Source organism: Aeromonas sp. SrichE-2G, assembly GCF_017939565.1.
In the GTDB taxonomy this organism is placed as follows: domain Bacteria; phylum Pseudomonadota; class Gammaproteobacteria; order Enterobacterales; family Aeromonadaceae; genus Aeromonas; species Aeromonas taiwanensis.
In genome coordinates this window covers 56,586-168,221 of sequence record NZ_JAGKRG010000006.1, presented here as the reverse complement: position 1 = coordinate 168,221, position 111,636 = coordinate 56,586, and the positions used below count along the sequence as shown (strand labels likewise).

Annotated in this window: 108 protein-coding genes and 1 riboswitch (2 of these 109 running past the window's edge); of the genes, 45 read left to right on the top strand and 63 right to left on the bottom strand. The window is 65.0% G+C overall.

Going from position 1 to position 111,636, the window contains the following annotated elements; translation table 11 throughout:
- A protein-coding gene (locus tag J9885_RS10645) for a 1,4-dihydroxy-2-naphthoate polyprenyltransferase (protein ID WP_210549414.1) crosses the window boundary here: on the bottom strand, window positions 1-516 show its 5' portion. The gene continues 390 nt to the left of window position 1, outside the view; the window shows 516 of its 906 coding nt (coding positions 1-516); its start codon is at window positions 514-516; its stop codon lies off the left edge, out of view.
- Between the two features lie 209 nt (window positions 517-725).
- Between J9885_RS10645 and J9885_RS10640 the strand changes: the two genes are divergently transcribed.
- The 7 genes from J9885_RS10640 (at window position 726) to J9885_RS10610 (ending at window position 8,873) form a co-directional block, all read left to right on the top strand.
- Window positions 726-2,057 (top strand): isochorismate synthase, encoded by a 1,332-nt coding sequence (locus J9885_RS10640; protein ID WP_210549413.1) that lies wholly within the window; start codon window positions 726-728, stop codon window positions 2,055-2,057.
- Window positions 2,058-2,090: 33 nt separating this feature from the next.
- Window positions 2,091-3,836, top strand: a complete 1,746-nt coding sequence (menD, locus tag J9885_RS10635; protein WP_210549411.1) for a 2-succinyl-5-enolpyruvyl-6-hydroxy-3-cyclohexene-1-carboxylic-acid synthase — start codon at window positions 2,091-2,093, stop codon at window positions 3,834-3,836.
- Window positions 3,826-4,590 carry a 2-succinyl-6-hydroxy-2,4-cyclohexadiene-1-carboxylate synthase gene (gene menH / locus J9885_RS10630; RefSeq protein WP_210549409.1) on the top strand — a complete coding sequence of 255 codons (765 nt, stop codon included), beginning with the start codon at window positions 3,826-3,828 and terminating at the stop codon, window positions 4,588-4,590. The genes menD and menH overlap by 11 nt, the downstream gene beginning before the upstream one ends.
- Window positions 4,591-4,594: 4 nt before the next feature.
- Entirely contained in the window at window positions 4,595-5,443 is an 849-nt protein-coding gene (gene menB, locus J9885_RS10625) for a 1,4-dihydroxy-2-naphthoyl-CoA synthase (RefSeq protein WP_282598294.1), read from the top strand.
- On the top strand, window positions 5,443-6,372 hold the full coding sequence (gene menC, locus J9885_RS10620) for an o-succinylbenzoate synthase (protein WP_210549405.1): 930 nt from the start codon (window positions 5,443-5,445) through the stop codon (window positions 6,370-6,372). The genes menB and menC overlap by 1 nt, the downstream gene beginning before the upstream one ends.
- Window positions 6,365-7,798 (top strand): AMP-binding protein, encoded by a 1,434-nt coding sequence (locus J9885_RS10615; protein WP_349237386.1) that lies wholly within the window; start codon window positions 6,365-6,367, stop codon window positions 7,796-7,798. Before menC ends, J9885_RS10615 begins: the two co-directional genes overlap by 8 nt.
- Window positions 7,799-7,964: 166 nt before the next feature.
- Entirely contained in the window at window positions 7,965-8,873 is a 909-nt protein-coding gene (locus J9885_RS10610; protein WP_210549403.1) for an ElyC/SanA/YdcF family protein, read from the top strand.
- A gap of 77 nt (window positions 8,874-8,950) precedes the next feature.
- On the opposite strand, the gene J9885_RS10605 is transcribed toward J9885_RS10610, so the two are convergent.
- Together J9885_RS10605 and J9885_RS10600 are read right to left on the bottom strand one after the other, a co-directional pair.
- Window positions 8,951-9,565: a superoxide dismutase gene (locus J9885_RS10605; protein WP_210549401.1), complete on the bottom strand. Its 615-nt coding sequence runs from the start codon at window positions 9,563-9,565 to the stop codon at window positions 8,951-8,953.
- A 23-nt stretch (window positions 9,566-9,588) separates the two neighbouring features.
- Window positions 9,589-10,014 (bottom strand): hypothetical protein, encoded by a 426-nt coding sequence (locus tag J9885_RS10600; RefSeq protein ID WP_210549536.1) that lies wholly within the window; start codon window positions 10,012-10,014, stop codon window positions 9,589-9,591.
- A gap of 279 nt (window positions 10,015-10,293) precedes the next feature.
- Here J9885_RS10600 and J9885_RS10595 point away from each other — a divergent pair, with 279 nt between their 5' ends.
- A complete protein-coding gene (locus J9885_RS10595) occupies window positions 10,294-11,205 on the top strand; it encodes a triacylglycerol lipase (protein ID WP_210549399.1) in 912 nt (303 codons plus the stop codon).
- Window positions 11,202-11,957, top strand: coding sequence for a lipase secretion chaperone (locus J9885_RS10590; protein ID WP_210549398.1), 756 nt, complete (start codon window positions 11,202-11,204; stop codon window positions 11,955-11,957). Before J9885_RS10595 ends, J9885_RS10590 begins: the two co-directional genes overlap by 4 nt.
- Window positions 11,958-12,103: 146 nt before the next feature.
- On the opposite strand, the gene J9885_RS10585 is transcribed toward J9885_RS10590, so the two are convergent.
- The 3 genes from J9885_RS10585 to sgrR are packed head-to-tail and all read right to left on the bottom strand — an operon-like array spanning window position 12,104 to window position 15,021.
- Window positions 12,104-12,805 carry a hypothetical protein gene (locus tag J9885_RS10585; protein ID WP_210549396.1) on the bottom strand — a complete coding sequence of 234 codons (702 nt, stop codon included), beginning with the start codon at window positions 12,803-12,805 and terminating at the stop codon, window positions 12,104-12,106.
- A gap of 30 nt (window positions 12,806-12,835) precedes the next feature.
- Window positions 12,836-13,231, bottom strand: a complete 396-nt coding sequence (locus J9885_RS10580) for a thioesterase family protein (protein ID WP_210549394.1) — start codon at window positions 13,229-13,231, stop codon at window positions 12,836-12,838.
- A gap of 50 nt (window positions 13,232-13,281) precedes the next feature.
- The gene (sgrR, locus tag J9885_RS10575; RefSeq protein ID WP_210549393.1) at window positions 13,282-15,021 is read right to left on the bottom strand and encodes an HTH-type transcriptional regulator SgrR; all 1,740 of its coding nucleotides are present in this window, start codon (window positions 15,019-15,021) and stop codon (window positions 13,282-13,284) included.
- Window positions 15,022-15,121: 100 nt separating this feature from the next.
- On the opposite strand from sgrR, the gene J9885_RS10570 reads away from it, so the two are divergent.
- The 3 genes from J9885_RS10570 to J9885_RS10560 all read left to right on the top strand — a co-directional run bounded on the left by J9885_RS10570 (window position 15,122) and on the right by J9885_RS10560 (window position 17,431).
- The gene (locus tag J9885_RS10570; RefSeq protein ID WP_210549391.1) at window positions 15,122-15,298 is read left to right on the top strand and encodes a hypothetical protein; all 177 of its coding nucleotides are present in this window, start codon (window positions 15,122-15,124) and stop codon (window positions 15,296-15,298) included.
- A 129-nt stretch (window positions 15,299-15,427) separates the two neighbouring features.
- The gene (locus J9885_RS10565; protein WP_210549390.1) at window positions 15,428-16,696 is read left to right on the top strand and encodes an aminotransferase class I/II-fold pyridoxal phosphate-dependent enzyme; all 1,269 of its coding nucleotides are present in this window, start codon (window positions 15,428-15,430) and stop codon (window positions 16,694-16,696) included.
- 108 nt (window positions 16,697-16,804) lie between these two features.
- Window positions 16,805-17,431: a glutathione S-transferase family protein gene (locus J9885_RS10560; protein WP_210549388.1), complete on the top strand. Its 627-nt coding sequence runs from the start codon at window positions 16,805-16,807 to the stop codon at window positions 17,429-17,431.
- A gap of 124 nt (window positions 17,432-17,555) precedes the next feature.
- On the opposite strand, the gene J9885_RS10555 is transcribed toward J9885_RS10560, so the two are convergent.
- The gene (locus J9885_RS10555) at window positions 17,556-18,731 is read right to left on the bottom strand and encodes an iron-containing alcohol dehydrogenase (RefSeq protein ID WP_210549385.1); all 1,176 of its coding nucleotides are present in this window, start codon (window positions 18,729-18,731) and stop codon (window positions 17,556-17,558) included.
- A gap of 178 nt (window positions 18,732-18,909) precedes the next feature.
- Here J9885_RS10555 and J9885_RS10550 point away from each other — a divergent pair, with 178 nt between their 5' ends.
- Window positions 18,910-19,494, top strand: a complete 585-nt coding sequence (locus tag J9885_RS10550; RefSeq protein WP_210549383.1) for a hypothetical protein — start codon at window positions 18,910-18,912, stop codon at window positions 19,492-19,494.
- 99 nt (window positions 19,495-19,593) lie between these two features.
- Here J9885_RS10550 and J9885_RS10545 read toward each other — a convergent pair whose 3' ends face one another.
- The 4 genes from J9885_RS10545 to J9885_RS10530 form a co-directional block, all read right to left on the bottom strand.
- On the bottom strand, window positions 19,594-20,022 hold the full coding sequence (locus J9885_RS10545; RefSeq protein ID WP_210549381.1) for a hypothetical protein: 429 nt from the start codon (window positions 20,020-20,022) through the stop codon (window positions 19,594-19,596).
- Between the two features lie 197 nt (window positions 20,023-20,219).
- On the bottom strand, window positions 20,220-20,966 hold the full coding sequence (locus tag J9885_RS10540) for an SDR family oxidoreductase (protein WP_210549379.1): 747 nt from the start codon (window positions 20,964-20,966) through the stop codon (window positions 20,220-20,222).
- Between the two features lie 42 nt (window positions 20,967-21,008).
- On the bottom strand, window positions 21,009-21,245 hold the full coding sequence (locus J9885_RS10535) for a DUF3624 domain-containing protein (protein WP_043757090.1): 237 nt from the start codon (window positions 21,243-21,245) through the stop codon (window positions 21,009-21,011).
- Window positions 21,242-21,715: an N-acetyltransferase gene (locus J9885_RS10530; RefSeq protein WP_210549377.1), complete on the bottom strand. Its 474-nt coding sequence runs from the start codon at window positions 21,713-21,715 to the stop codon at window positions 21,242-21,244. Before J9885_RS10530 ends, J9885_RS10535 begins: the two co-directional genes overlap by 4 nt.
- Before the next feature lie 186 nt (window positions 21,716-21,901).
- Between J9885_RS10530 and J9885_RS10525 the strand changes: the two genes are divergently transcribed.
- Window positions 21,902-23,344, top strand: a complete 1,443-nt coding sequence (locus J9885_RS10525) for a RimK family protein (RefSeq protein WP_210549375.1) — start codon at window positions 21,902-21,904, stop codon at window positions 23,342-23,344.
- Between the two features lie 60 nt (window positions 23,345-23,404).
- Here the strand turns inward: J9885_RS10525 and J9885_RS10520 are convergent, their stop codons facing one another.
- Entirely contained in the window at window positions 23,405-25,021 is a 1,617-nt protein-coding gene (locus tag J9885_RS10520) for an alpha-amylase family protein (protein WP_210549373.1), read from the bottom strand.
- Between the two features lie 124 nt (window positions 25,022-25,145).
- Complete coding sequence (locus J9885_RS10515; protein WP_210549371.1) at window positions 25,146-25,418, bottom strand: DUF2442 domain-containing protein; 273 nt, start codon at window positions 25,416-25,418, stop codon at window positions 25,146-25,148.
- A gap of 256 nt (window positions 25,419-25,674) precedes the next feature.
- Between J9885_RS10515 and J9885_RS10510 the strand changes: the two genes are divergently transcribed.
- The gene (locus J9885_RS10510) at window positions 25,675-27,639 is read left to right on the top strand and encodes an LTA synthase family protein (RefSeq protein WP_210549369.1); all 1,965 of its coding nucleotides are present in this window, start codon (window positions 25,675-25,677) and stop codon (window positions 27,637-27,639) included.
- 53 nt (window positions 27,640-27,692) lie between these two features.
- On the opposite strand, the gene J9885_RS10505 is transcribed toward J9885_RS10510, so the two are convergent.
- Window positions 27,693-28,163, bottom strand: a complete 471-nt coding sequence (locus J9885_RS10505; RefSeq protein ID WP_043757071.1) for an Lrp/AsnC family transcriptional regulator — start codon at window positions 28,161-28,163, stop codon at window positions 27,693-27,695.
- Window positions 28,164-28,323: 160 nt separating this feature from the next.
- On the opposite strand from J9885_RS10505, the gene J9885_RS10500 reads away from it, so the two are divergent.
- The gene (locus tag J9885_RS10500) at window positions 28,324-28,821 is read left to right on the top strand and encodes a tyrosine-protein phosphatase (protein WP_210549367.1); all 498 of its coding nucleotides are present in this window, start codon (window positions 28,324-28,326) and stop codon (window positions 28,819-28,821) included.
- Between the two features lie 28 nt (window positions 28,822-28,849).
- On the opposite strand, the gene metA is transcribed toward J9885_RS10500, so the two are convergent.
- Window positions 28,850-29,797: a homoserine O-succinyltransferase gene (metA, locus tag J9885_RS10495; protein ID WP_043757066.1), complete on the bottom strand. Its 948-nt coding sequence runs from the start codon at window positions 29,795-29,797 to the stop codon at window positions 28,850-28,852.
- Window positions 29,798-29,939: 142 nt separating this feature from the next.
- Here metA and J9885_RS10490 point away from each other — a divergent pair, with 142 nt between their 5' ends.
- Window positions 29,940-31,178: a DUF3391 domain-containing protein gene (locus tag J9885_RS10490; protein WP_210549364.1), complete on the top strand. Its 1,239-nt coding sequence runs from the start codon at window positions 29,940-29,942 to the stop codon at window positions 31,176-31,178.
- Between the two features lie 29 nt (window positions 31,179-31,207).
- Entirely contained in the window at window positions 31,208-32,359 is a 1,152-nt protein-coding gene (locus J9885_RS10485; protein ID WP_210549362.1) for a CinA family nicotinamide mononucleotide deamidase-related protein, read from the top strand.
- Window positions 32,360-32,365: 6 nt separating this feature from the next.
- Here the strand turns inward: J9885_RS10485 and J9885_RS10480 are convergent, their stop codons facing one another.
- On the bottom strand, window positions 32,366-32,875 hold the full coding sequence (locus J9885_RS10480) for a metal-dependent hydrolase (RefSeq protein ID WP_210549360.1): 510 nt from the start codon (window positions 32,873-32,875) through the stop codon (window positions 32,366-32,368).
- Between the two features lie 372 nt (window positions 32,876-33,247).
- On the opposite strand from J9885_RS10480, the gene J9885_RS10475 reads away from it, so the two are divergent.
- From J9885_RS10475 to J9885_RS10465, 3 genes are all read left to right on the top strand, one after another.
- On the top strand, window positions 33,248-34,912 hold the full coding sequence (locus J9885_RS10475; protein WP_349237385.1) for a FapA family protein: 1,665 nt from the start codon (window positions 33,248-33,250) through the stop codon (window positions 34,910-34,912).
- A gap of 114 nt (window positions 34,913-35,026) precedes the next feature.
- Window positions 35,027-35,836, top strand: coding sequence for a sugar-phosphatase (yidA, locus tag J9885_RS10470; RefSeq protein ID WP_210549358.1), 810 nt, complete (start codon window positions 35,027-35,029; stop codon window positions 35,834-35,836).
- Between the two features lie 366 nt (window positions 35,837-36,202).
- The gene (locus J9885_RS10465) at window positions 36,203-36,973 is read left to right on the top strand and encodes a gamma-glutamyl-gamma-aminobutyrate hydrolase family protein (protein ID WP_210549356.1); all 771 of its coding nucleotides are present in this window, start codon (window positions 36,203-36,205) and stop codon (window positions 36,971-36,973) included.
- Here J9885_RS10465 and J9885_RS10460 read toward each other — a convergent pair.
- The 7 genes from J9885_RS10460 to J9885_RS10430 all read right to left on the bottom strand — a co-directional run bounded on the left by J9885_RS10460 (window position 36,970) and on the right by J9885_RS10430 (window position 42,330).
- On the bottom strand, window positions 36,970-37,374 hold the full coding sequence (locus tag J9885_RS10460) for a hypothetical protein (protein ID WP_043757051.1): 405 nt from the start codon (window positions 37,372-37,374) through the stop codon (window positions 36,970-36,972). The genes J9885_RS10465 and J9885_RS10460 overlap by 4 nt on opposite strands.
- Window positions 37,375-37,508: 134 nt before the next feature.
- The gene (locus J9885_RS10455; RefSeq protein ID WP_210549354.1) at window positions 37,509-38,219 is read right to left on the bottom strand and encodes an HAD-IA family hydrolase; all 711 of its coding nucleotides are present in this window, start codon (window positions 38,217-38,219) and stop codon (window positions 37,509-37,511) included.
- A 12-nt stretch (window positions 38,220-38,231) separates the two neighbouring features.
- Complete coding sequence (gene xerC / locus J9885_RS10450; RefSeq protein WP_349237384.1) at window positions 38,232-39,209, bottom strand: tyrosine recombinase XerC; 978 nt, start codon at window positions 39,207-39,209, stop codon at window positions 38,232-38,234.
- Window positions 39,202-39,882 carry a DUF484 family protein gene (locus J9885_RS10445; RefSeq protein WP_210549352.1) on the bottom strand — a complete coding sequence of 227 codons (681 nt, stop codon included), beginning with the start codon at window positions 39,880-39,882 and terminating at the stop codon, window positions 39,202-39,204. Before J9885_RS10445 ends, xerC begins: the two co-directional genes overlap by 8 nt.
- A gap of 81 nt (window positions 39,883-39,963) precedes the next feature.
- A complete protein-coding gene (gene dapF, locus J9885_RS10440) occupies window positions 39,964-40,794 on the bottom strand; it encodes a diaminopimelate epimerase (protein WP_134695323.1) in 831 nt (276 codons plus the stop codon).
- A gap of 64 nt (window positions 40,795-40,858) precedes the next feature.
- The gene (lysA, locus tag J9885_RS10435) at window positions 40,859-42,109 is read right to left on the bottom strand and encodes a diaminopimelate decarboxylase (protein ID WP_134695324.1); all 1,251 of its coding nucleotides are present in this window, start codon (window positions 42,107-42,109) and stop codon (window positions 40,859-40,861) included.
- A gap of 20 nt (window positions 42,110-42,129) precedes the next feature.
- The gene (locus J9885_RS10430) at window positions 42,130-42,330 is read right to left on the bottom strand and encodes a lipoprotein (RefSeq protein ID WP_210549350.1); all 201 of its coding nucleotides are present in this window, start codon (window positions 42,328-42,330) and stop codon (window positions 42,130-42,132) included.
- Between the two features lie 73 nt (window positions 42,331-42,403).
- On the opposite strand from J9885_RS10430, the gene cyaY reads away from it, so the two are divergent.
- Together cyaY and J9885_RS10420 are read left to right on the top strand one after the other, a co-directional pair.
- Window positions 42,404-42,718, top strand: coding sequence for an iron donor protein CyaY (cyaY, locus tag J9885_RS10425; protein ID WP_042077902.1), 315 nt, complete (start codon window positions 42,404-42,406; stop codon window positions 42,716-42,718).
- Window positions 42,715-43,368: an alpha/beta fold hydrolase gene (locus tag J9885_RS10420; protein ID WP_210549348.1), complete on the top strand. Its 654-nt coding sequence runs from the start codon at window positions 42,715-42,717 to the stop codon at window positions 43,366-43,368. Before cyaY ends, J9885_RS10420 begins: the two co-directional genes overlap by 4 nt.
- Before the next feature lie 89 nt (window positions 43,369-43,457).
- Here J9885_RS10420 and J9885_RS10415 read toward each other — a convergent pair whose 3' ends face one another.
- On the bottom strand, window positions 43,458-45,977 hold the full coding sequence (locus J9885_RS10415) for a class I adenylate cyclase (RefSeq protein WP_210549346.1): 2,520 nt from the start codon (window positions 45,975-45,977) through the stop codon (window positions 43,458-43,460).
- 323 nt (window positions 45,978-46,300) lie between these two features.
- Here J9885_RS10415 and hemC point away from each other — a divergent pair, with 323 nt between their 5' ends.
- The 4 genes from hemC to J9885_RS10395 are packed head-to-tail and all read left to right on the top strand — an operon-like array spanning window position 46,301 to window position 50,258.
- A complete protein-coding gene (gene hemC / locus J9885_RS10410; RefSeq protein WP_210549344.1) occupies window positions 46,301-47,230 on the top strand; it encodes a hydroxymethylbilane synthase in 930 nt (309 codons plus the stop codon).
- Window positions 47,231-47,276: 46 nt separating this feature from the next.
- Window positions 47,277-48,011, top strand: a complete 735-nt coding sequence (locus J9885_RS10405) for a uroporphyrinogen-III synthase (RefSeq protein WP_210549533.1) — start codon at window positions 47,277-47,279, stop codon at window positions 48,009-48,011.
- Window positions 48,008-49,084, top strand: coding sequence for a uroporphyrinogen-III C-methyltransferase (locus J9885_RS10400; protein WP_210549342.1), 1,077 nt, complete (start codon window positions 48,008-48,010; stop codon window positions 49,082-49,084). Before J9885_RS10405 ends, J9885_RS10400 begins: the two co-directional genes overlap by 4 nt.
- Window positions 49,085-49,094: 10 nt before the next feature.
- Window positions 49,095-50,258: a heme biosynthesis HemY N-terminal domain-containing protein gene (locus J9885_RS10395; protein ID WP_210549339.1), complete on the top strand. Its 1,164-nt coding sequence runs from the start codon at window positions 49,095-49,097 to the stop codon at window positions 50,256-50,258.
- 92 nt (window positions 50,259-50,350) lie between these two features.
- Here the strand turns inward: J9885_RS10395 and J9885_RS10390 are convergent, their stop codons facing one another.
- Both J9885_RS10390 and glpX read right to left on the bottom strand, forming a co-directional pair.
- Window positions 50,351-50,602, bottom strand: a complete 252-nt coding sequence (locus J9885_RS10390) for a YkgJ family cysteine cluster protein (RefSeq protein WP_210549338.1) — start codon at window positions 50,600-50,602, stop codon at window positions 50,351-50,353.
- A gap of 142 nt (window positions 50,603-50,744) precedes the next feature.
- Window positions 50,745-51,755: a class II fructose-bisphosphatase gene (gene glpX, locus J9885_RS10385; RefSeq protein ID WP_043757022.1), complete on the bottom strand. Its 1,011-nt coding sequence runs from the start codon at window positions 51,753-51,755 to the stop codon at window positions 50,745-50,747.
- A 219-nt stretch (window positions 51,756-51,974) separates the two neighbouring features.
- Here glpX and J9885_RS10380 point away from each other — a divergent pair, with 219 nt between their 5' ends.
- The gene (locus J9885_RS10380; RefSeq protein ID WP_210549336.1) at window positions 51,975-53,033 is read left to right on the top strand and encodes a porin; all 1,059 of its coding nucleotides are present in this window, start codon (window positions 51,975-51,977) and stop codon (window positions 53,031-53,033) included.
- A 54-nt stretch (window positions 53,034-53,087) separates the two neighbouring features.
- On the opposite strand, the gene J9885_RS10375 is transcribed toward J9885_RS10380, so the two are convergent.
- Complete coding sequence (locus J9885_RS10375) at window positions 53,088-53,825, bottom strand: class I SAM-dependent methyltransferase (RefSeq protein ID WP_210549334.1); 738 nt, start codon at window positions 53,823-53,825, stop codon at window positions 53,088-53,090.
- A gap of 470 nt (window positions 53,826-54,295) precedes the next feature.
- Window positions 54,296-54,778, bottom strand: coding sequence for a GNAT family N-acetyltransferase (locus J9885_RS10370; RefSeq protein WP_210549332.1), 483 nt, complete (start codon window positions 54,776-54,778; stop codon window positions 54,296-54,298).
- Window positions 54,779-55,045: 267 nt separating this feature from the next.
- On the opposite strand from J9885_RS10370, the gene J9885_RS10365 reads away from it, so the two are divergent.
- The 3 genes from J9885_RS10365 (at window position 55,046) to J9885_RS10355 (ending at window position 58,966) form a co-directional block, all read left to right on the top strand.
- Window positions 55,046-57,088 (top strand): TonB-dependent siderophore receptor, encoded by a 2,043-nt coding sequence (locus tag J9885_RS10365; protein WP_210549330.1) that lies wholly within the window; start codon window positions 55,046-55,048, stop codon window positions 57,086-57,088.
- Between the two features lie 65 nt (window positions 57,089-57,153).
- On the top strand, window positions 57,154-57,774 hold the full coding sequence (locus J9885_RS10360; protein WP_210549328.1) for a PepSY-associated TM helix domain-containing protein: 621 nt from the start codon (window positions 57,154-57,156) through the stop codon (window positions 57,772-57,774).
- A gap of 154 nt (window positions 57,775-57,928) precedes the next feature.
- A complete protein-coding gene (locus J9885_RS10355) occupies window positions 57,929-58,966 on the top strand; it encodes an acyltransferase family protein (RefSeq protein WP_210549325.1) in 1,038 nt (345 codons plus the stop codon).
- Here the strand turns inward: J9885_RS10355 and J9885_RS10350 are convergent.
- Complete coding sequence (locus tag J9885_RS10350; RefSeq protein WP_210549324.1) at window positions 58,938-59,297, bottom strand: helix-turn-helix domain-containing protein; 360 nt, start codon at window positions 59,295-59,297, stop codon at window positions 58,938-58,940. The two genes, J9885_RS10355 and J9885_RS10350, sit on opposite strands and share 29 nt — an antisense overlap.
- A 118-nt stretch (window positions 59,298-59,415) precedes the next feature.
- On the opposite strand from J9885_RS10350, the gene J9885_RS10345 reads away from it, so the two are divergent.
- Complete coding sequence (locus tag J9885_RS10345; RefSeq protein WP_210549322.1) at window positions 59,416-59,721, top strand: monooxygenase; 306 nt, start codon at window positions 59,416-59,418, stop codon at window positions 59,719-59,721.
- On the opposite strand, the gene J9885_RS10340 is transcribed toward J9885_RS10345, so the two are convergent.
- Window positions 59,702-60,235, bottom strand: a complete 534-nt coding sequence (locus J9885_RS10340; protein WP_246876907.1) for a GNAT family N-acetyltransferase — start codon at window positions 60,233-60,235, stop codon at window positions 59,702-59,704. The two genes, J9885_RS10345 and J9885_RS10340, sit on opposite strands and share 20 nt — an antisense overlap.
- A 201-nt stretch (window positions 60,236-60,436) precedes the next feature.
- On the opposite strand from J9885_RS10340, the gene J9885_RS10335 reads away from it, so the two are divergent.
- Window positions 60,437-61,075 (top strand): exopolysaccharide biosynthesis protein, encoded by a 639-nt coding sequence (locus J9885_RS10335; RefSeq protein WP_210549320.1) that lies wholly within the window; start codon window positions 60,437-60,439, stop codon window positions 61,073-61,075.
- An 80-nt stretch (window positions 61,076-61,155) separates the two neighbouring features.
- On the opposite strand, the gene J9885_RS10330 is transcribed toward J9885_RS10335, so the two are convergent.
- Together J9885_RS10330 and J9885_RS10325 are read right to left on the bottom strand one after the other, a co-directional pair.
- Window positions 61,156-62,046, bottom strand: a complete 891-nt coding sequence (locus J9885_RS10330; protein ID WP_043757001.1) for a sensor domain-containing diguanylate cyclase — start codon at window positions 62,044-62,046, stop codon at window positions 61,156-61,158.
- A gap of 198 nt (window positions 62,047-62,244) precedes the next feature.
- Window positions 62,245-62,829 (bottom strand): penicillin-binding protein activator LpoB, encoded by a 585-nt coding sequence (locus tag J9885_RS10325; protein WP_210549318.1) that lies wholly within the window; start codon window positions 62,827-62,829, stop codon window positions 62,245-62,247.
- 229 nt (window positions 62,830-63,058) lie between these two features.
- Between J9885_RS10325 and J9885_RS10320 the strand changes: the two genes are divergently transcribed.
- Together J9885_RS10320 and J9885_RS10315 are read left to right on the top strand one after the other, a co-directional pair.
- A complete protein-coding gene (locus tag J9885_RS10320; RefSeq protein WP_210549316.1) occupies window positions 63,059-63,694 on the top strand; it encodes a Vat family streptogramin A O-acetyltransferase in 636 nt (211 codons plus the stop codon).
- Window positions 63,695-63,902: 208 nt separating this feature from the next.
- Complete coding sequence (locus J9885_RS10315; RefSeq protein WP_210549313.1) at window positions 63,903-64,445, top strand: superinfection exclusion B family protein; 543 nt, start codon at window positions 63,903-63,905, stop codon at window positions 64,443-64,445.
- A 1,051-nt stretch (window positions 64,446-65,496) separates the two neighbouring features.
- On the opposite strand, the gene thiH is transcribed toward J9885_RS10315, so the two are convergent.
- Genes thiH through thiC form a run of 6 tightly spaced genes read right to left on the bottom strand, consistent with a single transcriptional unit; the run spans window position 65,497 to window position 71,975 of the window.
- A complete protein-coding gene (thiH, locus tag J9885_RS10310; RefSeq protein WP_210549311.1) occupies window positions 65,497-66,645 on the bottom strand; it encodes a 2-iminoacetate synthase ThiH in 1,149 nt (382 codons plus the stop codon).
- Window positions 66,642-67,409 (bottom strand): thiazole synthase, encoded by a 768-nt coding sequence (locus J9885_RS10305; RefSeq protein ID WP_210549309.1) that lies wholly within the window; start codon window positions 67,407-67,409, stop codon window positions 66,642-66,644. The genes thiH and J9885_RS10305 overlap by 4 nt, the downstream gene beginning before the upstream one ends.
- Window position 67,410: 1 nt before the next feature.
- A complete protein-coding gene (thiS, locus tag J9885_RS10300; RefSeq protein ID WP_210549307.1) occupies window positions 67,411-67,617 on the bottom strand; it encodes a sulfur carrier protein ThiS in 207 nt (68 codons plus the stop codon).
- Window positions 67,614-68,390 (bottom strand): HesA/MoeB/ThiF family protein, encoded by a 777-nt coding sequence (locus tag J9885_RS10295; protein WP_210549305.1) that lies wholly within the window; start codon window positions 68,388-68,390, stop codon window positions 67,614-67,616. Before J9885_RS10295 ends, thiS begins: the two co-directional genes overlap by 4 nt.
- Window positions 68,380-69,987, bottom strand: a complete 1,608-nt coding sequence (gene thiE, locus J9885_RS10290; RefSeq protein WP_210549303.1) for a thiamine phosphate synthase — start codon at window positions 69,985-69,987, stop codon at window positions 68,380-68,382. The genes J9885_RS10295 and thiE overlap by 11 nt, the downstream gene beginning before the upstream one ends.
- Window positions 69,984-71,975, bottom strand: a complete 1,992-nt coding sequence (thiC, locus tag J9885_RS10285; RefSeq protein ID WP_282598293.1) for a phosphomethylpyrimidine synthase ThiC — start codon at window positions 71,973-71,975, stop codon at window positions 69,984-69,986. The genes thiE and thiC overlap by 4 nt, the downstream gene beginning before the upstream one ends.
- Window positions 71,976-72,240: 265 nt before the next feature.
- A riboswitch (TPP riboswitch) is annotated at window positions 72,241-72,354 on the bottom strand.
- Window positions 72,355-72,441: 87 nt separating this feature from the next.
- Between thiC and J9885_RS10280 the strand changes: the two genes are divergently transcribed.
- On the top strand, window positions 72,442-73,974 hold the full coding sequence (locus J9885_RS10280) for an aryl-sulfate sulfotransferase (protein ID WP_210549301.1): 1,533 nt from the start codon (window positions 72,442-72,444) through the stop codon (window positions 73,972-73,974).
- Between the two features lie 32 nt (window positions 73,975-74,006).
- Here the strand turns inward: J9885_RS10280 and J9885_RS10275 are convergent, their stop codons facing one another.
- The gene (locus J9885_RS10275) at window positions 74,007-74,480 is read right to left on the bottom strand and encodes a hypothetical protein (RefSeq protein ID WP_210549298.1); all 474 of its coding nucleotides are present in this window, start codon (window positions 74,478-74,480) and stop codon (window positions 74,007-74,009) included.
- A gap of 77 nt (window positions 74,481-74,557) precedes the next feature.
- The gene (locus tag J9885_RS10270; RefSeq protein WP_210549296.1) at window positions 74,558-74,986 is read right to left on the bottom strand and encodes a hypothetical protein; all 429 of its coding nucleotides are present in this window, start codon (window positions 74,984-74,986) and stop codon (window positions 74,558-74,560) included.
- A gap of 90 nt (window positions 74,987-75,076) precedes the next feature.
- Between J9885_RS10270 and J9885_RS10265 the strand changes: the two genes are divergently transcribed.
- The gene (locus J9885_RS10265; RefSeq protein WP_210549294.1) at window positions 75,077-75,745 is read left to right on the top strand and encodes a response regulator transcription factor; all 669 of its coding nucleotides are present in this window, start codon (window positions 75,077-75,079) and stop codon (window positions 75,743-75,745) included.
- Window positions 75,742-76,995: a HAMP domain-containing sensor histidine kinase gene (locus J9885_RS10260; protein WP_246876906.1), complete on the top strand. Its 1,254-nt coding sequence runs from the start codon at window positions 75,742-75,744 to the stop codon at window positions 76,993-76,995. The genes J9885_RS10265 and J9885_RS10260 overlap by 4 nt, the downstream gene beginning before the upstream one ends.
- Window positions 76,996-77,148: 153 nt before the next feature.
- On the opposite strand, the gene rimK is transcribed toward J9885_RS10260, so the two are convergent.
- From rimK to metH, 3 genes are all read right to left on the bottom strand, one after another.
- Window positions 77,149-78,045: a 30S ribosomal protein S6--L-glutamate ligase gene (gene rimK, locus J9885_RS10255; protein WP_043808240.1), complete on the bottom strand. Its 897-nt coding sequence runs from the start codon at window positions 78,043-78,045 to the stop codon at window positions 77,149-77,151.
- Between the two features lie 146 nt (window positions 78,046-78,191).
- Window positions 78,192-79,259, bottom strand: coding sequence for an oxidoreductase (locus J9885_RS10250; protein WP_210549293.1), 1,068 nt, complete (start codon window positions 79,257-79,259; stop codon window positions 78,192-78,194).
- A 66-nt stretch (window positions 79,260-79,325) separates the two neighbouring features.
- Entirely contained in the window at window positions 79,326-83,063 is a 3,738-nt protein-coding gene (gene metH, locus J9885_RS10245; protein ID WP_210549291.1) for a methionine synthase, read from the bottom strand.
- A 164-nt stretch (window positions 83,064-83,227) separates the two neighbouring features.
- Between metH and J9885_RS10240 the strand changes: the two genes are divergently transcribed.
- Both J9885_RS10240 and J9885_RS10235 read left to right on the top strand, forming a co-directional pair.
- Entirely contained in the window at window positions 83,228-84,505 is a 1,278-nt protein-coding gene (locus J9885_RS10240; RefSeq protein ID WP_210549289.1) for a sodium:proton antiporter, read from the top strand.
- A 475-nt stretch (window positions 84,506-84,980) separates the two neighbouring features.
- The gene (locus J9885_RS10235) at window positions 84,981-85,154 is read left to right on the top strand and encodes a hypothetical protein (RefSeq protein ID WP_167332213.1); all 174 of its coding nucleotides are present in this window, start codon (window positions 84,981-84,983) and stop codon (window positions 85,152-85,154) included.
- A 77-nt stretch (window positions 85,155-85,231) separates the two neighbouring features.
- Here the strand turns inward: J9885_RS10235 and J9885_RS10230 are convergent, their stop codons facing one another.
- Window positions 85,232-85,753 (bottom strand): GNAT family N-acetyltransferase, encoded by a 522-nt coding sequence (locus tag J9885_RS10230; protein WP_210549286.1) that lies wholly within the window; start codon window positions 85,751-85,753, stop codon window positions 85,232-85,234.
- A gap of 162 nt (window positions 85,754-85,915) precedes the next feature.
- Between J9885_RS10230 and J9885_RS10225 the strand changes: the two genes are divergently transcribed.
- A complete protein-coding gene (locus J9885_RS10225) occupies window positions 85,916-86,179 on the top strand; it encodes a hypothetical protein (RefSeq protein WP_043756922.1) in 264 nt (87 codons plus the stop codon).
- A 73-nt stretch (window positions 86,180-86,252) separates the two neighbouring features.
- Window positions 86,253-87,107: a neutral zinc metallopeptidase gene (locus J9885_RS10220; RefSeq protein ID WP_210549284.1), complete on the top strand. Its 855-nt coding sequence runs from the start codon at window positions 86,253-86,255 to the stop codon at window positions 87,105-87,107.
- A 72-nt stretch (window positions 87,108-87,179) separates the two neighbouring features.
- Here the strand turns inward: J9885_RS10220 and J9885_RS10215 are convergent, their stop codons facing one another.
- A complete protein-coding gene (locus tag J9885_RS10215; RefSeq protein WP_210549283.1) occupies window positions 87,180-87,857 on the bottom strand; it encodes an adenine nucleotide alpha hydrolase in 678 nt (225 codons plus the stop codon).
- Between the two features lie 158 nt (window positions 87,858-88,015).
- On the opposite strand from J9885_RS10215, the gene J9885_RS10210 reads away from it, so the two are divergent.
- From J9885_RS10210 to J9885_RS10200, 3 genes are all read left to right on the top strand, one after another.
- Entirely contained in the window at window positions 88,016-89,332 is a 1,317-nt protein-coding gene (locus tag J9885_RS10210) for an MFS transporter (RefSeq protein ID WP_210549282.1), read from the top strand.
- A 166-nt stretch (window positions 89,333-89,498) separates the two neighbouring features.
- Window positions 89,499-90,215 carry a MarC family NAAT transporter gene (locus J9885_RS10205; protein ID WP_210549279.1) on the top strand — a complete coding sequence of 239 codons (717 nt, stop codon included), beginning with the start codon at window positions 89,499-89,501 and terminating at the stop codon, window positions 90,213-90,215.
- Window positions 90,216-90,320: 105 nt separating this feature from the next.
- Window positions 90,321-90,524: a hypothetical protein gene (locus J9885_RS10200; RefSeq protein WP_210549277.1), complete on the top strand. Its 204-nt coding sequence runs from the start codon at window positions 90,321-90,323 to the stop codon at window positions 90,522-90,524.
- 130 nt (window positions 90,525-90,654) lie between these two features.
- On the opposite strand, the gene tldD is transcribed toward J9885_RS10200, so the two are convergent.
- The 18 genes from tldD to mshE form a co-directional block, all read right to left on the bottom strand.
- The gene (gene tldD / locus J9885_RS10195; protein WP_043756913.1) at window positions 90,655-92,103 is read right to left on the bottom strand and encodes a metalloprotease TldD; all 1,449 of its coding nucleotides are present in this window, start codon (window positions 92,101-92,103) and stop codon (window positions 90,655-90,657) included.
- A 213-nt stretch (window positions 92,104-92,316) separates the two neighbouring features.
- Window positions 92,317-93,123 (bottom strand): carbon-nitrogen hydrolase family protein, encoded by an 807-nt coding sequence (locus J9885_RS10190; protein ID WP_134696227.1) that lies wholly within the window; start codon window positions 93,121-93,123, stop codon window positions 92,317-92,319.
- A gap of 99 nt (window positions 93,124-93,222) precedes the next feature.
- Entirely contained in the window at window positions 93,223-97,122 is a 3,900-nt protein-coding gene (locus J9885_RS10185; RefSeq protein WP_210549274.1) for a YhdP family protein, read from the bottom strand.
- The gene (gene rng / locus J9885_RS10180) at window positions 97,123-98,592 is read right to left on the bottom strand and encodes a ribonuclease G (protein ID WP_043756908.1); all 1,470 of its coding nucleotides are present in this window, start codon (window positions 98,590-98,592) and stop codon (window positions 97,123-97,125) included. It abuts the gene before it with no gap.
- Window positions 98,593-98,685: 93 nt separating this feature from the next.
- The gene (locus J9885_RS10175; RefSeq protein ID WP_043756905.1) at window positions 98,686-99,273 is read right to left on the bottom strand and encodes a Maf family protein; all 588 of its coding nucleotides are present in this window, start codon (window positions 99,271-99,273) and stop codon (window positions 98,686-98,688) included.
- Window positions 99,274-99,324: 51 nt separating this feature from the next.
- Window positions 99,325-99,810, bottom strand: coding sequence for a rod shape-determining protein MreD (gene mreD / locus J9885_RS10170; protein WP_010672635.1), 486 nt, complete (start codon window positions 99,808-99,810; stop codon window positions 99,325-99,327).
- A complete protein-coding gene (gene mreC, locus J9885_RS10165; protein ID WP_134696229.1) occupies window positions 99,810-100,715 on the bottom strand; it encodes a rod shape-determining protein MreC in 906 nt (301 codons plus the stop codon). Before mreC ends, mreD begins: the two co-directional genes overlap by 1 nt.
- Window positions 100,716-100,756: 41 nt before the next feature.
- A complete protein-coding gene (locus J9885_RS10160; RefSeq protein WP_005308111.1) occupies window positions 100,757-101,797 on the bottom strand; it encodes a rod shape-determining protein in 1,041 nt (346 codons plus the stop codon).
- A 216-nt stretch (window positions 101,798-102,013) separates the two neighbouring features.
- Window positions 102,014-106,048, bottom strand: a complete 4,035-nt coding sequence (locus J9885_RS10155; RefSeq protein WP_210549272.1) for a DUF6701 domain-containing protein — start codon at window positions 106,046-106,048, stop codon at window positions 102,014-102,016.
- Window positions 106,049-106,073: 25 nt separating this feature from the next.
- Window positions 106,074-106,538 carry an MSHA biogenesis protein MshP gene (locus J9885_RS10150; RefSeq protein ID WP_246876905.1) on the bottom strand — a complete coding sequence of 155 codons (465 nt, stop codon included), beginning with the start codon at window positions 106,536-106,538 and terminating at the stop codon, window positions 106,074-106,076.
- Window positions 106,528-107,298, bottom strand: a complete 771-nt coding sequence (locus J9885_RS10145; RefSeq protein ID WP_210549270.1) for a type II secretion system protein — start codon at window positions 107,296-107,298, stop codon at window positions 106,528-106,530. The genes J9885_RS10150 and J9885_RS10145 overlap by 11 nt, the downstream gene beginning before the upstream one ends.
- A complete protein-coding gene (locus tag J9885_RS10140; protein ID WP_210549268.1) occupies window positions 107,298-107,870 on the bottom strand; it encodes a type II secretion system protein in 573 nt (190 codons plus the stop codon). The genes J9885_RS10145 and J9885_RS10140 overlap by 1 nt, the downstream gene beginning before the upstream one ends.
- Window positions 107,857-108,336, bottom strand: coding sequence for a type II secretion system protein (locus J9885_RS10135; protein ID WP_210549266.1), 480 nt, complete (start codon window positions 108,334-108,336; stop codon window positions 107,857-107,859). Before J9885_RS10135 ends, J9885_RS10140 begins: the two co-directional genes overlap by 14 nt.
- Window positions 108,337-108,393: 57 nt before the next feature.
- The gene (locus J9885_RS10130; protein WP_134696233.1) at window positions 108,394-108,840 is read right to left on the bottom strand and encodes a prepilin-type N-terminal cleavage/methylation domain-containing protein; all 447 of its coding nucleotides are present in this window, start codon (window positions 108,838-108,840) and stop codon (window positions 108,394-108,396) included.
- A gap of 19 nt (window positions 108,841-108,859) precedes the next feature.
- The gene (locus J9885_RS10125) at window positions 108,860-109,519 is read right to left on the bottom strand and encodes a prepilin-type N-terminal cleavage/methylation domain-containing protein (protein ID WP_043756885.1); all 660 of its coding nucleotides are present in this window, start codon (window positions 109,517-109,519) and stop codon (window positions 108,860-108,862) included.
- Between the two features lie 77 nt (window positions 109,520-109,596).
- On the bottom strand, window positions 109,597-110,055 hold the full coding sequence (locus tag J9885_RS10120) for a hypothetical protein (protein ID WP_210549264.1): 459 nt from the start codon (window positions 110,053-110,055) through the stop codon (window positions 109,597-109,599).
- Between the two features lie 4 nt (window positions 110,056-110,059).
- A complete protein-coding gene (locus tag J9885_RS10115; RefSeq protein WP_134696235.1) occupies window positions 110,060-111,280 on the bottom strand; it encodes a type II secretion system F family protein in 1,221 nt (406 codons plus the stop codon).
- Window positions 111,281-111,339: 59 nt separating this feature from the next.
- On the bottom strand, window positions 111,340-111,636 hold the 3' portion of the coding sequence (gene mshE, locus J9885_RS10110) for an MSHA fimbrial ATPase MshE (protein WP_210549262.1). It continues 1,416 nt past the right edge of the window; only the last 297 of its 1,713 coding nucleotides appear in the window; its start codon lies off the right edge, out of view — the gene reads right to left on this strand; the stop codon is at window positions 111,340-111,342.

The window sequence follows — 111,636 nt, the reverse complement described above, 5'->3', positions numbered from 1 at the left end:
AGTGAAGAGGTAGTAGGAGCCGAGCACCCCCAGCAGGCCGAAGAAGAGGAACACCGAGATATCCCCGAAGCCGCGATAGCCGTAGGGGGTCTTGCCCACCGTGTAGGTGATGGCCGCGACGATGGCCGCGCCCCCCAGCAGGATGAAGGCCAGGATCTGCCGCCACTCCTCGCCAAACGCGCAGGCCAGCAGGGCCAGTCCGCTCACCACGGCCGCCAGGGCAGTCAACCCCATGGCCAGACACATCTGATGCTTGGTAATGAGACCGGAGACCACGGCACGCTGGGGGCCGATCCGCTCCCCGTTGTCGGCGCCGGAGACCGCATCCCCGTAGTCGTTGGCCAGGTTGGAGAGGATCTGCAGCAGGATGGCGGTCAGCAGAGAGAGACCCATGATGGTGCCATCGAAGGCACCCCGACTGGCTGCGAGCCCCGAGCCCAGCAGAATGGAGGAGCACGCCAGGGGCAAAGTTCGCAAACGCGCCGCCAGCAACCAAACAGAGAGGGTATTAGTCATATTGTGATGGCCAAACGATCGGATATTGATCGTGTTAAGGGTTATCGAACCGGATTTAGGTATACTTGGCTCCGTGGGGGCTGGGCTCCCTCGGGCAATTTACATGGAAGAATGGGCAGATAATATATAGGAAATCATCGCCCTTTGGCATCAACCTGCGCCATCCTCCCCCAGAGCGAGCGCGACTATCCGGCTCAGACAAGACATCCATGTTGGCTCAGACCCATCTCAAGCAACAACTGGACGCCCTGCGTCACAGCAATGTCAGCGGTTTCGTGCGCCTGCGCGTGGCGGCCAGCGTCGACGCCTTCCCGGGCTGGCTGGCGGCCCAGACGCTCTACCCCCGTATCTACTGGCAGGCCAGAGGGCAGCAGAGCCCGGAGTATGTCGCGCTCGGCGCCATCCATGAGCTGACCCGGCCGGAGGAGATCCAGCGGGTCTGCGATCTCGCCGCCGCCGGCAGCGAAGACAGCCCCCGCTATTACGGCGGCCTGGCGTTCGACCCGGATCAGCCGGGCTGGCAGGGTTTTGGCCCCTGCCGCTTCGTGCTGCCCCGCGTCGAGCTGGTACGCCGGGGGGAGTGCACCAGCCTGTGCCTCAACCTCTGGCTGCCCGACCCGGCCCACGGCGCCGAGTTCGAGGCCGAGCTGCAGGCGGCCGAGTCCGCCCTGGATGCGCTGCAACCTGAGGCCCCCCTGCCTGTGCTGCAGAAGCGGCCATGGCAGCGCCGGGATGTGCCGGGCCAGGCCCAGTGGCAGACCCTGGTAGCGCGGGTGACGGATCCCGGCTTCCAGGCCCGCACCCCCAAGGTGGTGCTGTCGCGGGAGAGCCTGCTCGAAAGCGAGCAGAAGGAGGCCCCCCTCTGCCCCTGGTCCCTGCTGACCCAATGGGCGAGCCTGGCCCAGGAGTGCTTCCACTTCGGCTTCCAGTTCTCCCCCGAGCAGAGCTTCATCTCCTGCTCCCCCGAACGCCTTTACCGCCGGGAGCGCGGCCACCTCTTCACCGAGGCGCTGGCGGGCACCATTCGCCGTTCCGGCGACGAAGCGACCGACGCGGCCCTGGCCGCCGAGCTGCTGGCCGACAACAAGAACCGGCTGGAGAACCGGCTGGTCCACGCCGACATTCTCAACCGTCTGGCCCCCCTCACCACAGATGCCACCCTGACCGAGCCGCGCATCCTGAAACTGCGGCTGCTGCAGCACCTCAAGTGCGACATCGAGGCCGAGCTCAAGCCCGGCGTGTGCGACTGGCAGCTGCTGGCCGCGCTGCACCCCACCCCCGCCGTGGGTGGCGCCCCGCGGGAGGCGGCGCTCGCCTTCATCCGCGAGTTCGAACCCTATGATCGCGGCTGGTACGCCGGTGCCTGCGGCATGCTGAGCCGGGAGACCTCGGAGTTTTCGGTCGCCATTCGCAGCGCCCGGATCAGGGGGCAGCGCATCAGCCTGTTTGCCGGTGCAGGCATAGTGGCGGGCTCGGAGCCTGCCGCCGAGTGGGCCGAACTCGACAACAAGATCGCCAACGTGCTCTCCCTGCTGGGATAGCGTTTCTCACCGTTTCCTCACTGCGAGAGCCCCATGTCCGCCAGCCAAGTGTCCGCGCATCCCGCCTTTGCCAGCCACCATGCCACCTTCAACCACGTCTGGTCCTCCCTCTTGCTGGAAGAGCTCTATCGCCTCGGCGTGCGCGACATCGCCCTGGCCTCCGGCTCGCGCTCGGCGCCGCTCACCATGGCCGCCGCCGCCCACCCGGGGTTTCGCCGTCACCTGCATTTTGACGAGCGCGGTCTGGGCTTCATGGCGCTGGGGCTGGCCAAGGGGAGCGGTCGCCCGGTGGCGGTGATCATGACCTCGGGCACGGCGGTGGCCAACCTCTGGCCCGCAGTGGCCGAGGCCCAGCTGACCGGCGTGCCGCTCATCATTCTCTCCGCCGACCGGCCACCAGAGCTCATCGACAACGGGGCCAACCAGGCCATCGACCAGCAGGGGATCTTCGGCCGCTACCCCGTCCACCAGCAGAACCTGCCGAGCCCCACCCCCAGCATCCCGGCCGCCTTCGTGCTGAGCTCGGTGGATCAGGCGCTGGCCCGGCAGGCGCACACGCCGGGGCCGGTACACTTCAACTGCATGTACCCCGAGCCCCTCTATCCCGGCGATGCCTACCTGGACTTCTCCGCCTATCTGGCCCCCCTCGGGGACTGGCTCCACTCGGGCGAGCCCTGGAGTCCCTGGCAGCAGAGCGAACAGCACTGCCCCCGTCAACCCGACTGGGACAGCCTCGCCGGCAGGCGCGGTGTCATCGTCGCCGGGCGCATCCAGGATCCGGCGCAAGGCAAGGCGGTCGCCGCGCTGGCCGAACGGCTCGGTTGGCCGCTGCTGGCGGACTTGCAGAGCCAGATCCGCTTCGACGGCCGCAATCTGGTGCACACGGACCTCGCCCTGCAGAACAGCTGCTTCGTGACCGAGCTGGCCCGCGCCGAGGTGCTGCTGCAATTCGGCGCCCGCCTCATCTCCAAGCGCCTCGGCCAGTTCATCAAACAGCACCCCTGGCAGGATTACTGGCTGGTGGACCCGCAGCCGGCCCGGCTCGACCCGGACTACCGGCTGCGCCGGCGCCTGGTGTGCGAGCCCGACGCCTTTGCCGCGGCCCATCCGGTGGCGCAGCCGCAGCACCCCTGGCACAGGCTGGCGGAACGCCAGCAAGCCATCAGCCAGCAGATCCGCGCCGCCTGCGATCGCTTCTCCGAGCTCGGGGTGTGCCACCGCCTGAATCGACTCATCCGGGGCCATCTGTTTGTCGGCAACAGCATGCCGGCCCGGTTGATGGACATGCTGGGCGAGGCGGGTCACGGCCCCAGCCGGGTGATGACCAACCGCGGCGCCTCCGGCATCGACGGCCTGATTGCCACTGCCTATGGCTTCGCGCAGTCGGCCCGGCCGGACAGCGACGAGCCCACCACCCTGCTGCTCGGGGATCTCAGCGCCCTGCACGACCTCAACAGCCTGGCCCTGCTCGGCAAGGGGAGTCGCCCCCTGGTGGTGATCCTGCTCAACAACGACGGCGGCAGCATCTTCCGCATGCTGCCGGTGCCGACCCAGGATGCGCTGCTGGAGACCTACTACTGCCTGCCCCACGGCCTGGATTTCGAGCACGCCGCCGCCATGTTCGGCCTGCAGTACCGGGCGCCGACCACCCTGGGTGAATTTGAACGGGACTACGCCGCGGCGCTGCAAAGCGGGGTGACCCTGATTGAAATCAAGGTGCCGAGCAGCGAAGTCGCCGAGGATCTCAAGGCGCTGGGAGCCGTCATCCGTGGCCTCTGATCCCGCTGTCCCCCTGGTGCTGCTGCACGGTCTGCTCGGCGATGCCGACGACTGGCAGCCCGTCATCCGGGCCCTGCCCGGCGTCCCGTGCCACCCCCTGGATCTGCCGGGCCACGGCCGCAACCAGGCGCTGCGGGTGAGCGGCTTTGACGAGGCCCATCGCTGGCTCTGCGACGAGCTGGCCGCCCGCGGCATCCGTCGCTACCGCCTGGTGGGCTATTCCTTGGGCGGGCGCCTCGCCCTCTATCACGCCAGCCAGTCCCCGGCGGGGCTGCAGGCCCTGCTGCTGGAGAACTGCCACCCCGGCCTGCCCGCCGGGGAGCGCGCCGCGCGCCTGGCCCACGACGAGGCCTGGGCCCGACGATTCGAGAGCGAGCCCTTGGCCGAGGTGCTGGCCGACTGGTATCGGCAGGGGGTGTTCGCCGATCTGGACGACGCTGCCCGGGCCCGTCAGGCCGCCCGGCGCCTTGGCAACGACGGCCGGGCCGTGGCGGCCATGCTGCGGGCCACCTCCCTGGGCAGGCAGCCGGATCTCGCCCCCTGGCTCGGGGAAACCGGGTTGCCGGTGTGCTGGGTCTCCGGCAACCGGGATCACAAATTCCATGGCCTGGCTTGCCAGCTGGTAAAGCAAGGCTGCAATATCAAACACTTGGCTCTGGCCGGCGGGCACAACCTGCACGCCGGCCAGCCCGATACCTTTGCCCGGCTCCTGCGGGAGTGGGTCAACCAACCAGAAGAGAAGATCCATGATTGAAGCGATGACGGAAGCCGAGCTCTACGCCCCTGTCGAGTGGCAAGACTGCTCCGCCGGTTACGAGGACATCCTCTATCACAAGTCCCGGGATGGCATTGCCAAGATCACCATCAACCGTCCCCAGGTGCGCAACGCCTTCCGCCCCCGCACCGTGAAGGAGATGCTGCAGGCCCTGGCCGATGCGCGCTACGACGATCAGGTGGGCACCATCATCCTCACCGGCTTCGGCGAGCAGGCATTCTGCGCCGGCGGTGACCAGAAGATCCGTGGCGACTACGGTGGCTACCGCGACGACGAGGGCACCCATCACCTCAACGTGCTCGACTTCCAGCGTGACATCCGCACCTGCCCGAAACCCGTGGTGGCCATGGTGGCCGGCTACGCGGTCGGTGGCGGCCACGTGCTGCACATGATGTGCGACCTGACCATCGCCGCCGACAATGCCCAGTTCGGCCAGACCGGCCCGAAAGTGGGTTCCTTCGATGGCGGCTGGGGTGCCTCCTACATGGCGCGCATCGTCGGCCAGAAGAAGGCCCGGGAGATCTGGTTCCTGTGCCGTCTGTATGACGCCAAGCAGGCCCTCGACATGGGGCTGGTCAACACCGTCGTGCCGGTCGCCGAGCTGGAGCGTGAAACCGTGCGCTGGTGCCGAGAGATGCTGCAACACAGCCCGATGGCGCTGCGCTGCCTGAAGGCCGCCCTGAACGCCGACTGCGACGGCCAGGCCGGGTTGCAGGAGCTGGCGGGCAATGCCACCATGCTGTTCTACATGACCGAAGAGGGTCAGGAAGGGCGCAACGCGTTCAACGAGAAACGCCGTCCCGACTTCTCCAAATACAAGCGGAATCCCTGATGACACTCGCCCTCTATCGCTACCAGCTGCCCTTTACCCAGCCCCTGACCTTTCACGGCAAGGTGGAGGTGGCGCGAGAGGGCCTGCTGGTGCGCATCGGCAACGGCTGGGGGGAGATAGCCCCCCTGCCCGGCTTCTCCAGAGAGACCCTGGCCGAGGCCGAGGCGGAAGCCCTCGACTACCTCGCCAGGCTGGCACGGGGGCAGACCACGGCCCCCCGGCTGCCCTCGGTGCAGTTCGGCCTGGACTGCGCGCACCGTCACTGGCCCGAGCAGGGCGCCCCCCTGCCCGAGCCCTACCCGCTCATTCAGGGCTCCCCCCAGGAGCTGCTGAAACACTGGAAAGAGTGGCTGCACCACACCCCCAACAAGGCCAAGCTCAAGGTGGCCCGCTATCCCATGCGGGACGAGCTGGCCCTGATCCGCCTGCTGTGCGACCGCCTCCCCAGCCTCAAGCTGGTGCTGGATGCCAACCAGGGCTGGACCCGCGAAGAGGCCTGGGCCTTCTGCGGCCACCTGGATCCGAACCGGATCGAATACCTGGAAGATCTCTGCGCCGACTTCGAGGACATCGCCTTCGTCGCGAGCCGCACCGGCATGCCGATGGCGCTGGACGAGCTGCTGGCCCAGGGCAAGGCCTGGGAGCCCATCCCGCAGCTGCGCGCCCTGGTGCTCAAACCGACCCTGCTCGGGTCCCTGGCCCGCTGCGAGGCCCTGGTGGCCCGCGCCCGGGAGCTGCGCCTCAAGGTCATCGTCTCCTCCTGCTTCGAGTCCGGAGTGGGTCTGGGCCAGCTCGCCCGTCTCGCGGGGGAGTGGGCACCGGATCAGGCCCCCGGCCTCGACACCCGGCGCTGGCTGGCCGGGGATCTGCTGGACCCGCAGGGTCAACCCGATCCCGGCAAGATGGAGCCCCTGTTTCACCGTGACTGACCCCGTTCTGCCGCCACCGGACGCCGCTCAAACCGAGCCCTGCCCGGTGCGCCACTGGGCACGGGTTGCCCCCGACCGCATCGCCCTCCACGGCGCCCCTCACCCGGACGCGGCCCTCGGCTACCGGCAGCTGGATGCACGGCTCAACGCCCTGTGCCAGCAGTTGGAACTGGCGGGCTTGCAGGCCGGAGACCGGCTCGCCGCCGTGGTGCGCGGGGCCCTGGAAGACGTCCTGCTGGCCTGGGCCTGCGTGCGCACCGGCCTCGTCTTCTGCCCCCTCAACCCCGCCTTCCCCATTGCCAGGCAGGCCGAGCTGGCGCGTCAGCTTGACGTGGCCGCCTGCTGGTCGGCGGGCGAGATCCCGGCTGGCCCCTGGCAGGCGCTGCGGCTGGACTTCACGGCCGAGCGGGAGATGGACGAGGAGCCCGTCTGGCTGGTGCCGGCGCGGCTCAACAACATGATCCTCACCTCGGGCTCCAGCGGCACGCCCAAGGCGGTGGTGCACCGCCTGGCGAACCACCTGGCATCGGCGCGGGGCTCGGCCACCCTGATCCCGCTCGATGAGCGCTGCGGCTGGCTGCTCTCCCTGCCGCTGTTCCACGTCGGCGGCTACGCCATCCTCTTCCGGGTCTTCCTCGCGGGGGCCGCCCTGGTGCTGGACGATCGCAGCCGCCCCCTCGGGGAGCGGCTCGAACGCCAGCCCATCACCCACCTCTCCCTGGTGCCGACCCAGCTCTGGCGTCTGCTGGCACAGGGCTTCGATCCCGGCCGCACCCGGCTGCGCGAGCTGCTGCTCGGGGGCGCCGCCATCCCGGCCCCCCTGGTGGCGCGGCTGGCCGCCATGGGGCTGGTGCCCAAGGTGAGCTACGGCCTCTCCGAGATGGGCAGCCAGGTCTGTACCGGCCAGCCTACCGGGGCAGGCGTGGTGGGCCTGCCCCTGCCGGGGCGGGAGGTCTGCATTCGGCAGGGGGAGATCTGCGTGCGCGGCGAGACCCTGTTTGCGGGCTATTTCAAGGACGGCGCGCTGGCGCTGCCCCTCGATCAGGGCGGCTGGTTCCACACCCGGGACAAGGGCTACCTCACCACAGGCGGCGAGCTGGTGGTGGAGGGACGCCTCGACAACCTCTTCATCTCGGGGGGCGAGAACATCCAGCCCGAGACCATAGAGCAGCGGCTGGTGGATCACCCCGCCGTGGCCCAGGCCCTGGTGGTGCCGGTGCCGAGCGAGGAGTGGGGCCAGCGCCCCGCCGCCTTTATCGACTGGCACGGCGAACCTGTCCCCCCTGCCGAGCTGGCCGCCTGGATCAGGCTGTCGTTACCCGGCTTTATGGTGCCGGACCAGTGGCTACCCTGGCCGGATCTCGGCGGCAACCTGAAACCCTCCCGCACCCTGCTGGCCGCGCAGGCCAACGACTCTTCCCACTGAGACGCTGGCATCGATACCCAAGGGCGGCCATGGCCGCCCTTTTGATTGGAGGATGTTAAGCGGGACAGGATCAAGCAGTTAGCCACTCCCGTCATGCGACAACCTCTGCCCGAGTGACTCCCTTCACCGCCATCAGACCTGACGCGCCGCGGCAACTTGTAATAGAATGGCCCCCTGTCATCTCTTACTTCAGACCCGAACCGCACCGCGCATGAAGAAGTTTGCCAAGATCCTGCTCGCCTGCCTCTGCCTGTTGCTGGCCTTCGCCGCCGCCCTGCTCGGCTACAGCGAGTGGACCGTCTCCGACGCCCGTCACTACACCTATGACGACGTCAACGCGGTGCCCTACAACCGGGTCGCCCTGGTGCTCGGCACCTCCAAATACCTGATCGGCGGCAGCCCGAACCACTACTTCAAGTACAGGATCAAGGCCGCCGCCGAGCTCTACAACAACGGCAAGGTGGACTACATCCTGGTCTCAGGCGACAACGCCACCGTGCAGTACAACGAGCCGCGCCAGATGCGGCGAGCCCTGATCCAGGCCGGTATCCCGGCCAGCGCCATCTACAGCGACTACGCCGGTTTTCGCACCCTGGACTCCATCGTCCGGGCCAAGGAGGTATTCGGCCAGAGCCACTTCACCGTGGTCTCCCAGGCCTTCCACAACGAGCGCGCCATCTTCATCGCCCGCCACTTCGGCATCGAGGCGGTCGGCTTCAACGCCGTGGATCCCAGCGCCTACCAGGGCATCAAGACCCGGGTACGCGAGGTGTTCGCCCGCCTGATGGGACTGCTCGACCTCTACGTGCTGGACAAGGGGCCCAAGTTCCTCGGCGAGCCCATCGTCATCGGCGCCCCCGCCCCCTGCCAGTCCCTGAGCACCATAGGGGCGAGCCAGCCCTGCCTGCCCCCGCCATTCCGGGTGCCGGCAACCGACCCCGTCGCCAGCGTATCCACCAGCGGCGCCGTGGCCACCAGTGCGGCCACCCAGGCCGTTGCCCCCGCCAGCGGCGCGACCCCGACCAGTGCCGCCCCCCCCACCAGCGCGGCGGCACCGACCAGCGCGACCGACTGATCCCCGAACCCAGCAAATGAAGAGACCCGCCGATTGGCGGGTCTCTTCATTGGGTACGTCAGGCGCATCCGCCAGCCTTATGCCAGCGCCCCACGGTAGCGCCGCGCCACCTCGGGCCAGTCGATGACGTTGTAAAATGCGGCAATGTAGTCGGGACGCTTGTTCTGGTACTTGAGGTAGTAGGCGTGCTCCCACACGTCCAGCCCCAGGATGGGCACCAGCCCGTCCATCAGCGGGCTGTCCTGGTTGGCGCTGCTCACCACCTGCAGCTTGCCCGCCTCGTCCACCACCAGCCAGGCCCAGCCGCTGCCAAAGCGACTCAGGGCCGCCTGGGTGAAGGCCTGCCTGAAGGCCTCCTGCCCGCCCAGATCCCGCTGGATCGCCGCGGCCAGCTCACCCGTCGGCTCACCGCCCCCTTGCGGACTCATCACCTGCCAGAACAGGCTGTGGTTGGCATGGCCGCCGCCGTGATTGCGCACCGCCCCCTGCACCGCGGCTGGCAGGCTGTCGACGCTGGCCAGCAGGGCCTCCAACGGCAGGGCAGCCAGCTCCGGCAGATCGGCCAGGGCGGCATTGAGGTTGGTGACATAGGCCTGGTGATGGCGGCGGTGATGGATCTCCATGGTCAGCGCGTCGATATGGGGCTCCAGGGCGTCATAGGCATAGGCAAGGGCGGGCAGGGTATGGCTCATGTTCGTTCTCTCTCGTGTTGGATTCAATGCAGTTGATGGGCGGGCCCGGTCTGGCAGTGGCATTGACCCAGGCAGTGCTGGATACCGTCGTGGTGACCGTGCCTGCGCACGAAGGCAAGCAGTTCGGTGCGGGTGCTGCGGCTGTGACGCTGGGCCGCCGCCCGCAACACCTCCGAGCTGGCGGGAGACTGGCTGGTGGCGATCAGGCAGTCGTGGATGTGGCACAGCAGATCGGCCGCCCGCTCTGGCAGCGTCATGGCCACCAGCAGATCCGCCAGGTTGTGGTGGGCCACCACCAGGGCCGCCACCGCCTCGTCGGCATCCGGCCAGCTGGCAAACTGCTGGCGAGCCAGCCACAGGGCCTGCTGGTAGCAGTCGAGCGCCCTGGCGTGCTCCCCCGCCTCGAAATGGCGGTTGCCACTCAGGGTCTGGCCCTTCCAGTGCGCCATGCTGCTGTCCGCCTCCGTGGTGCCGATCCACCCCTTCACCCAGGTTCCCGTCATGATTTGACCACTTAAATGATAATAATTATTATTTAACTTAATCTGGTCATGAACACAAGATCTGGTTGGCGCCACCGCCTCGCCCATATGGGGAGGCGGTTCCCACAATGCCCGGTTTAGTGATCCCATCCACAGATGCATTTGAGTTCGCATACCATGCTGGTGACACTGGCATGATGCCGGTCGCTGCCGGATGGGCAGCCGATTTTCACAAGGACGGTGAAGATGAAGAGATGGCTATTGGTGCTCTTGTGCGCCCTGCCCATGCTGGGCCAGAGCGCGGGTTATACCCAGACCCGCTACCCCATAGTGCTGGTGCACGGCCTGTTCGGCTTCGACCGGTTGCTGGGGGTCGATTACTTCTACGGCATTCCCCAGGCCCTCACCCGGGACGGTGCCCGGGTCTTCGTGGCCCAGGTCTCCGCGACCCAGAGCTCGGAGCTGCGCGGCGAGCAGTTGCTCAGGCAGGTGCAGCAGGTGATCGCCATCACCGGGGCAGAGAAGGTGAACCTCATCGGCCACTCCCACGGCGGCCCCACCATTCGCTACGTCGCCTCGGTCGCTCCCGAGCTGGTTGCTTCCGCCACCAGCGTGGGGGGGGTCAACCAGGGCTCTGAAATCGCCGACCTGGTGCGCGCCAAGGTGGCGCCGGGTTCGGCGGCCGAGCAACTGGCGGTGGCCGCCGCCTCGGCACTCTCCGGGGTCATCTCCCTGCTCTCCGGGGGCGCCGATCTGCCCCAGGATCCCCTCGCCTCCCTCGACGCCCTGACCAGCGAAGGTGCCCGGCACTTCAACCAGCGCTACCCGGAAGGGCTCCCCGACCAGCATTGCGGCGAGGGGCCCATGCTGGCCACCAACGGGGTCTACTACTTCTCCTGGAGCGGGCGCGGCAACATGACCAACATCCTGGATCCGGTGGATCCGGCCCTGGCGCTGACCGGCACCTTCTTCGGCGAACCCAATGACGGCCTGGTGGGGGTCTGCAGCAGCCATCTTGGCAAGGTGATCGGCACCGGCTACCGGATGAACCACCTGGACGAGGTGAACCAGTCCTTCGGCATCCACCACCTGTTCGACACCGATCCGGTCAGCCTCTATCGCCAGCATGCCAACCGGCTGCAGGGGCTGGGGCTATGAGAGGCCTGCTGCCGGGCGCCCTCGCCCTGGGTGCCCTCCTCCTGGGAGGCGTCCTGCTCTGGCCTGCCCCCGCCCCCGACCTGACGGCGGCCCCGGAGCGCGGTGCCCTGCGCCACCAGCTGTCCCAGCGCCTCGCACAGGGGGAGACGGGGGATGAGGATCCGCTGCTTGCCCGCTATCGGCAGTTTCTGCGGGCTGAGGGGGGGCTGACCGTGCCGACGGATCCCGGCCTGGCCAGCCTGCAGCAGCTGTTTGACGAGCGGGAGCGGCTACGCCGGCAACACTTCAGCCCGGCCGAGCAGACCAGGCTGTTTGCCGAGGATCGGCTGATGGAGCAGTGGACCCTGAAGCGCAAGGCGCTGGCGGAGGCGGACGATGCCGACAAGGGGCCCCTGAGCCAGGAGCTCGCGCTCTGGCTGGCAGATCAACCCCAGTGGTTTCAGGAGGCGGAGGCCAATGGCCGTCTGCTCGGGGATCTGCAGCGCCTGGAGCAGGCGCCCCCCGCCGAGCGCGATGCCGTGTTGCTGGAGCGGCTCGGCCCCGAGGCGGTGGACAGGCTGCACCAGCTCGCCCAGAGCCAGCAGCTGTTCGAGCAGCGTCTCACGGGCTATCTGGCGGAGCTGGCCCCCCTGCCTGCCGAGGCGCGGGCCAGCCAGCAGCAGGAGATACTGGCGCGCTGGTTCGAACCCGGTCAGTGGCGACGGGTGGAGGCCCTCACCCGGCTCAAGCTGGGCGAGTCATCGGCGCAATGAAAAGGGGGCCCACACCCGGGCCCCCTCGCTTTGATAACTTCACGCTTATTGCGGCTAGTTGACCCTCGGCAGCGGCTGCCTGAAGGGGAATAGACCACAACGACAAGGGGGCCCGATGGCCCCCTTGCTTCATGCTGCAACCGTACTCACTGCGGCTTGTTGGCCCCCGGCAGCGGCTGCCAGGTGAGGCGGGTCACCCGGTTGCCCTGCACCTCGCAGGTGAGGCAGAGATCCTGCCATCCCTTCTCCCGGCGCAGGGAGACCTCCCCCTCGATACCCTCGGCAGTCGTCTTGAGCTTGCCCTGCTCGAAGGTCACCTTGTCCCCGCCAGCGAGGGTCATCAGCTTGCCGTTGCAGAGCCAATGGGCAAGCTCGGCGCCCTTGAGCTTGACGCTCCCCTTGTCTGCCTTCTCCTCGGCAGGGCTGGGCGCAAACAGCGCCCCCAGTTCGGCGGACCGTTTGGTGAGCCAGGCCTCCCGCTGCTGCATGCTCATCTTGCTGACGAACTCGGCCGGCTGGCCCTTGTCGTCCAGCCACCGGGTCAGCTTGCCGTTGTCGTCGAAGGCGAACTGGGCGGCGGGTTCCTTCACCCCGAACAGCTTACCGCCCTTGAAGTAGTAGCGGCTCTCCCCCTCCTGCTTGCCCTGCTCGTTCATGATGGGCACGGCGATGATGACGGGGGCGCCGTCGATCCAGGCCTTGATGTCGACGCCATCATGGCTGAACAGCCGGGTGTCGAGGGCGCTGTCGGCCCCCTTCTCCATCAGGGTGAACTGTTCCGCCAGCGTGGCGGCCAGAGACGGCAGGGAACAGAGTCCCAGCGTCAGAGCGATCAGGGTGTTGCGCATAGTTGTCCTGTGATGGGCCCGCAGGCCGAATTAACTCTCTACCAACCAGGCCCTCAACCCCTCCCGGTGAGCATCGCTCAGGGGGATGGACTGGCGGGTCCGGTAGTCAAAATGGATCAGGGTCGTCTCGGCCGTCACGGCCAGCTCGCCGTCCTGCCAGGCCTCCTGCCAGACCGTGAAGGAGCTGCTGCCGATGCGGCGCACTCCCGTCCTGATCGACACCTGCTGGCCATAGAAGAGCTCCCGTTTGAACTGCACCGTGTAGCCCGCGATGATCAGATGCCAGTCGTGCACATCCAGCTCGGGGGAAAAGAGGCGAAACAGGGGATCACGGGCCGATTCAAACCAGACCGCCGGCACCGTATTGTTGATATGGCCGAGGGCGTCCGTCTCCTGAAAACGGGGTTGGATCTGCATTTCCAGCATGGGTATCGACTCCTTGTCGTAGGACCGCGCACAGGCTAGCGCGCCAACCCTCACGACTCAAGCGTTCCGGCCCGGGGGTGAGAGCCTCCTCCGGTTTCCGCCGCCGCCATCTCCTGCTCGGGTCTTAGCCAGGCGCTGCGAAAATCGAACCAGCCGAGGGCCGTCATCCGCACCCCGTGCACGCCGACCCGGCTCTCCAGCTCCAGCCAGTGGTGAAACAGGGGAACGAACCAGCCCTGACGCTGCACCTCGGCCAGCAGGGCGCGCGGGCCGGGCTCGACGCCGCTGGCGCGCCACTGCGTCAATCCCTGCCACAGGGCCTGTCGCTTGCCCCACACCCTGCGCAGCAGCGGTGTCCCCTGCAGCCAGGCATAGGAGGCGAAGGCGTGTTCGTGCTCCAGGTTGAGGGTACCGAGCCAGAGATCCACGTCCTCGTCCGCCCCGCTCACCCAGTGGCCATAGTCCAGGGTACGCACCTCGAGCGTTATGCCCTGCTCTGCCAGCAGGCTGCTCATGGAACCGGCGCACTCCTCAAACTCCAGGTGCTGGTTGAAGCAGGCCAGCACCAGGCGAGTCGGCAAACGGGCCGGGGCGGGCTCGGGGGCAGGCAGGGCCTCGCGCCAGTGAGGCAGCAGGCCCAGGGCGCTGGTCCAGCCCCGCTGCAGCTCGGGGGCAACCCGCGCCATCAGGGCGATGGGGTTGAGCAGCCGGCTCAGCCACTGGCGCAGGGCGGGATCCTGCAGTTGCGCGGATCTGTCGTCCTGCAGCAGGAAGTAGCAGCCGGATTCGAGCTCGGACTCGCCGCGCATGGTGCCGAGCTCCGGGCTGTCGCTGCCGAGCCGCAGGTGGCTCTCCAGCCGATCCGCCAGCTCCGGCAGCATCCAGATGTCGATCTCGTCGAGCAGAGCCCGCAGGCCGAAGTAGTCGTCGAATGCCTCCAGACACAGGTGCAGGGGATCGTTGGTGGTCACCCGATAGGGGCCCGTCCCCACCGGCTGCAGGGCAAAGTCCGGCTCCCCCTTGAGCTCGCGGGGCAGGATGGCCGCCACCGGCTCCGCCAGCAGATGGGGCAGCAGGGGATCCGGGCTGTCGAGGTGCAGATCCAGGGTGCGGGGCCAGGGGCTCTCCAGCCGGACGAGATGGGCGAACAGGGGGCGATCCCGCAGATCCTGCAGGCTCTCCATCACGTCCTCCACCGCCAGCATGCGACCGTGGTGGAAGCGCACCGCCGGCCTCAGGTAGAAGCGCCAGTGGCAGGGGCCCAGACACTCCCAGTGGTGGGCGAGATCCCCCTCGATTTCCCCATTTTCCTCATTTCGCCGGGTCAGGCCGTTGAAGATCTGGCGGCTCAGGTGCACCTCGGAGCGGCGCAGGGGATCGGTGGGCAGCAGGCGCGGCAGCGGCCGGTAGTAAGGCACCCGCAGGATCTGGCGCCCCTCCCGGGTGGCCTGGCCGAGCTGCTCGATGAGCAGCGGGGTGAGCAGATCCAGCCTATCCTCCGCCAGTCGCACCGCCTGGGCGAGCTGGCCCTGGCTCAGCAGATCCCGTAGCCGCCGGCGGGTCAGGCTCTCCTGGTTGTCCAGCAGGGTGAGCCGGGATCGCCGCCCCCGCCCGGCCTCGGCAGACCAGCCGAGCCAGCCCTGCTCCTGCATCCGGCGCAGCAGCAGGCGGGCGTTGCGCGGGGTGCAGCAGAGCAGATCCGCCACCTCGGCGAGGCTTGTCTCCCGCTCGTCGCAGCCAAGCTGCTGGGCGAGCCGTTGGAATTGCTGGTAGAGGCGGCTGCTGGGCATAAAAGAGGAAATCCTTGTTAGAAAAGTCATCAGTTTTTACTTCCTCATTTTAGCTCAATACTGCTGGCGAACGTGAACACCACAGCACAGGAGCACCCATATGAGCCAAGCCACCCCCCTCAAGCCGAACCGGATCCAGCAAACCCTGCGTCGCTACTTCCTGCGGATCCTGCCCCGTCCCCTCACACTGGTCGAGGATCCCATGAGCCAGCTCAACCGCCTGATGCAGTGGGACATGCACCAGATAGACGATCGGGAATATCGCCGCCGCCTCTGAACGGGCTCCGGACGGGCCATGGCGTTCTCCGGCATAGCTTTGCCGGATTGGGTGGTTTACATCGGCGCCGGGCCTGCTAGATTGGACGTCTATCCATCCATGATGGCGACATCCAACAAGGAGTGTGTGATGAAAGATGCGACCCTGGCCCTGCACCACGGCTTTGCCAACGACCCCACCACCAAGGCGGTGGCCGTGCCCATCTACCAGACGGTGGCCTACGAGTTCGAGAGCGCCCAGCACGGGGCGGATCTGTTCAACCTGGCGGTGCCGGGCAACATCTACACCCGCATCATGAACCCGACCAACGACGTGCTTGAACAGCGGATGGCCGCCCTGGAAGGGGGGATCGCCGGCCTGGTGGTCTCGGCGGGTTCCGCCGCCATCACCTACGCCATCCAGGCGCTGACCGCCGCCGGGGACAACATCGTCTCGACGCCCCAGCTCTATGGCGGCACCTACACATTGTTCGCCCACATGCTGCCAAGCTTCGGGGTCGAGGTACGCTTCGCCAGGGATGACAGCGCCGAGGCCATCGCCGCCCTCATCGACGACAGGACCAAGGCGGTCTATTGCGAGAGCATCGGCAACCCGGCGGGCAACATCGTCGACATCGCGGCCCTGGCCAAGGCGGCCCACGCCCGTGGCGTGCCCCTCATCGTCGACAACACGGTCGCTACCCCGGTCTTGTGCAAGCCCATCGAGCACGGCGCCGACATCGTGGTGCACAGCCTGACCAAATATGTCGGCGGCCACGGCAACTCCCTGGGCGGCGTCATCGTCGACGCGGGCAAGTTCCCCTGGGCGGATCACGCCGAGCGCTTCCCCCAGCTCACCCGGCCCGAGCCCTCCTACCACGGGGTGGTCTACACCGAGGCCTTCGGCCCTGCCGCCTTCATCGGCCGGGTGCGCACCGTGCCCCTGCGCAACACCGGCGCGGCGCTCGCCCCCATGAACGCCTTCCTGCTGCTGCAGGGGCTGGAGACCCTGAGCCTGCGCATGGAGCGCCACGTGGACAACGCCCTGCGGGTGGCCCACCACCTCAAGCACCACCCCAAGGTGGCCTGGGTCAGCTACGCCGGCCTGCCGGGCCATCCCCACTATCCCCTCGCGGAGAAGTACATGGCGGGTCGCCCGTCCTCCATCCTCTCCTTCGGCCTGAAGGAGGGCTACGAGGCGGGGGTGCGCTTCTACGATGCGCTCAAGATCTTCAAGCGGCTGGTCAACATCGGGGATGCCAAGTCCCTGGCCTGCCACCCCGCCTCCACCACCCACCGTCAGCTGAGCGAAGAGGAGCAGGCCAAGGCCGGGGTCAAGCCGGAGATGATCCGGCTGTCGGTGGGGATCGAGGCCATCGAGGACATACTGGCGGACCTGGATCAGGCGCTGGAGGCCTGAGTCAGTCAACGCAGGAGCGGGCATCCAGCCCGCTCTTTTTTGGCCAGCGGTGAACCTGCCACCGCGCCGCTGCGTATTACCGCCTTCCGTCACTGCGTCGAGGTTCCCATGATAGTCCTGCACCACCTGAACAAATCCCGCTCCCAGCGCATCATCTGGCTGCTCGAAGAGCTGGGCCTGCCCTATGAGATCAAGGCCTACCAGCGCGATGCCGCCACCTTCCTGGCGCCCCCCGAGCTCAAGGCCGTCCACCCCCTCGGCAAGTCGCCGGTCATCGAGCTCGACGGCCGGGTGCTGGCGGAATCCGGCGCCATCACAGAGTACCTGATCGCCCGCCACGCCCCGGATCGGCTGGCACCGGCCGCCGACAGCCCGGAGTACGCCGAGTACCTGCAGTGGCTCCACTTCGCCGAGAGTTCCGGTATTCTGCCGCTGCTGCTCGACATCTTCGTACGCAAGGACGGCAGCCCGATGCGCTTCCTGCCGGACTACGCCAAAGCCGAGTGTGCCAAGGTGCTGGGCTACCTCAACGAGGTGCTGGCGAGCCGCCGCTACCTGGTGGCCGATCGCCTCACCGGCGCCGACATCCTGAACTCCTTCCTGGTGGATCTGCTGGCACAGAGCGGCCAGCTGGCCCACTTCCCGCACCTGCAAGCCTACTGGCAGCGCCTCAACACTCACCCGGCCCGCCAGAAGGCGGCGGCCCTCGAGCACGAACTGGACAAGAGCGCCTGATCCCCATCCCGTGCGCCTCACCATGCAAAACGCCCCGATGATCGGGGCGTTTTCTTTTCCGTTGGCCAGCCGGTGATCAGAGGGTGTGAGAGAAGATCCACACCACTATGGTTGCCAGGATGACTTAAAGCGCGTGGGACAGGATCCTGGCCACCTTGTCCGGATCTATGTCCTGCTGCTCCCCGAGGGCCGTCAGGCCAAACAGCTTGAGGTTGGAGCAGATCCCCGGGATGCAGCGCGCATCCAGGCCATAGTCGGCGAGACGGGTACCCACCCCCATCTGCTGGAAGAACTGCTCGGTGCGGATAATCGCCTCCTCGATGCGCAGTGCCCTGTCCTCGCGGCTGGAGTGCCACACCCGCTCGGCGAACTGGGCCAGCTTCTCCTGCTTCTGGGCCGATTGCTCCCGCAGCAGGGAGGGCAGCACCACCGCCAGACTCTGGGCATGATCCAGCCCGTGCAGGGCGGTGAGCTGGTGACCGATGGCGTGGGTGGACCAGTCCTGGGGCACGCCGCGGCCGATGAGGCCGTTGAGGGCCAGGCTCGCCGCCCACATCAGGTTGGCACGCACCTGGTAGTGGGTGGGCTCCGCCAGCGCCCGCGGGCCGTTGTCCACCAGCACCTGTAGCAGCCCTTCCGCCAGCCGGTCCTGCACCTCGCCCCCCACCGGGAAGGTGAGGTACTGCTCGAGGATGTGGACGAAGGCATCCACCACCCCGTTGCCCACCTGGCGCGGCGGCAGGCTGTAGGTGGTGGTGGGATCCAGCACCGCAAAGCTCGGCAGCACCAGCGGGTTCATGAAGGAGAGCTTGGCCTCCCCCCGGCTCACCACGGCGGCCGGGTTGCTCTCCGAGCCGGTGGCCGGCAGGGTCAGCACGCAGCCGAGCGGCAGTGCGGCCTTGACGGGGGCTTTGTGCAGCAGGATGTCCCAGGGGTCGTCCCCCTCGAATCGGGCCGCGGCGGCCACGAACTTGGTGCCGTCCACCACGGAGCCGCCGCCCACCGCCAGCAGGAAGTCGATGCGCTCGCGCTTGACCAGGTCCACCGCCTCCATCAGCTGATCGTACTGGGGATTGGCGCCGATACCGGGGAACTCCAGCCACTCCCGGCCCGCCAGCGCCTGGGTCAGCTGGTCATAGACCCCGTTCTGCTTGATGCTGCCGCCGCCGTAGAGCACCAGCAAACGGCTGTCGGCCGGGATCAGCTCGGCCAGGGTGGCGATCTGGCCCTCACCGAAACAGACGCGAGTGGGATTGGCATATTGGAAGTTGTACACGGCTGAGCCCTCGGTTGAATGCATGCAGGGGGATTGTGCGCCTGCCGTGCCGCCAGGTCAAAAGCGAGAGCGCACCGTCAAAACTGCGATGCCGAACGGGTACCCTGACCCGGTTTTGCTATGGTGAAAGCGGGAGGCGACCTCGCCCTCCCGTCGTCACGACCCCTCCCGGGGTCCCTTTCCCAGCCACAGGGTCTCAATCATGAAACTGAAGCACGCATGGATCGCCGGCGCACTCGCCCTCTGCACTCATCCCTTGTTACAGGCCGCCGAGGTGGCCACCCATGTCGCGGTCACGCCGGGTCAGGCCAGCCTGGCGGAGGAGCTGAAGGCCGAGGCCACCGTCACCGCCATCGATCTGGCCACCCGCAAGGTCAGCCTGAAGAATGCCGAAGGCCGGACCTTCGATCTCGTCGCCGACGAGAAGGTGAGCAACCTGCAACGCCTCAAGGTCGGGGACGTGGTGGCCTTGCGATACCTGCAACTGCTGGATCTGACGCTGCTCAAGGGCACCGCCGGGGTGAGAAAACGGGTGGTGGAAACGGAGGAGAGCAAGGCCGCCCCGGGGGAGCAACCCGCGATCGGCGCCGGCATGCAGACGACTATCTATGCGGACGTCATCGACGTCGACAAGGAGGAGCAGACCATCAGGGTCAAGGGAGTGGACAAGACCCTCACCCTCAAGGTGAAGGATCCCGCCCAGCTCGCCCTGATCGCCAAGGGGGATCAGATCAAGGCCGTGCAGACCACGGCCATCGCCATCGGCATAGCCCCGAAACAGCCCTGATCCCCGCTCTGGGCAGGGAGGATCAAGACCCTCCCTGCTTTCATCCGGCCCGGTCCCCCCGGGAGCTCGACGCCCCGTCAGGACGCTCTTTCATTCCCGTCACGCCTGCACGAGCGACGACTTGCCAGTGAGGCGATCCATGGCCGCCTCGAGCATGGCGTCGCGCTGCTCGGTGAGTCCCCGGGTCTGGCTCTCCCGCTCCTCATCCGGGAGTGTCTTGTCGTCGGCCAGGCGCTTGATCTGGCTCTCGAGATCGTCAAATTTTTTGCGATCGAAGCCCAGGGCCTTGTCCACCATCTGTTGCACCCGCGCATCCTTGACGCCACCGGTCAGGGCCGTACTCTTGCCATTTCTGGCCAGGTGCTCGTAGGTGAGTGCCTGCTGCGCCTTGCCGGTCAGCGCCTGGCTGGAGAGGCTGACCTGCTGGGACCAGCCGCTCTGCTTGTCGTCGCTGTCGCCGAGGGTGGCCAGGGCACGGCTCTGGGACGCGCTCTGGGCGAGCTGCTGACCATAGGGTTTGATATCCATGAAGACTCCATGCTGACTGCCGGTCGCACCGGCCTTTGGGGCCCTTCGCCCCGCCATGGCCTGGGGGCAGCAAATTGCGGGCCAACATGAGTACCTTGCGCCAGACAACCCGGAGCCACGCCCCCCCGGCCTCGCCGCCATAAAAAGAGAGGCGCCGAAGGGCGCCTCTCTTGGGTGGGTGAGTCACCAGGCCGACCTCAGCGGCGACTGATGTGCAGCGGGCCGAAGGTCTGGGCCACCGGCATGATCTCGATGCTGTTGATGTTGACGTGAGCGGGCTGCTCGCTTATCCAGCGCACGGTATTGGCGATGTCCTCCGGCTGGATGGCCTGCACCCCCTGGTAGACGGTGGCCGCCTTGGCATCATCCCCGTGGAAGCGCACGTTGGAGAACTCGGTACCGCCGCACAGGCCGGGCTCCACGTTGGTGACGCGCACTGCGGTGCCCGCCAGATCGGCCCGCAGATTCAGGCTGAACTGCTTCACGAAGGCCTTGGTGGCACCGTAGACGTTGCCACCCGGATAGGGGTAGGTGCCGGCGATGGAGCCGATGTTGATGACGTGACCGCGATTGCGTTCGACCATGCCCGGCAGCAGCAGCCGGGTGATCAGGGTGAGGCCGCTGACGTTGGTGGCGATCATCTGCTCCCAGTCCTCGAGATCTGCTTTATGGGCGGGCTCCAGTCCCAGGGCGAGACCTGCGTTGTTGACCAGCAGATCCACCTCGCGCCAGGCGGCCGGCAGCCCCTCGATGGCAGCGCGGGTGGCGGCCTTGTCCTGCACGTCGAACACCAGAGGCAGGAAGCTCTCCCCCAGCTCGTCGGCCAGGACGACCAGACGCTCAGCGCGGCGACCCGTGCCGATCACCCGATGGCCGGCGCTCACCAGCAGACGGCTGATGGCCTCACCAAAGCCGGACGAGGCGCCCGTTACCATTGCAATCATGTGAACCTCCATTGTTATTTGTCTTCTTTTAAAATCAGCACGTTATCTGTCGCGTTTCACCAGCTTTCGCCATGCAAAGGCCACCAGGTGCAGCAGGAAGAGGCCCGAGCCACCCAGCGCAAACAGCAGACCGGTCAGGGCGTTGACCGAGGTGTCGGCACCGCACCACCACCACACCAGCCAGCCGACGGCACCGATGAGAAAGGTCTGGCCGGCGCAGACCGGGCAGCGCCCAAGCTTGGCCCTGATGGCCGTGGCCAGGCAATCCTCGCAACTCATGATGGCTCCTGCCGCTCATCTCCCAGCGGCAGCACCAGGCGGTGCGCATGCTGGCCGGGCCCGTAATAATCGGGCAGCCGCAGCCTTGGGCGAAACCCCAGCCCGTGGTAGAGAGCCTGTGCCTCGGCGTTGGCGTCGGCGACTTCGAGCCGGATGGCCCCCCAGCCTGCCTCCCGTCCCTCCCGGATCACCTGCTCCAGCAGGCGGCGGGCCCAGCCCTGGCGGCGCACCGTCCAGCGGATGGCCAGGGTCTGGATGACGAGGCGATCCCAGCCCCTGTGCTCCAGCACGCTGAGGTAGCCCATCAGCTGGGCCTTGTCGTCCTGCAGGATCAGGGTGCGCCCCTTGGCCTGGCTGAGCAGATAGTGCCAGCGGCTGCGACCGAAGGCGACCTCGGGGGGAAAGCAGTAGCGTTCCAGCTTCACGATGGCGCCCAGATCGTCGGTTCGGGCGGCGCGGACGGTCAACACGGGGAGTCCTTGTTCGGTTATTTATCCTCAGCACCAGAAATGCGACTTGTATCACAAGTTACCAAGGCAGAATATTAGGCACTGTAACCTCTTGTTTCCCCTCGCGCCATTGTCGTGCTTGTCGGTGCATCGAAGCCCACTGGGGATACTGCCGTTTCCGGCAGTCTGATCCGTGGAGCCCAAAATATGAGTACCTATGTCATCGTCGAGGAGCCGGGCGACTGGCCCTGCCCTGCCGACTACCTGCTGACCGCCCGCACCTACCTGCAGCACGGCCTGCCCACCACGGGCGGGCGTCCGCGCATCATCAACCTCTGCCGCAGTCTGGAGCACCTGAGCGCGGGCTACTACTGCTCCCTGCTGGCCCAGGCCCGTGGCCACCACTGCCTGCCGGGGTTGCAGGCCATCGGCCGGCTGCAGCCCCAGCAGCCCCCCGCCAAGCTGTGGCGCAAGCTGCAGGGCTGGCTGAGCCAGCAGAGCGAGGACAGGATCCGGGTACGCGCCATCTTCGGCCAGTGCGAGCAGAGCGAGCTGGCGGGGCTCGCCCGCTACTACTACGGCCTGAGCCAGCTGCCGCTGCAGGAGCTGACCCTCAAGCGCGGTCGCCACGGCTGGTCGGTGCGCCAGCAGGAGAGCCTGTCACCGCTGGCGCTGAGCCAGAGCGAGCAGGCGCTGATGGTGCAGCACGCCCAGGCCCTGGTGGGCATGGGCGACGAGGAGCAGGCGGCGCCGCGCTACCAGCTCGCCATCTTGGTGGATCAGGGGGACGGCCGCGCCAGCAGCGACGCCCTCGCCCTCGAGCGCTTCATCGAGGCCGCCGCCGCCCAGGGGATCCGGGCCGAGATCCTGGCCCCCTCCGCCATCGAGCGGCTGCCGGAGTTCGACACCCTGTGGCTGCGCGCCGAGACCGCGGTCGGCCACTATACCTTCGAGTTCGCCCGCCGTGCCGAGCAGCTCAAGATGCCGGTCATCGACAGCTCCCGGGCCATCCTCGCCTGCAGCAACAAGCTCTACCTCTACGAGCTGATGGTGCGCAGCGGCGTGCCCATGCCCCCCACCATGGTGGTGACCCGGCGCGGCCGCCAGCACGTGGACGAGCTGGTGCAGCGTCTCGGTCTGCCGCTGATGGTCAAGGTGCCCGACGGCGCCCAGGGGCGGGATCTCGCCATGGCAAGCGACGAGACCCAGCTCGCCCGCCTGCTGGACGAGGGGCTGGCGCGCTCCGCCCTGCTGCTGGTGCAGAGCCGGATCCCCGCCGAGTTCGACTGGCGCATCGGCTTTCTCGACGGCTCGCCCCTGTTCGCCTGCCGCCGCTACCGGCCCGAGCCCGGCAACCGCATCCGCCGCCGCAAGCACCCCCTCGACATGAGCCGGATAGAGGCGCTGCCCCTCACCGAGGTGCCGGAGCGGGTGCTGCAGACCGCCCGCCGCGCCGTCCACCAGCTCGGCAACGGCCTGTTCGGGGTGGATCTGCGCCAGCAGGGGCAGGGCTGCGTGCTGCTGGAGATCATCGACAACCCCTGGATCCGGGGGGATGTGGAGGACAGGGAGGCGAAGGATCTCTACGATCGCCTCGCCCGGGCCTTCCGCCAGCGGCTGGAGAACCGGGGCCAGAGCGCGGTCGCCTGAACTTGCAACAAGGGCCCCGCGAGGGGCCCTTTTGTCATTGCGCGGGTAACGGCCGCAGCGTCATTGCAGCAACAGGAAGCGCCCGGTGAGCGGGGGCAGCGTCACCGTCAGGCTGCTGCCGCCGATGGCCAGGCGCTCGCCGCTCTGCAGATCCACCAGGGCGCTGCCGCTGCGCAGCTTGCCCGCCGGCAGGACATAGCTCTGGGGCGTGGTGGAGACGTTGAGCAGGTAGACTATCTGCTCGCCCGCCGTCTGCTTGATGTCGCCGTAGACGCTGCCCTCGGCCACCAGCTTGACCCGCTCCCCCTGATAGAGGGCTGGGTGGGCGGCGCGCAGGCCCAGCAGCTGGCTAAGCCACTGTTTCAGCTCGCTCTGCTCGCTGCTCGGCACGAAACCGGTGACACCGGGCACCTTGCCATCGCTGCGGGCCACATGATCGTCACAGAGCCCCTGGGCGGCGCAGTCGCCGCCCACCTGACTGGCAAAGCCTGGTACCTCGTCGCCGAACTCTTCGCCATAGTAGAGGGTGATGGGGCCGGAGCGGGCCGCCAGGAAGCTGAAGGCCGCCTTGTGGCGCTGCCAGTAGTCCTCCGGGTTGAAGTTGCCGCGCTCCAGCAGATCGCCGAAACGCACCAGATCGTGGTTGCCCAGCATCAGGTTCGGCATGGCGTGGTCCGGGTAGTTCTCCACCTTGTTCCAGCTGGCATCGAGCACGCCGGCCCCCTGCCCGCCCTTGCCGGACTCCTCCACCGCCAGCGCCTGCACCAGGCCGTAGCGCAGCGGGAAGTCGAACGCCGAGGAGAGTGCCGGGTTGTCGCTCGAGCCATAGGCCTGGGCCCGGATCTCGTCGGCCCCCTTCCACACCTCCCCCACCAGGTAGCCCAGGGTGCCCCACTGCTGGCCGGCGGCCTTGCGCGCCGCGCTCGCCTGCTCCACCTCGCTGCGGATGGCGCGCCACTCAATGAGGCCGAGCTGATAAGCCTGGTCGAGGCGCCAGCCGTCGATACCGTACTGCTCGACCCAGTAGCGGGCCACCTCCTTGAAGTAGGCGAGGCTCTCGGGGTGGCCGTAATCCACCAGCTGGCCCGGGTAGCCGGCACCGCCGCTCTTGAGGGCGGGCAGGCGCCCCTCGGGGGAGGGCTTGCTCACCCCCACCTTGTTGACGTGGCCGAACACCCCGTCGAGGAAGACATAGAGGCCGCGCTGGTGGGCCGCGTCCACCAGGGTCTTGAGCTGGGCGTTGCTGCCGAAGTTGGGGTCCACGTTGAAGAAGTCGCAGGCGAAGTAGCCGGTGGCATCCAGCCTGTCGTCCCCGCCTTGCCCGGCGCAGGAGTCGAACACCGGGGTCAGCCAGATGGCGTTGACGTTGAGGCTCTTGATGTGGTCCAGGCTGTCGATGATCCCCTGCAGATCGCCGTTGTGGCGGGAGGGGCCGTAGCCGACGCCGTAGTTGGCGCTGCCGTCGCCGTCGACGAAGGACTCCACCATCACCTGGTAGGTGCGCAGGTTGCAGGCCGGCTGATCATCGCCGTAGCAGGCGCGGGCCGCAGCCGGGGGGGCAGGATTGACCACCGGCGGCGCGGTCTCGGTGCTGGCACCACCGCCTCCGCTGCCGCAAGCCGTCAGTAACAGGGCGGCCCCGATCAGGCCGCCACGACGCAACGTTCCTTGTTTCATTGTTATGTTCCCGCTGTGGTGTTGCGGGCGCGAAAGGCGCCCCACTGGGGTCATGATAACGGTGAGACCAGAGCGGGTCTGTGACTGAAAACGTTACCTGCCTCAACGGGTTAGCACGTCGTTTTCAACGGCCTTGGCGATCGTTGAAGACCTCACGCTCGTCGATGGGGGTGATGAGGTGGTAAACCTCCTGGGCCGACAGGGTGCAGCCAGAGGGCCACTCTAGCTGGTGACGGCGGTTGATGAATACCCGGGCACAGCGCCGCTCCGAATCCATCGCCGCGAACAGCGGCTGGGTCCGCCAGGGGGTCAGGTCCAGCGCCCCCGTGGTGCCGTCGGACAGCACCACGAACAGGCTCCATCCCCGCAGATATTCCACATCGATAAAGACCGGCATCCCTTCGGCTCCGATTGAGAAATTCGGCGCCATTATAGGCACAGCCATTGCCTCGCTGTGCTGGCAGGATCACAGTTTTCCCAGCGTTTTATGCTCTCTTCAAACCCTGCTTCCGGTCACAAAAAATCATAAAACGTGCCAACTTCTCCATATATCCCCATTCCCATGCAACCTTTGCTCAGCCCCAGGGTCATATTCCCGCACCATAACAACAATGTGCCCGGGGAATGGGCGCAAACAGGTTTGCAGGAACAATATGACCACCATCAGACAATGGCTGGGACCGGTTTGGCCCATCGCCGTCTTTTCATTGATCGCGCTCATCTCCCTCACCGTCAGCCGCCTTGGCCTCGGGCTCTGGCAACTGGAACGGGTGGATGCCGTCTCTGGCTGGCAGGAGATGCTGCTGCAAGGCATTCGCGTCGACGTCGCCACCCTCTGCTGGGTCTGGGGCGTGCCCGCCGTCTTGACCCAGTTGCTGGCCGGGCCCCACACGCCGGGGCGGCTCTGGATGCAGCTTATCCGGGTCTGGCTCACCCTGGGGCTCTGGCTGATGCTCTTTCTCGAGATCTCCACCCCCGCCTTCGTCACCGAATACGGGGTGCGCCCCAACCGCCTCTATGTGGAGTACCTCATCTATCCGAAGGAGGTGCTCTCCATGCTGTGGGCAGGTCGCAAGGGAGAGCTGCTGCTGGCCGTGATCTTCAGCGGCGCCGTACTCGGCGGTGGCTGGTGGCTGAGCGGCCGCCTGGTGCGTGATCTCAGCTACCCCCGCTGGTACTGGCGCCCCGCCTTCGCCCTGCTGATCCTCGCCGTCGGCTTCCTCGGCGCCCGATCCAGTCTCGGCCATCGCGCCCTGAATCCGGCCATGGTGGCCTTTGCCGACGATCCCCTGGTCAACGCCCTCACCGTCAACTCCGCCTACTCCCTCTTCTTTGCCATCAAGCAGATGGGGGCCGAGGAGGACGCCAGCCAGTTTTACGGCAAGATGGCTGACCATCAGGTGCTGGAGATAGTCCGCGAGGAGAGCGGTCGCCCGCTCGGTGATTTCACCTCCGCCGAGCTGCCGAGCCAGACCTTCAACACGGCCAGCTACCAGGGCAAGCCCAAAAACCTGGTGATCCTGCTGCAAGAGAGCCTGGGGGCCCAGTTCGTCGGCTCCCTCGGCGGCCTGCCGCTCACCCCCAACATCGATGCGCTCTCCCGGCAGGGCTGGGCCTTCGAGCAACTCTACGCCACCGGTACCCGCTCGGTACGCGGCATCGAAGCGGTGCTCACCGGCTTCACGCCGACCCCGGCCCAGGCCGTGGTCAAGCTCGGCAAGAGCCAGACCAACTTCTTCACCATCGCCGACCTGCTCAAGCGGCAAGGCTATGACACCAGCTTCATCTACGGCGGCGAGAGCCACTTCGACAACATGCGCAGCTTCTTCCTCGGCAACGGCTTCACCACCATCGTCGAGCAGAAGGACTTCAAGAACCCGGTGTTCGAAGGATCCTGGGGTGCCTCGGATGAAGATCTGATGGCCAAGGCCAACGACACCTTCGCGGCGCTGCACAAAGAGGGCAAACCCTTCTTCAGCCTGGTGTTCAGCTCCAGCAACCACGATCCCTTCGAATTCCCCGACAACCGCATCGCCCTGTACGAGCAGCCCAAGCAGACCCGCAACAACGCCGCCAAGTACGCGGACTACGCCGTCGGCGAGTTCTTCAAGAAGGCCAGGGCATCGGCATACTGGAAGGACACCCTGTTCCTGGTCATCGCCGATCACGACAGTCGGGTCGGGGGGGCCAGCCTGGTACCCATCCCCCGCTTCCACATCCCGGGCATCATCCTGGGGGACGGCATAACGCCGAGAAAGGATCCTCGCATCGTCAGCCAGATCGACATGGCCCCGACCCTGCTCTCCCTGATGGGCATAAGTGCCGACTATCCCATGCTGGGCAAGGATCTCACCCGCATGCCCGCCGACTGGCCGGGGCGCGCCATCATGCAATACGACAAGAACTTCGCCCTGATGCGCGGAAAGGATGTGGTGATCCTGCAGCCCGAGCGGGCGCCGGAAGGCTTCATCTACGAGGATGCGACAGAGACGCTCACCCCGGCACCACAACCGGGCACCATGAAGGATGCCGCCCTGGGGCTGGTCCTGTGGGGCAGCCTGGCCTATCAGCAGGGGCTCTACCGGACGGCACAGGACAGCAGACTGGCTCTCAACTGAGGGCGCACCCACAAAAAAACCGCCCTCGGGCGGTTTTTTTCATTTCCCCTGGCTCAGCCGTGTGGGAAGCAGGGCAGGGAGCGGCTGAATCTGTGCTCGAACACCAGGGAGGTCTCCAGGTGCACCACCTCTTCCCGGGAGGTGAAGTGATCGAACACGAAGTTGCGCAGGTGCTCGGTGTCGGAGACGCACAGGTGCACCAGGAAGTCGTCCTTGCCGCCCATGTGGAACAGGCTGATCACCTCGGGCAGCGCCAGGATGGCGTCGCGAAACGCGTCGATGATCTGGCGGCTGTGGCGTGCCAGCTGCAGGGAGACCATGGCCTGGATATGACCACCCAGCGCCTGATAATCCACCTCGCAGTGCGCCCCCTTGAGCACTCCGTCCTGTTGCAGCTTGCGTACCCGCTCCAGGCAGGTGGAGGGCGCCACCCCGACCAGGGCCGCCAGATCCTTGTTGGTCATGCCCGCGTCGCGAAACAGATGGGCCAGGATGTCCAAGTCCAGTTGATCCAGGTTTCTCATCTCTACTCCTTGTCCTTGCATCGCTCGATTTTTTTAGACTCTGCCCGTAAACCGGGACGAACACAACGCGCATTGACATCGCCACCGTCCCCCCTATGCTGTGCCGCACCCGCGCGGGGTGCCCCATCCCGCCGCTTTTCCGACGGCGAGGAGACGCCCCATGCTCAGTGCCCACCCCTTCTGGAGCCTGGAGGTATTGCGCCTCGACGGGCAGCTCTTGCTCACCCCCTGCCCCGGCAGCCAGCAGGTCGCCCTGACCCGGGCCCTGGCCCAGCTGCAGCTGGCCGGGGCCGGCGGGGTGCTCACGCTGATGACGCAGGAGGAGCTGGCCGCCCAGGGCCTCGCGGACCTGGGTCCCCAGGTGGACGCCAGGGGCATGGCGTGGTTTCACCTGCCCATCGCGGACGACCAGGCACCCGATGTCGCCTTCGAACAGGCCTGGCCCCGGGTGTTGCCCGAGCTGCTCGCCCTGCTGCGGGAGGGGCGGCATCTGGTCATTCACTGCCACGGGGGGAGCGGGCGCACCGGGCTGGCGGCGGCCCTGCTGCTGATGGCCCAGGGACTGCCCCAGCAGGAGGCCATGGCCGTCATCCGGGCCAGACGGCCACGGGCCTTCACCCTGGCCTGCCACCGCCACTGGCTCGACACCCGGGGATGAGGGCTGGCCGGGCTCGACTGACGGCGACCTACCCCTTGGGTGGCTGGTAGGTGAATACCTTGCCGATGTCTTCCACCCTGTAGCTGGTCAGCTGATAGACGTAGTAGTTGAGCCAGTTGGAAAACAGCAGATGCCCGTGGCTGCGCCAGGTGGCGCGCGGGGTCTGGTTCGGGTCGTTGTCCGGGTAGTAGTTGACCGGCACCACAGGGGAGAGGCTGGCCGCCAGATCCCGCCGGTACTCCCCGTCCAGGGTCAGGGCGTCGTACTCCGGGTGGCCGGTGACGAACACCTGGCGACAGTCCTTGGTCGCCGCCAGATAGACGCCAGCCTCTTCCGATTCTGCGAAGATCTGCAGATCGGTGTGGGCACGGATGAGATCGCCGTCGAACGCCGCATAGCGGGAGTGGGGCGCCACGAACTCGTCGTCGAAACCGCGCAGCAGCGGCTCGTGCTCGTCGAGGCGGTGGTGGCGATAGACGCCGGAGAGCTTCTCGCCGTGGGTCTGCTTCTCCATGCCATACAAGGCTTTCAGCGCCGCCTGCACCGCCCAGCAGAGGAACAGGGTGGAGGTCACGTGCTGGTGGGACCACTCGATGATCTCGACGATCCGCGGCCAGTAAATGACCTCCTCGAACTCCACCAGCCCGAGCGGCGCCCCCGTGATGATCATGCCGTCGTAGTTGTTCCCCCGCACCTGCTCGAAGTCGTGATAGAAGTTCTCCAGGTGCGCCTGGGGCGTGTTCTTCGACTCCCGATCGTCGATGCGCAGCAGATCCACATCCACCTGCAACGGCGAGTTGGAGAGCATCCGCATCAGCTGGATCTCGGTTTCTATCTTCTTGGGCATCAGGTTGAGGATGAGCACCCGCAGCGGACGGATGTTCTGGGTGACGGCCCGGGATTCCGTCATCACGAAGATGTTCTCCTGCCCCAGCACTTCGGCGGCGGGCAACTGGTCCGGGATCTTGATCGGCATGCTGACTCCCTGTACTGCATCGGTAAATATGTCTGGACATCTAGAAGCCTATAATAAAGCGCCCACGCTGTCACCAGATACCTTTTATTCACTCCGGCCTTTGACTAGCATACGGCTCAGTGTGTCCCTCGCGTCCAACCCCATGACAGGCATCAAGATCTCCGTAGACCGGCTGCAAGTCGGCAATTTTGTCTCCCTGCCGCTGGGGTGGCGCGAGCACCCCTTCCTGTTCTCCAGCTTCAAGCTGAAGCGCGAGGAGGAGATAGAGCTCATCCGCCGGCTGGGGCTCAAGCTGGTGACCATCATTCCCGACAAGAGCGACACGCCCCCCAAGCCCCTCGGTCAGCCTGCTCTCCTGGGGGAAGACGACGAGGCACTCCTCGCCCGCCAGCAGGCCATGGAATCCGAGAAGAGACGGCGCATCGAACAGCTGCAGCGCTATCGCCGCGATCTGCAGCAGTGCGAGAAGCAGTTCCGCCAGTCCCTGGCCCAGGTGCGCAACCTGATGGGCAAGATCCAGTCCCGCCCCCTCAACGCCATCGGGGAGGCGCAGGAGCTGATCAACGCCATGACGGAGCAGCTGCTGTCGGTGGACGAGATGGTGTTGCACCTGGTGTCCGACAGCTCGGATGGCAACAGCCTGCAGTTTCACTCCCTCAACGTCAGCGTGCTCAGCATGCTGCTGGCCCGGGAGTGCAAGTTGCCGGCCGAGGCAATCCGCCTGGTCGGCATGGGGGCCCTGTTCCACGACATCGGCAAGCTGAAGCTCCCGAGCCAGATCCTGCGCAAGACGGAGCCGCTCACCAGGCCCGAGCAGAACCTGGTGGCCCAGCACCCGCGTTACGGGCTGGAGCTGCTGAGCCTGGCGAGGGAATTTCCGGAGCCCGCCAGGAACATAGTGCGGCACCACCACGAATACCTGGACGGCAGCGGGCCACTAGGGCTCAAGGGGGCCCAGCTCGACCCCCTCACCCAGATCGTCTCCCTCATCAACGAGTATGACAACCTCTGCCACCTGCAGGCCAAGGTGCCCTACTCGGCCCTCGGCAGCCTCTACAAGCAGCGCAAGGCCCAGTTCAACGCCGATCACCTCGGCATGCTGATCCGGCTGATGGGGATCTATCCCCCCGGCAGCGTGGTGCAGCTCTCCAATGGCCAGGTGGGGCTGGTGATGTCGGTCAACGCCTCCCGCCTGCTCTACCCCGCGGTGCTGGTGTACGATCCGCGCATCCCGCGCCAGGAGGCGGCCATCATCGATCTCGAGGAGACCGGGCTTGCCATCGTCAAGGTGATTCACCCCAAACGCCTGCCCCCCGCGGTGTTTGAATACCTCAACCCGCGTACCCGGATCAGCTACTACTTCGAACACAACCAGTCCTGATCCGGGTTCGCCATTTCCAAGGAGTCTGCATGCGCATCGAGATCCTCAGTACCGGCGACGAGATAGTGACCGGCCTGGTGGTAGATACCAACGCCGCCTGGCTCAGCGCCCTCTTGCTGGAGCAGGGCTGGCAGGTGCGCCGCCGCACCACGGTCGGGGACAACCTCGCCGACCTGAAGGCCGTGCTGCGCGAGTGCGCCAGCCGCGCCGAAGTCGTGCTGGTGTGTGGCGGGCTCGGCCCTACCGCCGACGACCTCACCGCCCAGGCGGCGGCCGAGGCCTTCGACCAGCCCCTGACCCTGTTCCCCGACTGGCTCGCCACCATGGAGGCCCGTTACGCCAGCCGGGGCCGCGCCATGCCATCCAGCAACACCAAGCAGGCCTGGCTGCCGCAGGGTTGCGAGATCCTCGACAACCCGGTCGGCACCGCCTGCGGCTTCCTGGTGCACTCTGGCCAGAGCCGGCTCTTCTTCACTCCGGGCGTGCCGTTCGAATTCAAACAGATGGTGCGCGAGCAGATCGTGCCGCGTCTCAAGGCGCTGGCGGGGGCGCAGACAGACACCGAGTTGCGCCGCTTCTACACCTTCGGCATCTCGGAATCCGCCCTCTCGGATCGGCTGGATGCAGCCCCCTGGCCGACGGGCATCGAGCTCGGCTACCGCTCCTCCATGCCGCTGATCGAGCTCAAGCTCATCGGCCACGGCGCCGTCCCTGCGGACATGGACGCCGCCGAAGCCCGCCTGCTGCAGGTGATCACCCCCTGGCTGGTGGGAAAAGGCAACGAGGAGCCGGCCAGCCAGATCCTGGCCCTGCTGGGGGAACGGTCGCTGTGCCTGCGAGAAGGGGAGACCCGGGGCGCCCTGCTGGCCATGTGCCACACCCACCCCGCGCTGGAGGCGCACTTCAGCCACGCCCTCCCCGACGAGCTCGATCTGCTGGCGGGTGACGGCCCCCACTCCGGCCTCACCATTGGCCGGGCCGGGCCACACGGCGTGCCCCTGCTGCTGTGCATCGACGGACGGCAGTTTGGCCAGACCCTCAAGGTCAGTCACCCGGATCCGGGGAGCGGTCGCCGGATCCTCGCCTTCGCCGCCCTCGACATGCTGCGCCGTCACCTGCTGGGGTTGCCGGTGCTCGCCGACTACCTCACCCTGACGCGCACCGCCAGCCGCCTCGCCTGACCCCGGCTAGAGGGCGCCGAGCCCCAGATCGCCGTGGACCCAGTAACCGGCGAGCGCCAGGGTCAGCAGGCAGAAGGCCCGCTCGTAGCCACCCCCGCTCTTGAGGGGCAGACCGGGCAGGCGGAAGCGGCGGCGCCAGGGCCAGCACAGGGGAATCCCCATCGGGGTGAGCCAGTCCCCCAGCAGGTGGCTGAGGTAACCCACGATGAGGGCATCCTTCACCGCCCCCGACAGCAGGCCCGGAGCCTGCGCCAGCCCCCAGACCCCCATGGCCACCGCCAGCAGGCTGTGGGTGAAGCCGCGATGGCCGAAGATCCGCGAGAGGGGTCCCGAGATCCAGGGCAGTTGCCGGCCGAGCAGGGAGTGGGGATGGTCCAGGTCGGGCAGCAGGGCGCTCGCCAGGGCCATGGGAATGATGTGCCACAGGCTGGCGTCGGCCAGGGCCGGGGTGAGTTCGACCTTGTGGGCAAGCAGGACGCAGGTGACGGAAAACAGCAGGTGGCCTTGGGCGGTCATGGGGCTCGTTCGGTTGGGCATTCGGTGGAACAGATGGGCGGGATGGCCGGTGACAGCCATCCCCGGCACCTCGCGGCGGCAGATTAGAATCCCTTGTCTCCCGTCTGGCAAGGAGAATCCCCCGCCCGTGCCCGGGGACAGGCGCGATCGCTCAAAGCTCAGGCAGCCACAGTCCGACAAGGCGGGGTCCCGCCCCCCTGTCAGCATAAATTTCCTCAACCCGGATCACCCATTTGCACCCAGCACGTTGACCCGGAAGGAAAAAGACCCGAATACTGCGGTTTTGGGCCGCCCCGGCGGCCGCGGCATCCGGCAGGGATCCGCCCCGGTCACAGGGGAACGCCGGATCGGGACGACGAGGGAGGTGCCCCGGTGTTGAGTAAGGCGTGGTTTCAGCTGTCGGCAGACATGACCTGTGTCTGCCTGCGCATCATCCCCGGCCTTGGCGCCCCCATCCAGGAGGCGGACGTCCTCGCCCTGCTGCGGCTCTCCAACTGCCGGCGCTACCAGCCCCTCGACGAAGGGATCCGCCAGGCTGTCACCCTGCTCAACGCCCTGCTCAGCCAGCCGGATGCCCCGGCTCATCCCCCCGTGCCCATCGCCCGGCGCCAGGATGCCAGGCTGCTTATCCAGGTCGACAAGGATCAGATGAGCGCCAGGGCGCAGATCACCGCGGACTGGGGTGGCAACCCCCTCACCCTGGCCCAGCTGCATGAGGCCCTGGCGGCGAGTCCGGTCAGGATGGGGGTGAGCGAGCGGTTGCTCGCCGCCGCCCTCCAGGCCGCCAGCGAGGCCCCCCCCGGCGCGCAGCTGAGCCCTGTCATCGCCCTCGGCCGGGCGGCGAAACACGGCAAGGACACCCGTTTCGAGCGGCTGGTGGAAACCGCAGCCGAGCGGATCCTCAAACCCCAGGAGCTGGACCACGGCAAGGTGGACATGCGTGATCTGGGCACCCTGCTCACCGTCAGGGCGGGGTCGCCGCTGATGCGCCGCCACCCCGCCACCCGGGGCCTGGACGGCGTCACCGTGACAGGTCAGACGCTGCCGGCCCGGGACGGCAAGGAGATCCCCCTGACGGCGGGTGACGGCACCAGCCTCTCTCGGGAGGATCCTGACCTGCTGCTGGCGACCCGCACCGGACTCCCGTGCCAGGAGCGCGCAGGCATGCGGGTCGACGAGGTGCTGAACGTCAAGCAGGTCGACATCCGCCACGGCCACGTCGAGTTCGACGGCTCCCTGCTGGTCACCGGCGACGTCATGCCCGGCATGCGCATCAAGACCCGCGGGGACGTGGTGATCGGTGGCTTCGTCGAGGGGGGGCTTATCGAATCTGGCGGCACCATCACGGTGCGTAACGGCATCATAGGCCGCAAGCTGGGGGAGGAGGAGTACCTCTGCCACCTCAGCGCCGGTGGCGAGATCCACGCAAGCTATGCCCAATACGCCAGGCTGGAGGCCGACGGCGACATCCATATCCAGAGCCAGCTCAGCCACTGCTACTGCCGCAGCGGCCAGGATCTGAAGGTCGGCGACAGCGCCATGCGCAAGGGCCACCTCATCGGGGGCGTCAACATCGCCAACCGCCTCATCATGGCCCCGGTGCTCGGGGCCTCGGCGGCCAACCGGACCCGGCTGCAGATCCTCGGCGGCTACTTCAGCCACAAGGAGCAGGAGCTGGCCCTGCGCCAGCGCAAGCAGAGCTGCCGGGAGCAGCTCGACAAGCTGCAGGATCTCATCCTGCGCCTGTTGCAGCTGCCCAGTGACAGGCGCAACCCCGAGACCCTGGCGAAGATCAAGACGTTGCGCACCCGCCAGCTCGACGAGAGCAAGTCCCTGGACGAGCAGCTGGTCGAGGCACAGCGCGAGCTGCAGGCGCTGATGGCCAACATGGACATCATCGCCACCCAGCGCCTCTTCCCCGGCGTCGAGGTGGAGATGGCCCATCACCACAACAGGGTCGACATCGAGCACGGCCCCATCCACTTCGCCATCCGGGAAGATCAGCTGCAACTGACCCCCTACCAGGGCCAGCGCTGAAGGATCGGGGGCACGCCCTGGGAGGCGATGGCGTGATCCCGGCGGCGATTTTCGCTACACTCGGCCTCCCCTTGGCCCCATCGGGCGGGCCGGCCAGACTCAGGTAGTGAGAAGATGTACAAGCTGATCGCATTGGATATGGATGGCACCCTGCTGAACCCAGAGGGCCAGATCTCCCCCCGCACCCGTGACGCCATCGCGGCGGCCCGCGCCCAGGGCGTGACCGTGGTCCTGGCATCGGGTCGCCCCCTGGAAGGCATGACCCCCTCCCTGGCCGAGCTCGGCCTCACCGGTCAGGATGACTACGTCATCTGCTACAACGGCGCCCTGGTGCAGCAGGTTGCGGAGCAGCGCATCATCCGCAGCCAGCTGCTGACCGGCAGCGATGCCAGCGCCATCGCCCATCTGGCCAAGGAGCTGGGGGTCAACGTCCACGGCTTCTCCGTCTGCCAGGGCCTCATCAGTCCCAGGGTCAGCACCTATACCGAGCACGAGTCCCGCCTCATCAGGATGCCCATCAACCTGGTGGACTTTGCCACCCTGCCCGCCGACGAGCAGATCATGAAGGTGATGATGATCGATCCCGAGCCCCAGCTCTCCCGTGCCATCTCCCAGCTGCCCGCCGAACTCTACGAACGCTACACCGTGGTGCGCAGCGCCCCCTACTTCCTCGAGTTCATGAACAAGCGCAGCAACAAGGGGACCGGCGTGGCCGCCCTGGCGGAGCACCTCGGCCTGACCGCCGACCAGGTGATCGCGGTGGGGGATGCGGGCAACGACCGCCACATGATCGAATATGCCGGCCTCGGGGTCGCCATGGGCAACGCCACCGACGAGATCAAGTCGCTGGCACAGCACATCACCAGCCGCAATGACGACGACGGCGTGGCCAGGGTGATCGAACGGTTCATCCTGAACGCCTGACCAAACGACAAGGGGCCTTTCGGCCCCTTTTGCTATCCGGCCCTCTGGGTCAAATGTTTAATATATCCACCATTCCACATCCCCCCTCGCCATCCGCTCCCCTGCAGGCCCCTTAAAACGGGACTCAAGCTGGCTTTGTTATGTTTTTTATTAACATAACCGCATCATTTCGTTTGACATATTGAACGGCCTTGGCAGACTGGGAACAGGATCCAGGCTGTCGTTGCCCAGGCTGACCGACGATTCTGGTACTGCGGCACGACCCTGATCCCATGACCATGCCTTGAGGCATGCCTTTGCCAGCATGGCGCGGCAAGGGCCTTCCCAAGGCGCAGGATGAGACCGCCAAGGATAGCCAGGTGACCTATGCCAAACCCCAGTTCCCAAACCAAACCCGTCGTGCTGATGACCATGGGGGCCCAGGCCCGTAGTGGCCACGCCTACCAGGTAATGACCCACAAATACATCAAGCCCCTGGTGGAGATCAGCGGCTGCGTGCCCCTGCTGGTCCCCACCTGCTGCGGCACCGAAGATCTGGAGCAGTATCTGGATCTTGCAGATGGCGTCTACCTGAGCGGCGCCGGATCCAACATAGATCCCGCCCTCTACGGCCAGGAGAACCTCACCCCGGAGAAGCCCCAGGACAGGGACAGGGATCTGTTCGACATCCCCCTGGTGCGCGCCGCCATCGACAGGGGACTGCCCCTGCTCGGCATCTGCCGCGGCATGCAGGAGATCAACGTGGCCCTGGGTGGCGACATTCACCAGAAGGTCTATAGCGAACCCGGCTATGCGGATCACAGAGAGGATGCGGACGATCCCGTGGATGAGCAGTATGGCCACAGCCACCAGGTGAGCCTGGTGCCCGGTACCTGGTTTGCCGATCTGATGGAGGAGGAGCAGATCCCGGTCAACTCCCTGCACGGCCAGGGGATAAAGCGGCTTGCACAGGGGCTGGCGCCCCTGGCCCACGCCGAGGATGGTTTGATCGAGGCGATCCATGCGCCCAGCTTGCCCCAGTTCACCCTGGCGGTGCAGTGGCACCCGGAGTGGAAGGCGAACGACAACCCCCACTCCGTCAAGCTGTTCAAGGCATTCGGTGACGCCTGCCGCCAGTACCGGCAGCAGGCGGGCTAGTCACCAAACCCCTTGGTCTTGAGCCTGGGCAGGGAGCCGCGGGCAGGACGCAGGGTACGGCAGACATCCAGCCCCTTGAGGCCCCGTTGTATGTGATCTGGGGCCTGTCCGAGCACGGTGCCGTTGCCGCGATAGAGGCGGGCCTCCTCCAGCTCGAACAGCTCGCCGCCGATCAGCAGCTGCTCGCGACCCTCCACCACCTTGCCCCGCTTCAGGGGCAAGGTCATGTCCACCAGGATCTCGCCGGTGGCACACCCCTCGCGCCAGAGCGCCTCATCCGAGAAAGAGGAGATGGTGATCTCCCGCCAGGAGCCATCCCGAAACTCCACCCGGTAGCTGTCGCGCAGCAGGTCGCACCCCCCCAGCACCAGGGGGATGGCCAACCAGATGACACTCTTCATTCCACTCACGCCTGCACTCCCTTGTCAGTTCGCGTCAAGGATAAATAAACCGCCTCTCTGGCGCATCTTTTTCCCGGTGGTCGCTCCCCAGCCCGCGCCACCTCCGGCGCCTCTTGCCCGATGCCCGCTCCCGCCTAGAGCAGCAGCCCTGCCAGCTCGTGAAGCGCCCCCAGCTCCACGTCCGGCAGCAGGGAGAGCGACTGCCATGACTGGCCGCGCTCGTTGAGCCAGGCGGCGCGAAAGCCGTGCAATCTGGCCCCCAGCACGTCGGTCTCCGGGTGATCCCCCACGTGGAGGATCCGGCCTGGCGCGAGCCCGAGAGCCGCCTGCACCTGCATGAACATGTCCGGCGCCGGCTTCATCCGGGCGCCCGCCCCCGCCTTGCACACCAGCGTGAAGTAATCCGCGAGACCAGCCTGGACCAGGTCGAGATTGCCGTTGGTGATCACGGCCAGGGGATAGCGCCCGGCCAACTGCGCCAGCAAGGCGTGGGTCTCGTCGCTCACCTCGATCTTCGAGCGCTCCGCCAGGAAGCCGGCGAACACCGTCTCCGCCTCCAGCGCCGCCTGCGAGGGGGCCATGCCCCCCTGCACCAGGGCCTCGCGGATGCCGTGCAAGCGCGCCAGGCTGACATCGTCGCGCAGCTCCGGCCGGCTCAGCAGCAGCTGGCGCTTGAGCGCCAGCCAGCGCGGTTTGTCGAGCATGGCGGTGGCCAGGTATTCGCTGCGCAGGTGGCTCAGCATCCACTGCTCGGCCCGCGCGATGGCGGGGCCGTTGTCATAGAGGGTGTCGTCGAGATCGAAGGTAATGGCGGCCACCGGCTGCCAGCGACGGTAAAACTGCATGGCTACTCCTGTTTACTCTTCATCCGGCGCGGCGGGATCCCGCTTGGCCCTGGGATGAGCGCTGTCATACACCTTGGCCAGATGCTGGAAGTCGAGGTGGGTGTAGATCTGGGTAGTGGAGAGATCCGCGTGGCCCAGCAGCTCCTGCACCGCCCGCAGATCACCGGAAGACTCCAGCATGTGGGTGGCGAAGCTGTGGCGCAGCTTGTGGGGATGCACGTGGGCGTTGAGCGCCTGCTTGTTGCCCCAGCCATCGAGCCGCTCCTGCACCGAGCGGGCCGACAACCGCTGCCGGCGCTTGGAGACGAACAGCGCCTCCGGCTCGTCGCCCGCCAGCAGTGGCCGCACCTTGAGCCACTTCTGCAGCCACTCCACCGCCATCCGCCCGATGGGCAGCACCCGCTCCCGGGATCCCTTGCCGGTCACCCTGAGCTGGCGATCATCGAGCTTCACGTCCGCGAGGTTCAGCCCCACCAGCTCGGCGAGGCGCAGGCCGGAGGAGTACATCAGCTCCATGATGGCGCGATCCCGTACCGCCAGTGGATCCTGCTCGTCGGTGATGTTGAGCAGCTGGTACATCTCGTCCACGTCCAGATTCTTGGGCAGGGGCCGCCCCAGCTTGGGGGTGGCGATGCCCCGCGCCGGGTTGGCGCTGATCCGCCCCTGGCGCACCTGCCAGTCGCAGAAGCTGCGCAAGGCGGAGAGCTTGGTAGCGAGGGAGCGGGGCGCGAGCCCCCCCTTGTGCATCCGGGTCACCAGACTGCGCACCTGGCTCGCCTCGAGCCGGGCCCAGTCATCGAGCCCCAGCCTCACCAGCTCGGCGGTCATGGCTTCCAGGTGGGCCTGATAGTTGCTGCGGGTGTGGGGGCTGAGCTGGCGCTCGACCCTCAGGTATTCGATAAAGGCCGCGAGCTCGTCAGCCAATGCAGTCGGCAGAGGCTCGGCGGCAGGCGGCGCCTTGGCAGGTGATCGGGGCGGTGCCTTAGCCACGGGCCAGCTCGGGCAGGCGCAGTTGCAGCAGGCGACCCAGCTGGCCCAGCAGCAGGGTGTCGTTGTGGGGGGCGAAGTGGCTGGGATCCGAGCTCGCGAAAGCCAGCACGCCGAGATCGCCGAGGCGCATCAGGGCCACCGAGTTGACCAGGACGTCGTTGCCGAACAGCGCCTGTTTCTCGCTCTGGTTGAGGCGGCCGAAATAGTAGTCCGTGCCCGGCAGACGCTGCCCGAGCAGTTGATCGAGCAGCCTGCCCTCTGCCAGGAAGCGCTGCTCCGGGCCGCTCAGCTGGAACTGCTTCGGGCTGAGCCAGAGCCGCAGGCCGGTCAGTCGCAGCCGCTGCACGAAGGCCTTGCCCATCACGGCGCTCAGCTCGAACAGGCTCTGGCAGCCATAGATCTCCCCATAAAGGTCGGCGTAGATCCGGAAGATCCGCTCGTTCTCGCTGGCGACCCCCATCAGCTCGGTGATCTCCTGCTCCAGCTGCTCGATGCGCTCGCGCTGCCTGTCCAGCTGGCGTTCCACCAGGGAGATGGCGCCCTTTTGTGCGTGGGGAATGCGGATCCGGTCCAGCATGGCTCCGTGGCGTTGGAAAAACTCGGGGTAACGGGCCAGGTACTCCAGCACTGTGGCTTCATCCACCAGTGATTCCTGCCGTTTGAGTTCGCTCATAACTTGGTTGATCCATCCGAAAAAGGGGCCAAGGGCCCCGACATTGACATGTGGCGGAGCGGGGCCCTCCCCGCTCGCTGTCTACAACTCTATCTGGCCGTCGAACACGTGCTCGGCCGGGCCCGTCATGTAGACGGGCTGGCCCGGCCCCTTCCAGGCGATGGTCAGCTTGCCACCCGGCAGGGTAACAGTGACCCGCTCCTTGAGCTTGCCCTGGCTGATGCCGATCACCACGGCGGCGCAGGCGCCGGTGCCACAGGCCAGGGTCTCCCCCACCCCGCGCTCGAACACCCGCAGCTTGATCTCGCTGGCGTTGACCATCTCCATGAAGCCGACGTTGACCCGCTCGGGGAAGCGCTCGTGGCGCTCCATGATGGGCCCCAGGGTCTCCACTGGCGCATCGGCCACCGAGGGCACCTCGATGACGCAGTGGGGATTGCCCATGGAGACGGCGCCGCACATCACGGTGTGCTCCTGGGCCCGCAGCAGGTAGGTCTTCTCCGCCTTCTGGGCCCGGAACGGGATCTTGCCCGGCTCGAACTGGGGCACTCCCATGTTGACCGTGACCTGGTTCTCCCCTTCCAGTTGCAGGGTGATGCGACCCCGGGCCGTGCTGACCGCGATGCGATCCCGGTTGACCAGCCCCTTCAGGCGCACGAAGCGGGCGAAGCAGCGCGCCCCGTTGCCGCACTGCTCCACCTCGCTGCCGTCGGCATTGAAGATGCGGTAGTGGAAGTCGAGCTCGGGATCATAGGGCGGCTCCACCAGCAGCAGCTGGTCGAAGCCGATGCCGAAGTGGCGATCCGCCAGTTTCTTGATGATGTCGTTGCTGAAGAACACCTTCTGGGTGACGCCATCCACCACCATGAAGTCGTTCCCGAGGCCGTGCATTTTTGAAAACTCAATCAACATCGCGCGTTCCTGTCTCACCGTTAATCACGCTCTCACATGGAGGAACGCTGACATTCCATACCTATCACGGCAGCAAGTGCTCGCCACGCCAGAGATCGGCCAACTGCTCGCGCTCCCGGATGAGGTGGGCCTGGTCACCGTCCACCAGCACCTCGGCCGCACGGGGGCGGGTGTTGTAGTTGGAGGACATGGTGAAGCCGTAGGCCCCGGCGGAACGCACCGCCAGCAGGGAGCCCTCGGCGATGGCCAGGGTACGCTCCTTGCCGAGGAAGTCGCCGGTCTCGCACACCGGGCCCACCACGTCGTACAGCGCCTTCTCGTGGGTCGCGCGGCTGTCCACCTCGATGATGTTCATCCAGGCGCCGTAGAGGGAGGGGCGCAGCAGATCGTTCATGCCGGCGTCGATCAGGGCGAAGTTGCGGGTCTCGCCGGGTTTGAGGAACTCCACCCGGGTCAGCAGCACGCCGGCGTTGGCGACGATGGCACGGCCCGGCTCGAACAGCAGGGTCAGATCCCGCCCCGCCAGCTTCTGCTTGAGCGCCTCGGCATACTCGGTGGGGTGCGGCGGCTGTTCGGCGCCATAGTTGACCCCGAGGCCGCCGCCCACGTCCAGGTGATGGATGTGGATGCCTTCCGCCGCCAGCTCGTCGATGAGCCTAAGCAGCTTGTCCGCCGCTTCCATAAAGGGATTCAATTCAGTGAGTTGCGAACCGATGTGGCAATCCACCCCCTTGATCTCGATGTGGGCCATGGCCGCCGCCTTGCGGTAGATGGCGGGCGCCTGCTCGATGGGGATGCCGAACTTGTTCTGCTTGAGGCCGGTGGAGATATAGGGGTGCGTGCCCGCGTCGATGTCGGGGTTGACCCGCACCGAGACCCGCGCCTTCTTGCCCATGCTGCCCGCGACCCGGTTCAGGCGCTCCAGCTCGGCTTCCGACTCCAGGTTGAAGCAGAGGATCTCTTTTTCCAGCGCCAGGCGCATCTCGGCCTCGCTCTTGGCGACGCCGGAGAAGACCACCTTGGCCGGATCACCGCCCGCCGCCAGCACTCGTGACAGCTCCCCGCCGGAGACGATGTCGAACCCCGAGCCCAGGCGGGCCAGCAGGTTGAGCAGCGCCAGGTTGGAGTTGGCCTTGACCGCATAGCAGATCAGGTGGGGGATGTCGCCCGCCGCCTGATCGAAGGCGTGCCAGTGGCGTTCCAGGGTGGCGCGGGAGTAGACGTACAGCGGGGTGCCGTACTGATCGGCGAGCTGTTGCAGGGGAAGCTGTTCGACCTGAAGCTGACCGTCGGCGTCGTAGTTAAAGTGATCCAAGGGGGCGGTTCCTTCCTAGATTATTGCGGCGCGGCCTCTAAGGCCGGTGTAGCGGTCGCAGGCGAGGCGGCTTGCGGTGTACTCTCTGTCTTGGGCTGTGTCTGCTCTGCAGGAGCGGGCTGTTCGGCCGGCGGCATGTAGAGCGGCCCCGTCAGGCCGCAGGCGGCCAACCCGAGCGACAGCGACACGGCAAACAGGCACTTGGTAAGCTGGGTAATCATAATGGTTCGCTGCGAAAAAATTTTTGGCCCTCTATAATCGCACTCACATTGTTAAAAGCAACAGGATAAACCGATGAAGGATCACGAGTATCACGCCCTGACCGACGCCTTTTTCCAGTACGTGGAAGACGTTATCGACGAGGGGTATCCGGATATCGACTGCGAACGGGCCGGCGGCGTGCTGACCCTGAGTTTCGAGAACAAGACCAAGGTCATCATCAACAAGCAGGAGCCCCTGCACCAGATCTGGGTCGCTACCCGGGAGAACGGCTTCCACTTCGAACTGCGTGGCGACAGCTGGATCGACAACCGCTTCGGCGACGAGCTCAAGACCCTGCTGACCCGTGCCTGCACCAGCCAGGCAGGCGAGCCCGTGGTCTTCCCATGATCGACCTGCACCCCCAGGGTTCCCGCCATGCGGTAGTCTGGCTGCACGGGCTGGGTGACTCCGGCGCCGGCCTCGCTCCTCTGGTGGACGCGCTGGCCCTGCCCGCCGGCTTGCCGGTGCGCCACCTGCTGCCCGATGCCCCCGAGCGCCCCATCACCATCAACATGGGCTACCGGATGCGCGGCTGGTACGACATCAAGAGCTTCGACGACCCGGCGGATCGCGCCGTGGCCTCCCATGTACACGAATCGTCCACCCGGATCGCAGCTCTGCTGGATCAGCTGATGGCCGAGGGCTTTGCCCCCGAGCGCATCGTGCTGGCCGGCTTCTCCCAGGGGGGCGTCATCGCCGCCGACACCGCCCTGCGCTATCCGGCGCAGCTGGCGGGCCTGCTCTGCATGTCCACCTACCTGGCGGCGCCCGATGCCCTGCTGGGGGAGATGAGCGAGGCCGCCCACAGCCTGCCCATCTGCTACATGCACGGCATCTATGACGACGTGGTGAACCTCTCCATGGGTTGGGACGCCAAGAACCGGCTGGAAGCGGCGGGGCTCTCCCCCGAGTGGCACGAGTACCCCATGCGCCACGAGATCTGCCGCCCCCAGCTCGACGACATCCGCCGCTGGCTGCTGGCCCGCCTAAGCGTCTGATTCTCGGACCACGAATATGACAACGGCCTGCATGATGCAGGCCGTTTGCTTTCATCCCGTTGACGATGTGCGCGGCACATCCGCCCCCATCACCCCACTTCCCGGGCCGCCCCCGGGTTCTCCCGCTGCGGGCTCTGGCTGCGGTAGGGGATCACCTCCAGCTTGTCACCCACCTGCACGATTTCGTAGTACTGGGGCAGGTTGAAGTTGCTGAACTGGCCCGCATGGCTGAAGCGTTCGTGGCCCGAGGTGTAGAAGCGGTTCACCCCCTGCACCAGCTCGTCCTTGTTGCCGGCGAAGTGCTGGTAGATCTCCACCCGGTTCGCCTCGTCCAGGATATAGATGTTGGTGCCTGCATCCCGGGTATCGAAGAAGAACTGCACCAGCCCTTCGCTCGCGTAGGCGTCGACGATGCCGGGCAGGTGCTGGCTGTGGGTCTTGTCGAGGCGCAGCGGCAGGTGATCCAGCTTGTTGTGGGAGATGTGGCGGTAGAAGTCGATGGCATTCTCCAGCTTCTTGACCGACACCCCGCGCCGCTCGAAGAAGATGCCGTACTTCTCCTTGCCAAGCGCCAGCGTCTTGACCAGCTGCTGCTTGTCCCGGGCCAGGCGCAGCTCGATGCACTCGGCCACCAGTTGCTGGAAGCGGGAGCGCACCAGGGAGCGGAAGTGCTGGCTGTAGCAGAACACCTCTATCATCTCGGGGGCCGCGGCATCCTGGTGCATCTTGCCGAGGATGGTGGTGAGGGCGTCCACCACGGCCTCCTCCCCCTCGAAGTGCAGGGTGCGGATCTCGCTCCAGGAGTTGCGATACACGAGATCCACCGAGCCCACCAGGCACTCCTGGTTGCGACCGAAGGAGAAGACATCGGCGGCGTTGGCGTCGAACTCGATCACCTGACCGACCCAGTGGCTGGACGGATCCGTCTCCAGGTTCAGGAAGATGGAGAGCTGACGGATCTCGCACGGCCGGCTCAGGGCCAGGTTGGTGGCGCGAGGGTACTTGACCGGGAAGGTCCCGGACAGGTCGCGGCAGAACTGGTGCAGGTTGTCGATGTGCAGATCCGAGCCCTGGTTGAACAGGTGCACCCGGGACTGGGGCGTCAGCAGGCCGTTGAAATAGGCCCAGGCCACCAGCTTGCTGATGTAACCGTTATATTCGAGCGGCGCCCGACCTATGATGTCGGCGGGCTCGAGGGAATGCTTGTAGAGATACCAGCCGGCACGGTTCAGGCGGCCGTGGGGCACCTGCACCAGGCTGAGGTCCGGCTCGCCGAGATCCGGCGCTATCTTGAGGTTGATGCGCTGCACCTTGCCCGGCAGGCTCTCGAACGCGGCATAGAGCTTGCGCGACAAAATGCCGATGTCTTCCGGGTTGATGGACTCGCTGATGTTGTTGCGCCGGGCGAACTGGATGAGGTTGCGGTAGCTCTGCATCAGGGCCTCCAGCAGCTCGGCGTAGGCCACCTTGACGTCCTCGACCTTCCACTCCTGGCGGTGATCCAGGTGGTGCAGGCGCTCCGGGCTCCAGCCCCAGTAGGCCACCAGCTGGGCCATCTGCTCACGGCGCCAGTCCGGGGAGTGATCCTCCTTGGGATGGCTCAGGCCGTCACACACCTTCAGGTAGAAGCAGCGGCGCACCAGATCCAGGCGCTGCATGTCGCCGATGGACTTGAGGTAGTTGGTCACCTTGTCCAGCATCAGGCAGTAGTTGTCGAGGCGGTAGTGCATGCCCTCGTTGTGCTGGAACCAGTCGCGGCTGGTCACAGACAGCAGCCGGGTGTTGGGGTACTCGTGGGAGTAGGCCTCCATCAGCACCGACTTGAGCACCGCCTTGTAGGGGGAGTCGATCCCCTTGTAGAGCTGCCACAGGGCGGAACCGAAGTACTCCTCGGCAGGAATGCGGTTGAAGCCCCCGAGATCGAGCCAGTCGTCCTGGCTCAGCTTGCCGTGGGCGAACAGACCCTTCACATAGTCGTCGTAGTGATCGTCATACTCGGCGGGCACCAGATACCAGAGCAGCCGCTTGCCCGCGATGTGCATGGCGCTGCGGTAGAACTCGTCGAGTAAGAGCAGGTGCTGGGCGCTGCCGCAGCTCTCCCCTTGCATCTGGGCATCGTTGCGCTGGCGGAACTTGTCTTCGGGGATCAGGAAGAAGTTGAGATCGACCCCCCGCTGCTCGGCCCACAGGGAGAGGTGATGGCACTTCTGCTCCAGCAGGGCGAGGCGTTCGCTCGACAGGCCGGCCACGTGGCAGACCCAGATATCGAGATCCGAGTGGCAGCACTGCCCGATAGAGGAGGTGCTCCCCATGGAGTAGAGGCCCTGGATGGACTTGTCGTGGGTGCTGAGCCCCCCCTGGCAGTTCGCGTTCTGGCAGAGATCCTGGATGAAGGCCTGCTGGGCGTCGTTTGCCACGAAACTCCAGATACCATGAGGCACGTCCCCTGCCACATAACCGGGCAGCAGGGGATGATTGAAGTGCAGCATGACGGGCAGCAGTTGGAAAACCTGCTGCCCGTACCGGCTCATGAGATCCAGCGCTCGTTGCGTCTTGAGACGATTCAGCTCGTCGTAGCGCGCCACCAGCGTGTCGAGTTTTACCAGCAATGCCCTACCTATGGGGGAAGAGAAATGACGCACCAAAACGGGGAGACGTCAAAAAAGTGTGATCATGTTAACAATGCAAACAGCGGTGGTAAACAAGCCCGCACACAATCACCGGATTATTTCTGAGCACTGCCTTAACGGTATCAATGGAAAGCAATAAAACACTGTATTTTCAGTGTCTTAAAATCAATTTTTGGCGTAATGAAAATTCTTTTCAACTGCCGTTTTTGAGCTTGGCCCCGCTTTTGCGGGCTGCGCCATGAAAGCCCCTGCAAAGGGTGGTAAGATCGTTTTCCTCTCTAAAGATGAAACAACTGATTGATATGGCAGCCCGAACCCTGAGAATTGCCACTCGCAAGAGCCCACTGGCCCTGTGGCAGGCCAACTTTGTGAAAGATCGGCTGGAGGCGCTCCACCCCGATCTGCAGGTCGAACTGGTGCCCATGAGCACCCAGGGTGACAAGATCCTCGATACCCCGCTCGCCAAGGTCGGTGGCAAGGGATTGTTCGTCAAGGAGCTGGAGACTGCCATGCTCGAAGGACGGGCCGACATCGCCGTCCACTCCATGAAAGACGTGCCGGTGGAGTTTCCCGAGGGGCTCGGCCTGCACACCATCTGCGAGCGGGAAGACCCGCGCGATGCCTTCGTCTCCAACCGCTTCACCGCCATTGACGAGCTGCCGCAGGGGGCCGTGGTCGGCACCTCCAGCCTGCGCCGTCAGTGCCAGTTGCGCGCGGCCCGCCCGGATCTCGTGATCCGCGACCTGCGCGGCAACGTCAACACCCGCCTCGCCAAGCTGGATGCCGGTGACTACGACGCCATCATCCTGGCCGCCGCCGGTCTGAAACGGCTGGAGATGGCCCACCGCATCACCGCCTTCATCGAGCCGGAGCAGAGCCTGCCCGCCAACGGCCAGGGGGCGGTCGGCATCGAGTGCCGCCTGGACGATGTTGAGCTGCACGCCCTGCTGGCGCCGCTGGAGCACGCCGAGACCCGCATCCGGGTGCTGACCGAGCGCGCCATGAACCGCGCCCTGCAGGGGGGCTGTCAGGTCCCCATCGGCGCCTACGCCCTGGTAGAGGGAGAGGAAGTGTGGCTGCGCGGCCTGGTGGGTAGCCCGGACGGTGCCCGCGTCATCCGCGACGAGATCCGCGGCCCCCTGGCGGACGGCGAGGCCCTGGGAGAAGCGCTGGCCCGGCGTCTGCTGGCCGACGGGGCAGACACCATACTGGCCGAGGTCTACCGGGCATGAGTCCGGTCAGGATCGGATCATGGCCACCCTGCCGGGGCGCGGCCTGATGGTCCCCCTGGTGGTGCGTCCGGCCGCCCAGGCCGCCGAGCTGACAGCCCTGCTGCGTCAGCATGGTCACGCTCCGCTCTGCTGCCCGCTGCTGGAAACCCGGCCGGGCAGCGAACTCGCCCGTCTGCCCGAATGGCTGCCTGCAGCGGACATCGTCATCGCCGTCAGCATGCATGCCGTTCATTTTGCACATCATTTTCTGTTGCAAACTGGTCTGACCTGGCCACATATTGATTACTTTGCGGTCGGTCAGGCAAGCGCGGATGCCTTCGCCGAGGCGGGCATCCAGGCCCTGTGCCCGGACGACCCCCGCAGCGAAGGCCTGCTGGCCCTGCCGGCCCTGCAGGAGGTGAGCGGCAAGCGGGTGCTGATCCTGCGCGGCAACGACGGGCGGGATCTCATCGCCCGGACGCTGGCCTCACGCGGCGCACTGGTGCACTATTGTGCCACCTACGAGCGCCACTACCCCGACCTTGACGGGGACGCATTGACCCGCCGCTGGCAGGGGGCCGGCCTCGACAGCCTGCTCGTCACCAGCGGTGAACTGCTGCAGCGGCTGCTGGCGCTGGTGCCCGGCCCGCAGCACCCCTGGCTTTATGACCGCCTGCTGGTGGTGCCCAGCCCCCGGGTGGCCGAGATGGCCGGGGAGGCTGGTTTTACCCGTATCGTGATTGCCCAAGGTGCATCCAACCAGGCTCTGGTGGCCGCCCTGGAACTGAGGAAGATGGAATGACTGAACAGCAAGAAGTCCAGCCGAGTGCCGCGGCCCCCGTGGTCGACAACAACCAGCCCGGCCAGAAGGCCCCCAACGGCAAGAAGGGCGGCTCGGGTGCAGTGCTCGGCGGCATCGCCATTCTGCTGGCCCTCGGCCTGACCGGCGGCCTCTATCTGCACGGGCACCAGAATGCCGTCGCCCAGAAGGCCGAGCTTGGCGCCCTCAAGCAGCAGCTGGCCGACGCCATGGCCAGGCTGGATCAGAACAGCAGCAAGGACGCCGAACAGATCGCCGGCCTCGACAAGCAGCAGCAACTGCTGCAGGGCGAGCTCAAGGGTCTGCAGACCCGGGTGCTGGATCTCAACGACAAGCGCCCCAACGACTGGATGCTGGCCGAGTCCGAATACCTGGTGCGCATGGCGGGCCGCAAGCTCTGGCTTGAGCACGATCTCGTCTCCGCCATCACATTGCTCGGCAACGCCGACGAGCGCATCAGGGCGCTCAACGATCCCAGCCTGATGCCCATCCGCCAGGCGCTGGCGGAAGACATCGCCAAGCTCAAGGGGATGCCGCGGGTCGACCGCGAGGGGCTGACCCTGAAGCTGGCCGCCCTCTCCGACCAGATCGAACTGCTGCCCCTCTCCACCGTGAGCATGCCGGAAGCAAAGGCCGAGCCGGACCAGGCGGTCAGCGCCAATCCCAACGAGTGGGAGAGCAACCTCAAGAAGAACTGGGTCAAGTTCACCGAGAACTTCATCACCATCCGTCGTCGCGACGGCGCCGTGGAGGCCCTGCTCTCCCCCCAGCAGGAGATCTTCCTGCGGGAGAACCTCAAGACCAAGCTGTTGCAGGCCCAGCTCGCCGTCTACCGCGAGCAGCAGACGCTCTACACCGACAGCCTGGACAAGGCCCAGCGCTGGCTGACCCAGTACTTCGATGCGGACAACAGCGCCACCCAGTACATGCAGTCCGAGCTCGACAAGCTCAAAGGCGAGCAGATCCAGTTTGACTACCCGGATCAGTTCAAGACCCAGGCCATGCTGGAGCAAGTGCTGAACGAGCGCCTGCAACGCATCCTGGCCGGCAACTGAGGAGGAGACCATGATTCGTCTGATCGTCGTGGTGGCCGTCATGGTGGCGGGCCTCATCTTCGGCCCCCAAGCCTCCGGCAACAAGGGTTACGTGCTCATCTCGCTGGGCAACTACACGGTGGAGTCCTCGGTCACCAGCGCGGTGATCCTGGCGGTGCTGTTCTACGGCGCCCTGCTCATCGTCGAGTGGCTGCTGGTCCGGGTGTTCGGCCTGCGCCGCAAGACGCAAGGCTGGTTCGGTTCCCGCCGTCGTCGCAAGGCGAACCTGCAGACGGTGAATGCCACCCTGGCCATGGCCGAGGGGCACTACAACCAGGCCGAGAAGCTCCTGATCAAGGGGGCCGACAACAGCGACACCCCGCTGCTCAACTACCTGAGTGCGGCCCGGGTAGCCCAGGCCCGGGGCGATGATGTGCGCCGGGATCACTACCTGCAGAAGGCTCAGGAGGAGAACCCCAAGGCCGAGCTGGCCCTGACCCTGATCCAGACCCAGCTGCAGATCGAGCAGGGGCAATACGACAGCGCCCTCGGTCGCCTCGAGTCCATCTATGCCCTCCATCCGCGCCATCCCATGGTGCTGGATCAGCTGCGCCAGGTGTATCTGGCCCGCCAGGAGTGGCCTGCCCTGATCGATCTCGCCCCGACCCTGCGCAAGGTGGGCAAGCTGACCGCCCACGAAGAGGAGGCCCTGTTGCACCAGGCCTGGTCCGGCCGTCTCGAGGCCGCCAGCGAGGCCCTGGAGACCCTGCGCCCCGTCTGGCAGGAGATGCCCCGCAAGCTGCGCCAGGAGCCGGCGCTGCTGGCCAACTATGGGGATCACCTTCGCCGGCTGGGGGCCGATGCCGAGGCCGCCGAGCTCTGGCTGGAGGCCCTGCGCAAGGACCCCTCCCCCGAACTGTTCACCCGCCTGCCCAGGCTCAAGCTGGATGACTACCAGCCCATGCTGACCCTGCTCAAGAAGAGCCAGGATCAGCCCGGTGCCCAGGCGGCGCTGGCCCGGGTCTACCTGCTGGCAGGTCAGCTGGACGACGCCCAGCAGCTGCTGGAGCAGGAAGTGGCCAAGGCGCCGGATGCCGCCCTCTACCACGCCCTCGGGCAGGTGATGGACAAGCGTCGGCTAACCAACAAGGCCAACGAGTACTACCGTCAGGCGCTGCAACTGGCGGACGTCTGATCGGGCGCATCTGCCGGAATATCTGCCAGAATGTGAAAAGAGGCCGCGATTGCGGCCTCTTTTTTTGTCCGGGTTCTCTGGCGGCCTGCGCCTCAGGCGGTCAGCCGCTCCAGCTCCCCGATGAGCCAGATCGCCTCCTGGCGGTGGGAGCCGCAGACGTCCGCCATGGGCCGGAAGCCGCCGCACACCGCCGGGCGCTCCGGCTGGCCGAAGATCTTGCAGCCCAGCTGCGCATCGAGCTGCATGCAGGGCACACCCGCCGGCTTGCCATCCGGCATCCCGGGAATGGCGCTGCTGATGCTGGGGGCGATGCAGCAGGCACCGCAACCTTGACGACATTCCATGTGATCTTTTCCTCTGTATGGCACCGCAGTGTAGCAAGGAGTCCGGTTTCTCCTAAGCCTTATCCCTGCCCGGGCAACATGGCACCTGGCAGACAGCAAAAAGCCCGGCAGTGCCGGGCTTTTTGCTACGGGAGTCAGCGCATCACAGGATGATGTCGCGCACCACGCTGTCCTTGCGATCCAGGAAGTGGATCGACTTGATGCGGCGGATGGTCCGCGACTTGCCGCGGATCAGCAGGGTCTCGGTGGTGGCCATGACGCCGTCGCTGGTGATCCCTTCCAGCAGATCACCCTTGGTGATGCCGGTGGCGGAGAAGATAACGTTGTCATTCTTGGCCAGATCTTCCAGCTTGAGCACCTTGTTCACGTCGATGCCCAGCTCCTCGCAGCGCGCGATCTCCTGCTCGCCCAGGGCGCGAACCTCGGGGCTGTCACCCTTGACCTGGTGACGGGGGATCAGGCGGGCCTGCATGTCACCATCCAGGGCGCGGATCACCGCCGCCGAGATCACCCCTTCCGGGGCGCCACCGATGCCGTAGAGCATGTCCACTTCGCTGTCCGGCAGACAGGTGAGGATGGAGGCGGCCACGTCGCCGTCGGGAATGGCGAACACCCGCACGCCCAGTCCCTGCATCTCCTTGATTGCCTTGTCATGACGCGGCTTGGCCAGGGTGATGACGGTCAGGCGGGAAAGCGGCTTGCCGAGGGCCTTGGCCACGGCCTTGAGGTTCAGCTCCAGGGCCTGGTCGAGGTCGATGGCGCCTCTGGCCTTGGGACCCACGATCAGCTTCTCCATGTACATGTCGGGGGCCTTCAAGAAGGAGCCCTTGTCGCCAACCGCCAGCACCGCCAGGGCATTGGCCTGACCCATGGCAGTCATGCGGGTCCCTTCAATGGGGTCGACCGCGATGTCCACGGCGTCGCCCTGACCCGTGCCCACCTTCTCGCCGATGTAGAGCATGGGGGCTTCGTCGATCTCCCCTTCGCCTATCACAATCTCGCCATCGATCTGGATCTGATTGAGGATGTGACGCATGGCCGCCACGGCCGCGCCATCGGCGATATTCTTATCACCACGTCCGAGCCACTTGTAGCCAGCCAGTGCCGCCGCTTCCGTCACTCGGGAAAATTCGATTGCCAGTTCACGTCTCATCGCATATCCAACCTTAGGAGCTCGAAAAACGGGCGGCATTCTATCACAAGGGCAAACCTTTGCGCGTAAAAGTGGCGGTCAGCCACATAAATCGCGGTTTTCATCCCGCTGACATGAAACCGACACGGTTTGTTCACCGTGCGGTCACCCCGCTGTCATCTACCCCTCCTAGCATGGCCCCGTCTTTCAAAACAGCAGCTTGCAACACAAGGGATCATGATGAAAAAGCTCACAGTAGTCGCATTGGCACTCACCGCCGCCTTCCAGGCTCAAGCCGTCGAAGTCTACAAGAACGACAGCACCCTGCTCGACCTGTACGGCCGCATCTACGCCGGCCAGTTCTTCGGCGAGAAGAAAGAGCTGGATGCCAACGGTGACATCAAGAACGAATACAGCGACAAGCAGGGTGCCAACCAGTTTGTCCGCCTGGGCGCCAAGGCAGAGAGCGAGATCAACCCGGGCCTCAAGGCACTGGCGCAGTATGAGCTGCAGATCTACATCAACGACAGCGAGAAGACTGTCAGCGAGAACTCCGACAACATGCGCACCCGCCTGGCCTTCGCCGGGGTGGGCGCAGATTGGGGCACAGTGACCTTCGGTCGCCAGAAGGGGGCCCCGGGCTTCCTGGCCGACTGGACCGACGTCTCCCTCTCCGACGGCTACGGCAACGACGCCCTCGGCGCCAAGACTGACACCTTCGCCACCAACCGCGCCGGCTCCGTGCTGAAGTACTCCGGCCTGTTCAACGGCTTCCAGGTCGACACCAGCTACAAGTTCGACGGCGGTGACACCGAAGAGACCACCAGCAAGGACAGCGATGCCGCCTACGGCGCCGCCGTGGCCTACACCTTCCCGTTCAACCTGTCGCTGGGGACCGCCTACAACGTGGGCATCCGCGACAAGAGCGGTGAAGAGGATGCCAAGCTGTGGCTGCTCTCCGCCAAGTACGACAACAAGGCCGTCTACGCCGCCCTGAGCTATGCCGACGGCAGCGACTTCCTGGCCACCGGCAAGGATCACACCGGTTGGGAAGGGGCCCTGGGTTACAACTTCGAGAACGGCTTCGGCCTGATGGCCCTGTGGAACAAGCAGAAGGTGGAGCAGTCCGGCAAGTCTGACTACGACTCCATCGACTACTACACCCTGGGTGCCCAGTACAAGTTCAACAAGAACCTGCGCGTCATCGGCGAGTACCGCATCAACAATCTGGACAGCAATGACAGCGGCAAGTTGAACACCAAGGATGACTTCCAGCTGGCAGCCCGCTACGACTTCTAAGTCAGGCTCCAGAACACGGCGCGCAGATCTCTCTGCGCGCCGTTTTTTATTGCGTCAGGCCAGGGGCTTTTGCACCGACACCAGCAACAGCATGGGGCGCTCAGCCTCCTCCGCCAGGGCCGGGTTGGCGGCGATCTGCGCCGCCGTCGGCCCCCACTCCTCCACGCGGCGGATCTCGAATCCTGCGGCGATGAGCGCGTTGAGGTAGGTGCCCAGGGTGCGGTGGTACTTGATCACCCCGTCCGCCAGCCAGTTGCTGGTCCGCTTGCCCTCGGCCTGGTAGCCATTGACGGGCCAGGAGCGGCGCCCCTCCCCGTCCACCAGCCAGCCCTGGGGCTGCGGGCTGGTGAAGATGGGGTGCTCCACCGAGAACACCAGGCTTCCCCCCGCCACCAGCGCACGGTGGATCTCCGCAAACAGCGGCGCCACTTCCGGCAGATAGTGCAGCGCCAGGGAGCTGTAGATGAGATCGAAAGGCTCATCGGACAGCGCAAGACCGTCCAGATCCCCCTGCCGATAGCGGATGGCCTCATCCCGGGTCAGCTCGGCGGCACGGGCCAGCATCCTGGCGGAGAGATCGATACCGACTACGTCGGCAGCCCCGAGCTCTCTGGCTGCCCGGCAGAACCAGCCATAGCCGCACCCCAGATCCAGCACCCGCTTGCCGGCCAGCGCCGGCAGCATGGCCTGCAGCGCCGGCCACTCCGGCGCCCCCGCCAACCCCTGCTGCGATCGGGGCAGCTGGGCATAACCTTCAAAGAAACCTGGGTTGTCATAGATATTTTGTGACATGTCACGTCTTCCTCGTGGATGTTGCCAGCCTGTCCGATCGGTGGCCCGGCCCTTGCCAAGCATACCCGTCGGCCAGCGCCGGCCATAAAAAAAGCAGAGAACCCGGGCGGGCCTCTGCTCTGTCTCGCGCCCGCAACCTGGCTGCGGGCCAACAAAAAAGGCCATAGACGAGGCAGCGTCTATGGCCTTTGTTCAGTCGTACGGCAAGGGCCCGGATCCCGCGATAAAGGGGATCCGGCCGGCGCAATACGATGAATGGGTGGGAGGCTCAGGCCTCCCCGGGCTCCGGACAATGCTTCATCGCGCGCATCTGTACGGAGTTCACTCGGGTCACGCGTTGATCCGAGGCATAAAGGGTCATCTCGTTCACCTGGCCAAGGCTGGCCGTTGAAAGAAGGAAATCAGCTGGCGCCACTCTAGGGGCTGCGAGCCCGGGAGGCAAGCCCGGCAGATCATGTTTGCCGCCCGGCTTACCCCAGCGTCTTCTGCCAGAACAGGGCCCGGCCCACCTCGGGTGTGAGCTCATAGCCTGCGAATCCGCTCGCCCGGTAGGCGGCCTGCGCCACCCGGTTGCCCTCCAGCACCTCTAGGGTCAGCTTGCAGCAGCCGAGCTCCCGGCCGAGCCGCTCCACCTCGGCCAGCAGCCGTTTGCCGATGCCGCGGCCACGATGGGCCGGGTGCACCGCCAGGTCGTGCAGGTTGAGCAGGGGCTGGCAGGCGAAGGTCGAGAAGCCCTCGAAGCAGGTGGCCACGCCGGCCGGCTCCCCGTCCACCCAGGCCAGCAGCACGTGGGCACCGGGGCGATCCGCCAGGGCCCGGGCCAGATTGGCCTTCACCTCGTCGGCCAGGGCGGTCCCGCCCCCCATCTCGTCCCTGGCGTATTCGTCCAGCAGCGCGATCAGCGCCTCCCCGTGACGGCTGTCGTGCAGATCGGCCCGGATGATCTCTACCATGTCTCTCTCCCTGTCCCTGTCGTGAGCGGTACGCCGGCGGCGTCGTGTCGCCATGGTAACCGGGCCGCCCGCCGGCACCAAGGCGGATACCCCCGCCCGGTGAGGGCCTGTCATCCCCTCCTGCGGCATCCATGTAGTTTTCTTACATCTTCTCCTTGCAAGGCAAATGAAAATCAATATCATTGGCATCCCCCAGCACTGGGGACATCAATAACTACAAATAAATCAATAAGTTCAGGCCAACAGGTCGACAAGAGTCACACCTAGATGCATAACTCCAACTCCCCGCGCGCCCTGCTGGGCGTCGCCTTGCTGGCCTTCTGTGCCAGCGCCCGCGCCGAAGACGAGACCCTCACCGTGGTTGGCAAACGCAGCCAGCACGAGGAGGTCGCCACGGCCACCCGTACCAACACCCCGGCCAAGCTGGTGCCCCAGACCATCGACAGCGTCAAGGCGAGCGAGCTGACCGCCTTCGGCCAGCCCACCCTGAGCGAGGCCCTGACCGGCATCCCCGGCGTCAACGCCAGCGGTGACACCCGCTTCGACGGGGTCAACATCCGCGGCTTCAGCGCCAGCAACGACTTCTATCTGGACGGTCTGCGCGACGACATGCAGTACACCCGCGACCTTGGCAACATCGAGCGGGTCGAGGTGCTCAAGGGGCCGGCCGCCGTGCTCTACGGCCGTGGCAGCACAGGCGGTATCGTCAACCGGGTCAGCAAGACGCCACAGAAGGGGCAGGCCTCCAGCGTCACCGCCCGCATCGGCAGCTTCGACAGCCAGCGCCTGGCCGCCGACCTCAACGGCGAGGCGGGGGAGCGGGTCCAACTGCGCCTCAACCTGGCCCAGGAAGACAAGGACAGCTTCCGCGACGACGTGACCAGCAAGCGCACCCTGCTGGCCCCCTCCGTCAACTGGGAGATCAGCGACAGCCTGAACTGGCTGGTGCAGTACGAGCGCAACGAGCACGACCGCACCCCGGATCGCGGCATCCCCGGCGTCGATGGTCGCCCGGCCGACGTCCCCATCGAGAGTGTCTACAGCGACACCCGCCGCGACTTCATCGATGACCTGGCCCAGTCCACCCGCTCCCGCTTCACCTGGGACATCAACGATCAGTGGCAGCTGCGCCAGCAGCTCGGCTACACCACCCTCGACAGCCAGTTCGACAACACCTATGTCACCAGCGTCAAGGGCGACAAGGTGACCCGCGCCCGCTGGCAGCAGGATCTCAAGGCCAGCAGCCTCACCAGCAACACCGAGGCCGAAGGCCTGCTGCAGACCGGCCCCGTCGAGCATCGCCTGCTGGTCGGCCTGGAGCAGGGCTGGCAGGAGCGCACCCCCAAGCTCTACCAGAACGCCAGCGCGATCCCGGCCGGGGATCTCTACGATCCGGGCGCCCTGCCCACCTACGACGGCGCCATGAAGCTTGCCAGCGACGCCCACCACAGGGTACGCGGCTACGGCCTCTACGTGCAGGATCAGCTCAGCCTGGGCGACTGGCACCTGCTGGCGGGTCTGCGTCGGGACGACTTCACCGTCACCAGCCGCCGCAACGACCTGAACAAGGAGGAGACCCTCTCGGTCACCAGTCTGAGCCCGCGCCTGGGCCTGGTGTGGAACCCCATCGAGAATCACGCCTTCTATACCTCCTACAGCAAGACCTTCACCCCTGTGGGGGGGGAGCTCATCGGCATCACCCCGGGGGACAAGAACAACCACCTGGATCCCCAGCACACCCGGCTCTATGAGGGCGGTGTGAAGAGCGACTGGCTGGATGGCCGCCTGGCGACCACCCTCTCCCTCTACCGGCTGGAGATGTACAACAAGCGCAGCAAGGATCCGCTGGATCCCACCCTGGTGCTCCTCACCGGCCTGCAGCGCACCGACGGCATCGAGCTGAGCGCCCGCGCCCAGCTGACCGACGAGTTCTACCTGCGCGGCGGCATCGCCATCCAGGATGCGGAGCAGGTCAAGGCGGACGCGGATCTCCAGGGCAAGCGGCCGATGAACGTCTCCCGCCAGAACGGCCAGCTGTTCGCCGGCTACCAGAGCGGCAAGCAGGGCTGGTTCGGGGAGACCGGGGTGACGGCAGTGGGGGATCGCTTCGCGGACAACGCCAACACCACCACCCTGCCCGGCTACGCGCGCTTCGACGCCCGCGCCGGCTACCGCTGGTCCCAGTGGGAGACCCAGCTGAGCGTGGAAAACCTGACCGACCACGACTACTTCGTCAGCGCCACCAGCGCGGCCCAGATCATGCCGGGCACGCCCCGTCAGCTGAACCTGACCGCCGCCTACCGCTTCTGATCCTCCCTGTTTACCGACCCCTCTGGCCAGCATTCGCTGGCCAGATTGTTATGAAGCACCGAACGATGACACACAGAAAACTCCCCCTGCACAACAACAAGTGGGTGCGCCGCATCCACGCCTGGGCAGGCTTTGCCACCCTCACCCTGATCCTGCTCTATGGCCTCACCGGCCTCTGGCTCCAGCACAGGGCTGTGCTGCCCCTGCCGGGCCCCCACACCGCGAAATCCAGCGAGGAGATAATGCTGACCGCCCCCCTGGCCAGCCCGGATGAATTGAAAACCCTGCTGCAACGGCGTTATGCCGACGTGTTCGAGGAGGCCCGCCCCCAGATCACCCCGCCCCAGATCCTGCCTACCCCGACGGGTCCCCTCACCCTGCCGGCCCGCTGGGAGCTGCGCGGCGTCACCCTGAGCGAAAGCGTGGCGGCCAGCTATGTGGAAGGCACCCTGCTGGTGCGCACCGAGTTGCAGCAGGCGAACTTCGCCGCCAGCCTCAACCGGCTGCACCGCGGCATGGGCACGGGCCTCTCCTGGCAGCTGTTCGGGGATCTGGCGGCCCTGGCCATGCTGCTGCTGGCCCTCACCAGCCTGCTGATGTGGAACAAGCTGCACGGCCCGGCCGGGCGCGGCATCGCCCTGCTGCTGCTGGGGGCCCTGGCCACCCTGCTGGTCGCCCTGCTCTGAACGCGGCCCGAAGCCGACGCGGCGTAACACCCCGTCGGCACAGGTAACAAAGGGTAACCGGCGAGGGACGGGTTCACAGTTGTCGGCCGGCGCGCTGGCCGGGGTCGGGTGGGGCTGCTAGGGTGCGCCAACACCCCGAACGCCGCGAGGAATCATGCGCATCTCCAGCATCGAATGCGGACGAGTGGTGGCCATCCTGGCCGTGATGACCATTCACCTCTCCCCCTTCAGCAACCCCTTCGACCCCGCCCTGTGGGACGGCACGCCCTACCCTCTGGCCGGAGCCATTATCAACCAGCTCTGCCGCTTCGCGGTGCCGCTCTTCTTCCTGTGCGCCGGCTACTTTCTGCAACCCGCCCTGGTCGCGGGCCACCCCCTGACGGTGGCCCTGCGCTACTGCCGCCCCCTGCTGGGACTCTGGCTGGCGTGGAGCCTGCTCTACGTGCTGGTGCCCTTCAATCCGCTCGCGGCGGTGACCGAGGGCTACCTGCCCGCCATGGCGAGCCAGTGGCAGATGCAGCTCGGAGATCACCTCAACGTCTGGTGGGTGGGCGGCATGATCCACCTCTGGTTCCTGCCCGCCCTGATGCTGGCGGTGCTGATCCTGGCGCTCTGCCAGCGCGCCGGGCTGCCGAGGCTCGCCCTGGTGCTCGGCGCCCTGCTCTTCGGGCTGGCCCTGCTTGGCGGCTCCTATGGCCCGCTGCTGCCGGGGGGGGAGTGGGCCCTGCTGACCCGCAACGGCCCCTTCTTCTCCCTGTTGTTCGTGGCCCTCGGCGCCGAGTTGCGCCACCGTGCCTGGCGCCCGGACGGGCGACGCTGCGCCCTGCTGATGGTGGCGGGAATGGGGCTCTACGCCCTGGAGGCCTGGGGGCTGTTGCGCTTTGCCGCCGTCCCCCTCAACCGCCACGACTTCCTGCTGGGTTCGCTCCCCTGGGCCCTCGGCCTGTTCGGGCTGCTGCTGGCGAACCCGGCGTGGGGCAAGGGCAGCTGGCTCGAGCGCCAGGCCCCCAAAGTGCTCGGCCTCTACTGCCTGCACATGATGCTGGTGGTGTGGCTGATGATCTTCGGCCCCCAGGGCAAGCTGGTGTGGTGGGAGCTCGTCAAGGTGCCCGTGCTGCTGGCGCTCACCCTGCTCGCCTATGGGCTGCTGGCGGCAAACCCGCTCAGTCGTCGGCTGCTGCGGGCTCGCTAGAAAAGACAGGTTCCGATCCGGCCAGCAGATCGCCGTGGCTCAGCGCGAAGTCGTGCATCTGCTGTAGCAGGGGGATCAGGGCGACCCCGAGCGGGCTCAGGCTGTACTCCACCCGGGGCGGCACGTCGGGGTAGAGGGTGCGGATGATGACGCCGTCGCTCTCCAGCTCCTTGAGCTGGGCGGTGAGCACCTTCTGGCTCACCTCGGGCAGGCAGCGGCGCAGGTCGCCAAAGCGCAGGGTCCGGGCGCGCAGATGAAACAGGATGGCCGGCTTCCATTTGCCGGCCAGCAGGCGCAGCACCCGGTAGGCGGGACAGGGCAGTGAGGACACGGGATAGCTCGCGAGTGGTTACTTTGCGGTAACTATGCCACGAAAATGTGCCTTCTTGCAGCCAAGATGCCGGCTTCCTATGATGCGGATTCCATCATTCCCCCGAGAGAGGTTCATCATGCCCAGCCTGCTGCAGATCCATTTCAACTTCCCCGCCGCGATGATGGGGCCGGCCCTCACGAGCGCGGCCATGCCGCTGGCCGAGTCCATCACCCGGGAGCCGGGCTTCATCTCCAAGATCTGGACTGAAAACCCGCGCACCGGCGAGGCGGGCGGCATCTATCTGTTCGAAGACGAAGCGAGCGCCCTCGCCTACGCCACCATGCACGAGCAGCGGGTGCTCGCCATGGGGGCCAGCGCGGTGCAATACAGGGTATTCGACGTCAACGAACCCCTCAGCCGTCTCACCCGCGGTCTGGCCTAAATCCTTCCCCCAGAAGCAGCCGGTAGCGGGTCTCCCCCTGCCAGACAAAGCCCAGCCGGCCAAACAGCCGCTGGCTCGGCAGGTTCTGCGGCTCGATGTCGGCCAACAGGCTATGGATGCCGATCTCGCGGGCATACCCCATCACCGCAGTCAGCGCCTCCCCCATCAGGCCCTGGCCCCAGTGGCGCCGGGCCAGCATGCAGCCCATCTCTGCCTGGCAGAGGTGTTCGTCGAAACTGTGCAAGCCGCAGGTGCCGATGACACGGCCCCCCTCCCGTGCCGTCACACCCCACTCCAGGGACTCCCCGGCGGCCAGCATGCGCGCCACGCTCGCCAGCATCAGCCCCACGGTGGCCGGTTCGGGAAACGGCGGCTCTCCGACGAAGCGCATCACCTCGGGATCCCCGTAGATGGCGAAGAGGTCCGCGCCGTCCTGTGGGGTGAGCGGGCGCAGCAGCAGTCGCCGGGTCGACAGCAGGGGCAGTGTGCGGGGCAGGGATGGCAGTGGGTTCAAGGCGCAGGATCCTGTTGGAGGCGTCCTGCCATCATGGGACTCAGAACCTCGGGGTCAAGCCGATATTGGCCTGCCACTGGGTGATCAGCACCCTCCACCCCCATTTTTTGCGCCGGCTCACCATGTTCATCTCGGATTAACCTCGCCTCCGTAAGCTGGCGGCGCCACAGCGGTGGCGTCAACAGGATGAGGATCCCAGGAATGGTTGCCACGCAACTCAACGACCCACAAAGCACGCTCTCCGATACCCTGAGGGCCACCGCCCACGCCATCGAGGAGAGCCACATCAGCCTGCGCCAGATGCTGGCCTTGGTGGGCGAGCAGGGCATGCTGCTGTTCTGCGTGCTGCTTACCGTCCCCTTCCTGCTGCCGGTCTCCATTCCCGGCGTCAGCACCCCCTTCGGCCTGCTGATCCTCTTCATCGGCGTCGGCATCACCCTCAACCGGGTACCCTGGCTGCCCGCCTTCCTGATGGAGCGCCGCTTCGCCGCCGAGCACCTCAAGCCGACCCTGCACAAGGGGGCCGATCTGCTGGCCCGCATCGACCGCTTCATCCGGCCGCGCCTGCTGATCCTGACCGGCAGCTACGCCATCAACCGCTGCAACGGCCTGCTGATCATGCTGGCGGCCCTGTTGCTGATGCTGCCGCTGGGCGCCATTCCCTTCACCAACGCCATGCCCGCCTGGGCCATCCTGCTGCTGGCCATCGGCATGCTGCAGCGGGACGGCCTCTTCGTCGCCCTCGGCTACACCCTGGTCAGCGCCACCCTGGTCTGGTTCAGCGTGCTGGCCATCGGCCTGCTGATGGCTGGCCAGAATATCTCGACCCTGTTTGGCTGACCCGGGCGGGGGCCGACAACGACGAGGGCGACCGTGTCAGACAAACAGGGTCGCCCTCGTTCATCAGACCTCTCGCCCCCTCAGGATTCCCCGTCGTGGGCGATGCGGTTTCGCCCGCCCCGCTTGGCCCGATAGAGCCACTCGTCCGCCCGGGCCAGCACGGCGCCGAGCTCCTCACCCGGCCGGATCAGGGTGGTGCCCAGGCTCACTGTGACGGGAGCCGGATCCGGCGCCATGGCCGCCACCGCGGCGCGGATCCGCTCCGCCACCTTCAGCAGTATCCCCTCGTCGATCTGCGGCAGCAGGATCAGAAACTCCTCCCCTCCGCTGCGCACGAACAAATCCTCCCCCCGCAACTGGGCGGCCACGCACTCGCAGACCCGGCACAGCACCTCGTCTCCGGTCTGGTGGCCGAAGCGATCGTTGATCTGCTTGAAGTGATCGAGATCCAGCATGATGAGGCCGGTGAGCTGCTGGCCCTGCACCCTGTGGTGGTAGTGCTCGAAGAAGAAGTGGCGGTTGTAGAGGCCGGTGAGCTGATCCGTCTCGCCGAGTCGCTTGAGCCGCTGTTGCAGCTCGTGCTGGCGGGTGATGCTGCGGGTCACCCAGGCCACCGCCCGCTTGCCCTCGTAGAGGGAAGGCAGCGGCGCTATCTTGCCCTCGAAGCGCTGCATCCCCTGGGGGCCCGCTTCGGCATCGATGCCGTCCACCTCGGCAGGGGAGAGCTCGTACTCCACCACCTGCACCTGACCGCTGGCGAGGGCCTGCGCCACCTGTTCCATCACCCACAGAGCCTTCTCCTCGGGCAGCACGTCCAGCAGCCGCTTGCCGACAAGCGGGTTGCCGTTCTGGTAGGACTGCTGCTCCACCCCGCCGATGTATTCGATGTAGTAGCCATCCTCGCTGAGGATGAAGACCGGGTCCGGCAGCTGGGCCATCACTTCATAGAGTTGTACTACTGAGAGCGCCATCCAAGCTCCTTGCTGTCTGCGGGTGAGGCCTCGATACCCCTGTTATACAGGACTCATCGAGTGTCGCACAGGGGGATGGGCGGGCAGCGCCTTGGGAACGCAGGTGGCACAGGGCCGGCGTGTGAAGAGGGGTCGCACGTGGCTTGCTGGCAAGGCCGGATCCCCCCGCGAGGGAGGGGGCCCGGCGCACAGTGGGGATCAGCGGGGAGCGGAGCGGCTCCCATTCCAGAGCAGCTCGCCGCTCTTGAGATCCATCAGGCTCATGGCGAGACGGTAGCGGCTCCCCTCGGAGACGAGATCTCCGTAGAGCATGTAGCCGGCGCCGGTCTGGCGACCCAGGCGCACCAGGGAGGCGGGGTTCATGCCCCCCTGCTGGTATTCAAGCTGACCCGTGATGGCCGCCACCTGGCCGGGGTCGGCAAAGCGAAAGCCGCTGTTGGCCTGGATGCGCTGGATCATGGCCACCGCCATGGGCTGGGTGCTGAAGGCCTCCCCCGTGCCGTTCTGGGGCGCCATCAGCAAGAGCACCGGGCTGCTGCCCGCGATCGACTGCACCTCGGCAGACTTCAGGAAGGCATCCGCCATGGAGACCGCCAGCCCCGTCGGCGCCACCGGCTTGGGCGCGGGCACCGGCTCCGTCTTGCCGGGCTGGGTCACCGGCTTTTGCGGCTGGGTCACCGGCTTGTCCGGTTCACCGACCGGCGCCGGGGTCCCCCCATAGGGATTGACCGCACAACCGCCCAGCATCAGGGCACCCACCATCAACAAGGAACGCAGCTTCATCTTTTTCTCTCCGCCTGAAGTTCGCAGGACGAACTTCGCCAACAATCCAGTCCATTTTGCGGAGCCAGGCTCCGCCTCCCCTCCATGCTAGAGACAAACCCGCCCCGGGTCGATGCGCACATGGTCAGGGGGCGACAAAGGCTGGCGAACCGGCAGCGCACAAAAGGGTGGCACGGCCCCACCCGGTTCCGTTAGGGTAGCCTGAGCCCAGACGCCAGAGGAGCCCCCCATGCACGGACCCGACCCCGCCAACCCGCACCCCATGGCGGGCTTCCCCCAGGTGTGCTTTATCAAGAACACCATCAAGGGGCCCAATATCGAGGTGGGTGACTACACCTATTACGACGACCCGGAGGATTCGGCGGGCTTCGAGAGAAACGTCCTCTACCACTTCCCCTTCATCGGCGACAAGCTGATCATCGGCAAGTTCTGCGCCATCGCCCGCGGGGTGAAGTTCATCATGAACGGCGCCAGCCACCAGACCTCCGGCTTCTCTACCTACCCCTTCTTTATCTTCGGCAACGGCTGGGAGCATGCCGTCCCCACCCCGAGCAGCCTCCCCTACAAGGGCGATACCGTCATCGGCAACGATGTCTGGATTGGCTATGACGCCCTGATCATGCCAGGCGTCCAGGTCGGTAACGGCGCCATCATCGCCGCCCGCGCCGTGGTCACCGGTGACGTGCCCGCCTACGCCGTGGTCGGCGGCAACCCCGCCAAGGTGATCCGCTACCGCTTCAACGATGACACCATCGCCCGTCTCAACGCCATCGCCTGGTGGGACTGGCCGGTGGAGCGGATCAGCCGGAATTTGAACTTGATCGGCGGCGGGGAGATTAGTGAGTTGGAGACGGTGGGGTTATAGGGAGTAATCAGGGCGAATAGGGTAAGACTCGCATCAAAAAATGTGCGGCTGTAGTGGTAAAACGTCGTCACCAAGTAGGTGCAGCTCATAACAACACTGGGTATATCACATCAAAAGACTCCAATGCTTCATTCATAATTCCATCGGAAGTACACTGGTCTACATGTCATGATAGTAATTTTGATAGTTTTCAGGAGAAAGCGAAACAATGATTGATAAACTGACAGCGTTTTCTGACTATTTCATAAAGATACCAGCTGCATTCTTAGTAGCCATTATATCTGTTCTTGGTCTCATTTTATTTTTGCCAGAAGAATACTCTAAAACTCTAGCTGTAGACGGCTTTAGAAATGAATATAGAGTTTTTTTGGGCCCGGCTTTTTTACTCACGCTATCATTTTGCGCAGCCAGACTATTCCATTTTTTGATGCAGGGATATCGTCAGAGACAAACACTCAAGAAACGACAGGCGGCACTTCATAATTTGACTCCAGAGGAAAAAGGTTACCTGATAGCATACATAGAAGAACAGCAGAACACGGTTTATGTTGGTATAGATGATGGAGTAATGGCTGGACTACGTGCAAAAGGTATTACCTATCTGGCAGCAAGCATGGGGGACATGCTCAATGGCTTTGCATTTAATCTACAACCTTGGGCTCGTGAATATTTGGATAGGAATCCAAGCTTATTAGATGGCTATACTGGAGCTCCAATGACTCCGCGCCAAAAGTTGCATTCAAGATGGTAGACCTAACAAGTAAATTAACTACACACCTTCTACATCTATCATGGTAGAAACTACAACCGTCATTTAAGCGTTATGTTGAAGGAGAGTCTAGACGATTCGTAGCCTAAGAAAGGGACAGACATCAATTGAAATTTGGTACAAATATGGGGCTGACTCTATAGGCGCTAAACAAGCTGAGATTGGACTTATGGATAAGCATGCAACATTCCGAATTAGATTGTCTCCGGTGGATAAAAATCAATCACACGATGCTGATAACATTTTTATAGACAATCTAGAAACAATATCTAAAGTTATAATTTGGGACGAGCATATTCGTAAGAACACTAGTAAATTCATCAATTCTCACTCGGAGGAAATTTCTTTTGTAAACCTTGAGATAGTTTATAAAAAAAGGCATGCATTTTCTTCTGGTTTAAGACCTCTAGATGAGGACGGTTTGGAATTTTATATAAAAAACACTTAACTAATTTCATTTGAACAACCGCGTAGCGGGGTTCAACAATATAAGTTCTTATAATGATATCTATCATAAAAGCAAAGACAGGAACGGCATTGCTCCTCCCTCTTATTCGCTGAGGCGAGCCCGCTTGTCCAGGCCGCGAGACAGGATGTCGAGCGAGCGGCGCGGGGCCATGGGCCAAATCGGAAAAGGGTGAGCGCAGCTCGACCCGATTTGGCGCGAGAACAGGGATGTTCGAAGCGGACTTTGGCCGAAGCCATGGATGGCGAAGGCCAAAGGCCCGTCGCCGCGTGCCGTCGGACAAGCGGGTGAGCCGAAGGCACCCGACGTAAGTCGGGCGAATAAGCAGGGGAGAAGATCTTTGGTGCATTTTTTGAAAAGAGCGGGTCTTTCCAAAGTCACTCGCCCAAGCCCGAAGGGCGGGCGAAACCCCGTCGAGGCCAGCGGCCTCGCATCCCATGCGGCATAGCCGCATCAAGACCCCTCCCCAGCCCTCCCCTTCGCAGGGGAGGGAGCCAGGTGCTCGCCACAGGCACGGAGTCTGGCTGGACGCCCGAATGCCACCTGCAAAGGGGGTCGTGGCCGCCCCTATCGGCCCAGGAAGGGTTCCCAGTCCTTGAACACCGGCTGCAACCCCGCCTGGCGCACCGCGGCGGCCACTTCGCCCACCGGGCGATCGTCGTGGATGGCGAACTGCTCCAGCTCCTCTTTATCCCCCTCGGCATAGCCACCCGGCTGGGTGCGCGACTCGGCCGACATCTGGGTGATGCCAAGGCGCACCGCGCCGTTGCGGAAGGTGGCAGACTCCCGGGTCGAGAGCGACAAGTCCAGCGTGGGCGAGAAGAGGCGCCAGGCGCAGATAAGCTGGGCCAGCTGGCGATCCGACATGACCACGGCAGGCTCCAACCCGCCGGTACAGGGGCGCAGACGCGGGAAGGAGAGCGAGTAGCGGCTCTGCCAGTGGTGGCGCTCAAGCCAGGCGAGGTGCTCGGCGACAAAGTAGCTGTCGGCGCGCCAGTCCGATGAGAGACCGATCAGCGCCCCCAACCCTATTTTGTCGATACCGGCGCGGCCGAGCCGATCCGGCGTGGCGAGGCGCCATGAGATGTCCTGCTTGTTGCCGCGCAGGTGGTGGCGGGCGTAGGTGGGTGCGTGGTAGGTCTCCTGATAGACCATGACCGAATCGAGGCCGAGGGTCTTGAGCTCGGCATATTCGTCTTGCGAGAGGGGCTGCACCTCCATCCCCACCGTGCTGAAGTGGCGGCGAATGATGGGCATCACCTCGCGAAAATAGGCGAGCCCCACCTTGTGCTCGTGCTCACCGGTCACCAGCAGCACGCTGTCAAAGCCGCGCGCCTTGATGGCCAGACACTCTCGCTCAATCTCCTCGCTATTCAAGGTCTTGCGCTTCAAGCGGTTGCTCATGGAGAAGCCGCAGTAGGTGCAGTCGTTGGCGCACAGGTTCGACAGATAGAGCGGCACATAGAAGCCGATGGTGTTGCCAAAGCGCTGGCGGGTCAGGCGCTCGGCCTCGGCCGCCATCCGGGGCAGGTAGGCCTCGGCCGCTGGCGAGATCAGCGCCATAAAGTCATCCAGGCTGCGGCGCGGGGTGCTCAGCGCCCGCTCCACGTCCGCGGCGGTCTTGGCGCGCACCTGCATCCCCACGTCGTCCCACTCCAGCGCCTGCCATCTATCGATAAAACTCACGCCCTCGATGGGGTCGAAGTGCACGCTCATAGGGCCCCCAGAAAATCGGTGAGCGGGCTGGAGGCCTGGGCCTGCACGCCGCGTGCCCCCAGGCCCGCCTTATAGGCGCTACGGCCTGCCTCACAGGCCAGCGCGAAGGCGCGGCCCATGGCGACCGGGTCGCCGCTCACCGCGATGGCGGTGTTGACCAGCACGGCGTCGGCGCCGAGCTCAAAGGCGGCCGCGGCGTGGCTCGGCGCACCGATGCCCGCGTCCACCACCACGGGCACATTGGCCTGCTCGACGATGATGGAGAGAAACTCCCGGGTCACCAGCCCCTGATTCGAACCGATGGGCGCCCCGAGCGGCATCACTGCGGCGCAGCCCACCTCTTCCAGCCGTTTGCAGAGCACGGGGTCGGCGCCGCAGTAGGGCAGCACCACAAAGCCCTCTTTCACCAGCTGCTCGGCGGCTTTCAGCGTCTCGATGGGATCGGGTAAGAGATAGCGGGGATCGGGGTGGATCTCGAGCTTGAGCCAGTTCGTCCCCAGCGCCTCACGGGCCAGGTGGGCGGCAAACACCGCCTCGGCGGCGGTCTTGGCGCCCGAGGTGTTGGGCAAGAGCTTGACCCCGAGTTGCAGCAAGGGGCTGAGGATATCGTCGTGGGTCTTGCCCGGTTCGAGCCGCTTGATGGCCATGGTGACCAGCTGGGAGCCACTCGCCTCGATGGCGGCAGCCATCAGATCCGGGCGGGCAAACTTGCCGGTGCCGGTAAAGAGGCGCGAAGAGAAGGTGTGATCGGCAATCTTGAGCATGTCAGCCTCCCGCAATGGCAGTAAAGAGGTGAAGTTCGTCCCCATCATTGAGCGGGGTCTCGGCCCAGCGGCCACGGGGCAGCACGGCGCCGTTAAGGGCCACCGCCACCCCCTGAGGATGGACGCCCTGGGCGGCCAGCAGGTCGGCCACGCTCTGCCCTGCCGCCAGCGGCTGGGCTTTATCGTTGAGTCGAATGGTCAAGGTCATGGGGTGATTTCCTTGTGCTGCCTGCAAACCGGGCAGTCGGGATCGGGGGCCAGGGTGAGGGTCTGCCACTGATGGGCCAGCGCGTCGAAACGGCGCAATGAGCCGGCGACCGGGCTCGGCAAACCGAGCAACACTTTCAGCGCCTCCAGCGCCTGCAGGGAGCCCATCACCCCGACCAATGGGCCGGTGACGCCGCTGGTCTCGCAGCTCTCCTTGATCTCGGTATCCAGCGGATAGAGGCAGGCGTAGCAGGCGTGATCGCTGCTGGTGCGCGCCATCAGCTGCCCCTGCCAGCCCACTGCGGCGGCACAGACCCAGGGCTTGCCCTGGGCCACGCAGGCGGCGTTGATGGCCTGACGGGTGGCGAGGTTGTCGCAGCAATCGACAACCAGATCCACCTCTTCCACAAAACCGGGCAGGCTGGCGGCATTGAGGCGCTGGTTGATGGCGATCAGCTCCACCAGCGGGTTGTGTTGGCTAAGGCGCTCGCGGGCCAGCTCCGCCTTGGAGTGGTTGACCGCATCAGAGTCGAAAAGGATCTGGCGCGGCAGATTGCTGGAATCCACCGTATCGCCATCGGCCAGCCACAAGGTGCCGACCCCGGCCCCGGCCAGATAGAGGGCGAGCGGCGAGCCGAGCCCGCCGAGGCCCACGATCAGCACGGACTTATCTTTGAGCCGCGCCTGACCCGCCTCCCCCACTTCCGCCAGCATCAGCTGGCGGCCGTATCTGAGATACTCTTTGTCACTGAGAGACGCGGCATCAGAGCGCATGTTCCACCTCTCTTATGTCAGTGGCCGAACGTGGCTCATCCCCCGCCCCCACGGCAGCCAGCAGCCGCTCGGTCGCCCCCTGCCAGTCGTCACTGGCGGTGATGGCCGAGACCAGCGCGATACTACCGACCCCACTCGCCTTGACCGCCGCCACCCGCTCCTCGCTGATGCCGCCGATGGCGACCGTCGGCCAGTCGCACATCAGGGCGCAGTAGCTGTGCAGCCGCTCCAGCCCCTGGGGGCGCGAAGGCATGGCCTTGGTGTTGGTCGGGAAGATATGGCCGAGTGCGATATAGGAGGGGGCCAGCTCGCGGGCGCGCATCAGCTCGAAGTAGCCGTGGGTAGAGATGCCAAGGCGCAGCCCGGCCGCCTGAATGGCGGCGAGATCGGCGGTCTCCATATCCTCCTGCCCCAGGTGCACGCCCCAGGCGCCCGCCTCGATGGCCTGCTGCCAGTAGTCGTTGATAAAGAGCCGCGCCCCATGGCGGCGACCGAGCGCGACCGCCTCAGCAATGGCCGGCGCCACCTGAGCGGCGGGCAAATCCTTGATGCGCAGCTGGATGGTCTTGACCCCGGCCCCCAGCAGGCGTTTGAGCCACTTGACCGAATCCACCACCGGATAGAGGCCGAGGCTGTGTTCGGTCGGCTCGAAGGGGCCCTGCGGCAGGCTGGCACTGCTTGTCTCATACAGGCCGAAGCGGCGATCCAGGGCTGACCCCGCCAGCACGGCGCGGGGGAAGTGGGCGAGTCTGGTCGGCCAGCCCAGATGGGCGATGGGCCCCGGGCCCGCCCCCACCCCCTGCGCCGCCGCCAGCCCTTGTTGCAGGTAGGCGCGAGCCAGGGTGATGGCGTCTTCCACCGGGTAGTCCTGCGCCACCACGGCCGCAATGGCGCTGGCGTAGCAGCAACCGGTGCCGTGGCCGTGGCGGGTATCGAGGCGCGGCGCGGCGAGCCAGAATTCGCGGGTCTCGTCCTGGTAGTAGTCCAGACACAGCTCCCCGCTCCACTCCAGATGGCCCCCCTTCACCAGCACGGCGCGGGCGCCGAGTTCGCGCAGCCGCCTCGCGGCGAGGCGCACCAGCTCGGGGCTGGTGGCGGGCAGGCCGGTCAGGGCCTCCAGCTCGGGACCGTTGGGGGTAATCAAGGAGAGGCGCGGCAGCAGGTGCTCGCGCACCGCCACCAGCATGCCGGGCTCTGCCATGGGGGTGCCAGTGCTGGCGATGGCCACCGGGTCGTAGACCACGAAGGGGGCCGGGGTGGCTGCCAGTCGGCGAGCCAGCACCTCCACGTGCAGCCGGGTCGGCAGCAGGCCGATTTTGATGGCAGCCGGCGGCAGATCCAGCCCCAGGGCGTCGATCTGGGCGGTGAAGGTCTGCATCAGCACGGGGTCGACCATCTTCACCGCCACCGAGTTCTGGGCCGTGATGGCGGAGATGACGGAGCAGCCGTGCACGCCAAGGTCGTGCATCGTGTGCAAGTCGGCCTGAATGCCGGCGCCGCCGCCGGAGTCTGAACCCGCTATGGTCCAGACCACGGGGCGGGCCTGCGTCACCGCGGACAGGTCGGCGGGGCTGACAGCCCCGCGCTCGCTGCTCACGCCTCCTCCCCTACGGCCTGCTTCAGGGTCGCCGCCTGGTGATAGATCTCCCCGCCGGTCTCCTTGAAGGTTTCCGCCATCCGCGCCATGCCGCTCTCCACCTCGGCCACCACCCGCTCCTGCTGGCCGTCCATGCCGACCATCTTGATCTCTACGGCTTCCAGCTTGGCGGCATAGTCGCGCACGTCCTGGGTGATCTTCATGGAGCAGAACTTGGGGCCGCACATGGAGCAGAAGTGGGCCACCTTGCCGGACTCCTGGGGCAGGGTCTCGTCGTGATAGGCGCGGGCGGTGTCGGGATCCAGCGCCAGGTTGAACTGATCCTCCCAGCGGAACTCGAAGCGCGCCTTGGACATGGCGTTGTCGCGGATCTGGGCGCCCGGGTGGCCCTTGGCAAGGTCAGCTGCGTGGGCGGCGATCTTGTAGGTGATGAGCCCCTGCTTCACGTCCTCCTTGTTGGGCAGGCCCAGGTGCTCCTTGGGGGTCACGTAGCAGAGCATGGCGCAGCCGTACCAGCCGATAAGCGCGGCACCGATGCCGGAGGTGAAGTGATCATAGCCCGGGGCGATGTCGGTGGTGAGCGGGCCCAGGGTGTAGAAGGGGGCCTCGTGGCAGTGCTCCAGCTGCTCGGTCATGTTGCGCTCGATCATGTGCATGGGCACGTGGCCGGGGCCCTCGATCATCACCTGCACGTCGTACTCCCAGGCAATTTTGGTGAGCTCGCCCAGGGTGCGCAGCTCGGCGAACTGGGCCTCGTCGTTGGCGTCATACACCGAGCCCGGACGCAGGCCGTCACCCAGCGACAGGCTGACGTCGTAGGCGGCGCAGATCTCGCAGATCTCGCGGAAGTGCTCGTAGAGGAAGTTCTCCTTGTGATGGGAGAGGCACCACTTGGCCATGATGCTGCCACCGCGCGAAACGATGCCGGTGAGGCGCTTGGCGGTCATGGGCACGAAGCGCAGCAAGACGCCTGCGTGGATGGTGAAGTAGTCCACCCCCTGCTCGGCCTGCTCCAGCAGGGTGTCGCGGAACAGCTCCCAGGTGAGATCCTCGGCGATGCCATTGGTCTTCTCCAGCGCCTGGTAGATGGGTACGGTACCGATGGGGACCGGGCTGTTGCGCAGGATCCACTCGCGGGTCTCGTGGATGTAGCGGCCGGTGGAGAGATCCATCACGGTGTCGGCGCCCCAGCGGGTGGACCAGACCAGCTTCTCCACCTCCTCTTCGATGCTGGAGGTGACCGCCGAGTTGCCGATGTTGGCGTTGATCTTCACCAGGAAGTTGCGGCCGATGATCATGGGCTCAGCTTCCGGGTGGTTGATGTTGCTGGGGATGATGGCACGGCCGGCGGCCACTTCATCGCGCACGAACTCGGGGGTGATGTTCTCCGGCAGTCTGGCGCCATAGCCCTGACCCGGATGCTGGGTGCGCAAGAGCTCTGAGCGCACCCGCTCGCGGCCCATGTTCTCGCGCAGGGCGATGAATTCCATCTCCGGGGTGACGATGCCGGCGCGGGCGTAGTGCAGCTGGGTCACCCGGCGGCCCGGCTTGGCACGGCGAGCGCTGGGCAAATGCTCGAAGCGCAGGTGATCCAGCCCCTCGTCAGCCAGGCGCTCCTGGGTGAAGGTGGAGCTCAGCCCTTCCAGCGCTTCGGTGTCCGCGCGCTCCAGCACCCACTCCTCGCGCAGGCGCGGCAGGCCGCGGCGCACATCGATGGGGGCAGCCTCTTCCCCGTAGGGACCCGAGGTGTCGTAGACCGGCACCGGCTCGTTGGGTTCGAACTGGGGGGCTTCCTTGGTGCCGCCGACAAAGGTGTCGGCCAGCTGGATCTCCCGCAGTGGCACCCGGATGTCGGGGCGGGAACCTTCAATAAAGATGCGGCGGGAGTTGGGGTGAGCCATCCCCTTGAGGTTGTCGATAAAGGTCTGGGCGCTGGAGCGCTGCTCGCGGCGGCTGGATTTGGCGGTATCAGAAACATTGGTAGACATAGCAAAACTCACATTAACTGGTTGAAGTTATGGGTGTTTGCTTGTCTGGAGTTCGAGGAGAAGATGAACTTGCGGCGGTGTGCTCTAGCGGGGGAGTGAGCGATGGGGTTTCTCTTCCCAGTCCAGCCCTGTCGTCCCTCTGCCCTGTGCGGCAGATCCGCGGCCCTGACGGCCCGGCGGGACAACCTCCCCCTGTGCGCCTGTAGCGGCCAGAGGCGGTCTGCCTCTGGTTGGCGAGAAGGTGCTCCTTCCCCGGCGCGGTAACCCGCAAGTTACCCTTGTTTCCCTTCGCAGGTCTTAACCTGATCAGGTTCCACGGATCCCGAATTAACGGTCTCAGCTTAGCGTCGTTCGACGGTCAGCACTCCGACAAGATGGCGCCAGTATATACGGCCTGTTTTTTAACTCAACCATGATTTTCTCACTATAATGAATCTTGTTCATTAACATAGGGATGATGTTTATTATGAACCACAAAAAGACTCTTATTCTTGGCATGTGCTGCTTCGGCTTATATGGATGCGACAGTAGCAATGACAGCAGGACTCTGGCTGAACAATTCGCGTATGATCCTACGACACAGGTTTTTGAAGACGACCCACATACATCAGTATTTATCTCAGCCTTGAAGATGACTGGGCTTGATACAGAAAAGATAAAAAACATATCCTTCAACATCAAAACAAAAAACGGCAACTTTGCCAAACCCGTATCTGTTACATATGATTGGAGCTACCTGTCCAGCAATGGACTATACGAGAGCGCAAATAACAGCTTACAGCTCCCGATATTCGGTCTCTACAGCGACTATCTGAATGAGCTCACGATAGACATTAAGTACATCGATGACAGTATCTACTCATTTCAGAAAGTGATCCCCACGGCTACCTATGTTGATAGTACTGGCATTTATGACAACGTTAGTATCAGTATCAAGCCAATCGCCACACCGAGTTACAGTTATTTTTATCTAAAGGGGGCTCTCAAATCCCCCATCATCATGGATGTCGATGGAGAAGTTCGTTGGGATGCCGACATTAAGAGAGTATCAAGTTCATCTACCTTTATAAAAAATGCATTCTGGACAGGCAACATTAAGAATGCAGCCACTAAAATTGATGTTTTATCTCTATATGGAAAGTCTGACACTTTGCATATCAATGGTACAGCAATGGGTAGTGATGCTTATTTTCACCACAACATAGATCTTGGCAAACAAGGTATATTGATTGAGCTCGATGGTACAACTAACGGCACGTTAAAAATAGAGTCTTTTTTAAGTGAGATAGATGATTCTGGCAATGTGATTAAAGAGTGGGACCTCGGGAAAATATTTTCTGAATATATGGTGCAAGAGGGAGATGACCCCAGCAACTTTGTAAGAGATGGCGTGGACTGGTTCCACATGAATGCAGCCACATATGATCCAACTGATGACACCCTGGTGATCTCCAGCCGGGAAAATTTTGTCGTGAAGCTGGACTACAACACCGGCAAACTGATCTGGCTACTAGGAGATGAGACCAAGCACTGGTACTCCTACCCTTCCCTGCAGAAACTGGCTCTTTCGCTCTCCTCCGGACAGACCCCGATAGGACAGCACGCCGTCTCCATGACCAAAGATGGCAAGCTGATGTTGTTCAACAATGGGCTAAGAAGTTTCAATAACCCTGCCGGCACACCGGCCGGTATAGATCTTGCCAGCAGCCAAACCGCGATCTTTGATATAGACAGCCTAAACAGGACTGCTCAGGTAACCTGGAGCTTCGACGATGGTATCTATTCAGACATCTGTTCCAGCATCTATGAAGACAAACTGGCGACTCAGGGTGATTTTCTCATCAACTATGCTGCTGCCGACAACCGGAGCAAGGTCGTCATTCAGGGCATAAACAAGGACAAGCAAAAACTCTTCGAGTTCACCTATCCGAGCCCAACACCCTGTGCCACCTCCTGGAACGCCATCCAGATACCTCTCGAGCACATACACTTCCAATAAGAGACAAAAATAGCGCCACTCCGTGGCGCTATTTATTCATCTTCCGGATTGGGGATCAGGATCTCGGTGAGGCGGCCCTCTTCATCCCGGCTCAGCACCAGGCGGCGCCCCGGTTGCAGATCGGCAGCGGAGCCGTTCAGCCAGCGGGTCTCTGCATCAAACACCAGCACGCCGAGATCCTGTAGCAGCAATGCCTGGCCCGAGCTCGCGAGCAGCCGATCCTCCGCCCGCCGCCAGTGGCCCTCCTGCACCGGATCCGGCGCCGCGTGGAGTACACGGATCGTCTCGGCCACGCCATAGCGGCTCTGGATGGCGAGGCGCATGCCGGGCCTGAGGGCGTCATCGCCTGCCACGCCGTGCAGTTCGGCGCTGCCGAGTTCGAGCTCAGCCCCCTGAAATTGCAGGCGCACCCCGTCGTTGTGCTCCAGCTCCACCAGCCAGAGCTCGGCGTCGTCGGCGAGGGTGCAGAAGGGCAACAGCAGCAAACACAATGCGGTTCTGGTCATGGCAGGGTGGCCCGGGGTCAGCGCGATGAGGTTTAACTATGGGCCGGGATGCGCGATTTTTCCCCTCGTGGCGCGCCTCAGTCCTCCTCCCTGCATTGGCTCAGACGCATGCCGTCGAACCTGCACTCCAGCTCCAGCCAGCGCCCCTCGAACGGCGCCAGGCTGTCGTCCGAGGTGGTGTAGCCCCAGATCCGCCCCTGCGCTACCGGCCCTTCCAGCTCCATCTCGTCCGCCTCCTCCAGCGGCTCCACCTCGCGAACGAGCCGCCGCGCCCCCTGCGCCGTCTCCTGCACCACCCCTTCCAGATCGACCCAGGTCCCGCCGAGATCGTCCTCATCCAGCCCGTCCTTGAAGCGGGTCTGCTCGTCGAGCACGAAGGGCATGCCGTTGACCATCAACTGGCCAAGCTGCCAGCTGGTGCGGCCAGTGAGCTTGAACTCGGCCGCCTGCGCCAGACCAAAAGGCAATAGAATCAATAACCAGAAGGCGCGGAGAGACTTCTTCATCGGGGATCCTCGGGGTTACACTGGCACACAGGATGACGTATCCGGTGTGAAATGGCCGTGAAATGCCGGCCAGAACCAGGAGATCAAAGCATGAAAATACTGGTGGTGGAAGACAGTCCCCAGGTGGCGGAGACCATCATGGACTATCTGGAGCTGGCCGGGCACAGGGTGGATTGCGCCTATCACGGTCAGGCCGCCCTGCAACTGCTCGCCGAGCAGCGCTTCGACGTCATCATCATGGACGTCATGATGCCCCGTCTCGACGGGCTTAGCGCCGTGGAGCGGCTGCGTGCGGACGGCATCTCGACACCGGTAATCTTTCTCACCGCCCGCGACAGCCTGGAAGACAAGCTCGCAGGCTTCAAGGCCGGGGGCGACGACTACCTGGTCAAGCCATTCGCCATGGAGGAGCTGGAGGTGAGGTTGCAGGCCCTTGCCCTGCGCGGCCCCCGGGGTGACATGGGCGCCCTCAGCTTCGGCGATCTGACGGTAGACACCGCCGAGAGCCGCGCCACCCGCGCCGGAGTGGAGCTCAAGCTCGGCAAGATCCCGTTCCGGATCCTCACCCTGCTGGTGAAACGTGCCCCCCAGCTGGTGACGCGCCAGGAGGTGCTCGACACCGTCTGGGGGGACGAGGAACCGGACTCCGACGCCCTGCGCAGCCACATCTACGCCCTGCGCAGCGCCCTCGACAAACCCTTCCCCACCCCCATGCTGGAGACCCTGCACGGCCAGGGCTACCGGCTGGTGAAACCATGAGTGCCCCTATGCCCCCTGGCCCGCCGCTGCCGAGCCTGCGCCGGCGGCTGATCCTGGCGCTGGGGGGCGCCGGCCTGCTGCTGCTGATGCTGCTGAGCCTGCTGATGGTGGTGGCCGAGGACAAGATGGAGGAGCTGAGCCTGCGCCACTGGCTGGAAGCCGAGGCGACCCGCTACGGCGATGACTGGCTGCGCCTGGGCGAGCTGGCTCCCGCCCCCAGCCCGCGCCAGTTTTCCAGCTACTGGACCGAGGCGGGCCGCCTGCCGGCCTGGCTCAAGGCTTACCGCAACCCCGGCTTCTTCGAACATCAGCTCGGCCGCGAGGACAAACACTTCCTGGTCAGGCCCCATCCGTCCGGCCAGGGGCTGCTCTATCTGGTGTTCAACGACGACGCCGACGACTATCTGGACCCCTACGAAGACAAGCTGCATCTGGTCACCCGGTTGATCGGCCTGGCCCTGCTGCTGGGGAGCCTCGCCTTCGGTATCTGGCTGGTGCGCCACATCACGGGGCCCCTGGAGCGGCTGCGCCAGCGGGTCGCTCATCTCACCCCGGATCAGGGCGATTTCGTGCCCGATGCCCCCTGGCAGGAGCTGCGAGAGATAGAGCAGGCGCTGCTGGCGGGCAAGCGCGAGGTAGCCGCCGTGTTTGCCCGCGAACAGGAGTTCAGCCGCTTCGCCAGCCACGAGCTGCGCACCCCCAACATGGTGATCCAGGGATCCGCCGCCCTGCTCGGCAAGGTGACGGATCTGCCCGCCCCGGCGACCCGTGCCGTGGCCCGCATCCGCGCTGCCGCCGACGAGATGGCCCTGCTCACCGAGACCTTCCTGCTGCTGGGCCGCAAGGAGGCCGTGGAGCGCCCACCCCAACAGGTGGCGCCGCTCATTCGCCGGGAGCTGACCCGCCTCGCTCCCCTGTTGCAACGGGAGACGCTGGACATTCGCCTGCACCTGGACGAGGAGAGCGAGGTACAAGCGCCCCTCTCCCTGCTCGCCATTGCGCTCGGCAACCTGCTCAAGAATGCCTTGAGCTACGCCGAGGGGCACATCGAGATCACCCTGCACGAGCAGGTGATCACCATCAGCAATCCCACGGCGGCAGCGCCGGATCAGATCCTGGGTTACGGCTGCGGCCTCACCATCATCCAGCGCATCTGCGAGAAGCTGGGCTGGCAGATAGAGACCCGGCTGGAAGACGGCATCTTCAGCGCCCGGCTGGCGATGATCCCCGGTGAAACCACGAAGGCATAGCCCCTCATCCCCGACCCTTCTCCCCGGCGATGCAACAGAGTGGGAGAAGGGGGACACTTCCCGGCAAGCTCGCTGCCCTCCAACCCACCCGCCAGATAGCAGCAAGGCGCCCGAGGGCGCCCTGTTTCTACCTGTCTGACACTCGCCCGGTGTTTACTCCGCCGGCTTGTGCTTGCGGCTCGCCTTGAGCTCGAGGAACTCGATGATCTTGCCCGCCACGTCCTTGCCGGAGGCCGCTTCCACCCCTTGCAGGCCGGGGGAGGAGTTCACCTCCAGCACCAGGGGGCCACGGGCGGAGCGCAGGATATCCACACCGGCCACGTCCAGCCCCATGATCTTGGCGGCCTGCACCGCAGTGGCTCGTTCCTCCGGGGTGATCTTGATGGCCGAGGCCTCGCCGCCCCGATGCAGGTTGGAGCGAAACTCCCCCGGCTGGGCCTGCCGGCGCATGGCAGCCACCACCTTGCCGTTGACCACCAGACAGCGGATGTCGGCGCCATTGGCTTCGCGGATGTACTCCTGCACCAGGATGTTGTTGTTGGTCTGGATAAAGGCCTCGATCACGCTCTCGGCGGCCTTCTGGGTCTCGCACAGCACCACCCCTATCCCCTGGGTCCCTTCCAGCAGCTTCACCACCAGAGGGGCGCCCCCCACCATCTTGATGAGGTCGGGGACGTCGTGAGTGCTATGGGCATAGCCGGTCACCGGCAGGCCTATGCCATGACGGGAGAGCAGCTGCATGGCGCGCAGCTTGTCACGGGAGCGGGAGATGGCCACCGAGCTGTTGAGGGCCATGGTGTTCATCATCTCGAACTGACGCAGTACGGCGGTGCCATAGAAGGTGATGCTGGCACCGATGCGCGGGATCACGGCGTCATAGCTCTCCAGCTCCCGTCCTTCGTAATGGATGGAGGGGCTGTGGGAAGCGATGTTCATGTAGCAGCGCAGGGTGTCGAGCACCTCGACCTGATGCCCACGGGCCCGGGCCACCTCGACCAGACGGCGGGTGGAGTAGTTGTTGGGCTCACGGGATAAAATGGCAATATTCATGGAAATGGCAGACCTGATAATCGGACTGGAGAGTATAAGGTGCCATGAACGACTGGCAACGCCAATCCTTTCCCCTCACCATGCGCGGTTCTGCAAGAACCGTACAAAACAGAGGGTGCCGCACTGCAAAAAGGGCCAGACAGGCATCAATGGGGACCGCGCAACCCCTGTTGCAGCGCCAGCAGCAGGGCCACCTCCTGCAGACGGCGCGCCGTGACCCCGCCCCAGCCGCCCGGCGGCACGGGGGCCAGCAGGGTCTGGGCGATGCAGTCGCGATAGAGCGGCCCATTGTGCTCCCAACCCTGCATGCCGTCGGCATCGTGATGATGCAGCCACTCCAGGTTGCCACGGCGAAGCAGCTCGATGCGCCGCCCATCCTTGAGATGCAGACAGAGCCCCTTCTTCTCCACCCCGGGACCGGCGTACTTGTCGAGCCAGAGGATCAGGGGCACCCCCGCCGCCTCGCCGCGCAGGCAGGCACGCCCCTCGGCGGTCTCCAGATCCCCGCGCCGGATGGGCTGCCCCAGGCGATCGCAGACGCCGTCCGCGACCAGACACAGGCTGTCGTCCCCGCCCAGGGCCACCAGCAACTCGCGGATCATCGCCAGCAGGTGGGTGCCGATGTCGAGGATCACCCCGTCGGGGTGGCGCAGTTCCCGCCGATCCGGCTCGCCGGTGGCAAAATTCAGGGCATAGGGATGTCCCGCCTCGTCGAGGCCGCAGGGCTCCAGCAGAAAGCCCTCCACCGCGCTCACCTCGGCGAGGGTGGCGGGCGCAATACCGGCGCCGCCCTGTTCCCGAGGCAGCCAGCCTTCATCCAGCCCGCCAGTCAGCAGCAACCGCTGCACGGCGGTGCGGGCCATCCAGTGATCCAGCGCCAGCACCCGGCCCGCTACCGCGGGGTCTGCCAGCAGGGCGTGCAGACGATCGCGCTGGGCCAGAGTGGCCACCACGGGTTTCTCCACCAGGATAAGGGGAACTGTACTGGCCAGCGCCTGTTCCAGCACGGGCAGGTGCATCAGGGAGGGGGTGGCGATGACCAGCCTGTCCAGGGGCGCGGCCAGCAGGGCCGCCAGGGTCGGTGCAGGGATGACACCGGGCAGAGTGATGGCGGGGTCAAAGCCCCGTATCTCGACATCTGGCGCCAGGGTGGCGAGTGCAGGCAGATAGGCGGTCTGCACCACGGCCCCCAGGCCGACGAATCCAACCTTCATGACAACCTCGATATGGCGTCTGTTCCCGAAGCCTGCCCCGCACGCGTGATGCGGGGCGGGCAGGGATCAGTGCAGGTTCGGCCCCAGCCAGCGCTGGGCCTCCTCCAGGGTCATGCCCTTGCGCACGGCGTAGTCCTCCACCTGATCGGGCTGGATCTGGGCCACGGCGAAGTATTTGCTGTCGGGGTGGGAGAAGTACCAACCCGACACCGCTGCCCCCGGCCACATGGCGTAGGACTCGGTGAGCTGCATGCCGATGGCCTGTTCCACGTCCAGCAGCTCCCAGATGCTCCCCTTCTCGGTGTGCTCCGGGCAGGCCGGGTAACCGGGTGCCGGGCGGATGCCACGGTAGTTCTCGCGGATCAGCTCCTCGTTGGAGAGTGCCTCGTCCGGGGCATAACCCCAGTGCACTTTGCGCACCTGCTCGTGCAAGTACTCGGCGAACGCCTCTGCCAGACGGTCGCACACCGCCTGAATGAGGATGGCGTTGTAGTCGTCGTGAGCCGCCTTGTAGGCCTTGGCGATGGCTTCTTCACCGATGCCGCCGGTCACCGCAAAGGCGCCGATCCAGTCGGGCTTGCCGCTCTCCTTCGGCGCCACATAGTCCGCCAGACAGTAGTTGGGAAAGCCCTGCTTCTCGCTCTGCTGGCGCAGGTGGTGCAGCACTTTTTTCACTTCAGTGCGCGACTCGTCGGTGTAGACCTCGATGCTGTCCCCCACGGCATTGGCCGGGAACAGGCCGACGATGCCGGCGCAGCGCACGCTCTGATCTTTCTCCAGCTGATCCAGCATGGCGTTGGCGTCGGCAAAGAGGCGCGTCGCCTCCTCCCCCACCACTTCATCTTCCAGGATGCGGGGGAACTTGCCCGCCAGCTCCCAGCTGAGGAAGAACGGCGTCCAGTCGATGTAGGGGCGCAGCACCGCGATGGGCACGTTCTCGAACTTCTGCACGCCGGACTCCCGGGGCGCCGGCGGCTCATACCCCACCCAGTCCAGCTGATGGCGGTTGGCGCGGGCCTCCGCCAGCGTGATGGGGCGCGAGCGCGGCTGCTTGCGGGCGTGCTGCTCGCGGGCGATCTCGTACTCCTTGTCGATGCGGGCGACAAACGCTTCCTTGAGATCCGGGCTGAGCAGGCTCTGGGCCACCCCCACGGCGCGGGAGGCGTTGGAGACATAGACCACGGGCTCGGAATAGTTCTGCTCTATCTTCACCGCAGTGTGCGCCTTGGAGGTGGTGGCACCGCCGATGAGCAGCGGCAGCTTGAAGCCCTGGCGCTCCATCTCTTTCGCCACGTGCACCATCTCGTCGAGAGACGGGGTGATGAGGCCCGACAATCCGATGATGTCGGCGTTCACCTCCCGGGCCGTCTTGAGGATGGTCTCGCAGGAGACCATGACCCCGAGGTCAACTATCTCGAAGTTGTTGCACTGCAGCACCACGCCCACGATGTTCTTGCCGATGTCGTGCACGTCACCCTTCACAGTGGCGAGCACGATTTTGCCGTTACTGGAGCCGCCGGACTTCTCCGCCTCGATGTAGGGCTGCAAGTAGGCCACCGCCCGCTTCATCACCCGGGCCGACTTCACCACCTGGGGCAGGAACATCTTGCCGGCGCCGAACAAGTCACCCACCACGTTCATGCCGTCCATCAGCGGCCCCTCGATGACGTGCAGCGGCCGCTCGGCCTGGGCGCGCGCCTCTTCGGTGTCCTCCTCGATGAAGTCGGTGATGCCCTTCACCAGGGCATGTTCGAGCCGCTTGCCCACCGGCCAGCCGCGCCACTCCTGATCCCGCGGGTCTTCGGCCTGGGCGCCGGCACCGCGATACTTCTCGGCGATGGCCAGCAGCTCTTCGGTGGCGTTGTCATTGAGGTTAAGCACCACCGCCTCGACCTTCTCCTTGAGCTCGGCCGGGATGTCTTCATAGATGGCGAGCTGGCCGGCGTTGACGATCCCCATGTCCATGCCGTTCTTGATGGCGTGGTAGAGGAAGACGGCGTGGATGGCCTCGCGCACCGGCTCGTTGCCCCGAAACGAGAAGGAGACGTTGGAGACACCGCCGGAGATCATGGCGTGGGGCAGGTTATCCTTGATGTCCTTCACCGCCTCGATGAAGTCCACCGCGTAGTTGTTGTGCTCGTCGATGCCGGTCGCCACCGCGAAGATGTTGGGGTCGAAGATGATGTCTTCCGGCGGGAAACCCACCCGGTCCACCAGGATGCGGTAGGCACGCTGGCAGATCTCGAACTTGCGGGCGCGGGTATCCGCCTGGCCCACCTCGTCGAACGCCATGACGATGACGGCGGCGCCGTAGCGACGCAGCAGTTTCGCCTGCTCGATGAATTTCTCCTCCCCCTCCTTCATGGAGATGGAGTTGACCACCGGCTTGCCCTGCACGCACTTGAGGCCCGCCTCCAGCACCTCCCACTTGGAGGAGTCGATCATCACGGGCACCCGGGCGATGTCCGGCTCGCCAGCGATGAGGTTCAAGAAGCGCACCATGGCCGCCTCGGCGTCCAGCATCCCCTCATCCATGTTGATGTCGATGATCTGGGCACCGTTTTCCACCTGCTGCTTGGCGACGTCCAGGGCCTCGTCGTAGAGCCCTTCCTTGATGAGTCGCTTGAACTTGGCCGAGCCGGTGACGTTGGTCCGCTCACCCACGTTCACGAACATGGATTCGGGGGTGATGATGAGGGGCTCCAGGCCCGACAGGCGGCAAGCCACCGGCAGATCCGGCAGGGCGCGGGGCGTGATGCCCGCCACGGCATCCGCCATGGCGCGAATGTGGGTCGGGGTGGTGCCGCAGCAACCGCCCACCAGATTGAGGAAGCCGCTTTGGGCCCACTCGCGGATATGCTCCGCCATCTCGACCGCATCCAGGTCGTACTCCCCGAAGGCGTTCGGCAGGCCGGCGTTGGGGTGGGCGCTCACGAAGGTTTCGCTGATGCGCGACAGCTCCTCCACGTACTGGCGCAGCTCGTCCGGGCCCAGCGCGCAGTTGAGACCGAACGACACGGGTTTGACATGGCGCAGCGAATGGTAGAAGGCTTCGGTGGTCTGGCCCGAGAGGGTGCGGCCGGAGGCGTCCGTGATGGTGCCGGAGATCATCACCGGCAGGCTGTAGCCCAGCTCTTCGAACACCAGGTCCACCGCGAAGGCAGCCGCCTTGGCGTTGAGGGTGTCGAAGATGGTCTCGATCAGGATGAGGTCGGCACCGCCCTCGATCAGGGCATGGGTCGATTCGGTGTAGGCAGCCACCAGCTCGTCATAGGTGACGTTGCGCTTGCCGGGATCGTTCACGTCCGGCGAGATGGAGGCGGTGCGGTTGGTGGGCCCCAGGACCCCGGCCACGAAGCGCGGCTTGTGGGGCTCTTTGGCGGTCCACTCGTCCGCCACCGCGCGGGCCAGCCGGGCCGCCTCCCGGTTGATCTCGGCGGAGAGATCCTCCATCTCGTAGTCGGCCATGGCGATACGAGTGGCGTTGAAGGTGTTGGTCTCGAGGATGTCGGCCCCGGCGGCGCAATACTGGTCGTGGATCTCCCGGATCACGGCGGGACGACTCAGCACCAGCAGGTCGTTGTTGCCCTTGATGTCGGTGTGCCAGTCGGCAAAGCGCTCGCCTCTATAGTCCGCCTCGCCGAGCTTGTACCCCTGGATCATGGTGCCCATGGCGCCATCGATGATCAGGATCCGCTCCTTGAGGCAGGCTTCCAGTTTCGTTGTGATATCCGATTTCTTGCTCGACTCTATGCTCGACACCGCTCGTACCCCTCTACATCCATGCAACTGCGTGGCATCCATCCTAGCAGCAAACAAATCAAATGGAAATCTAGCCGTCTATCTGTCCGAAGATTCGAGCATATACTCATAAGTAGGTAATGAGTAAGATGTGGCCCAAGAGTACCCTATGCCCGTCCTCAATAGGGATACGTGCTTGCTGTTTACTAAAAAAGAGAAAAACAACTATGAGCGTCTACTACACACTCTGCTTCCTGGCAGCGTTGGCGATCTTTATCGCCTTTGCCAACCAGTATGTTGTGAAGATCCAGACCACCATCGCCATCACCGCCGGCTCCATGCTGATCTCCGCGCTGATGGTGCTGTTCGGCAAACTGGGTTGGTTCAATCTGGAACCCCTGGCCGTCAAGACCATGGAGAGCATCGACTTCCAGAACTTCCTGCTCAAGGGGATCCTGGGCTTCCTGCTGTTCGCCGGCGGACTTGGCATCAACCTCAAGGCATTGCGCAGCCAGAAGTGGGAGATCACCATTCTCTCCATCGCCGCGACCCTGCTCTCCACCTTCCTCATCGGTTACGGCTTCTGGTTCATCGCCAGGCTGCTGGGCTGGGATGTGCCGCTGGTCTACTGCATGCTGTTCGGTGCCCTGATCTCCCCCACCGACCCCATCGCCGTGCTGGCCATCGTCAAGAAGATGAAGGCGCCACCCCAGATTGCCATCCAGATCGAGGGGGAGTCCCTGTTCAACGACGGCGTCGGCCTGGTGATCTTCGCCACCGTGTTTGCCGTGGCCTTTGGCGGTGTCGAGCCCACCTTCACCAGCGTGGCCGGCCTGTTCCTGCATGAGGCCCTCGGCGGCATCCTGTTCGGTGCCGTGCTGGGCCTCATCGCCCACGTGATGATCAGCGCCACCGATGATGGCTCCCTGGAGCTGCTGCTGACCCTCTGCATCCCAACCGCCGGCTTCGCCTTCGCCAACATGATCGGCGTCTCCGGCGCCCTGGCCATGGTGGTCACCGGCATCATGATCGGCAACTGGACCCGCCACTCCGGCTTCTCCGAGCAGAGCAGCCATCACCTGGATCACTTCTGGGAGTTGATGGATCAGTTCCTCAACGCCCTGCTGTTCCTGCTGATCGGTCTGGCGCTGGTGCTGCTGGATCTCGCCTGGCAAGACTGGATCCTGCTGGTCATCGCGGTGCCGCTCTGCCTGGCCTCCCGCTTCATCAGCGTCTCCCTGCCCTATGTGGCCTTCCGCAAGTTCCGCAGCTACAACACCTTCTCGGTGCGCATCCTCACCTGGGGCGGACTGCGCGGCGGTCTGGCCATGGCCATGGCACTGGCGCTGCCCTCCGGCGTCATGATGCTGCCGGAGCACGGCGTCGATCTGCGCCAGGTGATCCTGGTGATGACCTACTCGGTGGTGATGTTCTCCATCGTGGTCCAGGGCATGACCATCACCCCCATGATCACCGCCGCCAAGAAGGCCTGTGGCGACGCCTGAGCCACTCCCTACTGGCCACCTGAAAAAGGGCTCCCTCGGGAGCCCTTTTCGTTCGCCCTGACCGGGCAGGGAGAGCCCCCGCCCCGTCACGACACAATTAGTGTTTGCTTTTTATGCATTTCGAGGAGAGAATGCGCCCCGGCTAGTTAATCAGCCCTGATTATGTTCGCAATGCTTCACCTCACGATGAATCCTGCCAGTACCCGCATAACCTTCTTCTGATTTACTCGCCTTGAGAACCGTTCAGGCTGTCTGCCTGCGTTGCCCGGCTCTCACGGTGCAGACCCGATCTGCCCACTCCCAAGTAGCATCATGCATCCGCATGGTCCTTGGCGCATTCCTTGAAAGTGCAGACGCCCCTGAACCGGGCTGGGTATTCCTGCGCGCCCGTCAGCCAGAGATCTGACCGCGCCCATTGACCTGACATTTGCCAACACAAGGAGCAATTACTTAATTTATATAGAGAAATACCATGATGAAAAGCGTACAAACCCGCAAACCCCTGCGTCGCAGCAAACCCATCAACCTGCCCGTGCAAGAGCACGACGACGATGCGTTTCTGATCCAGTTCAGCACCCGCTTCAGCGGTGGCTTCGCCATCTCCTGCGATGGCATCCCGGGCGAGTTCTCCATCGAAGAGCTCAACTGACCCTGCCCCACGGCAGCGTCCGATGCAGGCAGGCCGCATCTCACGGCGGCCCCTTGTACTCCCGGTCCCGGACAGTCCTAGACCTGGCAGGCAGCCGGTTCAGGCACCTCCAGCAGCAGGCACTCCTCTTCGCTGTCACCCAGTCTGACCCGATTGCACTGACTCAGCCCCAGTTTGGCCAGTAGCCTGACCGAGCGTTCATTGCCCGGAGTGACGATGGCAACGACCCGGTTTACCCCCAGCCTCTCACGACCATCCTGCAGCGCAGCCCGCGCCGCCTCAATGGCGTAGCCCTGCCCGCGCCAGGCCGGCAGGAAGGCGTAGCCGATGTCTTCACAGGGCAGAGTATCGCGCCGGATCAGGCCGCAGATACCGAGGCTGGCACCGTCTTCCCGCCGCGTCACCAGGTAGAGGCCGTGGCCGTGACGGGCATAGCTCACCATAGGTCCCTGCTGAATGTACTCTTCCGCATCCCCCTGCGTGCGCAGACCGCGATCGCCGATGTAGCGGTGGAAGTCGCCGTCGTTGAGCAGCTCGAGAATGAAGGGGGCGTCGGCAGGGGTCAGTTCGCGCAGCATCAGGCGCTCGGAGAGGATCATGGCAAGGGCTCCATTCAAAAAAACAGGCCCCAAGACTGCGCCCGCCGCCGCTCCTTGGCAAGGGCCTGCCGACATTTCTGCCAGGATGGCATGAGCCGCGCCACGCTTACCGCTATACTGCCCACCCCATGACAACCCCATGCAACAGGCAGGAGAGCCACCATGACCGGGACCCCCGAATTTTTTGACGAAGAGACACTGCTGGAGATGGTGGAAAACCAGCTCGCCGACGGCCACCCCCTGCAGGTGAAGGCCACCCTGATGCGCCTGGTGATGAAGGGCACCCCGCGGGAAGAGGCGCTGCAATACATTGCCTGCGCCCTGGGCGCCGAACTCATGGCCATGGAAGCCGAACAGGGCCCGTTCAACCTGACCCGCTACGGCGAGTTTCTCGACAGCCTGCCCGAGATGCCCTGGGCCGAGTAAGGCCCCTCGTTAGGCAAGGCGGGTGACCAGCCATTATCATTACTCCCACCACCAATGACGGGAGTATGGGGACATGCGCTGGCAAGATCGCCGTGAGAGCAACAATGTGGAGGACAGGCGCCAGGAGGGCGGTGGCAGCGGGGGTGGCGGCCTGCCCATCGGCGGCAAGGGGCGACTCATCCTGCTGCTGGTAGTCATGGTGGCGGGCTATTACGGCGTGGACCTCAGCCCCCTGCTCGACGATCCGGCCCCGCAGAGCCAGACCCCGCGCCAGAACCCGTCACAGGCATCAAGCGATCCTCTCGCCCGCTTTACCTCGGTGATGCTCGCCTCCACCGAGGATACCTGGGACAAGCAGTTCCAGCAGAGCGGCAAGCGCTACCAGCCCCCCAGACTCGTGCTCTATCGCGGGGCGACCCGCACCGGCTGCGGCCAGGGCCAGTCGGTGATGGGGCCCTTCTACTGCCCGGCGGATAGCACCATCTACATCGATCTCTCCTTCTATCAGGACATGCGTGACAAGCTGGGTGCCGACGGCGACTTCGCCCAGGGTTACGTGATCGCTCACGAGGTGGGCCACCATGTGCAGCACCTGCTCGGCATCTCCACCAAGGTGCGCCAGCAACAGCAGGGGCTGAGCCAGGTTGCCCAGAACCGGCTGTCGGTCAGGCTGGAGCTGCAGGCCGACTGTCTTGCCGGCGTCTGGGGTCACTACATGGAACAGGAGCAGGTGCTGGAGCGCGGCGATCTGGAGGAGGCCCTCAACGCCGCCCAGGCCATAGGTGACGATCGGCTGCAACAGCAGGGCCAGGGCCGGGTCGTGCCCGACAGCTTCACCCACGGCACCTCGGCCCAGCGCCTCGCCTGGTTCAAGAAGGGCTTTGACAGCGGCAGCCCCGCCAGCTGCGACACCTTCGCCGCCCGCTGAACACAGTCAGCATGAGGGGCCGGTTCTTTCGGGAGCCGGCCCCTTCTGTTTACCGCCGGCCGGGGCTGCCTCTCAGACGGGGCCGCCCGCCAGCAGGTCGGTGAAGACAAAGCCGTCCCGCAGCACCGTCTCCCCCACTCTGACCGCAAGGGGACGGAGGAACATGGGGCCGTCGTACACCAGGGTGTGAAACTCGCCGTTCTCGCCGCAAGGATCCACCCCGGCGGGCAAGGCCGCGAGGAGCGCCGGATCGAATTCATGCCCCCCCAGGGCGACGTCCAGCTTCCCCGGATCCAGGGTGCAGATCCTCGCCTTGAGCCCGGCGGCCATCATCTCCCGGGCCAGATCCGTGGTGTCGCAGCCCCAGAGCGGGAACAGCGGCGTGATCCCGGTACCCGCCAGCTGCTTCTCCCGGTAAGCCCGCACCTCCTCGAGGAAGAGATCGCCGAACGCCATGTGGTGGATGTTCCTGGCCTGCACCCCGGCAATGAAACCCGTCATGATGCGGCCGTACTCCTCGTTGCTGCAGGGCCAGGGCAGATCGATGCAGTGCAGGGACAGCCCCACACACTCGGCCTGCATCTCCAGCAGGCGTTTGCGCACCCCGTGCATGGCAACCCGCTCGTAGGCCTCGTTGAGGGTGGTGAAGAGCCCGACTACTTCGATAGCCGGATCCTGGCGCAGGCGATGCAGGGCCCAGGCGCTGTCTTTGCCGCTGCTCCAGGAGAGCAGCACCTTGGTCTTGGTCATGATTTCTCCGACTGTCCCGCCCCGGCAAGAAGCTGAAAGACAGTGTTGCAAATTGTGCGATTTACATTGCGGGATACAAAAGCATACCCTCGTAGTTGAGCGTATCCCCGCAGAACATGGGGGAGAATAACTAAAAAAACGATGGGAAACATAAGGATATGAGTACAGTCAGCACACCTCACGACCACGGTCGTCCCCTCAATCGACAGGACTACAAGACCCTGAGCCTGGCTGCCCTCGGCGGCGCCCTCGAATTCTACGACTTCATCATCTTCGTCTTCTTCGCCGTTGTCATCGGCGAACTCTTCTTCCCGGCCGACATTCCCGAGTGGCTGCGCCAGTTCCAGACCTTCGGCATCTTCGCCGCCGGCTATCTGGCCCGCCCCCTGGGGGGCATCATCATGGCCCACTTCGGCGATCTCATTGGCCGCAAGCGCATGTTCACCCTGAGCATCATCATGATGGCGCTGCCAACCCTGCTGATCGGCCTGCTGCCCACCTATGCCGCCCTCGGCATCGCCGCGCCTCTGCTGCTGCTGCTGCTGCGGATCCTGCAAGGGGCTGCCATCGGCGGCGAAGTGCCGGGTGCCTGGGTCTTCGTGGCCGAGCACGTACCCGCCAAGCGGGTTGGCGTCGCCTGCGGCACCCTCACGGCGGGACTGACCGCCGGCATCCTGCTCGGCTCCCTGGTCGCCACCGCCATCAACCGCAGCATGAGTCCGAGCGATGTGAGCGAGTGGGGCTGGCGCCTGGCCTTCGTTCTCGGCGGGGTATTCGGCATCGTCGCCATGTACCTGCGCCGCTGGCTGCACGAGACCCCGGTCTTCGCCGAGATGCAGGCCAACAAGTCCCTGGCCGAGGAGCTGCCGCTCAAGACGGTGCTGCGCGAGCACAAGGGCAGCGTCGTCGTCTCCATGCTGCTGACCTGGTTGCTCTCCGCCGGCATCGTCGTGGTGATCCTGATGACCCCCACCTACCTGCAGAAGGTACACGGCATCAGCCCTGCGGATGCCCTGACCGCCAACTCCCTGGCCATAGTCGCGCTCACCCTGGGCTGCATCGTCTACGGCCGCCTGATAGACAGCCTAGGCAGCGGCCCGACCTTCATCCTGGGCTCCCTGCTGCTGGCCGGCTCCGCCTACGCCTTCTATCACGGTCTGGCGGCCGGAACGGAGCAGCTTGTTCCCCTCTACATGCTGGCGGGATTTGCGGTGGGGATCGTCGGCGCCGTGCCCTACGTCATGGTCAACGCCTTCCCGGCAGTGGTGCGCTTCTCAGGGCTCTCGTTCTCCTACAACGTGGCCTACGCCATCTTCGGCGGCCTGACGCCCATGCTGGTGACCCTGTGGATGAAGAGCGACGTGCTGGCCCCTTCCCACTACGTGGTCAGCCTGGCCAGCCTCGGCTTCGTTCTCGGCTGCTGGCTCTGGCTGCGTCAGCGCGGCCAACGCCAGGTCACGCCCCAGGCAGCCTGATCGGCCTGCGCCGGCGACGCCTGATGACATGAGATGAACAGGGGCCCCGACTGTCGGGGCCCGCTCGTTCCGGCTATATTCAGCCGGACTCCTGTAGAGTTGCCACCCCCCTGGGTCGGATCCGTCGTCCGCCCCCCTGTTTTTGCCAACCCCCCCGAGGTGCAAGATGTTCTTCCAGGTCGTATTTCTCGCCTTGCTGGCCCTGCTGCCCATGGTCAACCCCCCCACCACGGCCACCCTGTTGCTGGGCCTGAGCAAGGGGATGTCCCGCGAGCACATTCGCCGCCAGATCAATCTGGCCGCCCTCTATCTGTTTGCCACCCTGTGCGTCAGCTTCTTCATCGGATCCTCCATTCTGGATCTGTTCGGGATCTCCATCCCCGGGCTGCGCCTCGCCGGTGGCCTCATCATCGCCTTCATCGGTTTTCGCATGTTGTTCCCGGCGCCGAGCCAGGCCACCGAGAATGACATCAACCAGAGCATCGCCTTCGTGCCCCTCACCATGCCCAGCATGTGCGGGCCGGGCACCATGGCCCTGGTCATCAGCGGCGCCGCCCAGATCGCCGAGTTGCCGGCAGACTACAATCGTTTTGTCATCTACTCCGGCATGGTCACCGCCTTCGCCCTGATGAGCCTGCTCAGCTGGGGCGTGCTGAAACTGGCGGATCCGGTGTGCAAGATCCTCGGCGCCACCGGGATTGACGCCATGACCCGCATCATGGGCTTCCTGTTGGTGTGCATGGGCATGCAGTTCTGCATCAACGGCGTCAAGGAGGTGGCCCAGGATCCCGTGTTCCACGGTCCTGCCGCAGTCCAGGTCGAGCACCCCGTGCCTGTAGCGGACAAGGAGACCTTGCCACAGGCACCGAGTACCGCCCCCTAACAGGTGAGCCTGCCTCGAACGCATTGCGATGTTTTTTTGTACAGCTGGCATTCAGCCGGGTGGGCCTAGAATGGATCCGGAACATCAACCCTCAGGAGAGATACCATGGAAGATACGCTGACCGAGATTGGAAGCTACAGCCTGTTTCACGAGTATCTGAACGTGGTCGGTGTCGATGGCCCCACCCCCGCCCAAGGTACGCAGGGGTGGGAATACAAGGAGGCCGACCGCCTGGTGGCACTGATCAAGCGCGATGCCAAGGGCCACACCCGCTACTACATCGATGCCCGCGCCATCTCGGTCAATTGACACCGATTATTCTGCAAGCCCCGGCCTACTGACCGGGGCTTTTTGTTGTCTGTGACCCCTGAATAGCAAAACCCCGGCAAGGGCCGGGGTCTGAATGCGTCGGGTTACCCCTTTGCGCGGCTAACCCAACCTACGAAGTGCCGCCCACGGTGAGCTGATCCAGCTTGAGGGTGGGCTGGCCGACACCGACCGGCACGCTCTGCCCCTCCTTGCCGCAGACCCCGACCCCGCGATCCAGCGCCAGATCGTTGCCCACCATGGAGACCTGGCTCATCGCCTCGGGGCCGTTGCCGATGAGCGTGGCGCCCTTGATGGGGGCGGTGATCCTGCCGTCCTCGATGAGGTAGGCCTCGGAGGCGGAGAAGACGAACTTGCCGGAGGTGATGTCCACCTGGCCGCCGCCGAAGTTGGGGGCATAGATGCCGCGCTTGACCGAGGCGATGATCTCCTGGGGATCCGACTCACCGGCCAGCATATAGGTGTTGGTCATGCGCGGCATCGGCAGGGCGGCGTAGGATTCGCGCCGGCCGTTGCCGGTGAGCGGCACGCCCATCAGGCGGGCGTTCTGCTTGTCCTGCAGATAACCCTTGAGGATGCCGTTCTCGATCAGCACGTTGTAACCCCCCGGCGTCCCCTCGTCGTCGATGGAGACGGAGCCGCGACGGCCCACCAGGGTGCCGTCATCGACGATGGTGCAGTGTTTTGAGGCCACCTGTTCGCCGATGCGACCGGCAAAGGCGGAGGAGCCCTTGCGGTTGAAGTCCCCCTCCAGGCCATGGCCCACCGCCTCGTGCAGCAGCACGCCGGGCCAGCCGGCCCCGAGCACCACCGGCATGGTGCCGGCCGGGGCGTCGATGGCTTCCAGGTTGACCAGCGCCTGGCGCACGGCTTCGCGCACATAGCCGAAGGCGCGGCTCTCCAGCCCGTCCAGTTCGAGGAAGTAGTCGTAGCCGAAGCGACCACCACCGCCGGCGCTGCCACGCTCCCGGCGATCCCCCTTCTCGGCGATCACGGTCACCGAGAGGCGCACCAGGGGACGTACATCGGCGGCGAGTGTGCCGTCGGTGGCGGCCACCAGGATCTCTTCATAGACGCCGCTGATGGAGGCCATCACCTGATTGATGGCGGGATCCAGGCTGCGGGCGAACTTGTCCATCTGCTCGAGCAGGGCGATCTTCTGCTGCTTGTCGAGGGTCTGCAGGGGATCCATGGCCGGATAGAGCAGGTTCGCCTCAGTGCGGGCCCAGGCCTTCACCTTGCCCTGGGCGCCGGCGGCCGCGATGCCGCGGGCGGCGGTCACCGACTGCTGCAGCGCCAGCAGGCTCAGCTCGTCCGAGTAGGCGAAACCGGTCTTCTCGCCGCTGACGGCGCGCACCCCGACCCCCTGATCGATGTTGTAGCTGCCGTCCTTGACGATGCCATCTTCCAGCATCCAGGACTCGTGCCAGCTGCGCTGGAAATAGAGGTCGCCGAACTCTACCTGATGGCTCATCAGGCTGCCGAGCAGCTGTTGCAGGCGCCCTTCGTCGAGATCATTCGGGGCCAACAGGGAGGCACTAACCTGGCTCAATAGACTCAAATCTTTCTCTCCAATCTCGATGTGAGATGTCGTAACGGTGAAATCCCGACCCTGGGTTCGATTCGCGAACCGTCAGCGGACGTCAAATACACTATAGGATTCGCGAACATCCGATTGCGCCGCCATGGGGCGAATCGAACCTGCGTATATTCACAACGGCCTGGCGTGTTGCAGCACCGGAAAACGGCTGCGCTTCAGTTCTTCACCACACCATCAGAGCAAACGGGCGTGCTCCATCACGGGCATGGTGCGCTTCAGCTCGGCAACCAGCTGCTCATCCATCTGTGCCAGCACTGTGCCACACCCGCTATCCCGGCAGGCCAGCACCCGGCCCCAGGGATCGATCACCATGCTGTGGCCCCAGGTCTGGCGCCCCGTCTCGTGGGTGCCCCCCTGATTGGCGGCCACCACATAGCACTGGTTCTCGATGGCACGGGCCCGCAGCAGCGGCTCCCAGTGCGCCTCGCCGGTCACTGCGGTAAAGGCGGCGGGCACCAGCAACACGCGGGCACCGGCCCGGGCCAGCTGACGATAAAGCTCGGGGAAGCGCAGATCATAACAGATCGAGAGGCCGAGGGGACCAAAGGGGGAGCCCAGCACCACGGGGGACGCCCCCGGACTGAAGGTCTCCGATTCCCGGTAACGGCCATGGTTGTCCGCCACGTCCACGTCGAACAGGTGGATCTTGTGATAGTGGCCCCTGAGCTCCCCGGCCGGATCGAACACCAGGGAGCTGGTGTGGATATGATCGGACCCGGGGATGGTGGTGGGCATGGCCCCGGCCACCAGCCAGATGCCGTGCTCGCGGGCCCACTCGGCCAGCTGGGCCTGGATGGGGCCATCACCGATCGCCTCGGCCCCGTCCAGGTAGCCCTGACGCTCGCCAAACAGGGCGAAGTTCTCCGGCAGCAGGGCCAGCAGCGGCCGCCCGGCCGGCAACGCAGCCAGCTGGGCGGCGATCTCTTCCCGGTTATCCTGCCACTGACGGCCCGATACCAGCTGTATTGCGGCTAACCACATGACTCGCTCCTTGTCGTGTTCTCGGCCAGGAGGCTGACTGCCCCGGGCCCTCATGGTGCACTATGGCCCTTTACCCCGCGGGGTGAAAGTCTGCCCGTTTCAACGCTGACCTGGCCCGTCGTGCTTGGGGCTGAGCAGGAAGGGGGTCACCTCATGCGCCGGCAGGCTGGGAGCCACCGCATCGACCGCCTCCTTCTGCTCCTGGTTGAGCTTGATGCGAGCCCGGTTGCGCCCCGCCTCGATCAGTTTGGGATCATCCAGCGGGCCGGAGACCCGAAAATCGATGCGGGTCACCACATCCACCACGGGTTCGAGCAGTTTGGAGAGCGCCAGCACATAGAGCCCGGTGATCGGGGTCAGGGAGAAGGCCGCCACCACCGGCAGGGTGCCCCCCAGATTCGGCGAGAAGCTCAGTTCGTAGTCGAGGTGCCAGCGCACCAGGTCGGCGATCCCCTCCCCGCGCAGGTTGCCCGCCGCCCCCTTCATGTAGAAGTCGTTGTTCTCCACCACCCCCTGCCTGACCTTGGCCGAGGCGGACATGGACTCGAAGTAGAAGCCCTTGTCGAACACGTCGCGAAAATCGAGGCGCAGCTTGCGCAGCAATGAGTCGAGGCTGAGCAGGGAGAGCAGCCGCGCCCCCTTGTCGTTGACCTCCCGCAGGGTCCCCCCCTCCAGCTGATAGTCGGCGCTGCCGGCCAGGCTCGGCAGGTTCAGGCGGTAGGGGGTGTCACGCCAGGCCAGATCCAGCGCCAGCTTGCCCGGCGCATCGCCGATGGGCGAGGTAAAGCCAAGGCGCTTGAGCAGCATCTCGCTGTTCGGGGTCGCGAGGTGAACCCGGGCACGGGTCTGCATCTGGCCGCTGCGCGCCAGCCACTCGGCGCTGCCGGTCAGGGTGCTGCTGGCCAGGCGCATCTCCAGCCCCTTGAGATCGAGCCGGTTGGCGCCGGGGACCAGCTCCCCTTTCAGCTCGCCCAGGGGCAGTTTGCCGAAGCGGCAGTCCACGCAGCTGAAGGTGAGCCAGGGGATGGCATCCATGATGGCCTTGTCCTGTCGCTCATCGGGATCCGGGCTGAGATCGGCCCCCTTGCCGGACCAGTAGATGCGGGCGAACCTGGCGTCGACGGGCTGACGGGGTGCCACCGGCAGGCGAACCACCCCCATGACGTCCGGGCTGTCGATCACGACCTCGGTCGCCTGGTTCACCGGCCCCACGGTAAAGTGCACCGCCTTGAGGTTGGCGCTGCCGATGTCGGCCCGGGCCAGCTGGCCATCCACCCACCACTCCTGGGGCAGGAAGGCGGGACCGACCACCGCCGTCCCCGTCTCCTCGCCCTTGCCGGGCAGCCAGCGTGCGAGCCGGGCCAGCCAGCCCGCCACGTCCGCCTGCTGCTGGTTGATGGTGAGCAGCATGGGCCTGTCCTGGATCACCCGCGCACCGGGTTGACCGACGTTGACCCGCACCCGGCTCAGGTAAGCCGCCCCTTCGCCATAGACCAGGCGGCTCTGCATGTCGACGTCCGTCCCCAGCACGGCCCGGATATCGGCGCTCCCGTCCCTGCCCCGCGCCGTCACCCTGAGGGGGAGGCGATCCCCCGGGGCCTTGGTCAGCGGCACCGGCAGATCCAGCCCCATGCCCTGCAGGTCGGAGTTCAGGGCGAGCTGGAAGCTGAAGGCCTGCTTCTCCGGCAGGGTCAGCCCCAGGGTCCCCGCCCAGTTGCTGCGCCCCTGGAGCATCGCCAGGGCGGGGATGTCCTGACGTTGGCGACTGCTGTCCCAGCTGCCCTTGAACTTGAGGTCGGCCTGGTAGGCATGGGGCAGCCGCTTGCCCTGGTAATCCAGAGTCAGCGGCTGGTTCCACAGGCTGGCCTTGAGGTTGTGGATGCGCGTCTGCTCGTTGTCATACTCGAGCCGCCCCTCCACCTTCTCCAGGGGGAGATCCAGTGAGGCGATCCTCACCTTGTTGTCGTGGAAGCTGGCGTCCCCGCTGGCCTTGACCTCGCCCTCTCCATCCAGGGGAATGTCCAGCTTGACCGTGCCCTTCATGGGGCCGTGGATCTCCACCTCCCGCAGCGCCTTCCCCACCGAGTCGCCGAGGGGGGAATCCTGCAGATAGTCGCTGATGGCCTGCCCCTCCCCCTGGACCCTGGCATCCACGTAGAGGTGGGCACCGGGGGAGAGGTCCGGGATCCAGGCGTGCACCGAGTCGGAGCTCGCCTTGCCGAGCCGGGTCGCGCTGCTGCGCATGTCCAGCCCCGCATTCTGGAACAGGAGATCGATCTGCAGGTCAGTCAGCGGCTGCCAGCCGGGGAAGAATTCATAGGTGGCCTGCTCCAGGGGCACCGCCACCTGGAAGACCCCCTCTCCGTGTGTGTAGGGGAAGTCTTTGAACTCCCCGTACCAGAGCAGGTCTGCCCCCTTCGCTTTGCCCCCCTTGATGGCCCCGCTCAGGTAGCTCACCAGCCCCTCATCCATCACCGCCAGGGGGTAGTAGCGATCCGCATGGGCCGCATTCTTGACGTCGATGCGGCCGGTCAGGGCGAGGAAGGGGTGTTCGAACAACTCGAGGCGAAAGCGGCTGGCGAGGCGCAGATCGGGGTTGTCCAGGGCGATGTCCTGGCCATAGAGCACCCAGCCTTCCGGCACCTGCCACCAGTCGAGCCGAGCGCTCAGGCTGTCGACCGGGATGGGCTCCTTGAAGTGACGGGCGGGGTCGACCTTCCCCTTGCCCAGAGTGAGGCGGGCGCTGCCACCCGTCGGGGTCAGCCAGAAGTCGCCATCCAGTTTCTGCAGGCCGGGCACGTCATGCCAGGCCTGGGTCTCGAACCCCTTCAGCTGCCCGCTCAGGGACAGATCCTGCCAGTCGCCGTCGGCCTGCAGCACCAGCTCCTGCAGCTGGCCCCTGGGCCGGGTGCGCTTGAGGGTCTCGGTCAATTCGGGGTAGAGGCCGGACACCAGCTGGCTCAGGTTGGCGACCTGGTCGAGATCGATGGCAGGCACATAACCCTGGATGCGGGAGCCCATCCGTTCGAGCTGCAGCCGGCTGCGCAGCCAGGTGGCACCGTCGAGCTTGAAGGTGACGTCGTGGCTCGCGAGCTGCCACTCCTCGCCGTCGCGGCGCAGCTGGATCTTGCCACCCCGCAGATCGAGTCGATGGGGCTCGCCTTTGGTTTCATCCTTCCAGATCAGATGGTTGTTGCCAAACGCCAGCAGGGAGTCTCCCAGCCTGCCGTCCGCAAAGTCGCTCCAGAGCTGGAAATCGAGCTGGCCGCTCACCGCTGGCTCGCCGGCGTGGATCCTGGCCAGCATGGGGCTGATGTCGAGCTCGCTGGCCCCCAGGTAGAGCTGACCCCTGAGGCGGTCGAGGCGCGCCTCGGGGGCATCCACGTCGATGATGAGATCCAGGGTGCTCTCGCCAATCCCGTTGATGAGGTAGGCCTTGCCGACCCCCTGATGACGCTTGCCGCGATTCTGCCAGCGCAGCTGGGCGATGCTGAGGGCACGCACCTCGCCGAGCGCCGTGGTGAGGCTGAGGCGGCTGTCGTGAATGTCGAAGGTGGAGAGCTGGGTCAGCAGGAAGCGCAGCAGGGCCTCCTGCTGGTTCGCGCCCTTGTCGTTGGCCGGGGTGGCCGGCTGGGTCAGATCCAGCGCGATGTCGCCGTCGCTCAGGAGCAGCTGGCCGAACACCGGCTTCCAGTCGTGGAGGGAGCGCCAGAAGTCGAGGTGGGCCCACACCTTGCCAAGGCGCAGGGAGAAGCGGCCCGAATCGGGGGCGATGACGAGCCCTTCCAGCTCGATGGCCGGGCCGTGCTGGGTCCAGTCCAGCCCGACGTGCCCGACGCTCACCTCCAGCTGGCTCTCCCCGAGCAGGGTCGCGATCACGGCCTGGCGGTGCTGGTTGAGCATGGGGCCGCCCAGTCGCACCACGCTGACCAGAATGGCCAGCAGTACGAAGAGGACTCCGAGGGCCAACCAGCCCCGACTCAGCCAGCGATAGATCAATTACATCATCACCACATCGAATTGTTCCTGCCCACAGAGCGGTTCGGACACCACCCTGACCTGCTTGCCGATGAAGACTTCCAGCTCGGCAAGGCTGTGAGACTCCTCGCCCCGCAGGTAGTCGGCCACGGAAGGGGCCGCATAGACGGTGAACTGATCCGCGTCGTAGGCGCGGTTGACCCGGATGATCTCCCGCAGGATCTCGAAGCAGACCGACTCCACCGTCTTGACCCGGCCGCGCCCCTTGCACTCGGGGCACTCGGCGCACAGCACGTGCTCCAGGCTCTCGCGGGTACGCTTGCGGGTCATCTCCACCAGGCCGAGCTGGGAGAAGCCATTGACGTTAGTCTTGGCCCTGTCTTTCGCGAGCGCCAGCTCCAGGCTGTGCAAGACCCGGCGGCGGTGATCCTCGGACTGCATGTCGATGAAGTCGATGATGATGATGCCACCGAGGTTGCGCAGCCGCAGGTGGCGGGCGATGGCGGCGGTCGCCTCGATGTTGGTGTTGAAGATGGTCTCTTCCAGATTGCGGTGGCCCACGAAGGCGCCGGTGTTGATGTCCACCGTGGTCATGGCTTCGGTCTGGTCGATGATGAGGTAGCCGCCGGATTTCAGCTCCACCTTGCGCTCCAGTGCGCGCTGGATCTCGTTCTCCACGTCGTAGAGATCGAAGATGGGAGACTCCCCCAGGTAATACTCCAGCTTGCCGGCGAGCTCGGGCACGTACTCCTCGGTGAAGCGCTTGAGCTGGTCGAAGCTCTGGCGCGAGTCCACCCGGATCTTGTCGAGCTCGGCACCGACGAAGTCGCGCACCACCCGAAATGCCAGGCTGGGATCCTCGTAGAGGATCTTGCACGGCGGGTACTTCTGCTTGCGCTCCAGGATCTTGCGCCACAGGCGCTTCAGGAAGGCGGCGTCCTGCTCCAGCTCCTGCTCCCCCACCCCTTCGGCGGCGGTGCGGATGATGTAGCCGCCGAGCTCGTCCACGTAGCCGGCCACGGTGCGCTTGAGACGCTCACGCTCCGCCTCGGATTCGATGCGCTGGGAGACCCCCACGTGGGCGCTGCCCGGCATGAACACCAGATAGCGGGAAGGCAGGGTGATGTCGGTGGTGAGGCGAGCCCCCTTGGTACCGAGGGGATCTTTCACCACCTGCACCATGATGTCCTGACCCTGGCGCACCAGCTCGGCGATGTTGCCGGCCTGGAACTGCTCCTTCTCCTTGATCGCCACGCACTCGGTGTGGGGCACTATGTCGGAGGCGTGCAGGAAGGCCGCCTTGTCCATGCCGATATCCACGAAGGCCGCCTGCATACCGGGCAGCACCCGGCTGATCTTGCCCTTGTAGATGTTGCCCACGATGCCGCGCTTGGCCTGGCGCTCCACGTGCACTTCCTGCAGCAGACCGTTCTCGACCAGGGCGACCCGGGTTTCGGAGGGGGTGACGTTCACCAGCAGTTCTACCGACATAAGTTACCTTGCCTGTTCCAGTGTTGAATTCAATGAAGCCAATCCGGCACAACTCGCGCAAGGAAAACGCAGCAGAGCCCAGCTGACGGGAAGTTACTTGAGCTGTTCCAGATGCTGTTTGATCAGCAGGTCCGTCTCCAGCAGGGGCAGGCCGACCACGGCGCTGTAGCTCCCCTCGATGCGGCTGACGAACTTGCCGGCAATGCCCTGGATGGCGTAGGCGCCGGCCTTGTCACAGGGCTCACCGGTGCGCCAGTAGGCCTCGATCTCCGCCTCGTCCAGCTTGCGAAATGCCACGTTGGTGGTGACCAGCCGCACGTCGCAGCGCTCCGGGGTGGCCAGGGCCACCGCCGTCATCACCTGATGTACCCGCCCGGAGAGGGCCTCCAGCATGTCCTTGGCGTCCAGCAGATCGGAGGGCTTCTCCAGCACCCGGTCCCCCAGCACCACTATGGTATCGGCTCCCAGCACGGGCAGCGCCGTGGGGGCCGCGGCCACGCCAGCCATCGCCTTGTCCCGGGCCAGCCGGCAGACGTAGTCCTGTGGCTTCTCGTCCGCTTCCCGCTGCTCAGGGACATCCAGCCTGAGCACCTCGAAGCGGTAGCCCAGCTGGGTCAGGAGTTCGTGCCGGCGGGGCGAGCCCGAGGCGAGATACAGTTGCAGTTCGTTGTGCTTGTTCATATTCACTCAATGAGACGAGGAGCGGTCACAATCCGTTGTTTTTGCTCAGATTCATTTGATATTGAAGCGACGCCGCACCTTGCGCAAGACCATAAAAATCCAGGGCCATATTAACATCGTTGTCAACGTCGACCAAAAGTAGGCGAAATTGAGGCTGGCCCGGCTGAACAGGTGTTCGGCCCAGAACACGGTGATCTTCCCCACCAGGGAGAGCAGGCCGATGATCAGCGCCTGCTGCCAGAGGGAGAAGTTGCGGATCTTCTGGAACTGGAAGGCCGCCAGGTAGGTGGTGATGGCCATGGCCATGGCCCGCACCCCGAGGGTGCTGCCGAGCAGCACATCCAGCAGCAGGCCCGCCACCCAGGCGGTACCGACGTTGGTGCGGTGCGGCAGCGCCAGCGCCCAGTAGATGAGCACCATGGCGAGCCAGTCCGGCCGGAAGGGCTCGAATTGAAAGGGAAGCGGCAGGATGGAGAGGCACAGGGCCAGCAGGATCGAGCACCAGATCCAGATCCTGCCGCTGGCGGGTTGCAGCATCAGTGCGTCGCCCCCGCCGCCGAGGTAGCCGTCGCCGCCGAGGCGTTCGCCGCGGGCTCCTCATCCTTGTCGTGCACGTCCGGTTTCTTGTCGGTCCACAGCAGCAGCAGGTAGCGCAGTCTGTCCAGTGCCACCAGGGGCTTGGCCTCGATCTGTGCGAAGGGCTTGCCCTCCACGTAGTCGGAACGGGTCACGGTGGCCACCGGATAGCCTTCCGGGAAGCGGCCGCCCAGGCCCGAGGTGACCAGCAGGTCGCCGACCTGGACGTCGGTGTTGCGCGGCAGGTTGCGCAGCTCCAGCTTGTCGAGCTCGCCGCTGCCGGAGGCGATGGCGCGCAAGTCGTTGCGCAGCACCCGCACCGGGATGCCGTGGCTGGAGTCGGTGATGAGCAGGACGCGGCTGGTGGTGGATCCCACGTGCAGCACCTGGCCGACCACCCCCTGATCGTTGATCACCGGCTGGCCGTTGTAGACGCCGTCCAGCGCCCCCTTGTTGATCAGCACCTGGTGGCTGAAGGGATCGGAATCCACCGACAGCAGCTCGGCCACCATCTTGCGGGACTCCTTGTGCACGGGGGAACCGAGCAGCTCCCGCAGGCGCTGGTTCTCGTGCTCCAGCTGATCCATCTTCAGCAGGCGCGAGCGCAGGGTGAACAGTTGCTGTTCCTGCTGCTTGGTCTGCTCGATGAGATCGGCACGGGTCTGCACCTGGGTCGACATGGTGTCGAGCAGGGTACCGGGGGTGTTGGCGATGTACTGCAGCGGGCTCACCAGGGAGCTCAGGTAAACGCGGACGTGGCTGAACACACCGAAGCGGGAATCCGCGACGATGGCAGCGACGGAGATGATGACGGCGAGAAACAACCGTAACTGAAGCGAAGGGCCTCTACCAAAGATGGGTTTCATGAGTCGTCAAAAAAGAGCCGGCGCTCGGCCGGCTTTGGGTCTTATTCGTAGTGGAACAGATCGCCACCGTGCATATCGATCAGCTCCAGCGCCTTGCCACCACCTCGGGCGACACAGGTGAGGGGATCTTCAGCCACGACGACCGGGATGCCGGTCTCTTCCATCAGCAGACGGTCGATGTCCTTGAGCAGGGCACCACCACCGGTCAGCACCATGCCGCGCTCGGAGATGTCGGACGCCAGCTCGGGCGGGGACTGCTCCAGGGCCACCATGACGGCGGAAACGATGCCGGACAGCGGCTCTTGCAGGGCTTCCAGGATCTCGTTGGAGTTCAGGGTGAAGCTGCGCGGCACCCCTTCGGCCAGGTTGCGACCACGGACTTCGATCTCGCGCACCTCTTCGCCCGGGTAGGCGGAGCCGATCTCGTGCTTGATGCGCTCGGCGGTGGCTTCCCCGATCAGGCTGCCGTAGTTGCGGCGCACGTAGCTGATGATGGCTTCGTCGAACTTGTCGCCACCGATACGGACGGACTGGGAGTAGACCACGCCGTTCAGGGAGATGATCGCCACTTCGGTGGTACCACCACCGATGTCCACCACCATGGAGCCGGTCGCTTCGGAAACCGGCAGGCCGGCACCGATGGCGGCAGCCATGGGCTCATCGATCAGGTAGACCTCGCGGGCACCGGCACCCAGGGCGGATTCCTTGATGGCGCGACGTTCCACCTGGGTGGAGCCGCACGGTACGCACACCAGCACACGCGGGCTGGGGCGGAAATAGTTGTTGTCGTGAACCTGCTTGATGAAGTGCTGCAGCATCTTCTCGGTCACGTAGAAATCGGCGATCACGCCGTCTTTCATCGGACGAATGGCGGAGATGTTACCAGGGGTACGACCCAGCATCTGCTTGGCGGCATGACCGACAGCAGCGACCGATTTGGCGTTCCCGCGCTCTTGGCGAATGGCGACAACTGAGGGTTCGTTAAGGACGATCCCTTGATCTTTTACATAGATCAGGGTGTTGGCAGTTCCCAAGTCGATCGACAGATCGTTGGAAAAGACGCCTCTGAGCTTTTTGAACATGGCTACGGGAAATCCTAAGAATTTTGAGGTGCAGAAAACCGGCTAACTTTACCAATGCCCACCCCAATGGGCAAGCGCTCAAACTGTCGCCAATCAATCAGGCGCGACAAAAATGCGAGTCATCACTCACCCGCACAAGCCGACAAACTCTACGAAACAAGGAGATAAGACGCAGGTGTACACCAATGCGTCTCTCTCATCGCCGCGGCACGGGTGTCAGGGCATCACTTCCCGGCGATAAATAATTCTGTCATTACCCCGATCCCGGCCAAAGATGGCCTCCCCCAGCAGGTGATCCGCCGTGGCCGGGTCCGCCAGCCAGAGGGGTGCCATGGGTTGCAATGGGAGCTTATCCAGCTGGATCTGGTAGGGGATGCGCACGCTCTGGTTCGGCGCGGCGAAGTGGAACCGGGTCTCCCCGCCCTCGACGCGCACCTCGCTACCGCCGGGGGCAACCTGCCCCAGGCCAAGGCGGATCCGGGTGCCATCCTGGAGGCCCAGCTCCCCGGTCGCGGCGTCGTAATGTTGCTCGCCATCGGTAAAGCGAATGCCTTCGTTCGCGAGGGATATCCGGGTACAGAGATCCTCCTGATTCACCCGCCACAGGCCCGCCTCGAAATATTGCACCTGCAGCGGCAGTGCCAGGGGGGCACTGGCGGCCCCCTGACGGGTGCTGGCCAGCAGGCGGCCGTAGTAGGCGATCATGGTGTTGTCCGTCCCCTGCGGGACATCGAGCCGCTTCGCGGTGCAATTCACCCCGCTCTGGCAGGTGCCGGTCACGGCGGGATTCATGTCCCGGTCGGCGAAGAAGCTGGTCTCGGGCGTCTCGCCATCCGCGACCCGAAGGCCGAACTGCAGCCGCCGCAACGGCTCTTCCGGCGCACTCAGGCTCGGGGTCAGCTCGCGCAACCGCATAAAGCGGCTCTGGCCGGTGAAGTCCGCCACGCCGGCGGACCAGCTGGTCACCAGGGGATCCAGCCGGTTGGATCTGTCCACCCCATCCTGGTTGTTGGCGGCCACCAGGGTGAGGGCCCCCCTGGCAAAAGCATCATGGTAGTTCTTCGTGACGCTCCCTTCCTTGTTGCGCGCCTGCACCGTTGCCTGCACGTCAAATGGCTGGCTCATATAGCTGAAGTCGCCGCAGGCCGGAGTGACGGCGCCGCTCACCAGATTGAAGTCCCAGGGCGCGAAGCGTCCCACCGGCACGCTGCTGGCAGGGGGGATGGTGTACCCGAAGTAACCCGAGGCCGGCGGGGTCGCCGTCATCCTGAACACACCGACCTCATTGACCGTCTGGGTGAGGGGGTTGAGGTTGCTGCTGCCCTGCTGGTTGGAGTGGTCATAGCTGACATTGCCGACCACTGCCTCCACACCGGGTGAAGGAGCCACCAGCTGGCTGCCCAGGGCGATATTGGCCAGCGTAAAGTTGGGAGTGGGCAGGTTGCCGCTACAGAAGTCGGTATCAATGTCGGCCTGCCAGGCCATGGCAGCAACGGTCAGCGGGAATGCCTCTCCCGTTCGCTTGAACAGCGGGCAGCTACTGTTGCCTGCCGCGCAGGCTCCCTGGGTTGGCGTGATGCAGAGCCCCACCGGACGGCTGATGAAGGTGTCCGACCCTGTCATCACCAGCCCCGCCGTATCTCCGCTGCCATCGTGGCGGGCATTGAGCCGCATCTGGCCCGCGTCTGGATAGCGAACATTCTTCAGGGTCGCCTTGCCCTGGCTATCGAAGTTCACGTTGATGACAGTGCCCGTTGGCGACGCCACATTGGCCGCATACGTCGAGACAGGGTTGCCATCTATCGCGACCTTGCTGCCAAATGCATTGGCATCGGGAGTGATATAAGCACCCCAGAAGTTGACCGGCTTGCTCACGCCGGCGAAGCCGGGCACGCACTGCTTGGTCGCATCGTCTTTCTTGACGGCGCTGATCACCACATCCTGCGGCCTGTTGGCATAGGTATCCAGCACATCGAACACGAAGCCGCTGTCGGCAAAGTTGAGGGTACAGGCAGCGGCACTCGGCCCCCCGCTACCCGCCCGGCACAGGGTCTGGTAAAGGAACGCTGGCGTCGACCCCGAGACACCCATGGTCACGGCACCCGCCGTGTTGTTGCGCAGCTGGGCCGTGGTAGAGCCCCCGCTGAAGGTCAGCTGGTTGCCTCCCACCCAGCCATTGCTGGCGGTGCCGGGAGAGAGGCTCAGGGCCGCGCTGACCTGCTCGGTGACGAGGCGGGAACAGCTCGTATCGGCACAGGCCTTGATGACCACAGTCTCTGGGTTGCAGGTGAGCCCCTGGCCAGAGTGGCTGAGCTCGAAGTGATCGATCTGGGTACCTCCCGAGCCGCCACCACAGGTGTTGCTACCGAGATCCACCTTGTCCACGGCATCCTGATCGAAGTAGTAGTCGCCATTCCCGCTGATATCGAGGGTGCCCCCTGTCGCCAGCGCCCCTTCGAGTGAGGCATTACCGGCCATGCGCACATTGCCCGCCACATAGACGACGGCATTTATCTGGTTCTGACCGGCGATGGAGAGATTCCCCTTCACGTAGATGAAGAGGTTTTCGGCTGGATTGTGGAGGTTGAGTATGGCGTTGTTCAGATCGAGGTTGTTGAAATAGAGTCTCGCCGTCACGCCGGTGGCGATGATCTCGGCCTTGTTGCTGATGCTGCCGTTGTCGAAATCGTAGTCGCCGGGCCCGAAGCTGTTGCCGCTGTGGCCGGTACAGCTGGTGCCGGTACCCTGCTTGTTGCACACCAGATCCCCAAGGGGGGGCACCAGCACGCCGGGGGGTGGCGTCAATGTGGTCCCCTCCGTCGGAGGATCGGTAAAAATATCCTTGCAAGTGGAGAAGGGGCATATACCGGGCCACTCTCCAGCGAAGGGCTCATGGATGATCTTGCTGTTGCCCGCCATGGTGACATTGACCGCCGATACGGTGCCGGTCAGCAGGGTATCATCGCCCATGACCAGATCCCCCGCTTTCACATAGAGAATGGCGTTGAGTTTGGCATTGGCACTCATGGTGACCTTGCCGAAGTGGTAGATCATCAGGCTGTTGGCCTTGCCGGTGGCATTGACTTCCATCTGATCGCTCAGGGTGAGATCGCTCCTGAGGTAGAGTTGGGTGGCACTGCCACTGTCGAAGAACAACTTGTCGTTTTGTCCAAGTTCCATCTTGTCTATCCAGTGGTTGCCACCACGGAAATAGAAATTGATGTTGGAGGAGCTCTGGTGCCTGAACGTTTTGACGTAACGGGCCTGCAGATAGCCGCCGATAGCCGCATTGCTGCTCATTTCCAGCGTCTGATGAAGCTGGACGGTCAGATCGTTGCGACTGCCCGCAACACTAATACGGCCCTGATCCGCCATCTTGAGTCCGTAGACGTCGAGGGTACTCTGGCCCTGAAAGGCCAGGGCACTGTTGCTTTTCATCTCCAGATTCCGGATGAGCCAGTTCCCTGCAGCCATGAGCACGCTCTGGCCCCCCGCCGACACATCCATGGTGACGTTATCGATATAGCGCGGCTGGAAGATGGCCGTCCCGGTGTTGCCATTACCAGAGATCTCCAGGCTGCGGTAAACGGTGACCCTGGCGCCAGACAGCTTGCCGCCCCCCGTGACGATCATCTCGTTCGTATGGAGGCTTCCCGACCCAGATATGCCGCTGTTGTAGTCATTCCTGATCGTCAGCTTCCTGACATAGAGGGTCGCGCCATTGAGGTTGAGCATGGCTCCTTCAGCAATCGAGAGGGTGTCGAAGCGATAGGTTTGCCCCGATTTCAGCGTCGCCACGCAACTGTTTCCGCCCCAGGAGGCATTCCTGTAGTCACCGGCTGCGGGGGAGATGGCCCCATCACAGGCCAGGTCGTGTTGACCTGTGTAGGTGGGGAAACCACCCGGGTTGGCGGGAAAAACATTGGGATCAGTGATGAAGGCGACATCTTGCAGGGGGCTGGCCAGAGCGCCGGTGACATTGCAGTTGGAGACCCAGACCCCGTTAACCCAGACACCGCCGCTGTTGCAGCTGGCGTTTGGCTGTATGTTCTTGCTGAGGAAAGGATACTTGGTTCCCGCAGTCGAACTGACGATCTTGCTCTCGTTGTTCATGCTCAGCACACCGGGCGCGGCGTGACTCTGCACCGGCAAGAGCAAGGCAGCGGTGCACTGATCGGCCGCCAGCACCGGGAGCGGGCTCGACAGCATGGTAAACAAGATAGAAACCCAGAGAGACGGGCTGAACTTCATGGGTATTGGCTCCTTGCAAAGCGTCTCACGGGATAGCACCATCAAAGGCTTCCGCCTCCAGGGTGCGGCTGACGGCAAAGTCCGGGTTGGGGCCACTGTTCACACCCGGATCGCCGCAGCGCCCCTCACTGCGAAATTTGTATCCGGTCTGGGTCCCGCCGGTCGCGCTCACGGTGATCTGCTGACAGCTCACCTCGGCTTCGCAGTCCGCCAGGCCGGGCAGCGCAAAGGCGGTCGTGGTCGATGCATCGCACTGCTGGGCGGTCCACTCGTCGTTTGGATAGAGTCGGTAGAGCGCGATCTCCAGCCCGCTCTGGGCCGCCATCAGGGCCCGCACTCCGCGCACCTCCACCGTATTCTTCTCGCCGCTGTCCACCAGGAAGCGGCCCATGGCGGCCGCCAGCAGCGCCATGATCACGATGACGAAGAGGGCGATCATGATGGCGCTGCCCCGCTGGGTGCGCCGCATACGAGGGGGCCTAGGGGACATTGAGCGTCTCCAGCTTGTGGTTGAAGAGGACGCGCTCGCCGCGCTGTTCGAGCTCAAGCCGCAGCCCCACCTCACTCGAGCTAAAGGCAGCGGGATCCCGATAGAAATAGGAGCCCGTACCTATATGCTCGGCCATCAGGGCCGGCGTGATCCCGCTAAAATCCAGGCCGATGGCGGCGCTGGCCCGGGTCAGAGTGGTGCCCGTCACGCAGTAGCGCACCTGCTGGCTGGCAAAGTAGACCCGTTGTCCCGGCGACTCCCTGGCAAAGCCACTGCCCAGTGTCAGCGCCAGTGCCCCCGAGACCGGACTGCCCACGGTATCGACCCGGGCCACGCAGGTGCCATGGAGGCAACCCTGATCCAGGGTCAGCACAGGGTCGGCAAGGGGGTAGACGATGGCACTCTCCCCGTCCCGGGGGAGCGGATCCGGCTCTACTATGGTGAGCCCGCTGCCGAGGGCCGAGCCCAGATAGCGGCTGGCGGTGGCGATGGGCCAGAAGCGCAGGCAGGCCCCTTGCTCCAGGGCGTTGCCCCCCTCGTCCTCGATGCGCACCGAGCCCGGCACCGCGTCCCGTACCTCGCGATTGAGCCGCTCCAGGGCGAAGCGGGCATCGCTCATCAGCTGCTCGCGGCGGCTGGCATCCCCGTAGATCTGGGTGCCGATGCCGATGAACTGGCTGGAGAAGGTGGCCAAGACCCCAAGCAGCAGGATCACCATCACCAACTCTACCAGGGTGAACCCTCTCGATGACGCGCGCATCAGTAGTTCCCCCGATAGAGGGCAAAAGCCAGCTCGCTCTTGTCCGGCAGACGCACCCACAGCTCGATACGCTTGCCGATGGACTCGGCACCATGGCCCTGGCTGCCGAACAGGGTGTCGGGGGTGACGGCAATCTTCACCTGGTAGCCGCGATACTCCTCGTCGCGGATGCCGGCGGCAGTCTGGGTAAAGCGGTTGGCCTCCACCCAGCTCCCCCCGGTATCGAAGTCGTCCACGTCGTTGAACTGATAAGGGCGGGTCTCGCCGCCGTCCGGACCGTAGTCGGCAGGAGCGGTACAGGGGGAATAGGTTACGGCAGGCTCATCCGCCGTCTCGCCGCAGCGAAAACGCCCGCCGTTGTGATCCGAATGCTCGTCGAAGGACTTCTGCAGTACCTCGTTCAGGATGCGCTGGGCCAGCTGGGCCGCCCGCACCTGCTGCACCGGATCCACCGCCTGGGGCGCCTGGTTGATAAGGAGCCCCAGGATGCCGGTCAGCGCGATGGCCAGCAGCACGATGCCGACCACGAACTCGACCAGGGTGAAGCCGCGGCGGGCCTTAGGGGATCGCATGGACATAGCCTTCGGGCTCGATGCGCAGCCGTGCGCTTTCCCGACCGTCGCTCACCACCAGGTTGCAACCACCGGTGCAGGTTGACGGAGAGAGGGGACGGCCGCTGCGCTTGTCGAAAGAGAAGCTGCCTTGGGGGAGGGAGAGGCCACCGGAGGCTGTGACCAGCCGCCCCCGGGTCTGCTCATCCCCGCTCCAGCCAGCGATGGGCCCGGGCGTGCAGCTCCCCGTCCGGGTCAGGTGGCCGAAGCGGTTGGCCTCCAGCACCAGCTGGGTACAACGCCCCTCCCCTTCATGCATGTTCATGGTCTGCACCAGCCGCAGCCGGGCCACCAGCTCGTCGCGCAGGGTATGGGTTTCAAAGCCGCCTTTGCCCAGCCATTTGGGCACGGCAAAGGCGGCCAGAATCCCGAGCAACAGGATCACGATGACCAGTTCAATCAGGGTAAATCCCTTGGTTGTTGCCATGGGGGTTCTCACCAGAACAAAGAGAAAGCGAGGCCGAAGCCTCGCTTACCAAGACAATTAATCGCAGTTTTGCAACTCAGTCTTGAAAGGAGCGTCTTCACTGGTTGCTGCGGTGTATTTCACGGTGCAGGTATTGCCGCTGGTATTCGCAGGGGCAAAGGTTGACTCGAGAGCAGTTGCGCCAGAAGCGGCGGCCCAGCCGTCCAGAGTCACGGCAGCGGAAATGGTATCAGCGGTCGGGTAGCCATAGATGACCTTGACACCAGTCATCCCGGTCAAGTCTGTACCATCTGCTGCAGATGCCTTTTCCTGTCCATTCAAAGCTGCTTTGCTATAGACCAGATTGGCTGCGCTGGACAATGCAGCCTGCACGCCCTGAGCAGCCGATTTCTTGGCATCATCCTGCAGATTCAGGAACTTGGGTGCGGCGGTGACCGCCAGAATGCCCAGAATGATGATCACGATGACCAGTTCGATCAGGGTGAAACCCGATTGCTTCTTCATTACGTCTTTCCTCGGTTTATCAATTGATATGGGTGGTCACCTGGCCGGAGGCCGGGCGGTAACTGAAACTCATGTAGGCATCCGTGCTCCCTTGCGGGTCCTGATAGCGCCCATCGCTGCCCTTGCTCAGGCTGTTGACCAGATAGTAACGACAGACTGAATCGAGTCCATTGCTGCTCACGGTAGCATAAAACTTGAGGTCATTGCCGCTACCGCGTACCTCGTCGAAGCTGGCGGTCGCCTTGGGCGGATTCTGCAACAGCCCCTCCCAGATATTGAGGCAGCGGGCCGCCGTCAGGCTGGCCGGGTCCACATCGGCGCTGCCACTCGCCGCCGTGTCCATAGGATACCCCGGGGAGAGTTCGCCGTTATTGACCTGGGTGTCGGTTGGCGTCGTCAGGTAAAAACGCGAGCCGTCATAGAGCACGGTGTTGAGCCCATCCTGTTTGGCGCGCCCTTCCGCCTCCCACTGTGCCCGCACCAGGGAGACGCCGGTAGCGAACCCGCCGGAGACCCCCTCCACGCTCGCCTTCTTCGCCTCGTCGGTCACGTCGAGAAAGCGGGGCAAGGCGGTGACGGCCAGGATCCCCAGGATGACGATGACGATCACCAGCTCGATCAGGGAGAAGCCCCCCATCCTGCCGGGGCCCCGACAGGGACTCACTCTCTTTGCTGTCATGCTGCCTCCGTAATGTTGTGCATTATTTCATGCAGATAGAAAAAAATCATGTCGATGAAGTACTTGAGAGGGGGCGCTCAAGGCTTGACCACCCTGCCATCGTGAAAACGGTAGCTCAGCCAGTGCGCCTCCCGGCCGAATTCGCACCCGGATCCATCCCTGCTGGCGAGCCCCTGCCATGACGGCATCCCCTGTTCCTCCGGCCCTATCAGGGCCAGCCACAGCTGGCGGCAGTTCTCGGACGGTGAACCCAGTGGCAGCACCCCCAGCGGCCAGCCCCGCTCGTCGAACTGCCAGGCCAGGCCCTCGGCGTGAAGCACGGCGGGGCGCCGCTCATCGAGCCAGCGCCCGTGCAGCCGTTGGACCCGCTCGGCAAACTGCTCCCCGAGCAGGCTCAGGCTGACCGCCAGCGCCTCTTCCCTGTGGCTGCGATAGCTCATGGCCAGGGTGGCGAGGATGATCAGCAGCAGGGCAAGGGCGACCATCCGCCGATACCCTCCCAGCCAGCGATCATCCAGTTCGGACTGTCTGCTCATCCCTTTACTGTCCTCGCACGGCCCTCATCATGTCCCACATGGGGGTAAAGATCCCCAGGGCCAGGACCAGGACCATGACGGCGACGATGCCGATCAGGATGGGTTCGATGCGGGCGGTGAGGCTCTTGAGGTCATAGTCCACCTCCCGCTCGTAAAACTCGGCCGCCTCGTGCAGCAGCTCGTCCACCTGGCCCGTCTCCTCCCCCACGGCGATCATCTGCATCACCAGGGGAGTGAACAGGCCGCTGGCCCCGGCGGTGCGCAGCAGGCTCTCCCCCCGTTCGATGCCGCCCCGCATGTCGCGGATCCGCCCCGCCATATACGCATTATCCACCGCATCGGCCACCAGGGTGAGCGCCGTGTTCAGCGGTACCCCGGCCTTGAGCATCATGGAGAAGCTGCGGGCGAAGCGGGCCAGCAGGGAGCGCTCTATGATGGAGCCGACGATGGGCAGCCGCAGCTGCCAGCGGTGCCAGGCCAGCTTGCCCCTGGTCGTGGCAATCCAGCGGCGCCAGCCGACGACCGCCCCCACCAGGATGGCCAGCAGCAGCCACCAGTAGTGGACGAAGAAGTGGGAGGTGGCGAGCAGGATCCGGGTCGCCAGCGGCAGCTCGACGCCAAACTTGGCGAACATGTTGGCAAAGACCGGGATCACCATGATGTTGAGGATCACCATGGCGACACCGATGGCGATCATCACGAAGCTGGGGTAGCGCATGGCGGTCTTGATCCGCTTGCGGGTCTCCAGCTCCAGATCGAAATAGTTGGCGAGCTGCAGGAAGGCCTCCTCCAGCTGGCCCGTGTTCTCCCCCACGTGGATGATGGCCACGAAGAGGTTGCTGAACACCCTGGGGTGCGACTGCATCGCGCTCGACAGCGGCCGGCCGTTGCCGAGATCCTCCCCCAGAGCGTGGAGCGCCCGCTTGAGGGGCTTGCTGTGGGCGCTCTCCTCCAGCCCGGCGATGGCGCGCAGTATGGGGATGCCCGCCCGGGTCAGGGCATACATCTGGCGGCTGAACACCACCAGCTCCTCCAGCTTGACGCCCCCCTCCAGCAGCAGGGACCAGTCGATGGACGCCGCTTTCGCCTGGCTGGCTTTCAGCTCGGTGGGCATCACCCCCCGGCGCATCAGCTGCTCGGCGGCCGCCAGCTCGCTGGCCGCCTCCACCACGCCGCTGACGGCCTGGCCCTGATTGTCGCGCCCCTTGTAGGCAAAGCGGCTCATGGGCGACCTCGAACGCCCGGGGGGCTCTGTGATGCACTGCGATGGGTGTGAGTCATGACTTACCCCAGATCCTCCGCCAGCCTGAGCACCTCGTCCACCGAGGTGATCCCCTCCCGGGCATAGTCGAGCGCCGTGAGGGCCAGGGGCCTGTAGTGAGCGTGCTCCCGCGCAGCCCGGGCGAAGCCTTCGGCATCGTTGCGGCGCAGGGCGTCCATCATGGGCTGATCCAGCTCCAGCAGCTCATACACCCCGATCCGGCCCGCATAGCCGGTGAAGTTGCAGCTCTGGCAGCCGCGCCCCTTGCGATAGACGTGCTGGCCCGGCACCTCGCCGCTGAGGGCGCCGAGCCAGGTGGC

Bases quoted from the DNA above. Each gene is read 5' to 3' on its own strand.
- J9885_RS10640 (WP_210549413.1), top strand. From the start codon at position 726: ATGTTGGCTCAGACCCATCTCAAGCAACAACTGGACGCCCTGCGTCAC.
- menD (WP_210549411.1), top strand. From the start codon at position 2,091: ATGTCCGCCAGCCAAGTGTCCGCGCATCCCGCCTTTGCCAGCCACCAT.
- menB (WP_282598294.1), top strand. From the start codon at position 4,595: ATGACGGAAGCCGAGCTCTACGCCCCTGTCGAGTGGCAAGACTGCTCC.
- menC (WP_210549405.1), top strand. From the start codon at position 5,443: ATGACACTCGCCCTCTATCGCTACCAGCTGCCCTTTACCCAGCCCCTG.
- J9885_RS10610 (WP_210549403.1), top strand. From the start codon at position 7,965: ATGGCCCCCTGTCATCTCTTACTTCAGACCCGAACCGCACCGCGCATG.
- J9885_RS10605 (WP_210549401.1), bottom strand. From the start codon at position 9,565: ATGAGCCATACCCTGCCCGCCCTTGCCTATGCCTATGACGCCCTGGAG.
- J9885_RS10600 (WP_210549536.1), bottom strand. From the start codon at position 10,014: ATGGCGCACTGGAAGGGCCAGACCCTGAGTGGCAACCGCCATTTCGAG.
- J9885_RS10595 (WP_210549399.1), top strand. From the start codon at position 10,294: ATGAAGAGATGGCTATTGGTGCTCTTGTGCGCCCTGCCCATGCTGGGC.
- J9885_RS10590 (WP_210549398.1), top strand. From the start codon at position 11,202: ATGAGAGGCCTGCTGCCGGGCGCCCTCGCCCTGGGTGCCCTCCTCCTG.
- J9885_RS10585 (WP_210549396.1), bottom strand. From the start codon at position 12,805: ATGCGCAACACCCTGATCGCTCTGACGCTGGGACTCTGTTCCCTGCCG.
- J9885_RS10580 (WP_210549394.1), bottom strand. From the start codon at position 13,231: ATGCTGGAAATGCAGATCCAACCCCGTTTTCAGGAGACGGACGCCCTC.
- sgrR (WP_210549393.1), bottom strand. From the start codon at position 15,021: ATGCCCAGCAGCCGCCTCTACCAGCAATTCCAACGGCTCGCCCAGCAG.
- J9885_RS10570 (WP_210549391.1), top strand. From the start codon at position 15,122: ATGAGCCAAGCCACCCCCCTCAAGCCGAACCGGATCCAGCAAACCCTG.
- J9885_RS10565 (WP_210549390.1), top strand. From the start codon at position 15,428: ATGAAAGATGCGACCCTGGCCCTGCACCACGGCTTTGCCAACGACCCC.
- J9885_RS10560 (WP_210549388.1), top strand. From the start codon at position 16,805: ATGATAGTCCTGCACCACCTGAACAAATCCCGCTCCCAGCGCATCATC.
- J9885_RS10555 (WP_210549385.1), bottom strand. From the start codon at position 18,731: ATGCATTCAACCGAGGGCTCAGCCGTGTACAACTTCCAATATGCCAAT.
- J9885_RS10550 (WP_210549383.1), top strand. From the start codon at position 18,910: ATGAAACTGAAGCACGCATGGATCGCCGGCGCACTCGCCCTCTGCACT.
- J9885_RS10545 (WP_210549381.1), bottom strand. From the start codon at position 20,022: ATGGATATCAAACCCTATGGTCAGCAGCTCGCCCAGAGCGCGTCCCAG.
- J9885_RS10540 (WP_210549379.1), bottom strand. From the start codon at position 20,966: ATGATTGCAATGGTAACGGGCGCCTCGTCCGGCTTTGGTGAGGCCATC.
- J9885_RS10535 (WP_043757090.1), bottom strand. From the start codon at position 21,245: ATGAGTTGCGAGGATTGCCTGGCCACGGCCATCAGGGCCAAGCTTGGG.
- J9885_RS10525 (WP_210549375.1), top strand. From the start codon at position 21,902: ATGAGTACCTATGTCATCGTCGAGGAGCCGGGCGACTGGCCCTGCCCT.
- J9885_RS10520 (WP_210549373.1), bottom strand. From the start codon at position 25,021: ATGAAACAAGGAACGTTGCGTCGTGGCGGCCTGATCGGGGCCGCCCTG.
- J9885_RS10515 (WP_210549371.1), bottom strand. From the start codon at position 25,418: ATGCCGGTCTTTATCGATGTGGAATATCTGCGGGGATGGAGCCTGTTC.
- J9885_RS10510 (WP_210549369.1), top strand. From the start codon at position 25,675: ATGACCACCATCAGACAATGGCTGGGACCGGTTTGGCCCATCGCCGTC.
- J9885_RS10505 (WP_043757071.1), bottom strand. From the start codon at position 28,163: ATGAGAAACCTGGATCAACTGGACTTGGACATCCTGGCCCATCTGTTT.
- J9885_RS10500 (WP_210549367.1), top strand. From the start codon at position 28,324: ATGCTCAGTGCCCACCCCTTCTGGAGCCTGGAGGTATTGCGCCTCGAC.
- metA (WP_043757066.1), bottom strand. From the start codon at position 29,797: ATGCCGATCAAGATCCCGGACCAGTTGCCCGCCGCCGAAGTGCTGGGG.
- J9885_RS10490 (WP_210549364.1), top strand. From the start codon at position 29,940: ATGACAGGCATCAAGATCTCCGTAGACCGGCTGCAAGTCGGCAATTTT.
- J9885_RS10485 (WP_210549362.1), top strand. From the start codon at position 31,208: ATGCGCATCGAGATCCTCAGTACCGGCGACGAGATAGTGACCGGCCTG.
- J9885_RS10480 (WP_210549360.1), bottom strand. From the start codon at position 32,875: ATGACCGCCCAAGGCCACCTGCTGTTTTCCGTCACCTGCGTCCTGCTT.
- yidA (WP_210549358.1), top strand. From the start codon at position 35,027: ATGTACAAGCTGATCGCATTGGATATGGATGGCACCCTGCTGAACCCA.
- J9885_RS10465 (WP_210549356.1), top strand. From the start codon at position 36,203: ATGCCAAACCCCAGTTCCCAAACCAAACCCGTCGTGCTGATGACCATG.
- J9885_RS10460 (WP_043757051.1), bottom strand. From the start codon at position 37,374: ATGAAGAGTGTCATCTGGTTGGCCATCCCCCTGGTGCTGGGGGGGTGC.
- J9885_RS10455 (WP_210549354.1), bottom strand. From the start codon at position 38,219: ATGCAGTTTTACCGTCGCTGGCAGCCGGTGGCCGCCATTACCTTCGAT.
- J9885_RS10445 (WP_210549352.1), bottom strand. From the start codon at position 39,882: ATGAGCGAACTCAAACGGCAGGAATCACTGGTGGATGAAGCCACAGTG.
- dapF (WP_134695323.1), bottom strand. From the start codon at position 40,794: ATGTTGATTGAGTTTTCAAAAATGCACGGCCTCGGGAACGACTTCATG.
- J9885_RS10430 (WP_210549350.1), bottom strand. From the start codon at position 42,330: ATGATTACCCAGCTTACCAAGTGCCTGTTTGCCGTGTCGCTGTCGCTC.
- cyaY (WP_042077902.1), top strand. From the start codon at position 42,404: ATGAAGGATCACGAGTATCACGCCCTGACCGACGCCTTTTTCCAGTAC.
- J9885_RS10420 (WP_210549348.1), top strand. From the start codon at position 42,715: ATGATCGACCTGCACCCCCAGGGTTCCCGCCATGCGGTAGTCTGGCTG.
- hemC (WP_210549344.1), top strand. From the start codon at position 46,301: ATGGCAGCCCGAACCCTGAGAATTGCCACTCGCAAGAGCCCACTGGCC.
- J9885_RS10405 (WP_210549533.1), top strand. From the start codon at position 47,277: ATGGTCCCCCTGGTGGTGCGTCCGGCCGCCCAGGCCGCCGAGCTGACA.
- J9885_RS10400 (WP_210549342.1), top strand. From the start codon at position 48,008: ATGACTGAACAGCAAGAAGTCCAGCCGAGTGCCGCGGCCCCCGTGGTC.
- J9885_RS10395 (WP_210549339.1), top strand. From the start codon at position 49,095: ATGATTCGTCTGATCGTCGTGGTGGCCGTCATGGTGGCGGGCCTCATC.
- J9885_RS10390 (WP_210549338.1), bottom strand. From the start codon at position 50,602: ATGGAATGTCGTCAAGGTTGCGGTGCCTGCTGCATCGCCCCCAGCATC.
- glpX (WP_043757022.1), bottom strand. From the start codon at position 51,755: ATGAGACGTGAACTGGCAATCGAATTTTCCCGAGTGACGGAAGCGGCG.
- J9885_RS10380 (WP_210549336.1), top strand. From the start codon at position 51,975: ATGAAAAAGCTCACAGTAGTCGCATTGGCACTCACCGCCGCCTTCCAG.
- J9885_RS10375 (WP_210549334.1), bottom strand. From the start codon at position 53,825: ATGTCACAAAATATCTATGACAACCCAGGTTTCTTTGAAGGTTATGCC.
- J9885_RS10370 (WP_210549332.1), bottom strand. From the start codon at position 54,778: ATGGTAGAGATCATCCGGGCCGATCTGCACGACAGCCGTCACGGGGAG.
- J9885_RS10365 (WP_210549330.1), top strand. From the start codon at position 55,046: ATGCATAACTCCAACTCCCCGCGCGCCCTGCTGGGCGTCGCCTTGCTG.
- J9885_RS10360 (WP_210549328.1), top strand. From the start codon at position 57,154: ATGACACACAGAAAACTCCCCCTGCACAACAACAAGTGGGTGCGCCGC.
- J9885_RS10355 (WP_210549325.1), top strand. From the start codon at position 57,929: ATGCGCATCTCCAGCATCGAATGCGGACGAGTGGTGGCCATCCTGGCC.
- J9885_RS10345 (WP_210549322.1), top strand. From the start codon at position 59,416: ATGCCCAGCCTGCTGCAGATCCATTTCAACTTCCCCGCCGCGATGATG.
- J9885_RS10335 (WP_210549320.1), top strand. From the start codon at position 60,437: ATGGTTGCCACGCAACTCAACGACCCACAAAGCACGCTCTCCGATACC.
- J9885_RS10330 (WP_043757001.1), bottom strand. From the start codon at position 62,046: ATGGCGCTCTCAGTAGTACAACTCTATGAAGTGATGGCCCAGCTGCCG.
- J9885_RS10325 (WP_210549318.1), bottom strand. From the start codon at position 62,829: ATGAAGCTGCGTTCCTTGTTGATGGTGGGTGCCCTGATGCTGGGCGGT.
- J9885_RS10320 (WP_210549316.1), top strand. From the start codon at position 63,059: ATGCACGGACCCGACCCCGCCAACCCGCACCCCATGGCGGGCTTCCCC.
- J9885_RS10315 (WP_210549313.1), top strand. From the start codon at position 63,903: ATGATTGATAAACTGACAGCGTTTTCTGACTATTTCATAAAGATACCA.
- thiH (WP_210549311.1), bottom strand. From the start codon at position 66,645: ATGAGCGTGCACTTCGACCCCATCGAGGGCGTGAGTTTTATCGATAGA.
- J9885_RS10305 (WP_210549309.1), bottom strand. From the start codon at position 67,409: ATGCTCAAGATTGCCGATCACACCTTCTCTTCGCGCCTCTTTACCGGC.
- thiS (WP_210549307.1), bottom strand. From the start codon at position 67,617: ATGACCTTGACCATTCGACTCAACGATAAAGCCCAGCCGCTGGCGGCA.
- J9885_RS10295 (WP_210549305.1), bottom strand. From the start codon at position 68,390: ATGCGCTCTGATGCCGCGTCTCTCAGTGACAAAGAGTATCTCAGATAC.
- thiC (WP_282598293.1), bottom strand. From the start codon at position 71,975: ATGTCTACCAATGTTTCTGATACCGCCAAATCCAGCCGCCGCGAGCAG.
- J9885_RS10280 (WP_210549301.1), top strand. From the start codon at position 72,442: ATGAACCACAAAAAGACTCTTATTCTTGGCATGTGCTGCTTCGGCTTA.
- J9885_RS10275 (WP_210549298.1), bottom strand. From the start codon at position 74,480: ATGACCAGAACCGCATTGTGTTTGCTGCTGTTGCCCTTCTGCACCCTC.
- J9885_RS10270 (WP_210549296.1), bottom strand. From the start codon at position 74,986: ATGAAGAAGTCTCTCCGCGCCTTCTGGTTATTGATTCTATTGCCTTTT.
- J9885_RS10265 (WP_210549294.1), top strand. From the start codon at position 75,077: ATGAAAATACTGGTGGTGGAAGACAGTCCCCAGGTGGCGGAGACCATC.
- J9885_RS10260 (WP_246876906.1), top strand. From the start codon at position 75,742: ATGAGTGCCCCTATGCCCCCTGGCCCGCCGCTGCCGAGCCTGCGCCGG.
- rimK (WP_043808240.1), bottom strand. From the start codon at position 78,045: ATGAATATTGCCATTTTATCCCGTGAGCCCAACAACTACTCCACCCGC.
- J9885_RS10250 (WP_210549293.1), bottom strand. From the start codon at position 79,259: ATGAAGGTTGGATTCGTCGGCCTGGGGGCCGTGGTGCAGACCGCCTAT.
- metH (WP_210549291.1), bottom strand. From the start codon at position 83,063: ATGGATGCCACGCAGTTGCATGGATGTAGAGGGGTACGAGCGGTGTCG.
- J9885_RS10240 (WP_210549289.1), top strand. From the start codon at position 83,228: ATGAGCGTCTACTACACACTCTGCTTCCTGGCAGCGTTGGCGATCTTT.
- J9885_RS10235 (WP_167332213.1), top strand. From the start codon at position 84,981: ATGAAAAGCGTACAAACCCGCAAACCCCTGCGTCGCAGCAAACCCATC.
- J9885_RS10230 (WP_210549286.1), bottom strand. From the start codon at position 85,753: ATGATCCTCTCCGAGCGCCTGATGCTGCGCGAACTGACCCCTGCCGAC.
- J9885_RS10225 (WP_043756922.1), top strand. From the start codon at position 85,916: ATGACCGGGACCCCCGAATTTTTTGACGAAGAGACACTGCTGGAGATG.
- J9885_RS10220 (WP_210549284.1), top strand. From the start codon at position 86,253: ATGCGCTGGCAAGATCGCCGTGAGAGCAACAATGTGGAGGACAGGCGC.
- J9885_RS10215 (WP_210549283.1), bottom strand. From the start codon at position 87,857: ATGACCAAGACCAAGGTGCTGCTCTCCTGGAGCAGCGGCAAAGACAGC.
- J9885_RS10210 (WP_210549282.1), top strand. From the start codon at position 88,016: ATGAGTACAGTCAGCACACCTCACGACCACGGTCGTCCCCTCAATCGA.
- J9885_RS10205 (WP_210549279.1), top strand. From the start codon at position 89,499: ATGTTCTTCCAGGTCGTATTTCTCGCCTTGCTGGCCCTGCTGCCCATG.
- J9885_RS10200 (WP_210549277.1), top strand. From the start codon at position 90,321: ATGGAAGATACGCTGACCGAGATTGGAAGCTACAGCCTGTTTCACGAG.
- J9885_RS10190 (WP_134696227.1), bottom strand. From the start codon at position 93,123: ATGTGGTTAGCCGCAATACAGCTGGTATCGGGCCGTCAGTGGCAGGAT.
- rng (WP_043756908.1), bottom strand. From the start codon at position 98,592: ATGTCGGTAGAACTGCTGGTGAACGTCACCCCCTCCGAAACCCGGGTC.
- J9885_RS10175 (WP_043756905.1), bottom strand. From the start codon at position 99,273: ATGAACAAGCACAACGAACTGCAACTGTATCTCGCCTCGGGCTCGCCC.
- mreD (WP_010672635.1), bottom strand. From the start codon at position 99,810: ATGCTGCAACCCGCCAGCGGCAGGATCTGGATCTGGTGCTCGATCCTG.
- mreC (WP_134696229.1), bottom strand. From the start codon at position 100,715: ATGAAACCCATCTTTGGTAGAGGCCCTTCGCTTCAGTTACGGTTGTTT.
- J9885_RS10160 (WP_005308111.1), bottom strand. From the start codon at position 101,797: ATGTTCAAAAAGCTCAGAGGCGTCTTTTCCAACGATCTGTCGATCGAC.
- J9885_RS10155 (WP_210549272.1), bottom strand. From the start codon at position 106,048: ATGAAGTTCAGCCCGTCTCTCTGGGTTTCTATCTTGTTTACCATGCTG.
- J9885_RS10150 (WP_246876905.1), bottom strand. From the start codon at position 106,538: ATGTCCCCTAGGCCCCCTCGTATGCGGCGCACCCAGCGGGGCAGCGCC.
- J9885_RS10145 (WP_210549270.1), bottom strand. From the start codon at position 107,298: ATGCGCGCGTCATCGAGAGGGTTCACCCTGGTAGAGTTGGTGATGGTG.
- J9885_RS10140 (WP_210549268.1), bottom strand. From the start codon at position 107,870: ATGCGATCCCCTAAGGCCCGCCGCGGCTTCACCCTGGTCGAGTTCGTG.
- J9885_RS10135 (WP_210549266.1), bottom strand. From the start codon at position 108,336: ATGGCAACAACCAAGGGATTTACCCTGATTGAACTGGTCATCGTGATC.
- J9885_RS10130 (WP_134696233.1), bottom strand. From the start codon at position 108,840: ATGAAGAAGCAATCGGGTTTCACCCTGATCGAACTGGTCATCGTGATC.
- J9885_RS10125 (WP_043756885.1), bottom strand. From the start codon at position 109,519: ATGACAGCAAAGAGAGTGAGTCCCTGTCGGGGCCCCGGCAGGATGGGG.
- J9885_RS10120 (WP_210549264.1), bottom strand. From the start codon at position 110,055: ATGAGCAGACAGTCCGAACTGGATGATCGCTGGCTGGGAGGGTATCGG.
- J9885_RS10115 (WP_134696235.1), bottom strand. From the start codon at position 111,280: ATGAGCCGCTTTGCCTACAAGGGGCGCGACAATCAGGGCCAGGCCGTC.